Here is a 114,788-nt window from a genome sequence, read left to right as displayed (position 1 = left end):
CACCTTGATTAATTGGTTGTATGGGGCAGAGCTTCTACGTACTGGAGCCACCCGTGAGCAAGACGGAAAAGGAAGGCATACGAGCACCCATCGCGAGATGGTTCTTCTTCCTCAGGGTGGAGTATTAATCGATACTCCCGGTATGCGAGAGTTACAACTGTGGGATGGAGACGAAGGTCTTTCCACTACCTTTCAAGATGTGGAACAGTTGGCGATAGGCTGTACATTCCGAGATTGTACTCATCAGCAAGAGCCAGGATGTGCCGTGCAGACAGCTATTGCAACAGATGAATTCTCCCGTGAGCGTTTGGATCACTATCATAAGATGTTGCGCGAAGCAGCATATATAAAAGCCAAAAAGGATAAGCGCTTACAGAAAGAACAGAAGCAGGCCTTGATACGTCAAGTGAAACGCGGGAAAAAATCACCGAAGCGCAGGTAAATATCATAAGGTGGAGCCTACTATAAAAAGTAGGCTCCACCTTATTTTGAAGAAATAAATGATGAATCGTATAGGGGGGGTTAATAATGATAAGAAAATTACGGATGATCATATTTTTCATTCTAGCAATAGGGGCAATCGTGCTTATCGGGATAGGCTTGACTAGAGGGAGTCAATGGTGGAAAGCAGTGAGTACAATGATAGGTAGTCTCATTTTTCTTTGGGGAGGAGAAAAATTGAACGAGTGGGTTGGAAGTAGAAAAGAAAAAGGTAAATTAGCGAGTTTAATGGTTCCAAAGTCACGCCCTTCATGTAATTCTCATAAGATACAGATAGCAATGAGTCAAAGGAGGGCTCTTATTTGTATGGGTCGTATATTGGTAAAAACAAGGTGCTGGTTCGTCCTAAGTATGGTGGAAAACTGATTCTGCCCGCAGATGATCTTAGCCTAACTCCATTGCTACTTACAGAAGGGGAGTATCAACCCGCACTTACTACTATTTTGTCCCAATATGTAGGGAGAGGACAAATTGTTGTTGATGTGGGAGCACATGTAGGTTATTATGCAGTCTTAATGGGGCAACGAGTAGGAACAGAGGGGACATGTATATGTTATGAACCACATCCTACTTTATATCCACTTTTGGCTGAGAATTTAATTCTTAATGGAATTCATACAGAAAGCAATCTATATCCGCTGGCTGCCTACTCCGAGCAAAAAAGAGTGAACTTTCTGCAAGTAGAGCGGTTAACCATGGACTCTACTCTCTCTTCTTCTAAAGAACCGTTATGTCAGGAGGATGAGAATGGTTCAACCATCGAAGTTCAGGGGGTTGCTATATGCGAACATCTCCATCATCTTCCCCATATAGATTTTTTGAAAATAAGTGTGGGACGGAAAGGGATTGATACGCTGTTAGGTTTGGGTGACCTCATGAAAGATAAGATTCGCTTCCTCATCTTCGAATTTGAGCGAAACTTATGGGAAAAAGAGGAGATTTCTGAGTTGCGGGAGCTGTTGTTCATCTACAGACGCAATTATGGTAAACGGCTACTTGAAGTAGAATCGAAGGGAGATTTAGTCGAAGTAGAGGAGCAGAGGGTGATTGAGACTTGTCATTATGCTCAGCTTGTACTTTGTTAAGTAGGAAGTAAAGGAGGAGGAGGATCCAAATGAATGGCACATACCTCGGGAATGATCGAATGCTAATACGCCCCTGTTATGGAGGACGACTACTTATACCTGCAAGTGATCGAAGTATCACTCCTAAGTTGATGGACAAAGGAGATATAGACCCGCACGTCACATCGTTTTTGCTCAAAAATGTCTCCCGCGGTCACACGGTGGTTGACGTAGGGGCGGGTAGTGGATTTTACACGGTACTGATGGGTAGAAGAGTGGGAAAAGAGGGAAGATGTATCAGTTACGAACCTCATCCAACACTTTATTCTTATTTAAGAGATAATCTCATTATAAACGGATTTGGCGAAGAGGTGATCCCATTTCCGTTAGCGGCTTATTCGGAAAATAAAGTGATGAGCTTTTATCAATCTGAACGCTATATTATGTATAGTTCTTTAAAAAACCATCATCCCCAAGATCACCAGCGATTTCCTGATCATTCTCAGCAGATAGAGGTTCAATGTGTAGAGCTGGATGAGCACTTACAGGATTTATCATATATTCATTTACTCAAGCTTGATATTGGGGGCAGTGAATGTCAAGCATTGATGGGCTTAAACAATTTGATGAAGGATAGAGTAGGTATGTTGCTGTTGGAGTATAATCGCGCAAGGTTACAAGATGATATAGCGGATCTACATGAGTTGTTTTCAATATATGAAAAAAATTATGAGAAAAAATTATATGAACTTGATGTAGAAGGTAATCTTGTGAAGACAAACCTTCAACGGATAGTTCAACATAATCGTAATACGAATCTTGTGCTGATATAAGATCATGATAGACACAACAAAGTGTAAGAAGCTGTGTGATCACGCCTTGGTTTAATTAAGGAGTGATCTTTTTTAGTGCGCGCGCATTCACTCTCTTGAAATGACATAAAACCTAAAAAAGTTGGATTTAAATTGATTGGAATATACTTATTCTCTATTCTCTACTTCCTCTTTAGGATAAACATATGAATATCTAAAAAACAAAAATAAAGGTAGAGCTAAAGATAGACCAACTGTAAATAAAGTTAACAGGCAAATCCATGTTTCTTTCATGTTATACTTGCGTGATTCCTTGAACATAAATACCAAGAAAACAACACATGAGACAAAAAAATCAACTGCAAAAAAGGATGAGATCGTGTTAGCAAACAATAATTCAAACAATAAACCGAAATCAAGTCCATTATCCCCTAAGAATTGAATAAGAAAATAATATGGGAACACAGTTCCAATTATCCCTAAGCTTAAATACCATTTTCTCACTGGAAATCCCCCTTAGGTAGTTCATCGTTTTCTCTAGCGCTCGTAAGTTTCTTTCTCCTCTTGTCCGTTAGCCATCTACTTCTTCGAGTTGAGTCTGCATAATCCTGCTTAACCTGTGAACTTTGGTCAACGAACGATCATTCTCCTCTGTGTACGACGATCTTCTCGCATCATATCAGAACATAAAACACCCCAAACGACAGTCATCTTATCCATCGGACGAAAACATGCAGCTGGCTTACCATAAGACAAGGAATGTCAAGCATAGAGTGAAGTATCTCGTGTTGTAGGAGGGGAGTCCATGAATCATATAAGAAATAAGAGTGGGCAATCACTCTTCAATTTCTTCCATCACGTTGATCAGGGGGAGTCTATCTATAGATCGGAACGAAAAGAGGTAAATCTTATGTTATATGCAGACGGAATATGCTATGGGTATGTTCCGTCAAATGCTGGGTTTAAATTTTGTAAATATGTAAATATTCATTTTATTCACTCGTGTAAAGAGATGAAGTTGAGGGGAATCGGGCGCAAGGGGCTTCATATGGGTGACTATACCTATTATGAAGGCGTTGTGTATGAAAACGTATGGCCAGGTATAGATATCGTTTTTTACGGATGTGAGCCATTAAAGTATGACGTACTTGTTCAGCCGGGTTCATGTATCGAAGATATACGCTTTCATTATGAAGGAGGGAGCCATCCTTATATTAACGAAGAAGGAGATCTATATGTCTTTACGAACCAAGGTATGGTAAGGGAACAAAAACCTATTAGCTATCAATGGATAAATGGTAAAAGAATACCGATTTCCACTCATTTTCACCTGTATCCGGATCATACCGTTGGGTTTAAAATAGACGAAGCATACGATCGATCCCAACTGCTTACAATAGACCCGGTTGTTTTTTATGTGTCTTATTTAGGGGGAAGTGGAGTTGATGATGGGCAGGCGATTGCTGTTGATTCTTTAGGTAATGCTTATGTAACTGGAAGTACGACATCTACAAATTTCCCTATTACATCGGGTTCATTTCAAACAATGAATGCTTCTATTGTAGCAATGGATGCCTATATTACGAAATTTAATGCCAGAGGAAATTCTCTTCTTTATTCTACATTTATTGGAGGAAGTTCAGTAGATGTAGGGCTTGGCATTACTGTTGATCTAGTACAAAATGCCTATGTGACAGGCAGTACAGCTTCTTCTGATTTCCCTGTAACGTCAGGGGCTTTTCAGACAGTGCTTGCAGGTTTGGCAGATGCTTACCTTCTGAAGATTAATGCACAAGGGAGCTCGCTTCTTTATTCCACTTATCTAGGGGGTGGATTGGGCTTAAGTATCGGTACTAGCGTGTCTGTTGACAGTGATAATCGAGCGTATATTGTAGGGGATACTGATGCGACTAATTTTCCCACTACATCGGGAGCGTTCCAAACTCTATTTGGTGGCGGCAGAGATGTATTTGTTACGAAAATCAATGATTCAGGAAGCGGTCTTCTCTATTCTACTTTTTTAGGAGGAAGTGGAGAAGATGATGGGAGTGGTATTGCTATAGATCAAAACCAACAAGCCTATGTGACAGGCAATACCACTTCCAGCGATTTCCCCACAACTTCTGGAGCTTTTCAATCAACACCACCTGGAGTTGTAAACGCTTTTATTACTAAGTTAAATTCCACCGGAACCTCACTGCTGTATTCAACGTACCTTGGCGGAAGCTTAGTAACCATGGGTATGGCGATTGATCTTGATGAAGCTAAGAATGCTTATGTGACGGGATTTACTGTATCAACAGATTTTCCGGTAACCAATAATGCATTCCAGACGATGAAATCTACCTCTACCGCTTTTGCACCGACCGCATTTGTTACTAAAATGAATGCAACAGGTAGAAATACAGTTTACTCCACCTATCTAGGTGGTGATGTCGCTCAGATTGGAAATGGAATTGCAGTGGATGATTTTGGAGCTGCCTGGGTAACAGGGGCTACGTTTTCGACGGACTTTCCTATTACTTCCGATGCTTTTCAGGATAGCTTGGCTTCTGCAACCACCACACAATTTTCTTCTGATGTTTTTGTTACCCAGATGAGTTATTCCGGACAAGGAATTTCCTTCTCTTCCTACTTGGGAGGGATAGGCGAGGATACTGGGAGAGATATCGCGGTAGATTTCGATGGGATTGCTTATCTTACAGGCGAAACTTCTTCTACTAACTTTCCAGTCACACTCGCCGCTTTTCAAACAACCAGCCCCTCCACCAATAACAACGAAAGCGCCTTTGTTGCGAAGGTGGGCTCCCTTACTTCTGTAGGTCCACGTGGGGCTACTGGCTCCACTGGACCTAGGGGAATGAGAGGAATTCGTGGACCGCGTGGCCCTAGAGGACCACGGACTAGAGGTGAAGGGGAGTTGAATTTTTAATCGGTGGGTTTAACTCTTACTATATTTTGTGCATTCATACAATCAACAGCAACTCTATTGAATATATTAGTATAGGATAGTTATTTTTAAAATAGAAAGGTAGAGATGTAAATGCCAACGACGTATGGAACAGAGATTACTTTTAATGCAACATCACGCTATTTTCCGGAAAACGGTGATTTTGAACCCCTAATGCAAGTGTCTTTCCAATCCCTTATTTCTGAAAAATTAGCCACGATGCCGACGGGGGCAATACAAAATAGAAATTTTTGGGCTCTATATAACACAATGTCTAAATCTTGGCAAGGATCTGTTATAGCACAAAGAGGAGTGAATGTACCTCGTACCGGACAGCCCATTGTTCGTGTAAATTATGCACCCACTCTTTCAAATATAGCACGGGTCTTATTCCGCGTTTACAGTCCACTTGTTCGAGCAGCTTTTTTTAATCAAGCAACATTGTTTCGAGTAACCGCCTCCTCTAATGTAAGTAATTCTCAATTCTACGAAATTACTAGCCGTAATTCGGATTTAAATATTTCTATCTGATCTACGACAACGCAACCCGTAAGTCCAAAAGATCTACAAAGAAAAAGAATCCTGCGAAGTAAGATATACAAACCGACTCCTTAACGTGTAGGGGGTCGGTTAACTTGTGTCTAAAATATGTCTAAACGTGGGTTTTTCCGAAATGATACCGTGTGATCCCTATCAGGTAGAACAGGTCCATCAAATTATGTTCATATAGTACAAACAGGGCAGCATACCCTATTATCATTGAAAAGAGAAGCGATTCTATGAGGAGATGGTTATGTGGAGTTCGAAAAATTCGTTAACCCACTTCCAATTCCCCCCGTCATCCAGCCTTTTAAGAAAAAAAGGTTATATACGTCCTATAGAGTAGAGATGAGAGAAGGAAAGCATCAGTTTGATCGATCTCTCCCTCCTTCTACCATCTGGGGATACAATGGAATCTATCCAGGACCGACGTTTAATGTAAGAGTCAATGAACGTGTCCGCGTGAAATGGATCAATAACCTTCCTGATCAACAATTTCTCCCTGTTGATACGACAGTCCTTACTCCAGCACAAAAAGAAATCCTCCCAATAACTGGGCTTTCGGTGGTGCATCTACACGGAGGAAGAACGCAAGCCGTATATGATGGTTTTCCCACTGCTTGGTACTCGAAAAACCTTAACCATGTTGGGCCTACATTTTTCTCGGATGTGTTTGAGTACCTAAATGGGCAACGACCGACCACACTTATGTATCACGATCATGCATTTGCCCTTACGAGACTAAATGTTTATGCTGGTCTATTTGGTTTTTATATTATTCGTAGCTTAAAAGAGGAGGCACTCGTACTTCCCCGAGGAGATTTCGAAATGCCCCTAGTGATACAGGACAAGTCATTTAACTTAGATGGATCTTTGTTTTATCCTGATCAACCTGTACCTAACCCTTCAGGGATTATTCCATCGATTGTTCCAGAGTTCTTTGGCGATAACCTCCTTGTGAATGGGAAGCTGTACCCATATCTTGAGGTGGAGCCTCGTAAATACCGGTTTCGAATATTAAATCTGGCCAATGCCCGTTTTTTCCGTATGAGGCTAAGTTCTCAGCAACCCTTTATCCAAATAGGTTCCGATGGCGGACTACTGGCAAAGCCTGTTCGAGTAGAAGAATTGCTCCTAGGGCCTGCTGAACGAGCAGATGTAATTATCGACTTTTCCGGAAACAAAGGGGAAGCCATTACGATTACTAATGATGCCCCTTCGCCTTTTCCAACTGGTACACCCGTTAACAGCAACACGAATATGGTGATGCAATTTCGTGTAACGCTCCCTCTCTCCAGTAGAGATGGAAGTCGTATACCCAGTGTCCTTAGTCGCATTACGCCGCTGAAAAAAACAGAGTCTATAAACACACGTGACATTACACTAGATGAGTCGACCGATCAATTTGGAAGACTTAAGCTACTATTAAACAATACACCTTTTGCAGATTTTGTGACCATTACGCCTACACTTAATACAGTTGAAGTGTGGCGCTTTATAAACACAACTCCTGATTCCCACCCCATTCATGTTCATCTGGTGGAGTTTCAAATCCTGCATAGGCAAAACTTTGATGTTAATCGATTTACACAAACAGGAGAGTTGATATTTACATCCGAGAAAATCCTTCCTGCTCCCAATGAAAGAGGGTTTAAAGATACCGTGCGGGCTGATCCAGGTCAAGTAACAACAATTATTGCTCGCTATGGTCCTTTTAGTGGGAGATACGTTCTTCATTGTCATATTATTGAACATGAAGATTGGGAAATGATGCGTCCTTTTGACGTGATTGATGATTTTGAAGAATGATTGTGTAAATGATCCAATACAACCCCATTACGTCCTCCTCTACCGACACCGCGAGCAAAAGTGAAGTTTAATCCTGCTACTACTAGTCCTATCGTTGGGGGCGCATTCCTTTCCACCCGTCGTCTACCAGGTAATGTCACCTTAATTACTCCAGCTGCGTCTCTAGGAAGCATTATCTTAGCTCCTGGGAGTACACTAGTCTCCATTTTCTCTAGTGATAGCCGTACAGAAGCTATAGAAGGTTTTTCTTGGTGGGAGGTTGCTCTATAAAAGACACGTTTTGACCGATTCTATTCAAAATTTAAAGGAAGGAGGTAAAGGCAATGTCAGACCAATTACAAACTGTGACTACGATTCCTCCTACTCCGGAGTTAATTCGCAGGGTTGAAGGGAAGCATTTTAGTGGGCAATCGGGTTTACTTTCTCCCGAAGGAGCAAGATTCGCTTGGGCAGGTTTGTTTAATCCGCTTCATTCAGGGGTTAATGTGGTTTTAGATACAGCAGAAAAATATAATTTATCATCTCAGCCAATGACAGCTAAAATATTATTTAACGCTCTGCCCACAGGTAGGCAAATTACATCTTCCCAAATCTCCTCAACCAATACCTCTCCACTACGTTCTCCTTCACCCATCCCACGGGCAAAAGTGAAGTTTAATTCCGCTACTACTAGTCCTTTCAAGGGTGGTAAGTTTATTTCCATCCGACGTTTACCAGCAAACTCTACGGTTATCACTCCTATCACATCTCTTGGAAGTGTAATTATAGCTCCTAGGAGTACACTAATCTCTGTATTTATTAGCCCTAGTCCTACAAAAGCCCGTGAAAGTTTCGCCTGGTGGGAGGTACCTTTACAGGAGTGCAGGAAATAAGTTCGTGTTTTTTAGTTTAGAGAGCCATAAAACCAGAAGAGATATATCAGCTAAATAAAGATTTGGATATAAGAACCATTATTCGTTAAGGTGAGTGATGATGGCACCGATCGATTGTGGTTTTTTTGAATCGCATAATGTTGTTATATAAACAATATAAGGAAATAAAATGAATAGATGGAATTATTATTCAGTGGGTGAGGAAATCATCTATTGGGGGGATGAAAATTGAAAAGCATCCATATGAATAGATCGAAAACCCTCTTGTTCCAGCCGATGGGAGATACTTATGCTACAATTGGTGAGGGCCATTGCTATATATTTGACAAAGGGGGCGTACAGTTTTTTATAAATGGAGTTTCTGAACTTATGCTACGGTTTGTAGGTGCACACGAGGAAGTTGTACCTAAAGGAGTAAGTCAGAATGAGCGAGGGTTTCAGTCTGTAGTCTACAAGGATATTTGGCAGGGAATCGATGTCGTATTTTATGGACAAGGGGAACAATTGAAGTATGATATGATGGTGTACCCAGGTGCCAATATTGAGAATATCTGTTGGCGTTACGAGGGTGGAGACGATGTTGTATTAAGTGAACAAGGAGATTTATTGGTATATTCGAAAAAAAGTATTCTTCGTGAAGGCAAACCGTTAAGTATCCAGTTTACAGATAAAGGGAAAAGAGAGATAGAGACACGTTTTCAGCTTTATTCAGATGGATGTGTTGGATTTGCCGTAGAGCAAGAGTATGATCCCACGAAGGTACTCATGATAGATCCACTTGTTTTTTATTCTACTTATTTAGGAGGATCCGGCAATGATCGGGGGCTTGGTATTGCAGTCGATGAGGAGAAGAGTGCCTATGTGACTGGAACGACATCTTCAACTAATTTTCCCGTAACATCAGGAGCATTTCAAACTCAACTTGCGGGTGGCCTTATAGATGTATTTGTTAGTAAATTTAATAAGCAGGGAAACCTTCTCTATTCCACTTACTTAGGAGGATCTGATTCTGATTCTAACGGTGGTATCACGGTGGACTCATCAAGAAACGCCTATGTAACAGGGAGGACAGAGTCGACGGATTTCCCGATAACTTCAGGTGCTTTCCAGACTTTTTTACGCGGGAGCGCATCGGCATTTATTACAAAGCTGAATGAAACAGGATCCACACTTTTGTATTCTACTTATCTAGGCGGCGCCAGCTTCGATACTGGGGAATCTATTGCTATCGACGAAAATAATCGCGCTTATGTTACAGGTAGTACTAGTTCCTCAAATTTCCCTATAACCTCAGGTGCATTTCAAACGCAGTTAGAAGGTTCGTCAGACGCCTTTATAACCAAACTTAATGCGACGGGATCCACTTTATTTTACTCTACCTATTTAGGTGGAAATGGAGTGGAGCGAGCACTGGGTATTGTAGCGGATACCAGTAATCAAGCTTATATTGTGGGTAGTACATCATCTACTAATTTCCCGACAACAGTAGGAGCATTTCAAACTGTACTAGGCGGAGGAAGAGACGTCTTCGTTACTAAGATGAATGCTACTGGCACCAGTTTGATTTATTCTACTTATCTCGGTGGATCAAGTAACGATGATGGAAATGCCATCGACTTGAACGATGGCTATGCATATGTAACGGGATGCACCCGTTCTACTAATTTCCCAACGACGAACAACGCTTTTCAGACTATAGCGTCGGGGGCTCAAGATGCTTTTGTTACGAAATTTAATCCGGCGGGGAGCAATATAGTTTATTCTACTCTTTTAGGTGGGACGGAAAGAGATGAGGGCAATGGAATTGCTGTAAACTCGTTTGGGATGGCTTGGGTGATAGGAAGTACTCAATCGACAAATTTCCCAGTAACTTCAGAAACATTTCAAGATAGTTTGTCAGGTGATAGTGATGCGTTTATTACCTTGTTAAGTTATACAGGTCAAGGGCTCTCCTTTTCTTCGTATTTAGGAGGCAATAGTGATGATACTGGTAATGGCGTGACGGTGGATCGAGACGATATTGCATATGGTATAGGTGAAACAGAATCAAATGATTTTCCTGTGACCGACGGTGCTTTCCAAACTGAATTTGGGGGTGGTGCTCAAGATGCCTTCCTGATAAGAGTAGGAGAGCAGTTTGGGGCCACTGGTCCAACGGGAGCTACTGGTCCAACAGGAACTACCGGGTCACAAGGACCGAGGGGGCCGAGAGGGAGGAGAGGACCGAGAGGGGCTAGAGGAGCACGAGGTATTGGTGGGGGTATGGAAGGTTAGATCTATAATTCCTATTCCAGAAGATGAGTTACTACTTGCAGTCCTCGAGAGGAAAAAACCGTTCACTGGGAGTTTAATAACGGTTATGCGTTTCTAAGCACATCCACTGGTTTAATAGAAGAGGAGAAAAGAGATCGCGAAGGTTGGATTAAGCGAATACATGAAATGACCCAAATTGATCCCACTGTGATTCGTGAAGGGTTGGTTGTATACATGGATATGAATATCGGGGAGGGTGAGTACTACACGCAAGGAGTTTTCGCAAAGATTGAAGAATAGTATTACAAAGGAGGAAAGCTCTCCATAATGATAGAGGAGGAATTGGGGATGTCGGCTGAGGGAGTAAAAAAAGAGATGGTATCAAGTACAGATGGACAGGTATTAACTATTGAGTATGAGCTGAATGCTCCTAAAAAAGTGGTTTTTGACGCTTATTCTAACTCTGAAAACTTAGCTAGCTGGTGGGGTCCGAAAGGGTGGAAGACTGAAAACCTCACATTTGAGTTTAAGCCTAACGGAGTGTGGCATTATTGTATGCGATGTGTTGATCAAAGCCAAGGAGAATATTATGGGCAAGAGTCCCGCGGTAAAGCGGTGTATCAAGAGATTGTTCCAGATGAGAAAATCATCTATACGGATTCATTTGTAGATAAGGAAGGAAACCCTCTTGATGGGATGCCAGAAATATTTGTTGCAATACACTTTGAAGACGATGGTGATGGAACAAAAATGACGATGCGCTCTGAATTTGCTTCGAGTGATATTTTGCAACAAATGATTGATATGGGCATTGAAGAAGGGTGTGCATCACAATTTAGTCGCTTAGATGATTTTTTGGAAACAAAAATGTAAGATTTAATGCTATGCAAATACGAAAGAAAGATGAGTTCCTCATGGTGAGGAGCTCATCTTTCTTTCGTTACTTACTATCTTATGAAAGCCCTTACATTTAACGAGAAAATTTATCATATCCTAAGGAGCGGAAAGATTTTGCAATTTCTTTGTGACCTTTGTCATTTGGATGTAGTCCATCAATAAAGATTAACCCTGATTTTATTGGGTCTTCTTCCTGAGATGCACCATTAAATGCTGTGTACACATCTGCCATTTGATACCCCATACTTTGCTTCTCCTCGATAAATCGATTCATTTCATCTAAGTAAGGTTTGAAAACTTCAAATCTTGACATTGTGCCATCATAACTTTTTGCCTTCTTATCTTCTGCAACATAAGGATTGTACATATTCATCGTCTTTAAGTTAGATGTTTTGCCATCTCTTAGCTCGATAATTAGTTCGGTCGCCTCAACCCAATCTGATTTTAAATCGATGAGTGCGGCCCGTAAACAATCTTCGTTGTCAATGCCACCGCATGTACCTTTCATGTATTTGTTACGTGCTTTTCGCAAATCGTTTCCACCAATGTTCCAGGTGACAACATCGCCATTTCGTACAGCACTACGTATAAATTTATTATTTTTAAGTCCATCAATTAATTCATCACTTTGCCAACCACCCACACTTCGATTAACGACATAAACGAGTTTATTTGTGTCTTTCATCATGTGATCTCGATAGCGTGGCCCATAACCTTTAAATGCACCAAAACCCAAGCCGATGGAGTCCCCTATAACCGTGTATTGTACGATTTTTTTGTTTGTTTCTGCTCCCTCTGCATGTACCGCATCTAGACTCCCCACAACTGTAAGCGCAAACAATAGGGTGAAGATGATTCCAACTCGGAGCCACTTTATCATACATAATCCCCCTTTAAAATTTGAATTCTCAATCATCTTAACATTTAGTGATTAAATATTCAATGTTATTTCTCTATTTTTATTTAATCTGTTAGAAGGTAGAGTATGCGGATGATGCTCATGAAGATGAACATCATCCGCTGGATGATCATAGTCTAGATCGAGATAGTGATTTAAGGAGATGGAGGAATGGGTATGTATGGTGAAAGTAAAGGGAAAGGTAATCGCTTAGAAAGTGATCAAGCTAGATGGTTTTTGGAGTGTGGTATATGGGTGGATTTTCTTTCTCGTGGAGTTCAAATAAGTAATCAAGCAAAAACGATCTGTACTCTTCGCTTCTTACAGGGTTGTGACCACATGTATCCACAAAAATCATCTGGAAACGGATCGAAAGATACGATTACCTATTCAAAAGTATGGCCAGGTATAGATGTAGTATTTTACAAGGAAAATGATGCACTGAAATATGACTTCATTTTACAACCAGGGGCACAAATAGATTGTATACGACTTGAGTATGACGGTGGAAAAGAGCTATTTCTTGATGAGGCAGGGAACTTAAGGGTGATAACTGTAAATGGAATCATACATGAAAAGAAACCCGTTAGCCATCAAGGCGAAGGTGAGAAAAAGCGGTTTCTTTCTACTAGATTTGATTTACACTCAGATGATCAGGTGATTGGTTTTAAACTCGAAGAAGAATACGATTCCACTAAAGTACTTACCATTGATCCCATAGTATTTTACTCTACTTATCTCGGCGGAACAGAATTTGATAATGGGCTCGGAATTGTAGCTGATCAGGATGGAAATGCTTTCGTGACAGGGAATACAAACTCAACTAATTTCCCTGTTACATCGGGTGCTTTTCAAAGTATGGTAACATCGGCTGAGAGCATTGAAGCATTTGTTAGTAAAATAAATGCGACTGGAAGTTCACTTATTTACTCCACTTATTTAGGAGGAAGAGGGACGGATAGTGGACAGGGAATTCGTGTTGATACCATGGGTAATGCTTATATCATTGGAAGAACAAGTTCAACAAATTTTCCCGTTACATCAAGCGCTTTTCAAACCATGCTACGAGGGACTTTGAGTGCATTTATTACAAAGTTGAATGTTGTCGGAAGCTCTCTTGTCTACTCTACGTATTTGGGTGGAGGTGGGGTCGATAACGGAGCGGGGATTGACTTAGATGAGAATAATAATGCTTATGTAACTGGAGATACCAGCTCTACAAATTTCCCTCTAGTCACAGGTGCTTTTCAAACAGTCCTTCTTGGAAAGGAAGCCGCGTTTGTCAGTAAGTTGAATGTAGCGGGTACTTCTCTTATATACTCTACTTATTTAGGAGGAGAAGAATTCGATGGAGGAACGGGCATTGCAGTAGATTCTAGTTTACAAGCTTACATCGTTGGAGCGACAAATTCAGTCAAATTCCCAGTAACGACAAATGCCTTTCAAACTATACTTGCAGGGAACAGCGATGCTTTTGTTTCGAAACTAAACGCATTAGGTACCTCCCTTATATATTCCACCTTTTTGGGAGGAAGTGAAAACGACGGAGGTAATGGGATAGATCTTGATGGTGCCAATCATGCTTATGTAACAGGCTTGACTAATTCAAAAGATTTTCCCACCACAAATAATGCTTTTCAAACTCTTCTAGCTGGATCAAGTGATGTGTTTGTCACCAAACTAAATGCAACTGGCAGTGCTTTGGTCTATTCCACTTTTGTAGGTGGAACAGATAGCGATGTAGGAAAAGGAATAGCTGTTGATTCATTTGGATCTGCTTGGGTCGTAGGGGAAACCGTTTCATCTGACTATCCGGTCACTTCAGATGCTTTTCAAGATAGTATTTCAAATTTGACGGGGTTAGATGAGGCGTTTATTACACAAGTTAGTTTTTCGGGTCAAGGGCTCATTTTCTCTTCCTATCTTGGAGGGGTTGATACAGATACGGGCAGTGCTGTTACTGTTGATAGTGATAATAATGCGCTTATGACGGGTTCAACAGGCTCATCAGATTACCCGGTCACCTTTAATGCGGTTCAAACCCAATTGGCTGGTGGATTTGATGCCTTCGTTCTCAAAGTGGGGGAATTGATTTCTGTTGGACCAACGGGCCCGACTGGTTCAACGGGACCAACTGGATCAATGGGAATAACGGGACCATCAGGCGCGCGCGGACCAAGGGGAAGAAGAGGACCGAGAGGCCCACGTGGCCCACGCGGGACAGGGGAAGGCGAGTTTGATGTATGATTTACTGAAAATTTGAAACCGATGGTTTTTGGCATTTGCAGATGATTCTTGGTTTATGATCGTCAGGATAGGAGGTTGGTTTCTGCTCCCTCTGCATGTACCGCATCTAAATTCCCCGCAGTTGCAAGCGAAAACAATAGGGTGAAGATGACCTCAACTTGGAGCCACTTTATCATATATAATCCCCCTTTAAAATCGAATTCGAATTCTCAATCTCTTAATATTTATTGATTAAATATTCAATGTTATTTCTCTATTTTTTTATAGTCTGTTTGGTCTGCAATCATATAGAATTCAACTATGAACTTGTCACACTTGCTAACATTTTTTCATAATATAGAGTTGGTTGTCGATTTAAATCGATATATACCAATGATTCGAATAGATAATTTGTGAAAACAAATGCTTTTCTATTAAAAAATATACCGGAGGTGCTATTTTTGAAACACTTAATGTGGATATTTAGTATGCTTTTGGCGATCAGTATGGTAATATCCTCTTCTGTTGGATTTGCATCAGATTCTAATCGTTCAAAAACAGAGCAGTCTAAACAAGAATCTAGTCAAATCATTATTAAGTTTAAATCGGAAGTGTCTACGAAAATAAGAACACAATTACACGAATCAGAGGATTCAAAGCTTATTTCTAGAAACCAGTCGTTACATTTTGATGTTGTAGAAGTAAAGAATCGAACGGTTCAACAAGCAATAAAAGATTATGAAGGCATGAAAGAAGTAGAATATGCTGAGATAAATGGGCACTATAAAGCGCTTTGGACTCCTAATGATCCTCTCTATTTGTCTGACCAATACGGACCACAAAAGATGGAAGCCGAGGATGCGTGGGATATTACGAAGGGAACGAATGATGTTGTTGTCGCTGTGTTAGATACAGGCGTACAGACGGATCACCTTGATTTACAGGGTAAGGTACTACCAGGATACGATTTTGTTAGCAATGATGATAATGCTTACGATGAACACGGTCATGGAACTCATGTAGCTGGAACCATTGCAGCTGTGACAAATAATAATCGGGGAGTAGCTGGTGTAGCTCCCGAAGTAAATATTCTGCCTGTGCGCGTATTAAATGCATCAGGTGGAGGCACTTGGGCTCAAGTAGCACAAGGAATCATTTATGCAGCAGATCAAGGAGCAGAAGTATTAAATTTAAGTTTAGGTGGCGGTGGTGGTTCTCGATTAGTAGAAGATGCAGTGAAATATGCCTGGTCTAAGGGGTCTGTTGTGGTTTGTGCTGCGGGGAATTCAGGGGGTACTTCTCCTATATATCCAGCATACTACGAAAATTCCATTGCAGTTGCAGCGACAGATTCTAATGATCGTAAAGCTTCCTTTTCCACCTATGGGGACTGGGTAGATGTATCTGCTCCAGGAGTTTCTATCATGTCAACTACACTTGGCGGGGGGTATGGGAAGAAAAGCGGAACTTCAATGGCGTCCCCTCATACAGCAGGAGTAGCAGGTTTACTTGCATCACAAGGATTAGGAAATGTGGAAATTCGAAATGTGTTAGAAAGTACTGCTGACGATATTCCTGGAACAGGAACGTACTGGACTTACGGACGAATCAATGCTTTCGAATCTGTGAAAGTACATGCGAATCCGGATGAACCAAGAGAGATTCCAAAAGAAAATTGGTCTCTTGTCTTTACTGATAGTGAAGAAACCGTTGCTGAAGACGGGAGAGCTGTAAATGTTTTCGATAATAATCCTAATACCTTCTGGCATACAAAATGGCAGGGACATCCTGATCCTTATCCCCCTCATGAAGTTCAAATCGATTTAGGGTCTCGGTATGAAATGAATCAATTTAGCTATTTGCCACGCCAAGATAATTCAGATCATGGCATGATAAAAGAATACGAGATTTATATAAGTGACGATCTAACTGATTGGGGTACCCCTGTAGCTTCAGGAAGCTTCAATTTTGATAAAGAAGAAAAAGTGATAGAAATCTCCCCTGAAACAGGGAGGTATCTAAAATTAGTAGCATTATCTGAAAAACATGGTCAACCATGGACTTCAGCTGCAGAAATTTCCGTTTGGGGAATAAATGCTACTAGTAAGTAAAGAGCTGAACTACTGCGATTTACAGGGCTATTAGAGGAGTATGTAGCAAGCTTCATGTTTGATTAATACAGATTTCAAATTAAAAGTCATCTGCATTGGTGCAGATGACTTTTAATTTCTGTCGTCTAGTCTCCGTCATTCCGGACAGCAGTGGGTCTAATGCCGACAAGCGCAATCTTGGGCAGGGAATGTATGAGAAATTATGATCAATTTATGATACGTTTTCGCGATACTCCATATAGAGTCAGTCACCTCAATCAATCATTGGCTTTAATGGGTATCGATAGATTTCGAAGTCTATGCGATATATTTTTTGAACCAATGCGATCGCTTCTTGATCATAAAATGATCGATAAGCAGGAATTATCTCTGGGAGGGAATGAGGTGTATTTTTCTGAGTAGCTAAATGATCGTTCATTTTTGAGACAGGTTTTCTCTTTCTATGATGATGGGATTGAGCGAGGCGCATTATCGGCGATTGTTTCAATTGGTGGATCCGCTCGAGTTTTCTAAGCTCTTGCGAGAGGTTTTCCAAATAGATATAGTCTCTTACCCACTTTTTTTCTCCCTCCATAAATTGTCGTGATATATGAGCATCTATTACATGCTTGCTTGGTCCTTTATATTTAACGTAGTACAAAAACTCTTTGAATGAGATTCCTTGTTGGCTTATCTCCTCTCCGTTAATATATTGATTCATTTCCCGCCACTCTACCCTGTGTTGACAAGCATGAAGGTACGAACTAACTGCTCTTGTATAGGGATTGCGAACCAATTTATATGATTTCTTCACCCCACTAGATAAACTTTCCTTAAGCTCCTTCAGGTAATGCGGATTTTTTCCGTAGTAAACGCCCCGATACCGATGAATCCATGGATCATAACGCAAAGCTGTATCAAGAAGACCTATTTGGTAGAAAAACCATTTGGTAATTGTCGTACACCCACTTTTCGGACTCCAAAATATAACGAGGGGTAAGTGTTTGTTATACAAAGGACGATTCAATTGAAAAAAGGGTAGGTGAGTCTTTCTTTTCAACCCTTGCAACATTAACACCCCTTTCTAATCCTATGAAATAGATCATCTCGATAATTAGAAATGATCGATCATAATATAGTATGAGAAAATAGAAATTATGGAAGTGTAGAACACCATGAAAAGTGGATTCTTGATTCCTAGATAGGACAAAAGAGGAGGGGTGCTGATGAATTCAGCTAGATAGTCATCGTGGGGAGGAACCATGCTCTTGAAGCAGGTCGAGCATTTCATCGGGTAAAGAATATATACCCTCTGGGATCGCTAAAGCGAGATAGCGCCCACCTTCATGTAGGGCCCATCCTTTAGCAACAAATTCGTCCAATTTGGCTTCTATCTGTTCTACTGTAATGGTTTTTTTTGCACTTTGAAACATCGGGTGAACTCCACTGGCCGTTTTGATATCATCCACACTTTGATAAAGTTCAGCTTCCCATCCATATAAGTCGTAGATATCTCCGTCTGCGTTTGTACGGTTATCAAAAAAACGGATACCATTAGGGATTTTCACGAAACAGAAAAAACAGGAGTCATATTTCTCTTTCCATGAATAAACAGCTTTTTGTAGCATTTGCGTATAGGAAGACGGTTGACGTTGATCATCATATTCGAATTCAAAGTAATACGCTAGTTTTTCCCTTTCGGCATCGGTTAGCTCTGAGTAAATGTATTTGTATACCCGATTGTATTTCACATTGATTATGCCATGCTGTGCAGAGTAGTCAAAATAAGGACTGAATCGATCTAAGCGAAAAGAAGCACATGCTAATGGAGGGTGAAAGTGAACCAATTTAGGAATCATCTCTTTCCCTATGTGTTGGTAGTCCGCTGGATTTTCTCCAGGAAAGCCAAAGAGAATATTCCACGCAGGTGTGATTCCGAACTCTTCACACCACTTCAATAGACGAACGTTTTGTAACATCGTAATCCCTTTTCTCATCCTTTTGAGAACGTCGGTAATTAAACTTTCAATGCCAGGTTGAATGGAGGTAAATCCAGCTTTCTTTATTAAATCCAGCTGCTCTCGTTTGATATTTGCTTTCGTTTCATAAAATAGATCTACTCCGAGATCCAATTCAATTAACTTCGGAATAAAGTCTTGAAAATATTTATAATCTATGATGTTATCTACAGCAGCCATGCTTGTTGTATGCTCGTGGTATTTATTGCGGAGGGTTTCAATTTCCTGAATCGCTCTTTCTGAATTTTTGCTTCGAAAGCGCATATTTAATCCATTTAATCCACAAAACGTACAATGGGATTTTTCACCCCACCAGCATCCACGTGAAGTTTCAAAAGGGATGACTGGTTTTAGCAAAGCGGATAAGCCAGCATCACAGAACTGCTCGAAGTAGTCCGTGTAGTCTGGATAAGGTAGTTGATCGAGATTTGTTACCATATTGGCTTTGTGGGGGGAGGGTTTATCTGTATTGACAGGCGTAAGGATACCTGGTATATCATCTGTGGAGCCATTGCTTGCGATCCGATCAACTAATATAGGAAAGGATAGATCTCCTTCTCCTTGACAAATAAAATCGAGAAAGGGAAATGCCTTGATCATGGCTACTCCCATAGGCCCCTCGCAATTAGCTCCTCCAATAATAACTTTTTTTTGCGGCCACCTTTCCTTGATTCGCTTGGCTAGTGCTAGAGAGGCCGCGTTTTGTTCGAAGACAGAAGTAAAGCCGATAAGATCAAAATCGATCCAGGGATAGTCATCGATGCAATCATCTAAATATATAGAGATTTTTTGCTTTATTTGAAGTAGATTTTCTGAAGAATAGATGGGGGTTCGATAACCCAAACGTTCTGGAATGAGTTTCAGATATTCCTCTTCTTTTTGCTTATTTGGAAAGAGAGAGGAGGAAAAGAGCCATTCCCCAATTAGTAATGAGGGGATGGTATTTGATATGTGGTTAAAAGTTGCAACACCAATGTAGTCAACGAGTTTCAGATTTAAGAAAAGATTTTTACATGAATGGCCTTGAAGTTCGACTTGGGATTTTAAAAGGCTAATTCCGATGGGTGGCCGATCTAAAGAGCCGAATGGCATGTTAACGAGTGCAATTTGCACTAATACACTTCCTTTCTGCGAGATTAAAGCAAGTGGTAATTTTAGTTTTGTTAGGAGGAGCGTTGAGATCGAATAACAGCAACAAATTCACCGGTATTTAAGATTACCCGGCGCAATCGATGATTAAGGGATAAATTACCTTGAACGATTAAGGACGCGGCTGGTCTACCTGATACATCATTAAAAAGTACAACTGCGCCTTCGCCTGCTTCTAAACGTATGAGAGGGAGCTCTCTTAATCCTCTGCCTACGGTGACCACGACGGATTGTCTAGTTAATTCGATTACAGACATACTTTGGGGGTTAAATGTTTGTAAATCAAAGGTTTGTACATTTCCAATACTAGCGATGATATCAGGTGAAACCATAGAAGGGAGAGGTGACGGAGCAGGTCCCGTAGCAGTTATCACATCATCGGTGCCACCCTGTGAAGGATCGGAGAAAAAATCCCCTATATTATCCGGATTAACAGTACCGGGGTCTGCTTTTCGTGGAAACTTCCTTTTCTTTTGTGCTAATTTCTTTTTACTAAAGTAATGGCTCAATCTACACATTCCTTTCTATTCGTTTAATACAGTATATGAATGTAAATAGTTACTGCTTGGATAGAAATAATAAGTAGACTATACAAAGTGAATTTAGACATATTTCCCTTGTACAGATCGTGAGGGAAGTATACCGATCCAAGTATTTTTTACTATATTTTTTACTATATAAGGTAATTAAGAGATTTATCGGGTGGCGTTATTGAAGAAAATTCATCTCAAGTGGGTATCACCTCGTTATAGGCGCTTATTTAGCATATAAGGAGGTTTATATCGTTTTAATGGTATAGGACGTTTTTTGAAATAAATGCTCTTAAAAAAGGAATATGAAGCCCGCTTTTTTCGATTCCGAATATATAACGTAACAAAATCATTCTTTTGTTACGTTAAGTGAATATAACGTAACTAAGTGCAAAATAAGAGGACAGAGAGCGGAAAATCCTCTCTGTCCTCTTATTTTGATTAACTTCATATTTGTAGATCACGTCTCTTATATAAAGAGTAGCTCCCAAGTATGCTCAGCACAATCACGATAAATGAAATAGTAAGAAAGAGTGGGTCTAAGGAGCCTTCGTTTAAGATAACTTTGGCTTCGAAGTATTTAAAAGGTGTCACGTAGCTCAGTGCTTCAAAACTTGGATTTAAATCAATAGCGATAGACAGGAGATAGCAGATAAGTAAGAGTGTTGCTCCGATGATGGTACTGCGTTTTAACCACTTTCCCCATGTAGCTATAGTAATGCCCAGTGTAAAGAAAATTAATTGTGTCAACAGCATTCCTATCATCAGCATTACAACATGCTTACTCGATTCTCCTTCGGTAGCAAAAACAGAGATGCTGATTACTGCCGTTATGGTGCTGGCTCCATTGAGGAGCAAGAGATTACATCCAGCAGCAAGCAGCTTATGTGTGAGTACACGACTGCGGGAGATCGGTTTTACCATAAGAAATTCTGCTGTTCGCTCGCGCTCTTCTTTTACAATCGTACTTGTGCCTAGTAAGACCGCATGGATCGTAGTAATCAAAATCAGATACGAAAATAACATCCCGAAGTAACCTGTGGCTGTGGATAGATCAAGTGTTCCTGTTCCTAAGATCGCTTGGAGCGATTCTGGCATCTGAGCGATCAACTCGTTCATCGACTCTCCTGTGCCCTGTAGTCCGCTATATTCACTCATTCCGGAGACAACCAGAGCACTTGCACCCAGACACCAGAAAAACAAAGCTTTCCATTTAGATTTTAATTCATGAAAAAACAAGCTCATTCCCCCACCCCCTTATACAGAATCAATATCTTTCTTTATATAGATTAGATAGGTTGCCGTAATCGTGGTGATGATAAAGCCGAGTTGAATAATGACAAATTTGAGTTCGTATGCTTTGTGTTTCAAAATATAGGCTGTATCATAATAAAGGAAAGGTGTGAAATAGGATAAGGCATCCTTTCCCATAGCAGATGCCAACATACTTAAGACAAAAAAAGAAAAGACAATCCCAAGTGAGAATGAAACCACTGCTTTTACTCGACGCAGAACGACGGATAAACAAATGCCGAAAGCAAAAAACATGAACGCTACCCATAACGAGCTACTGGTGATAAGTAGAAAAGTAGTTGTGGAGAACGACTCCTCCCCTACAACCATAAGAGTAAGCGCCGCCGCACCCATATAAATTGCATTTGTTAGTACAATTAATGTGATCGCTGCGAACAATTTGGCAGTCACAATGGTAGTGCGTGCAATTGGTTTTGTGAGAAGAAAATCAGCCGTCTGTTCACGTGCTTCCTTAGAGAGAATCGAGATTCCTAAATGCATCCCTTGGATCGCGGTACATAACACAATATATAGAAATACATAGGAATAGTAACCGAGGAGTGAAGTGATTGAATCAAGCGCGATCCCAAAAGCCGCTAAAAACTCGGGAGGATAGCCAGCTAATAATTCTTTAAAATCTTCCGCTTCTTTGGCGATAGCAGGATACATAGACATGAAAAATGCGATTAACATGGAAAGAGAAAGCGACCAGATGAGCGTGGCATTGCGGTGGGCTTTTAGCTCATGAAGAAAGATGTTCATCGCTCATATTCTCCTTTTGATAGTAATGCATGAAGATTTCCTCCAAATCGGGCTCCTCTATGCTGAGTGTAAGGATTTCTATTGCCGCCAACTTCTGCATGAGAGGATTAATATTACCTCGATAAAGGAAACTAATTACTTCCTCTTTCCTTTCCAGATTACTAATACCAGGAAGATCAAAAGATTCGAGTGCGGTATGGGAAACCGTTTCCAACTCTACTTTTTTGGGACTGTTCTCTTTCAATTCACTTATTTTTTCCACCTTGACCAAACGCCCCTCTTTTATAATCGCAACACGATCACAAAGCTTTTGAACCTCACTTAAAATATGGGAAGAGAATAATATTGTGGCTCCACGCTTGTTCTCCTCGCGTAATAAATCGAAAAAGGTTTGTTGCATCAAGGGATCAAGCCCGCTTGTTGGTTCATCTAGAATGATTAACTTGGGGGAATGTAATAATCCCTGCACGATTCCCACCTTTTTTTTGTTGCCAAAAGAGAGGTCATCAATCTTCCGCTCCAAATCGAGGTTAAGCGTATCGGCGAGATGTTGGATCCGTTGGTGACAATCTTTCTTATAGAAACTAGCTGAATAACGGAGTAAGTCTTTCACTCTCATGTTGTCATAGTAAAACACCTCAGATGGCAAATATCCAATCTCCTTTTTAATTTCCGGGGCAGATTGTACGATATCTTTGCCAAAAATAGTTGCGCTACCGCTTGTCGGATAAATGAGCGATAGCAAAGTGCGAATCGTAGTCGACTTACCTGCTCCATTGGGGCCAATAAATCCGAAAATCTCTCCTTCCTCTACATGAAAACTCACATCCAGTATCCCCCGCTCTTGTCCGTACATTTTTGTTAAACTGTTTAACTCAATGACGTTCATTGTCGCCTTCCCCCTCTTTATAAAAACAAGTACGAAACAGATCTAGAGATCGTTTTACTTCACCAAAAACGTCTTCATAATTAATCGTATGGGAAGAAGTTGCTCTCGCACGGCTGAAGTATTGGTTGCTTATTCCTTCGAGAGACCACACGATTACTTTTAAAGCTTGTGTAGTATCGATATCGTCTTTAAATAAACCGAGATCAATCCCGTTGTACAAGTACTGGTATCCTTGTTCAGTTTGCTGATTTTTCCGTTCCTCTAAATCCTTTTTAACATCAACGGCATCTTCGATAATCGCTCGTTCAAAAAAAAGAAACAAATGCGGATACCTCTTTAGAAGCCTTAGTTTGATGCGCATCGATTGCTCTAACCTCTTCAAAACATCAGGTTCATCTCGATCCAAGTAATTGTAAAAGTGACTGGACAGAAGTTCAAATCCGTAATCATACACATACAAGTATAGCTGCTTTTTATTATTGAAATAGTGAAAAAGAATTCCTTTTGAGATTGCCGATGCCTTTACTATTTCGTTAGTCGAAGCTTGAGCGTACCCCTTCAGAGAGAACTCTTTAATTGCGGCATTAAGTATCCTCTCTCGCTTCTTGTCGTCAATATTATTAAATTTGGTGAACATATGAGTAGCCCATCCTTCAGTTCTAATATTGCGATGATTTTCAAATTTAATTCCATGATACTCCAATTGACCACATTAGTCAATGGTGAATTTTTAACTCCTATTGATCATCAATGTGAAGCAAAGTATATTCCCTAGCGTAACCAGGAAAAATAGTTTTCATTGCGCCCGATTCTTGGTAAGATAGTAAGGACGTCTGGTGAATAAAGTTGAGTTGAGTGGTTTCTAAATGGGTAATTATAAGAAAATCAACACGAATCACCTTGATATTAGAAATCAAATCACACAAAAAAGAGGTGCAGTCTAGTGAAAAACGTATCCATGATCTTGCTTGCAGGCGGAATCGGTACGAGAATGAAAGTAAATACTCCAAAGCAGTTCTTGCAAATTGGTGGAAAACCAATGATCATTCATGTTTTGGAAAAGGCTGACCGTATTGATGCGATTCGGGAAATTATTATACCCTCTCCACATGCCTATATTGAACAGACGAAAGAGATGATTTCACGTCATTCTTTTGCCAAATCAATTCGCGTGATTGAAGGTGGTTCCACTCGTCAAGACTCAGTACATAAAGCTTTGGCGGAAACAAGTTCCCCATCTGTGATCATTCATGAGGCTGTACGTCCTTTTGTCTTGGTAGAAGAAATAGAAGCGCTAATTCAATGTCCAGACGAAAATGCCACATATGGGTTTGAAATTCCCTTTACGGTTTTACAAGGTAAAGAGTATATTGAAAAGAACTTGGATCGGAACGAACTCATTAACATACAGCTTCCACAAAAGTTTAATCGGGATCAGCTTTTAGCCTCCCATCGGCAAGCTATCACGGATGGATCTTCATTCACAGAAGATGTAAGCTTATTTTTCCACTATCAAAAGGGACAAGTTAAGGTAATGCCAGGAACAGAGTACAACATCAAGATTACGAGACCGATTGATCAAAAAATCGGAGAAGTCATCTATAAGGAATATATTTTAGGAGGCGAATAAGGTGAGAACGTGTATTATTACTGGAGCGAGTCGTGGTATTGGTCGTGCGATCGCTCTACAGATGAGTCAGCGAGAAGATATTGAGAATGTGATTTTAATCGCACGAAACGGTGAAGGGTTAGAAGAAACAAAGGCATTAATGAATCCGGAGAAAAACATCGAACTATATAGTGTTGATCTGGCCCATTTCGAAGAAATCCAACAGATTATCACTCAGATTGGGGAAAGATATGGTTCGATCGATTATCTTCTCAATGTAGCAGGCTATGCTGATCCCAAGTCTTTATTAGAAACCACTTTAGACAACTGGGAGTTAACCTATCGTATTAACGTCCATTCTGTCTTCATGATTACCCGTGAAGCAGTCAAATACATGAAAAAGAACGGCGGAAGCATCCTAAACGTAGCTTCGACCGCAGGGATGAGTGCACGCCCGGGTTGGCTCTCTTATTCTTCATCAAAGGCTGCATTGATCAGCATGTCTCATACCCTTTCCGAAGAGCTAGCGGAATATGGGATTCGGGTTTATTGTGTTTCTCCAGGAAGATGTGCAACCGATCTTCGCCGTGCTCTCGCACCTGATGAAGACCAATCTAAAATTATGCAGCCAGAACATGTGGCTGGTGTAGTAGATAACCTTCTCTCTGACAACGGCGTTTGTCTTGATGGACAAAACATAGTTATCCGTAAAGCAACACAAGTAAGATAAAAAATATACAATATGAGTTACTACTTATGGTAGGAGGACGTCCGTGACGGACGGCCTCCTCCTTCATATTATGCAGGTTGGTGAAGTTATACTTATATGAAAAAGGATGGTGACATCGATTATGTGGGAGTTACACAATAATACATCGCTTCTGTTCCTCCTGATCGGATGGGTACTGGGAATGATGATGGGAATTATTTTAAGTCCAAAGATACGAAAAGTGATACGCCTGCTTAAAGTATGGACAAGACGGTATGTAGGAGTAACGATATATAACTTGGCTCGCCTTTTTCCACGTGATAACAAACTTATTGTTTTTGGTGCTGAAAATGGGGGTGGATATCGAGGTAACCCTAAATATCTCTTTTTGCACATGAACACTGACTCGCGTTTTCGCTGTATCTGGGTATTAAAGAAAAAAGATGTCGTGGAGTCTTTACAAAATGAAGGAATTGAAGCATATCACTATCATTCATTAAAAGGTATTTATTATCAGTTGCGAGCACGAACGTTTATACATTCACACTCCATTCATGATGATTTTAATCGTTACTTATTGGGAGGGGCCACCTCAATCAATACTTGGCATGGTGTTGGACTAAAAAAAGTATGGGGGGCGAACAAAAACACGTTTACTTACAAAGCATTACATGATAAACGCCCTCTTATTCGCTTCATTAAGAGTCCTGTAGTAAAAACGCAAGTAGCCAAGGAAAATTATGTGATTTCGACTAGTGATGCTGTTTCATCATACTATCCAGAAACATTTTTAACTTCGGCGGATAATGTCCTCCCTCTCGGTCAAGCACGAAATGATGTCTTCTATATAAATTCGAATGAAGATGAAGCAGTCCCATCATGGATAAAAGAGAATAAGGTAATTACGTATATGCCAACCCACCGCCGTTTTGGTAAATTGGATGCGGACCTGAGCGTAATTATGGATTTAGAGGAGCTAGATCAGTTTTGTGAGGAGTACGGCTATAAGTTTGTTATTAAGCGACACATGTATAGCCGAGGAGAAATCCCCACACTGCGCCATGTGCATGATGTGAGTCAAGAGGGTATAGATCCACAAATGTTGCTCAAGTATACGGATATTCTTGTCACAGATTACTCTAGTTGTTACACCGACTATTTATTACTCGATCGCCCAGTGTTATTCTTCTGCTATGACTTAGAGGTATATTTGCAACAGTCTAATGAGATGTACTTCGATTACTTTGAAGTTACTCCTGGTTCACGTCCTACTACTTTTGCAGCATTTATGCAATCTCTCATTGAGATAGCAGAAGGTAATGACCCAATGCAATCAGAGCGAGCCCGAGTACGCGATATCTTTTATAGTCATGAAAATCAAATGCCTGTTGCTCAGAAGCAAGTAACTTATTTTTATAACCATATCTGGAATGTATCACCTCCACAAAAATAAAACAGAGCCGCCTGCGCTCTGTTTTATTTTTGTCGTTTCGCCCCTGCTTTTCCTGCATTTATAATATAACGAGCATGCGTATGGATCGGAGCATAAGGTTTACTCACATACGGAACAATGCGAAAATCGGTCTGCCATGATTGTTCCGTCAATTGACAACGGACATATCCACGCTGGTTATTACAGTAAAGTAAATGAGGGTTCTCTTTCTTGATCTTCTCTACCTGTGATAGGGTTTCACTGCCATCCCCTTCTGAAGTTATTGATGTGCCAACAAATTCAGTAGCTATAATGGCTGCATTGGCATCTTTGAAGTCTTCTTTAATATCACTAACCCAGTTGGAATGAACATCTCCAGTCAATACAACAGGATTATTTACTTTCTCATTCGACATATACTCTATTAAACGCTTGCGCGCATCCGGATATCCATCCCAAGAATCAGTATTAACTCTTCGTTTTCCCTGCTTTAATCGGATATATTGCGAGAAAAAGACTTGCTGAGCTAATACATTCCACTGGGCGGATGAACTTTTCAACTCTTTAAATAGCCACCGTTCCTGTTCGTTGCCTAACAATGTTCGTCCATCCTGCGGAATAGAATCTAGGGATCTCCATCCATCCCCTGGCTTTTGATCATCTCGATATTGACGCGTATCTAACAGATAAAATTGAGCTAATCTCCCATAGGTAAAGCTACGATAAATTCGCATCGTGTCTCCTTGGGGCTCTGAAAACAGACGGATCGGCATATTTTCGTAGTAAGCTTGATAGGCTGCCTTTCTTTTTAGTAAGAACGAACGCCGTGATCCTCGTTGCGGAATATCGCTTGCATAGTTGTTTTCTACTTCATGATCATCCCAGACTACTATCCATGGGAAAAGGGCATGTGCTTTTTGCAGATAGGGGTCTTGGCGATATTGAGTATATCGTTTGCGATAATCACTAAGTGTTTTACATTTTCCTCCCGAGTGTTTTCGAGCTTTACCCTCTCGTGGTGCCACTAATTGATTTGCTCCATATTCGTAAATATAGTCTCCCAAATGCAGGACAAAATCAAGCTCTTCCCGTGCCATATGATCAAAGGCAGTATAGTATCCATGCTCGTAATTTTGACAAGAAGCAAAGGCAAATGAAAGCGCAGAAGGCATTTCCTCTGCAGCGGGAGCTGTTTTCGTTCTCCCGATTGGACTTTGTTCATTCCCAGCTAAAAAGCGATAGTAGTATTCTCGATTCGCTTTTAATCCGCGTACATCCACATGTACCGCATAATGAAGATCAGGCCGGGCTACTGTGGTGCCCGCATGCACAATTCGTTTAAATCGCTTATCTTCCGCTACTTCCCAATGCACATCCAATGGATGGGAACGTAAACGTTCCATAGATTCACGATCCATTATAAGACGAGTCCAAATAATGATACCGTCTGGCAGTGGATCTCCAGAGGCGACGCCTACTGAAAAAGGATATGTAGAGAAATAAGGAATGAGTGAACGCTTCTGAGCTAGTATAGCAGGGGGGTGTAAAATGGTTGCCCCCAGAGACATCATCGCATACAAGCTCGTTGCTTTGAGAAAAGTACGGCGATCGATCGCCTTGTGAAGAATCTTTTCAAGTAAATTCATTCCTTGCCCCTCTCTACTGGAATCTCCTTCTTAGTGTTGGCAAAAAGGGGGTTAGTTATGAAAAAGGAGGTGATTTTCCCTCCTAATCATGGTATAAATAGGTTGAACAACGTTACAAAACAAGGAGAGAATCGATGGCTACAACAGATTATCCCTTTTCGCGAAAACTATCCCCTAGCATTAATCGACTGGTATTGGGGTTTCCAGAAGACGTGCAGGAATTTTTCTTAGAAATGATTAGCGCAGACCGCTCTCAGCAAACGATTTCTAACTATGCGTATGATTTTGCTTTATTTTTCGACTACCTTAAAGAAAAAGGGATCGCTCTCGAAGAAATACGTCCCATAACCATTAAGCGCTTCTTCCGTCATATTGAAAATGGTTATGAACGTGTGATTCAGATACAATTGAGGAGGGAAGATCCTATTACCGGAGAAGTGGAACGCAAATGGATCGAGCGGAAACATTACCGTGAAAATACGTATGCGGGTAAACAGCGAAAACGCGCCTCACTACGCTCTCTCTTTCGCTATCTGGTTAAACTGGGTGCGTTAGATAAAGATCCAATGGAAGAATACGAGGATGCCAGTTTACGCTCACGTTCGAAGAAACGAGTCCCTGTATTCCTCACCCGCGAGGAAGCGCTACGTCTGATTGAAGCTATCGCTACCTATCATGGGAAAAAGAAATTGCGTAAGAGTAATTGGCACGAATATCGTGATCGTGCGATGTTGCTTATGCTATTAAATACAGGGATGCGTGTATCAGAACTGGTAGGCCTTAATCTAAATAATGTACAGCGAGATCACAATAACGTACATATATTTGTATTGGGGAAAGGAGGAAAAGAGCGCGTACTCAAATTAAACCAGACAGCAGAGTCCGCTTTGAGCCACTATCTCCAGCATCGACCTATAGCTAAAGATAGTTCCGACGCTTTATTTCTTAATAAGAACCGAACACGATTAGGACGTAAGGGAGTAAATGAAGCGCTGCAAAAATACGTACGAGAGGCACAATTGCCCCCTAAGTCATCCAATATATCTCCCCATAAACTGCGCCATACATTAGCTACTCTCCTTCTCTCCAATGGAGAAAACTTGCGGGTAGTTCAGGAAATCTTAGGCCATTCCAGTATTCAAACCACTCAGATCTATACACATGTCATCAACTCAGAAAAAGACGAAGCATTAGATCGCTTAGATCAATGGACGTAATAAACAGGGATAAGAATCTCAAATAGAGAATTCCTATCCCTGTTCTAATATCAAACATTAATTGGATTAGGAGGCACTAACATCGAAAGTGACATCCATATTGCCGCGTGTTGCTTTTGAATATGGACACACTTGGTGGGCCATTTCTACTAGTTTCTCAGCCTCAGCTTGTTCGACCCCTGTGATGCTTACTTCCATATTGGCGGATAATGCAAAACCACCGTCAGTATCTTTGCCAATACTTACATGAGTGGTTACTTTGGTTTCTACCTTCGCTTTTTGTTGACGTGCCACCAAGTTGAGCGCACTATCGAAACAAGCAGAATAACCAGCGGCAAAAAGTTGTTCCGGATTTGTCGCTTCTTCTCCTGATCCACCTAAACCCTTCGGCATGCGAACATCCAAATTTAAAATCCCATCGGATGAAGTTACTTTTCCGTTGCGACCACCTTGCGCTGTTGCTGTTGCAGTATACAAAGCTTCCATGATTTATATTCCTCCTATTTATTTCTTCTGTTTTGTTGATGCAACAATTGTAGTAGATCTTGGAGCGAACAAAGAAGATCCGCATAATCTTGGTTCTCTGTCTGGAGCGATTGTTGAAGCGTTTCTGGAATACAAGCTGCTTTTTTTTCCAAATCTGCCCCTTTCGGAGTGAGACGCACCATGACTACCCGCTCATCCGCAGATGTACGCTCGCGCTTAACCAAATCTGCTTCTTCCATTCTTTTTAACATCGGTGTAAGTGTACCAGAATCAAGATACATCCATTCACCCAGTTGTTTGACAGTACATGACTTTACATCCCATAAAATAAGGAGAGCTAAATACTGAGGGTAAGTAATTCCTAGTTCATCCAATAAGGGACGATACAATTTTTGCATTTCGCGTGCAGTAGCATACACGGTAAAGCAAAGTTGTTGCTGTAATCGTACTGGAACTTGTGACTCTACTCGAACTCCCCCTCCTCTCAATTAAATTGTGCACAATTTAATTGTATCATAATATGGTTGTTTTGCAAGTGACACTATACTATATTCCCCCATTTATCCATTTTTAACAGCCTCACTATACTATTTATCTACTTTTCGTTATAATGGAAATCATGCATCATTATTATTACATGATCATAGGAGGTTTTCTAGTGAGTATTATTTCTCATGTAACTGAAAAGCTGCGAACATCAGTATCTCGTACGATTGTAGGGCAAGAAAAGTCGGTGGAGCGATTACTGGTAGCTCTATATGCAGGTGGACATGTCCTGTTAGAAGATATGCCGGGAACCGGAAAAACCGAACTGGCGAAAAGTTTAGCCGTTAGTATTGGCTCCACTTTTGCCCGTATTCAATGTACTCCTGATTTACTCCCATCGGACATAACAGGAAGCACCATTTATAATCAGCATAAGCAACAATTTCAATTTCAAAAAGGGCCCCTCTTTCATCAGGTGATCTTAGTCGATGAGATCAATCGTGCGATTCCGCGTTCGCAGTCAGCTTTATTAGAAGCGATGGCCGAAGGCCAGATTACTGTAGATGGACATACATATCCCCTCCGTCCCCCATTTTTTGTGATTGCGACTCAAAATCCGATCGAGTCTCAGGGGACGTTTCCTTTACCGGAAGCGCAATTGGATCGCTTTTTTATGAAATTTTCTCTAGGATATCCTTCCTTAGAGGAAGAACGTTCAATTTTCCATTTATCTCATGAGCGAGAAAAATTAAAGACAGCACCTGTCGTGACGTCAGAAGAAATTTTACAAGTCCAAGCTGCTATTAAAGAGGTAACCTTTAGTAGTGATGTTGAATTGTATATGCTCCATCTTGTGCGACATACACGGAAGATGGAAGGTGTTTCCCTAGGGGTTTCACCGCGTGGGTTAATTGCATTAGGACGTGCAGCCCAAGCTCAAGCCGCTATTCGTGGGCGTAACTACGTTCTCCCCGACGATTTAAAGGAGGTAGCTAAACCCGTCTTAGCCCATCGTCTGGTACTTGACCCTGCTGTGCGTATGCAAAAAGTTACCCCTCAAGAGATCATCGAACGTGTGATCAATGAGGTAACTGCACCAGTTGAAAATGAACAAGGTGCACCTGCTTCATGATCGCAGTCATCCTTTCAATCCTTCTTTTATTTGGCGGTGCAGCTCTCTACTCCACTGCTTGGCTCAAGTGGGTACCTATGAAAGTGAACAGTTGGGTAGAAGTAGAGGAGGCAGAAAAGATAGAAGGAGAATCTACTGTTGTATGGGTAGTAGTAGAAAATCATTCTATATTACCAATTCCATGGATAAATGTAAGTCTCGTGCTTCCTCGTGGCATGTCGGAAGATAAAAAAGAGAGAACGGTGTTCTTTTCTACCCACCTACTGCCTCGCCAAAAGGTGAGGCGCAAGATTGCTTTTACTTGTTATCAGCGCGGAGTACATCGCTTAACCTCTCTAACTGTTGATTTAAGTGATGGGTTAGGTTGGAAAAGTGAACGGTTACACATTGATACAATCCCTAAGATCACAGTTAAACCTAGATTACTTCACACACACATCCCCTTACCCCTCTCTGATTGGATGGGAGAAGTAAGTGTGAAGCGCTGGTACAATGAGGATCCAGCTCGCTTATATGGGATCCGTCCCTATCAACAGAGCGATGCCTATACCTCCATCCATTGGGCAGCATCGGCTCGTACCGGGGAATGGATGGTAAAACAATGGGAAACAACCAGTGATGCTTCTATTACTTTCGTTATAAACGGTCAAACACAAACCAAGAGTATAGCAGGAGTTCGCCTCGAAATAGTGGATGAGGCATGTCGGCTTGTCGCTACTCTGTGTCAACAGGCGCAACATAAAGGTCTTCGTTACGGCATCCTCACCAATTTAATGTGGCAAGGAAGGTCGGTGCTCCACACACCGATTGGCAGTGGTGAGCAGCATTACTCTCAGATTCACCATCTCCTAGGGGGAGTGCTACCCTTGCCGCTTACAAAAGGATCTGAGTTGTTATACAAGTTGGTCAGTGAGAATAATGTCGCACAGACGATTTTCTTTGTCACATCGTATTGGGAGGAAGAAATCGCTTCTCATTTGCATTTCCTGCGCGAACAGGGTCATGTTGTCTACGTACTTTATCTTTATCAAGAGAATAAACCAAGTAGACTACCTCATTGGGATGGACCTCTTCATTTTTATCCAGTTGAAAGTGAAGGGAGAAAAACATCATGAAAAGCTCAACAGTATTTTTCCTTTCTCTCTGTAGCCATGCGCTCATCAGTGTGATTGCTTTTACTTTTATTATGTCTGGATCGTCAGACGGAACAAGAGTAGTTCCTTGGATAACTCTTTTTATGCTTGTTCTTACTTGGATTATTTACGTAAGCATTGAGCGAAAAATATCTTTTCGGACTATCCTCCTTTTGTACTGGATAAGTATTTTGCTCGCCTGGGTAGGATGGGGCGTAGTTGTCAACTGGATCTCCCCTTTTCAAACACTTTTATTAACCGTAATTGCAGCACTGTTCTGGAGGAGAGTATGGGAAACGCATTCAGATCGACGCTATCTTCGACAATATTTAATATCAAAGTTGACTCAAGACGTTATTCTATTGTTGTTATTAAGCTTGACTGCAACGTTATACATGCAAGATCCACAATTACCAACAGTAGTCGTTCCACTTATCTTCGCATTTTTTCTTGTACGTATCGTTACAATGATGTATGCGGTCCGTCTAACAGAACAAACCACTTCTACGAGCAAACGGGGGGCCCTCCTCCTTATAATCTTGCTGGTGTTTGTGATTCTATTCTTACTACTGTTAGATGCAACCGGTAGTACAGTGCTCTCGCTGCTGGGAAGCGGTGTAATCTATGCTCTCTCACCCTTGTTATTTATTGTGGGCAAATTCTCAGAGTGGGTGATTAACGTAATTTCTGTGGGAGCCGATTGGGGGAATTATAATCAACAACCTCCTTCGGAAAATGAAGAGACTCCCCTCTCTCCTGTTGCGACAGCAGACTATAACCCCATCTGGTATTACTCTATAATGGTGATACTCACCCTTTTGGTTGGGTACTTTCTTTATAAGAGGGTGCAGTGGATTCGGTTCCGATCCTTTCAAATGAAGGACATAGAAGAAGAGCGCTCTTTTTTAACCCGTTCTTATCGTAAAGAGAAAAAAGAAGGTGATCGGTATCCCTACAGTAAAACTATTGGGGGAATCCGTAAGCAATACTCAGCCTACCTTAAACAGATGAGAGATAAAGGGATTCCACGAAAATCTACAGAAACTCCGCTTGAATATATGAAGAGAGTGCAACAAGAAGCGCCAACGCAAAATGATCAGATAGATAAGATCACACAATCATATCTTGTCGCTCGTTATCGAGACGATGAGTAATCTAGTAAAGACCCAAGGGTATCCTTGGGTCTTTACTTATTGTGACTTGGATTTGTGAGTGGGGGTTTGTTCCTCTCGCTTCCATTTTTTTATCCACCACAGCACACCCGCAAATAAAAATAGTGGGTTGGAGAAAAAAGATGGCTTTTTTCCTTCAAAGGCATGGCCGATAAATTGCAATACCCATCCTAGCACAAATAAGATTAGAGCTACTTTCCATTGAAAGAAAAACCATGGCAACGAAATGACAATCATCGGAATTCCAATCGCATGAGTTAATTTATTGATCGGATGTTGATGATCTTCACGATACTTCTCTAATAAAGATGATAAATCCATCACGACATCCCTCCTTCTTTTCATACTATTCCTCATGACGAATCAACATCCTTCTAGAATCAACAAATAATTAAACATAATATTCTTATTTATAAGAATAAAAGAATCGCTAGTCCGTATCTTCTATAACAGGAACTTTTAGTGTCTGTCCTGGATGAATAACGTTATTATCCAACTGATTTATATCTATGATGGTAGCGATAGTACGCCTAACATCTTCACGATTACCCGTATGCGCTCGTGCGATTTTCCAGAGGGTATCACCTGTTTCTACTTGCCACTCCACTGTATGGGTGTATGGGTCTGCAGCAGTCACATCAGTTCGAACGATGAAGAAAAGGAGGAAACATCCAACAATTAGGACAGCAGTAACGTTTGCCCAACGGGGGATCGACATTAACGACACTCCTTTACTCTATTTCCGATCATCTTTGTACAAGTATATGCTTGAATACCTATACGTTATACCAGAACTAACGTTCCGTCAAGAGGAATTTCGAACTTATGTTTGCGCTTTTCTTCACATTCATGTATACTTTGGTAAAAGAGAAAATGTCCTTATATTGCGAGGTCACTATTCGTACTGAAGGGAGATGAGTGCTTTGTCAAAACTCTCCACTCGTCAACAGGCTATTCTTGACTTTATTAAGAGCGAAGTTCGAGAGAAAGGGTATCCACCTTCTGTTCGTGAAATCGGTGAAGCTGTGGGGCTTGCTTCCAGCTCAACTGTTCATGGACATCTCGCACGGTTAGAAGAGAAGGGGTATATACGCCGCGATCCCACGAAGCCTAGAGCCATCGAAGTTTTAGACCCTTATCGTTCTGCAGATGAATCCATGGTGGAGCAGGATTCGTCGGTGCTTATACCATTGGTTGGGAAAGTTACGGCAGGCGAACCGATTACAGCAGTAGAAAATGTGGATGAATACTTACCTCTACCACTACAATTAGTAGGCAATAAAGACTCTGTATTTTTACTTACCGTTCAGGGTGAAAGTATGATCAATGCTGGCATTTTAGATGGGGACAAGCTGATTGTCCATCAGCAACAAGCGGCTAATAACGGAGATATTATTGTCGCCATGACTGAAGAGGGAGAAGCGACAGTAAAGCGCTTCTACAAAGAGCAAGATCATGTTCGCTTACAGCCAGAAAATGATCAGATGCATGCGTTATTATTGTCTGACGTTACTATCCTTGGGAAAGTAATTGGATTATTGCGGACAACGATGTAAAACAAAAGAAGAGTAGAAACCTCTCATTGAGGGGTTTCTACTCTTCTTTTGTTTTATCTATAACGCGGGCTGCATATCTCACTGAGGCTTTTTTTAAAAGCAGGGTTCGATTTTGGCTGAATCGCTTAAGAATTGCTTCAGTCTCTGCGGTGTAAACCTCAATGCTGCGGCGTATATCACTATTTAATCATAATGCTGATAGATCAAGTCCCAGTTAATCGGATTTTTGGCTAGCACGGGCTGTAGGTTGGAGTATGAATCTGTCATACCGTGTGCTGGCTTATACAGCTTTTGTGAGCCAATATTTTTGAATCGAGGCATGAGTTTAAAGCCAAGAAGATGACAAAAAGCAAAGCCAACTTCGCTCTGACCGCGTGTCTACATAGTTTCTATCCACTTGAGGATTGTCATGTCGTTTTATATCTCGAACATTCGAGTGACCTCTTTTTCGGAGGGATTTTGTCTATTGAATACCAGCCGGCAGTGAAGCCACCCACGAATCTCCAATAGATTTATGAGGGTTTTCTTGAACTTAGTGAATGCTCTAGCATCCGGCTTCCTAGTTTTGATTTCGAATTTCCGAATGCACTCATTTCCGAGGTGAAGGCGATTATTGTTGTGTATGTTAGCAATGACGTCGTTGCTCTTGACATGAGTGTTACATAAATCACACGCTGGCTTAAATCCAGGATCGTCTTCTTTTATATGTTCATCAGCAACCCATTCTTCACGCGCTTCGTCAAATGTGTCTGCCTGGCTCGCTTCAGTCAGTCTCTTCCTTGACAGTGATCCCGGTCCTTTTACCAGGGTCACATTTTTACCTATAGAAATCATCCCCTTTATAATAGTCAATCCCCTCAATTAAGAGGGGCTATTTTGAATATATCATAATGGGAAATACTTGTTTAGCAACACAACACAATATGTTATATAAAAGGACACGCTACATATTGTGTTTTGCGATTGATCCCCCCTATTTCAATAGTGTAAGATCTTGAACCAGAGTCTCACGTTTTCTGGGCAAGAGAAATTCTTTTTTCTTTTCCCCAGTTTTCTTATCATATATGTGGATCAATCCTGCGTACTGGTCTTCTCTTTGAGATAAACAATAAATATACTTGTCATCTACTCTCGCTTGTAAAAGTGGGACATCTGCTTTGAACGTTTTAATTTCTTTGAAAGTATTACTGTCCATCATTGTAATGTAAGGACTCATGCTATAGAGAACATAAAAATGATCTCCGTCTGGTATAATCCGTTCAGAGTATGGATGGGGGAGTTTTACATTGCTTACGTTCCATGTACCTGGTTCCAATACACTTAAGTATGGGTCTTCTTTATTAGAGACACTAACCACTTTTCCATTGATCATGGAAACATCAGAAGCATTTCCGTGTTCTATCACTAGTTTCTTTATTATTTTTTTACTTTTCCTGTCCAAGACATATTGCATATGCCTATCTGCCACGTCAGGGAAATCAGCATTTATGTATGCATAGGAATCATCAAAAGTCGCTGAAGGTAATATCCCGTCTAATTTTACTTCCACACCTTCCTTTCCTTCCTCTTTGATCTCTACTTTTCCATACTCTAAATCAGAATTAAATGTGGTTAATCGAGTGTCACCTTTTATTTTGGTGTAATATGGGAAGTCGAGAGATTCCATCTCGGATATGCTCCCAGACGGATTAATTTTAGTGAACCCAGTGTTAAACCTAGCAGGGAGTAAAATGTTTCCATCTCGATCTTCCCTAATTTCAAATATCCCAATAGCATCAATTGTAGCACTCGAGGTAACCTCTCCTCCTTGGTTAAAAACAACAAATTCACTATCTTCTTCTAAAGAGTTTGTATATACGACTCCGATGTCCCCATTATCAAGACTTATTTCATTATCAGCACAAGAAGTCAACATACTAGCGGTAACTGTAGCAAGAACAATCGTTTTACATAGGTTTTTCATTAAATTCTTCCTCCATTTGTAAAGACAGAGAGGCAGGAACAACCTCTCTGTCTTTAATCATTTATTTATTACCCTTTTGAATAGAATGTTTTCGTATCCCCATCATTGATCAAATTTACAGGCCATACTGCGCCACCGTTATCCAGTTCAAAACCTCTGTTTTTCCATGATCTCCATGCTAATTGTGAACAATAGAAGCGTGAGGTTGTCGTTTTGTTGTAAAAGTTATAATTGTACGGCTTTCCTATTTTTGCTTTTGAGTAGGCGGCTGCGTAACTATAGTCAGCGCCGTCTGCTCCACGAACCCATAATCCTCTTACGTGTGAATATCTTGCTTTCCAATTATTAGTCCTTCTTTGAACTCCCTTTTTACTCCCGATACCGAAAGATTCTGTAACATAGTAATTGTTACTTTGTACAACGCCTGCATGTCCTCCGGCCCAAGCTGAGCCCCCGCTAGTTCCGCTTAGTGTTACCACAATATCACCTTTGGTCCCAACCCTGTTTGAATGAAGTTGATTTTCAGCCTCTTCTGAAGACAATCCTTTATCTTTCACGTATTCTTGAAAGTCCTGAGGATCTACTGTCTTCTTACCATTTTTTAATTCTTCCTGCGTATCTCTTATTCCTTCTTCTAAATCGGCGAGTTCGGCAGGGGTCAAGTCTTCGATCGAGAGTTCTTCCGCACCAGTGGAACTTGAAGCGAAACTGTCGGGGGCAAAGGCGATAGACATCGTCAATGCAAGGGAGAGAGGAAGCAGAACAACTTTCTTGATTGCTTTCATTTACAAACCAACTCCTAAATAGTATTTTAGATGCCACAAACTGGGTATCCAAATTTATAATAGACTGATAGAAATAGGAAGTCAATAGTAAAATCAAAATTAATTAAAGATATTTATTTATTTTATGATTTTTATTATCCTATGTTATATGAAATATGAATAAATTTATAGAGCCTGATTATGATTATCTAAAGAGTGTATTTCGACACCTTGAGAACGGAATTAGAAGTTAACGTACCAAGATCAAAAAACTTCCTTATGTTCCAACAGAAGATGAAATTAAACGCTATTATGAAGCTGTCTGGAGGGCGAAAAACTTACAAGATATGATGGTCATCAAGACTTTGCTGTATACAGGCGTTCGTGTAAGTGAATTGTAAGTGAACTCATCAACATTAAGTTAAATGATGTGGATTTCCAACGATGTCAGATACGCGTGAATCAAGGGAAAGGGAAGAAAGATCGAATCGTACCATTCCCTACCGCCTTCAAAGAGCTTTTAGCCATGCACACAGTACTGTGGAAAGAAAGGGTATTGACGATGCGCTCATTTAGCTTTATTCTGGACATGAAAATCGAAAGTCGCTTGAAGTGTACTCAAAATTAGCTATTACAGATGCTCAGGATGAATATGAGCGTGTTATTCCTCAGTTTCCTATATAAAACACGGGAAACGGCTTGAATTGCTCACATGCAATCTCAAGCCGTTTTTACATTTATTAGGCAAATGCCGGCAAAATCGACGGATGCTCCCTCTACCCCTATATATGTAACACGACAGCCATTTCCTTTCCAAACCGATCTCCTTGATCGACAAATCCTAAGCTAGCGTATAAGCGATGTGCTTCCGTGTTCTCTGGATGGTAGCCAACAACTACTTTATTAGCTTGCCGCAGATTTCTTATTTCATCCAGCATGAGCTGTGTAGCTTGTTTTCCAATGCCTTTGCCTTGGTAGTTTTCATCGATCATGATGCGGTAAATCCAATAGCCATCTAACTCTTCTAAAACAGAGTTAAACATCAAAAAGCCGACGACAGCCTCTTCGTAATAAATAGCGTATGGTTTGAGTGATTCTTCAAATTTGGATTGAGCGATGGAAATTGCGTTAGACTCCATATACTCTGCTTGTGCAGTGGATACGCTTAACTGACAACACTCATACCAGTTATCTTTGTTTACTTCCTCTATCCTGATCGTTGGGTTCAATGTTGGACCTACTTTCTTATACTCTTTTAAAATATATTTCTATTAAATTATACTTGATCTTTTTAAATAAGAGAAGTTGCAACTGCTAACACCGTTTGCCAGTTATAACAGGTAAAAAGATTCCTTTGGGTGTTCTTATGACAGCAACAGATTCTTCGTTTGGAGAGAAAATAACCCCATATGCGGTTCTGCGCTGTTTATATACAGCACCTTCTATTTTTTGTCCGAAAACTGGTATATTCATCTATTCACCTTCTTTATCTTTGAACTCAAGCAGGACAATTTACTTTCAGCTAGAATAATACAGATGCATCCTCATAAATAAATGATGTCATCTAGAAAGGATTGGCAACCCCGTGGATTCAACGATTAGAAAAAATATGGTTTATGTTACTTTGATTTCAGCAGTATTCTTTACCTCATTGTTAATCCTGATTACTTTATCCCCGCTTAATCAAACAGGGCCTAACGTAAATCAATTTAACTCTACCGGTATGTGGCTAGCGGTAGGCATGGTGTTATTTTGTTATTTGTTCCCCCTCCTTGTCTATATTAGAGGAGTGCAGTCAATGAAAATGGTAATGGCAATTTTATGTGGGGTCGGTTTACTTATTGCATTATCCGTACTCCCTATTATCGGATGGTTATTGTATCGAGAGCCTCATCCCACCACCCTTACACTGCTAGTGCTCGGGTTGTTGCTATGTATTACAAACATAATCTGGTTTTTTAGTGCATTTATGCGCTCATCACGTCCACCGACAATGAGCTAAACATACTTACCGGGAGAAAAAAAGATCTTTATGTATAAACAAAAAAGGCCAGATGGCCCTTTTTTGTTTTATTGTATATCTACAAAGCGTTTGATCCGTTCTACTGCTTTTTCTAGCTGTTCCATCGAAGTTGCATACGAGAGGCGAACGTGCTCATCAGTACCAAAAGCAGAGCCGGGTACAACAGCGACCAACTCTTCTTCTAACAGTTTTTGCGCCCACTCGGCAGAGGTTTTTATGCTTTTAGCTTTCATCGATTCAGCAATATTGGCATATACGTAGAATGCCCCTGCAGGTGTAGAAGCGCTAATTCCAGGTAATTGTTGCAATGCAGCCACAAGAAAATCTCGTCGCTGTGCAAAAGCAGTTCGCATGGTAGCAACTGGTTCTTGTGGTCCTTCCAATGCAGCAATGGCTGCATATTGGGCGATTGAAGCTGGGTTCGAGGTGCTATGGCTAGAAATATTACTCATCGCTTGAATCAGATCAGCATTTCCTGCTACATAACCAATCCGCCAGCCCGTCATGGAATACGTCTTTGAAACACCATTGATAATGACGGTTTGGTTATAGTACTCCTCACCTAAACTGGCCATGCTTATATGCGGCTGCCCACTATATATCAAGTGTTCATAAATCTCATCCGAAATGATCGTCACATTTTGATCGATGCACACCCGTCCCAAATCCGTTAGTTCTTCTTTAGTATAAACGGCGCCCGTTGGATTAGAAGGACTATTGATAAGAAATGCTTTCGTCCTTTCTGTCACAGCCGCTGCTAAATCAGAGGTGGAAATTTTAAATCCATCTTCTTCTTTTCCTTCTAACAATACCGGGACGCCACCTGCTAACTTCACCTGCTCTACGTAGCTAACCCAGTAAGGCGTGGGAATAATGACCTCATCACCGGGATCGAGCAAAGCTTGGAATAAGTTGTAGAGAGCATGCTTTGCCCCCACAGTAACCATCACCTGATTGGCTGTGTACTGCAAGCGATTATCACGATGAAATTTTCGAATAATCGCCTCTTTGAGCGAAGCAATTCCGCTTGCTGGAGTGTACTTGGTGTGACCTGCATTCATCGCTTGGATGGCGGCTTCGATAATGTGTTGTGGTGTATTAAAATCGGGTTCCCCTGCACCTAAGCCTACTACATCTTTACCTCCGTCTTTTAACGCTCGTGCCATCGCAGTAATTGTTAATGTGACGGACGGTGCTACTTGTTGTACGCGTTTGGATAATTGCATCTATCGTCCACTCTCCTTGTGCTTGACGGTCGGTCTGTACTCTCTTTATGTATATGAGGCTCCAACCAGACTGTTTTTATTAAAACGTATCCAGACAGACAAATCAAGAGGAGGAGTCATCAGATCGATGCAGCTCCCCCTCATCTTTGCTCTTTTATACTTAACGAACCCACTCGTCGGCTTGCGCTAACAATTGGCGGAAATGATCCCCTTGTAATACTTCATCTTTTAAGAGGAGGTACAACCCTCTCTCCAACACATGACGGTGTTGTTCGATCTGGTGTATCGTCCGCTCTTCTAATGAGCTCAATATTCGACTTGCTTCCGCTTGCAAACTACTTTTTTCTATCCAGTCTGGATTAATAATCCCTAACTCGGATAATCCGCTCTCAATCAACAATTGGGCCGACTGATTAGCACGTTCATAATCATTTCGCGCCCCTGTGCTACGATTTCCAAACACCACTTGTTCAGCCGCAGCCCCGGCTAGTAAAATCATAATTTGCCCTTCAATTTGTTCGCGCGTATATAAATAACGATCACTTCCGGGGTGATGGCGAACATATCCGAGCGCCTCTCCGCGTGGAGATAGAGCTACTTGTGCTACAGATTCTGGTTGCACAAACTCTGCCACAATGGCATGTCCCATCTCATGAATTGCGACACGTTCCCGCTCTTCTTGTGTCGCTTCTCGATCTGTCTTTTCCCCCATCATGACTTTATCAATGGCAAGAGAGAGATGATGCTGTGTAATCTCTCGTTCTTCGTCACGGAGGGCGTATATCGCAGCTTCATTAGCAACACTTTCCAACTGTGCACCTGAAAAACCAAAGGTTTCTTCTGCTATCTTCTCTATTTTTACATCAGCGGACAAAGGTTTTGTGTGCAGATGAAGGTGTAGGATATGCGTACGCGCTTTTTTGTCAGGTAGATCTACTGTGATGTGGCGATCAAATCTTCCTGGACGCAATAAAGCACTGTCTAACATATCCTTACGGTTGGTTGCTGCTACAACCAACAGCCGCACATCTTGTTCAGAAGATAACCCATCCATCTCTGTCAATAGCTGATTTAATGTCTGATCATATTCACGATGCTGCGAACCATCACGGCGACCACCGATGACATCGATTTCGTCGATAAATATGATCGCATTCTTCTTTTTCTTCTTCCGTGCCATCTCTCTTGCTTCAGTAAATAATTTGCGTATTCGTTTTGCTCCTACACCTACATACATCTCGATAAAAGCGCTACCTGCAGTAGAAACAAAAACAGAATCGGTATAATGAGCCGCTGCCTTTGCCATCAACGTTTTTCCTGTTCCCGGAGGTCCAGACAGCAAGATACCTTTGAGGGGACGAATCCCATACGCATCGATATGGTCACGATGAATTAAAAAGTCAAGGGCTTCGATCAATTCGTTTTTCGCCCGTTTTTGTCCCCCAATCTCATCAAAAGTTAGATTGGGGACAGACTCATTCGTTTGAATGGTCTCTTTTTTGCCTACCCCTAATCGGCCACCGCTAGTGGAGGAAAAAAAGGTAACAGCTGCAATAATAAGAGTAAGCACAACCAAGGGCAATAAAGGAACCCCCAGATATCCGAGGAATAGAAAAGTAGCAGCAACAGCACCTACTATCCAGCCCATCATCTTCATTCCTGCTCACCCCCGGTTACCGACTTAAGGAGCGGAAGTCGATAAAAAGCTACCTCTTCTTCCAACTGCAAAAGCAGATAGATAGCCTTTTCATCCATTACGACTTCACCCTCCACTCCGTGGAGAGTAGAAATCCGTTCAACAGCGGGAGGAATTTCACCATACTGCTCCAATGAAATATATTCATACATCAAAAAGCTGATCTGCTCCCATGCGCTCTGCAAAGAAGAATTTTCATTATCTACAAAGCGGATCGTAATCTCACGATGGCCACCGATCTCTTCCATCTGTTGATACAGTGCTCGATATGATGTTGCATCAAAGGAGGGAGAAGCCTTAAGAGAAAGCTCGATGTGATTGGGAGAGATGGCTTGATCCACTATGGTTAACTCCGAATGTGTCTGTATATATGCTTGCAATGGTTTTTCTACTTTCAACCATTGGAATGCAAAATAACCACCAAATAATAAAATGAGCGTGACAACCAGTGCCGTTGTCGCCTGGACGGCTCTTACTTTCATCTGGTCACGCCCCCTTTCTACTTAAATCAGAATAATAATCAATACTACGAGTATATCACAGGATATATATCATAAGAGAAAGGAATTAATGGGAAAGAAGCGCACCCACTCAGTACATCGCTGAGTGGGTGCGCTTCTTTTACTCTTGAGGGAACAGATATACCATATCCTCACTCTGCTCCCCTATTTGAATGCGTAGTTGAATGAGAGCTCCTGTTTTACGATCGTACCAAAGTTCATACACAACTTCTGTTAACTCACTGGCCCTTTTGGCTGCCGCGGGATCTTGAAATCCAGAACCTAAACGCTCCATCAGTTTATTTTCAACTGTTTTGGGATCAAGATCGACCCGGACAGAGGAGAATAACTCCCCTCCCCACTTTTTTTGTGGTAATTGGATTACATTGCCCATAGCCGAGGTTAACAGCTCGAGGTGATCATCAGGGGAAATCAGACCAAACTGCTCAGGAGCCAATGTTTCCTTTTTCCCGTTACTAGCAAGTTCAATCTGGTCTCCTTTCTTTTTAATTTCTAACTTCTTACGCTTATCATGTAGTTCCCAGTCGTCGCCACTCTGTTTTCCATTCAACTCATATGGTGTGGACTCATCAAGTAGGAGACGAAAAGCGTATTCAGATTGGTGACGGTGTTTTTCTACGAGAGAGAATACTTCTTCTGATAATGTTGGACGTTTTTCTCTTTGTTTCGCTTGTGCTTGTTCCTGCTCACTAGATCCACTCTTCTTCTGTGTAGAGACAGCTTGTACGCTCTCCGTAACAGGTCCAGCTTCATATCCCACTGATCCACACGCTGACAGGAGAAAACTACTTGAAACTAAGATGAGGAGTGTGCGCATCCTTCACTCTCCTTAGAGATAAAGTGCGGATAATATTTCTATACATACGATCCTGAAGACAGTATTATACCTCTCTTTCCTTAAAATCCGATTTTCCATATACATAGTGCGTTAGTTCAACCCGATTCTTCACCTGCAACTTCTGCATAATATTTTTAAGGTGGTTTTTAACCGTATGCTCAGAAATACCTAGTTGATCCGCCAACGCTTTATTGCTCCATCCTTTAGCTACCCAAGTTAAAATCTCTTGTTCACGAGGAGTAAGTGATGTGAGAACTTCATTGGAATCCTGTTTATCTTCTTTCGTAAATTCATGTAACACCCGTCGCGCGATAGGTTGTGGCACCGGCGCTTCATTCCCTAAGAGGGAGTGCAGGTAGTCCAGCCATAATTGCGGTTGTAAGTTTTTAAGTAAGTACCCTTGAGCCCCATGTTTTATCGCTTCAAACAGATGGGCTGCATCGTCAGAAACGGTTACCATCACAATCTTAGTACTGGGATATCTCTCTTTTATAAGCCGTGTCGCCTGTAGTCCATTGCAGTATGGCATATTAATATCCATTAAAACCAAGTCGGGCTGCTCTTGCTCTACTTGTCGTATCACTTCTTCTCCATCACACGCCTCCGCCACAATGAGAAAGGAAGAATCGCGCGCTAAAATTAAGCGCATTGCTTGACGTGCATGCTCATGATCATCTCCAATCACTACTCGATATGGAGTCATCTCCCCCCCTCCTTAGCAATGCGTAGAGTTGTTTTTCCACCAGTGCAAACAAAAGAGAGCTTTGCTCCCAATTCTAGGGCACGTTCATTCATCATCCCCAAGCCAAAATGATCGGGGTGGCGAAAAGGATTTCCACTAAATCCTTTTCCGTTATCTGTAACATCAAGCGACCATCCCGTAGGAGTCATTCTAAAAGTGATTTTCACCTCGGAAGCGGCAGCATGTTTACGAATATTGGTAAGAGCTTCTTGTAAACATGCCAGCAGCTCCACCTTCTCTTTACTAGTCAACGTCTTTTCTTCGTCCTCATCTGCCCGCAGGTGCACAGCAATACCCGTATCCAAAGTAAATGCATCCACTAACAACTGTAAACGCTGTGCCCACTCCTCTAATGGTTCTTCGTCAGAGGGGTTTTTTAAGTTTGTAATGGCGCTGCGGATAGTGCTGTGTAGATTTGACATGGTGTTTTCTATTTCCCCCCACTCTGTCAACTCGGGATGACGTTCTTTTATGGCTTCTACGTGTACAGCACACAAAAAGAGCGATTGGGCAATTCCATCATGAAGCTGCCTAGCCATGCGTTGGCGCTCTTCCAAAACCGCTTTTTGTGTTCGTTCCACTCTTAACTTTTCCTGTAATTGCTCATAACGTCGAAATAACCTTCGCAATAACGTAATCGTCACCAGAAAAACGAGTCCTGCAGACAGCCAATTCCCCACTTCCATTGATATAAAGGGAAGGAGCCATTGATGCCGTATATATTCCCACAAACCAATTACGAATGTGGGACTGAGTAAAATCCACCATTTCATTTGTTTATCTGTCATTTTCATTATGTTCATTCCTATCGCATGTGAGCATGATCTCTTAGATTCGTTTTTTATTGTACCATGCGACGAATGAAAGGAGAGATCCCAAGTTGTTCAAGTTTTCGTCATGATATATAGCCCTTTCGAGTCATGGCACCTCCGTTCACCTTTTATATACTTAAAGTCGAACGATGTACAAAGGAGCTTTATCGACGATGAAAAAACAGCACATTGAACAGCCTACCAAGAAGCAACACACCTTATATGCTTCCATCTGGCGCTGGCATTTTTATGCAGGGCTCATCTTTTCCCCTATATTGATTTTGCTAGCTATTACTGGAGCCATCTACCTATTTAAGCCTCAAATTGAGGAAGTGATGTATAAAGACCTCTATCAAGTATCGGCTACAGATCGAGCAGAAAAACAATCTGCCGAGCAGTTACTGCAACAGATAAAAAAAGAGTATTCAGATATGGATGTCTTACATTTTACCCCCAGTTTAGAACCGGAACGGACAGCACAAGCAAAATTGATGGTAGAGGGTGAGATGACCACGCTCTTTGTTGATCCCTATCGAGGTGAGATCGTGGGTTCGTTGACAGAAGATGATCGATTCATGAACCAAATCGTCGCTCTTCATGGCGAATTGATGATTGGAACCCTTGGGGATCGATTGGTAGAACTTGCCGCCAGCTGGGCACTGATCTTGGTGGTAACTGGTTTATACTTATGGTGGCCGCGACAGAAAAAAGCACTTTTTGGTACCCTTCTGCCTCGTTTAGGCAAGGGAACAAACAAACGGACACGGTTGCGTGATTTACATGCTGTCCCCGCATTTTGGCTATCCTTCTTGATTGTTATCTTAATTCTTACAGGTCTACCCTGGGCAGGGGTAGTGGGAGAAAAAATAAACGAGGTGGCTACCTATACCAATAGTGGCTACCCTGAGGAAATGTGGGAGCAGCCCCAGTCGACATTGCCTACAAAAGATGTGGCTGATAATGTTGCATGGGCGGCAGAAGAGATGCCGGTTCCTGAGTCGGGTGATGGAAAGCGCATAGTAAGCGTAGATCAAGTGATTGAAATCGCGGCTAAGAGCGACGTCGAAGCAGGATATAGTATTTCCCTGCCCCAAGAGGATACAGGGGTGTATACGGTTTCCGTTTTCCCAGAACAACCTGAACGACAGGCAACACTTCATATTGATCAATACAGCGGTAAGGTTTTGGCCGATTTGAGATTTTCCGATTATGGAACACTTGCTAAAATCATCTCTATTGGAATTGCTCTGCATGAAGGTCATTATTTCGGGGTGATTAATCAGGTGATTGCTCTTATTACATGCCTTGGATTGATCGGAATTGTGGCTACGGGGATATGGATGTGGTGGAAACGTAAACCCGCCGGAAAATTTGGAGCACCACCTGCCAAACCTTTGGGTCGCTGGAAATGGGGCGTGCTCATTATACTCTTGATATTCGGGTTGATCCTTCCGCTTGTGGGAATTTCTTTAGTAGTGATCCTTCTGCTTGATCTGGTGACTCGGTTAATCGTACGTTGGAAAGGTAAACGTGCGTAAATCATAAGAAAAACCATGCCCACACACAAAACGGATTCCCTTAATTCTTTCATTTGCACAAAATGTGTAAGACATATCCCTCCGCAGCCAGGTGATACTAAAGTCACAGGCAAGAGGAGGTGAGCACGTGACGGCTCCCCTTTCGGGATGGGTGGGCGCAGAGTTGAGCAATCACCTATCCGCTGAAGATTTGAAGCCAATTGAGCCTTTTTTACACATGGAAATGTGGACCTCTCCAGCTATGTGTGCACAGACGTGGTGCATGGGGAACACAACGGAGAAGCCCACCCTTCGGTATCAACTGGAGATCGACATGAAAGTTTAAGCTAAAGTTAGTTTGACTAATATTCTTCCTGTCTATACCTCACACAAATATTTACCTGTCCTCCCCAAGGCAGGTCTTTTTTTTATGTCTCATTCTTATTATTGAATCGCCGCAAAGGCACGGGCAGCTTCATACGTAATCTTCTCTTCATCGAGGGTAAGACACGCGCGATCGCGCATAATAATCTTGCCATCAACCACCATATCTTGAACATCGTCGCGTGAAGCAGAGTACACCAGATGAGAAATGAGGTCGTGCATAGGGTGCATATGAGCCCCTGTCGTCGCAACGGTGATAAAATCAGCCTTTTTACCTACTTCCAATGTGCCGATATACTGATCGAGAAAAAGTGCTTCTGCCCCGTAAGACGTTCCCATACTTAGAGCCGTATAGGCAGGTACCGCTTCTGGGTTTTGATTTACACCTTTGTGAATCAGTGCCGCTAAACGAATTTCTTCTAATAAATCTAAATTGTTGTTGCTAGCCGCTCCATCGGTAGCTAATGAAGGCCGTAATCCTGCTGCTAGCATTTGAGGAATAGGAGCAATCCCACTTCCTAATTTTAGATTGCTCCCAGGATTGTGGGCAATTTTCACATCGTAGTCGGCCAGCATTTTGATTTCCTCTGTTGTTAGATGAACAGCGTGCGCTACCAAAGTAGGGATCGTAAACAGCCCGAGTGAAAGCAGATGCTCTACTGGACGCTTTCCATAAAGTTCTATGTTTTGTTCCACTTCCCGCGCCGTTTCTGACATATGAGTATGAATGGGTATTTGTAGTGCGATCGCTCGTTCCACAATCTGTTCGATATAAGCAGGAGGGCATGTGTAGGGGGAATGCGGCGACATCATGGTTGTTATGCGTCCGTTTGCTTGCATGTGCCATTGACGAGCAAAGGAAACCGCTTCGGCTAATTTATCCGCTCGTTCTTGTTCAGATCCCAACCCAATTACTCCGCGACACAACACCGCGCGCATTCCTGAAATTTCTACCATTTCAGCAACTTGATCCATGTGATCATACATATCGGCAAAGCAGGTTGTGCCTCCTTTAATCATCTCCACGAGTGCAAGTGCAGTCCCTTTGCGGACTTGCTCTGCTTGAAAGCGCGCCTCGATTGGCCACATTTTTTCTTCCAGCCACGTTTGCAGAGGCAAATCGTCAGCATAGCCGCGTAAGAGCGTCATGGCAGCATGGTTATGCGTATTAATGAGGCCAGGCAACACTGCTTTTCCACGTAGGTCGATCACTTCGTCGTATTCGCTGGCGATGGCGTCAGTACCAATATAAGAGATCGTATGATCTTCAACTCCGATACTCCCCCTGGTATAACGTGGCCCTTCTTGATCGGCCATCGTGATAATCAATCCATTTGTATATAAACGCTTCATATAAGAACTACCCCCAATGCGCTATGTAATCTTTGTTCACCATACCGCATTCCCTATCTACTCGCAAGCACAACTTATGCTACTCCTATCACTTTAGAAAACGGAGAATGGAATCAATGGATTGCCTGTTCGTATCTTCGTACAACGGAGCGAGTGGGTCAGGTCGTTTTTCTAACCACCTCGCCAAAGACATCAAAGTAAATTCGTTTGGTCTTCTTCCCGCTCGTACTTCCTCCCAGGTGAGCGGCATCGAAATCGTCGCTTCTGACCGTGCCCGTGGTGAATAAGCACTGATGAGCGATTTTCCCTGTCCATGTTGCACATAGTCGATATAAACGCGTCCACCGCGATTTTTTTTAGCCCGTTCTATTGTTGCTAGGAGCGGGTACCGTTCACAGATGTAACGCGCGATAAAAGAAAGCACTTGCCGTGTCTGTTGGTATGTATATCGTGGAATCAAGGGAATAACAATTTGAAGCCCTCTTGAACCTGAGGTTTTCACACCGCTATGAAGATGCAATTCTTGGAGAAGGGCGTAGATATGTAAAGCCACACTTTGAACATCACTCCACTCTTCTGTACTGGGATCGAGGTCAAAAACCAGCTCCTGCGGTCGATTATCTGTGTATAGGTGAAAACCCGTGTGAAATTCGAGACAAAGTTGATTTCCTAGCCAGATCAGACTGGGTGCATCTTGCAAGAGAATATAGCGAGTGCCATTTTGATCGACAGTAGGGATCCAGTCGGGTAGATAGGAGGGAGCATTTTTCTGATAAAACGATTCTCCTGGTACCCCATGAGGGTAACGAATCACCGTAAGCAGTCGTGCTTTCGTATACGAGAGCAGATGAGGAGCAAGATTTAAAAGATGAAGCAGATACTCCCATTTGTTCAGGTTTACGTCAGGGAAGATCGGTTTATTGGGATGACTCACCCTGATTGCACGCCCCTCTACCTGGACCCATTTGACTTGCCGATCTACCATCTCAACTCTCCTTATGATGTAGGCAGATGCCTAAATTATGGTGGACAAATGTCCAGAGCGCATTTGACCACATACATTGATAGTGAACCTAGAAATTGTGGAAGGAGTACAAATAACTATGGCCCCAGCAGATGATTACTATCCGGAGTCTTCGCGGACAGGAAAGCATAGTCTTTCCTATCAATACCCCACTTATCCTGAACCGCGAACTCTGCAATACTCTTATAACAACTTGGGAATGGCACAAACTTCATTCTTATTATTCCCCTTCTTCTTTGGATTCCCTTTCTTCCCGTTCTTTGGTCTCCCTTTTTATCGGAGAGGATTTTATGGACGGCGCTTCTTTTGGTGATGGGAGGTGAATCGTTTGCCGAAAAAACGCAAAGTGAAAGTTGACACTGAAACATCATCCCCTACAAAAAAAGAGAAACAGAACAAAATAGATGTGATTGCCCACCAGTCGGATAACCCAGCTGAGCCAGCTATGCAGGAGAAAACCAGGGATGAAAAAGATTCATTGCGTGTCGCTCAGCGACCACCCCCTCCTCCTCCTCCATACCGACCTTATCCTCGCTATCCTCCTCCTTACCGTCATACCTATCCTCCTCCCTACCCCCTATATCGCCCCTATCCTATATTTCCCCCTTATGTCCCCTTCTATCGGCCGCTTTATTTCCCCTTTAGGCCACTGTATTAACATAACACCCCGGATTACCCGGGGTGTTATTAATAGAAACCGAGCAGTGTAGCATGGCGAAGTGTCTGAGCAGGTGTCCATCCTAAATATTGAATGGAGCATGTCAAGACTGGATGTAGCCATTGCACGGCATGAGAAGAAGGGATAGGCGGTTCGGAAGTGAAAGGGGAGGTTGATTGGGATAGTGAGGGAAGTGAAGCAGTGAGCACATGAAGGGATGCTTGATTTAATCCCGAGCGTACTCGTCCGATATAGTTTAAGAGCTTTCCTTCGTCCCGTCTTCCTAGAAGTAAGGAAACAGCACGACCATCACGCAGGAGAACTCCCCCCACGGTCGCTTCTATATTATCGAAGTGTTTCGCTTTTTTCCAAGTAGGATGTTTTTGTCCGGGGTAATAGAGACCATCTCGCTCTTTCATAACAATTCCTTCCCATCCCAGCTCTTTCGTAGCAGCAAACAGGTGACCTCCATCATCATTTGAAGGACATACTTGTAAGCTTGGTGCGGTAAAAGAAAGTGAGTCCAAAAGCGTTAGCCGCTCAGATAGAGGAGTAGTAAGTAATTCATTCCCATTATAGGATAATAAGTCGAATATCATATAGACTGCTGGATTAGAAGACTGCAGAGCTTTAATTTTCTCCTCTTTTTGCGCGCGATCCCTCTTTAATATTTGGTGAAAATCAGATGTTCCTTGGTGAATCACAACCATCTCTCCATCGAGAAGAAGAGAAGATTTATCGGTTGCAAGGGCAGTAGTAACTTCCGGATATACTTTCGTCCTCTCATTGCCATGACGAGTATATAGTCGACACGAGGACCCCTCTACTTCTGCAATGATACGTATACCGTCCCACTTTACTTGATATAGATACTCTTTTGTTTCTATTACCGTTGTGCTTAGCACTGGCTCCATCGGCTTTAACATCTCTTGCACTCTTTTCTGTGAGTGGTATCTAATGATTCTAACAACATAAGCATAAGAAAGGAGAGATCTAGTGTGCCCACTATCCTGATTCAAATTGCACTCACCATTATTATCATTCGCTTTGCATATGGATTTTATCTGTTGACGCAAAGCTCACACGCAACGGACAAACACAACTTTTTAGATTTGCTTTATCATGCATCAGTGATTATTGTCGCCTGGTGGCTGATTCCAGGCTTTTGGTAAGGAGGAAAAGTAGATGAGTAGAACACAGATCGTTACAGCAACCATCTTGGTTACTAATATGATGCTACTTGTCATGTTGGGTGTTAGCCGTTTAGTTGACATTCCACCCATCGATCAAAGTGTTGTGCAGACAGATCATGATTCCGCCTGGACTGTATATGAAATGGAAAAGGAGGAAACCACAGACACAGATGAATGGCAGGTAGAGCATTACCGCAAAGTTGAAGTAAAAATAGATGCTACTGGAAAGGTAATAGAAAAAACGCCTACCACAGATGATTCTTATGTGCGCTACTGGCGAGGAAACTCGCCTTAGGCCTTCTTTTTGCTTTTTTCTTTTCCTGTCTTTGTCTTTTCCAAACTTTGTTTTAGGGCCTCCATTAAATCGACCACTTTTTCCGGTTCGTTCCCTTTGGCTTCCACCACTTCTTTTCCTGCTACCTTTTGTTCAATTGCTTCTTGTAATGCTTGGCGGTACGTATCTGTGTAGTTCTCCGGTGTAAAAGAAGTGGACAAATTCTCAATCAACTGTTGTGCCATTTTTAGCTCTTTGGCTGGTAATTCAGTATCACTGGCAGGTACCCCGGGCACATGAGTCACATGGCGCACTTCGGCAGGATAAAAGATTGTCTCCATGACGAGACAACCCTCATAGACCCGGACTACTGCTAGGGATTGTTTCGAGCGAATCGTAATTTGTGCTACCCCGATCTTTCCCGTTTGTTCCAATGCGGATCGCAACAATGCATAGGCATGCTCTCCTGTGTCGGCCGGTCCTAGGAAGTAAGTTCGATCAAAATAGATCGGATCAATCTCTTCTAACTGTACAAAATCTAATATCTTGATTGCTTTGCTATTATCCGGTTGCAGGGCTTTGAGATCCTCTTGATCCATCAATACAAATTTTCCTTCTTCATACTCTACTCCCTTTATGATCTCTTCCCACGATACATCTTTCTCACAATGGGGACAGTAACGTACATTTTTTACAGGGGTTTGACACTCTTTGTGTAAATAACGAAAAGGAATAGACTGCTTTTCCGTAGCAGCATACATTTTTACCGGGATATGCACCATCCCAAATTGAATAGATCCTTTCCACATCGTATGCATCGTTGTTCCTCCTCTCACTTAGCATATATATTGCCAGCATTCTTGCATTTTTTCCACTCGACCTTCTAGAAAATGGCAAACACCTTCATAAAATGCAGGTTCTTTCCAAGCCGGACAAAGTTGACCTGCTTGTCGAAAATGCGAAATTGCCTCTCCCGCATCTTTTTCTTCGATGCATATTTGTCCTAACTGGAAATATCCTAAGGCTCTCATCGCAGGAACCTTGTTTTGAGTGGCCGCAGTTGCCAATTCCTTCGCGACCGTGATCTGTTTTTTTTGCATGGCTAGACGTGAACGCATCACAAGCCAGACAGGATGTTGCAGCAATTCATTTGTTACATAACGAGGTGCTTTCTCAGCAGTTGTTAGCTCTCCTTCTTGAATGGCACACCATATATGAAAAAAGAGGAGATCGGGGTGGTTGGGATGAAGGGATAAACCTTTTTTTAACCAACAGCGCGCCTCGGCTCGTTTGTGTAAGGCCCAGTTATTCCAAGCCAATCCATGATAGGCTACAACCGACCACGGATCACAGCGCAACAGCTTTTTATACCATCCCACAGCCTCCGCAGGTTGACCCCGTTCTTCGCAATCATGGGCAAGTGCTTTGATAATGGTGGGATGATGACTTTTCTTCATAGCAGACAAGCGCCAATAAAGAACACTTTTCCACTGCCCACTCTCTTTATAACACTCAGCTAGTAGGTGCATCGCTTCCCAGTCTTGTTCATTTAAGGATAGCACCTGATAGAGGCGCACAATCGCATCTTCATAGCGTCCCAACCGATAATAGCAGGCACCTAAGTTAAACCATGTATCTGCATTCTCCTTCTTAAGAGCGATTGCTTCTTGAAAGGAAGCGATCGCTTCTTCTTCCTGTCCGCGGGAGACAGCAATACACCCTAACATATGATGGGCAAATGCAGCAAAGGGAAGATATGATTCCTTTACTCCCTCGTCTGCCACTTGTGTAAATTGAACTTCTGCTTCGCTCCACTGTTGTTCCTGAAACAAATTAAGCGCCAAGTACAGACGCCCTAACAAAAAAGTGGGTTCGGTCTCTACTACCTCTTTAAAATATGGATGGGCTTCTGCAAACATTTTCAACTGATAATACCCTTGTCCGTGACGGAAAGAGCGAATGGTATCTGCATGAATCCAAAACTCCCCATCCATCTCCTCCGCTTCCGTCGAGGTAAGTTCAGGATGATGCTTTACAAGGTGTGCCAACTGATCCTCCACTGTTGCCCACACTTCTAAAAGCTGCCGTGAAGAGGCCTGGATCTGTTGAAAGCGTGTCTTAAGTAATCCGCGTTGTGATTCATCGCACTGTGCAAAATGACAATCGATGGTTTGTAACTCCTGCTGTACACCATGCACCCACTCTTGAAACATAGGTGTCCCCTCCTCATCCGCCATACTCAACCCTAGCGTTCTCCAAAACGTCTGATTACATACAAACACCCCCTGCTTCCATTGAAGCAGGGGGTGTTACCTAAAGGACAGTTATAATACCGTTGCGTGAATCTCTTCACCAATCACTTCTTCAAGGCGATTGCCTTCACCCATAATGGCAACACGTGGTTGATGGGATTTGATTTCATCTTCATTTAAAAGGGCATAGGAGATGATAATTACTTTATCACCCGGCTGTACCAAGCGAGCTGCTGCGCCATTGAGACAGATGACACCGCTACCACGTTCTCCTGGAATCACATACGTTTCTAAGCGAGCGCCATTATTATTGTTGACGATCTGTACTTGTTCATTTGGTAATATATCTACTTGATCTAAGATATCTTCATCGATGGTCACACTACCAACATAATTAAGGTTGGCCTCAGTCACCGTGGCACGATGAATTTTAGCCTTCATCATGTGGCGGAACATAGTTATTGCTCTCCTTTATTGAGTAAAATGTTATCAATCAACCGCGTATCACCGAAGCGAACCGCTAACAACAAGATCAGAGGTGAATGCAAGTCGGTGAGCGGAGTAAGATCTGGGTAGGTAAGAGCTTCTACATATTCGATTTGTGCCAAAGGTTGGCTGGTAATATGAGTACGAACATCTTCTTCTAAATGAGCGCTTGATTTGTATTTCCCTTGCAACAAATTAGCTTCTGCTCTTGTTAAAGCTTGATAGAGAATAGGAGCTTGTTCACGCTCCTGCTTGGATAAATAGCGATTGCGGGAACTAAGAGCCAAACCATCTTCTTCTCGAACCGTTGGACATGGAACGATTTCGAGTGGGAAGTGTAGATCCTCCACCATACGTTCGATGACAGCTACTTGTTGTGCATCTTTTAAACCGAAATAAGCATGGGTAGGTTGGACGATATGAAATAACTTACTGACTACTGTAGTAACCCCAGTAAAGTGTCCAGGTCGACTTGCCCCACACAAACGTTCGGTAATCTCAGCAACTACCACTTGCGTTACCAAGGGGCGAGGGTACATCTCAGTTTGTGTAGGAGCGAAGACAACATCAGCTCCTGCTCCCTCTGCCAACGCAATATCTCGCTTAAGCTCACGTGGATACTTTTCAAAATCTTCATTGGGCCCAAATTGTAATGGATTAACAAAAATCGATATGATGACAGCTTCACATTCTGTCCGAGCCTGTTCTATTAAGCTAAGATGCCCCGCATGCAGAGCCCCCATCGTTGGAACGAAGCCGATCTTCTTTCCTTCCTGACCTTGTCGATAGTGGCGCATCGCTTCAATGTCTGTTATGACGTGCATGGGGCGCTCCCCTCTTTTTTTGCTCCATATAAACCTTCGACTACTTCCTCTGATAAGTGTGAAGAATGCTCGGGGCCCGGGAATACTCCAGCACGCACTTCCTCGATGAATTGCTTCATGCCTTTTACCGCCTGCTCACCCAAATCGGCATACGTCTTGACAAAGGAGGGATGAATATCGCTTCCGTATTGCAGGAGATCGTGGTATACAAGTACCTGTCCATCACAGTGACGACCAGCTCCAATGCCGATCGTCGGTACGTCGATCGTTGCAGACACCTCTTGTGCAACCTCAGCAGGGACACATTCTAAGACGAGCGCGCAGATTCCCGCTTCCTCTAAAAGTTTTGCGTTGGCCACAATTTCACGTGCTGATGCGAGATCACGTCCCTGTATTCGATATCCTCCAAGCTGGTGTACGGATTGTGGAGTTAAGCCTAGATGACCGACCACCGGAATGCCCGCTTGTATACAAGCGCGTATTCCCTCGATGATCTCGATGCCCCCCTCCATTTTCACCGCGTGAGCGCCAGCTTCTTGTACCAATCGTCCAGCTGCCCGCAGCACGTCTTCCCGCCCCAAGTGAGCAGTTAAAAATGGAAGATCAGAACAGATAAAGGAGTGTTTACTGCCGCGTGCTACGGCCTTGGTATGGTGTACCATATCATCTAACGTAACCGGTACCGTTGAATCGTACCCGAGTACCACCATACCCAAGGAATCCCCCACTAGAATCATTTCCGCTCCTGCTTGGTCTGCCAATTTGGCTGAGGGGTAATCATAAGCTGTTAACATCGTAATAGGTGATTGTTCCACTTTCATTTTGCGCAATGTTCGAGTGGTTACCTTTTTTCGTTTGCTTGTCATCACACTTCCTCCTCGTTTGCACTACAAGCCCCGAGGAAATAAAAAACGCCACTTCTCTCCTACCGTATAGAGTGAGGAGCACACAAGGGCGTTGGTATCTTCAAACATACCATTCCTCTGTCTCCGTCCATTGGGCTCAGAGCAGAATAAAGTAGTGAACAGATGCCGAAAAAGAATCGCTTCGTCGGTGCGTCTCCATTTTGGATGCCGCCCTAGCGTTTGTCGTCATTTGTTCATAAACATTGTACACGATAATTTCACGGGAAGAAAGAGGTTAAGGCTACTTAAGCTTGCCGCTCAATTTCAGCCGAGTACAGAAGGTGCTGTTCACCTTCACTTGTTGTCACGACGAGTGCACCATGATCGTTTAATCCACAGGCAATTCCCTCTACAAATCCTTTCCCAGTGCGAGCATTAATGCGCTCCCCCAACATGGAAGAACGTGCTTCCCACTGTGTGCGAATAGGAGCAAATCCTTCATCCATATACTGTTGGTATAGCATTTCCAAAGAGTACAAGATCAATGCTGTAAGTTCTGCGCGCCTCCATTTTCGCTTTGTAGTAGGAAGGATCGTCGCACGTTCTCGAATTTCTTCTGGCCACTCATGGGTGACCCCCTTAGCATTGATACCGATCCCTAAGATCACATAGTCGATTTGATCTTGCTCACCTCGTAGTTCGGTTAAAATTCCACAAACCTTTTTCCCCTCTAAAAGCAAATCGTTAGGCCATTTAATGGAGGCAGAAACCCCGGTTGCCTGCTCAATCCCTTGTGCAACTGCAACAGAGGCGAGCAAGGTTAATTGCGGAGCCAGAGTAAGCGGAATCGGCGGCCGCAAGATTAAGCTCATCCAAATACCTGTTTGGGCGGGAGAGTGCCAGCTTCGCCCTAAACGACCACGACCTGCTGTCTGCTCTTCCGCTACCACAAGCGCCCCCTCCTCGGCTCCAGATCGTGCCCATTGATGGGCTGCCGTTTGGGTAGAATCAAGGCTAGAGTAATAACGGATCGACTGGCCAAAACTTTTGGTATGAAGAAGAGCTTTAATCTCAGCTGCTTCCATCCGATCAGGTTGGTTGCATAAACGGTAACCTTGGTTAGGACGAGCTTCAATCTCATAGCCGTCGGCACGCAGTTCATTTATATGTTTCCAAATTGCTGTGCGGCTACATCCGAGCTGACTACTTAAAGCCGTGCCAGATAGATAATCAGACGAACGATCCAGTAGAACCTGTAACAGATGGTCACGAATAGGTTTTGGCAAGACGTATGCCCTCCTTCAACAAGTACTCCCGCTCATTGGGGATTTCTGCACACGCCACACGTAGCAACAGCTCGTCCAACGTGTTACCTAACCATGGTCCAGGGGGGCGTGGGATGATAGATCGCAAGCATCCCCCGTTAATTTCCAACTGACTGAGATGAGTTACTACGAGCTCGTCTTTCCAGCGCTGAAAAGAAGGATATAGCGAGCTGGGCAGTTGACGCAATACTATCGCCAATTCACATCCTTCTAATACGGCACTTACACCATGTGTAAGCAATAGTTTCTTACCTCTTCTCTCCGTGATGGCAGCAGGAAAAGAGTACGCTAGTTGATAGCGAAGTGCCACTTCCTGTACCACTTTATGATTTACTCGTAATTGTCGCATACGCTTGTCTGCATGTTCTACAGGTACTTGAAGCAGAGATAATAGGAGTGCCCACCACTGATACGGACTCGTTATACTATTTACGGATACCATCCACACAGGAAGATCTTTCCCCTTTCCTTCCCAGCTGTTCATTGGGGGAAGGTGGTTCCATAAGCCTAACTCTGTTATTGCTTTTAGTCCATGAGCCGGCTGTGCTGACCCCCACATCTTCTCCAACTCACGTGTAACTCGTTCAACCGCGACAGTATGTAAGAGTGAACCATTATGCGCTATTGCCGAGCGTGTTTTTGTTTCGATTACAAAATCTAATTGAGTAGCAAAGCGAATGGCACGCACCATGCGAAGAGCATCTTCTTGAAAACGAGCACTCGCTTCTCCCACCGTTCGGATAACTCTACTTGCTAAATCTGCTTGACCCTCAAACGGGTCAAACCTTTCACCTCTGCAATCCTCTGCAATCGCATTAATAGTAAAATCTCGGCGAGCTAAATCTGCTGTTAAATCAGTTACAAAAGTGACACGGTCTGGGCGGCGATGATCCGAATACCCTTCTTCTGTGCGAAATGTGGTTACTTCAATAGCATGCCCATCCATTAAAACCGTAACGGTTCCATGAGCGAGGCCTGTCGGTATGGTGTGGGTGAAAAGTTCCATCACTTTTTCTGGATGAGCTCTGGTAGTAATATCGTAATCGACTGGTTCTTTTTGAAGCAATCGATCTCGTACACATCCTCCAACAAGATAAGCAGGATAACCTGCTTTTTCTAATGTATGGAGGACACAAAGGGCTACTTCATAGGCAGAACACGTCATCGTAGCTCCTCTCTTTCCCTGATTAGTGGGAGTGGAAGGAGTCTTTACCTTCCACTCCTCTCTTCTCTTTATCCTTACTGTGTTTCTTCCAGCACACGTTGGTACAATACCTCATACTGGTCCACAATTCGATCACCACAAAAGGTATCGCGAGAGCGAGCCAACCCATTTTGAGAAAAAGCCTGGTATTGGTCTCTATCCGTTAATAACGTGATCGCTTTTGTCGCCATCTCTTCCACCTCTCCTACTTCTGCGAGCCAACCGGTTTCTCCATTCTTTACTACTTCAGGAATACCGTCGGCTGTGGAACCGATCGTGGGAACCCCACAAGCCATCGCCTCCAATGCGACTAGACCAAAGCTCTCTTTCTCTGATGGAAGCAGCAGCAAGTCTGCCAATGAAATTAAACGGGCCACTTCATCTTGCTTCCCGAGGAAACACACTTTTTTACTTAAACCCATCTTCTCCACTTCTTCTCTCATCTTCGGAAGCTCCGGCCCCTCCCCTACAAGCAACAGACGAGCGGGAACTTCTTGCTGAACACGCTCAAAAATACGGATCACATCGCCAATACGTTTAACAGGACGGAAGTTCGACATATGAAAGAGGATGTGTTCGTCTTCTCGGGCATATTGCGAGCGAATATCTGTTACATCGCGGGGATAATACATGCGATGATCCACAAAGTTATAAATTCGCTCAATCGATTTTTGCGCACACAAAAGATCATGGGTTTGCTGAATTAACGCTCCAGACACAGCTGTAACAGCATCGCTTTGTTGGATCCCAAAAGTAATAATATCTTTTAGCGAAGGGTCTTCTCCCAAAATAGTGATATCCGTGCCATGTAGTGTGGTCACCACTTTGAAGTTTTGGTCTGACATTTGTTTCGCTAAATAAGCACAGATGGCATGTGGCACTGCATAATGAACATGTAGGATATCCAACTGATGTTGTTTTGCTACTTGCGCCATCCGACTTGCAAGGGATAAATCATAGGGAGGATAACGAAAAAGCGCGTAGTGGTTTGCCTCCACTGCATGGTAATGAATATTATGATGAAAGCCGCCCAGCCGAAAGGGCATGTCGTAAGTAATAAAATGAACCTGGTGTCCCCGTTCTGCTAACAACTTACCCAATTCTGTTGCCACAACCCCGGAACCACCGTGGGTCGGATAACATGTAATTCCAATTCGCATCGATTACCCTCCCCTCTTTTGATCCAGTAACCAAGGCATGGCTAGCGGGCGCAGAGTTGCTAATCCTTCTCCATAAGAAACACCGATCTGATGGCCCCATAGCTGGTCTCTTCCCTGGATCATCTGAAGATAGGTTCCCTGATTTAGTGGTGTTGCCACCTCTTCTGTTCCCCTGAAAAATTGACTCTGGTATGCATGAATGGCCTTTGTTTTCTTCTCATAAACATCGCTGATATCCACGATGATATCAGGCTCCGCAATTTGATTGATAAAATAGCAGTATACTTTATTTACACGATGGGGCGGCAGTCCACCGATCTCTTTCTTTCCGATACCAGCATCGAAAAGGGCTGCTTGTATGAGGTGATGCGCAGCTACATGATCCGGATGCCGATCGCTTCCAAACGGGAGTAAGACGATCTCTGGTCGAAGACGACGAATAACGGCAGCTACGTCTTCACTATGGTGGTTCCCGATAGCGCGATCAGCAATCCCTAGATTTATACGCGTATGTAAGCCGAGGAGGTGTGAAGCTTGCTCCGCTTCCTGCTGGCGTAATATTGGGTTGCCGTTAGAAGAGAGTTCTGCGGCTGTTAAATCACAGATGGCAGCTCGATAACCCGCAGATGTATGTTTAGCTAGAATACCCCCCGCTCCAATCTCTACATCATCTGGGTGGGCACCAAAAGCAAGGATATTGGTGATCATCTCGTTATGCATCCATATTCACTCCGTTCTGATACCCTGATCGATTATAAATCTAAAAGATGTTCTAACCCGTACACTAGGTGATCTAATTTCATCACTTCTTGAATGGCCATGTGCACGCCCGGCATAAACGATTCTCGTTGGAAGGAATCATGTCGGATAGAGAGCAACTGACCAGCCGCTCCGAATATGACCTCTTGGTGTGCGACCAACCCTGGGAGACGTATACTATGGATACGGAATCCATCGCTATATGCTCCACGAGCCCCTAACATCACTTCTTTTTCTTCCGGATGACCCTGTCTCTTTTCAGTCCGACTCCCTTTAATTAAATCAGCGGTTTTTATGGCCGTTCCCGATGGTGCGTCCAACTTACGATCATGATGCATCTCCATAATTTCTACATCGGGAAAATAACGTGCTGCTTTTTGCGCGAACATCATCATGAGCACAGCACCAATGGCAAAGTTGGGAGCAATAATTGCACCGATACCGTGCTCGCTCGCCAGATCTGACATCTCAGCAATCGTAGTATCCGCTAATCCACTCGTCCCAATCACGGGACGCACTCCGGCTTCCAGTGCTATTTTCATGTGGGCCTGCACAGAGTCCGGCGTTGTAAAATCGACCAGTACATCAGGAGCACTCATATGTATCGCTTCTTCCACCGTCTCATAAAAGGGGGCTTTAACAGATGATACTCCCAAAACGTCTCCTACTTCTCTTCCCGCATACGTGCGCGATATTCCACTTACTAGCTCAAACTCTTTAGCACCGACAATCATCTTTACAGTTTCCTGGCCCATACGGCCACTTGCACCTGCGACAGCAACTCGAATCATAGCCATGGTTGTTGCATCCTTTCTTATCTCCAAGATAACCCTAAGAGTACATTTATCCTTCGATACGCGTCCATCTATCCTTATCACGTGTTTGATACTTTTTCATTACATTCGTAAAGGCTTTCTCTAGATCAATCTTTTGCGAGTTGGCGAAACAGAGCGTAATAAATAGCAGATCACCTAATTCGGACTCGAGGCTACTCGCTTCTTCTGTTTCTTTCTTTGGTTTTTCTCCAAAACGATGATTTACTTCACGCGCTAGCTCCCCTACTTCTTCTGTCATACGAGCTAACATAGATAAAGGTTGAAAGTAACCTTCCTGAAATTGGCTGATGTACTGATCTACCTCTTCTTGCATCTCTTGCATCGTCTTATTTTCACTCATCATCAACCCTCCTCTCTAACCTTACTTCATGGTATCGCATCGGTTATGGGATGACAAATGCTTTTTTGCATTGAACCGAGGCGGTCGGGCATGTATAATATATCGGGATATCGTCATCATTCATTTATTGAAGAAAACGAATCACGACTGAAAAAGGGGGCGACACCTACGATGAAACTACAAAACTGGAAAAAAATAGCCTATGATATGTTTTTTATAGTCATCGGATCCTTGATTTTTTCCATCGGAATTAATAACTTTGCCTTGACGAATGGATTAGCAGAAGGCGGTTTTACTGGACTGGCCATCTTTTTATATTATGTATTTGGGTTCTCACCTGGGATTGTTATCCTATTGCTTAACATCCCCCTACTCTTTATTGGTTACAAAGTATTGGGGAAACGTACTTTTATCTATACCATCATTGGGATTGCCATGGTCTCTGTTAACCTGGAGGTTACAAAAAACTTTTCTGATCTAGGTAAATTAAGTGATGACCTTCTCCTTGCAGCTCTGTATACAGGCGTGTGTGTGGGTGCTGGTTTGGGATTGATCTTCCGTGTAGGGGCCACTACGGGCGGCGTAGACATTATTGCGCGTCTCATGAACAAGTATCACGACTGGAGCATTGGGAAAACCATGTTCTTATTTGACTCCTGTGTTATTGCGATTAATGCCTTTGAAATTGGACGCGAAAAAACGATGTATACCATGGTGGCTGTCTTTATTGGATCACGTGTAGTTGACCTTGTGATTGAAGGGATGAGTTCCTCAAAAGCAGTTACGATTATTTCTAACTCTGCTGTCGCTATTTCTAATAAAATCACAGTGGAAATGGATCGGGGTATTACCCTTCTCAAAGGACGTGGCGGCTATACAGGAATGGATAAAGAGGTTCTCTATGTGGTCGTGAGCCGCAATGAGCTCCCCCGTTTAAAACAACTGATCAATGGTGTGGATGCTCAAGCGTTTGTTGTAGTCCATGATGTAAAAGATGTACTCGGGGAAGGATTTTCCTTTGAACGAACATAGTAAGAATAAGAAGAGCCCTGCGGCAGTTGCCGCAGGGCTCTTCTTATTCTTACTCACCAGACAAGGGTAGTGTCTCATTTAATACAATAGGAATCAATTCTTTGCAGTTCATGTTTATCATTAAACGTATACACATCACAAGCTGACACAAAAGATAATCGTTGGCCATCGCGAATAAATTCAGCTGTTCCATTTACGGCAACGCGATTTTTTTCGGAAATGACATTTAGTGTAGTAAAATTAGTGGTTATAGTTTTGAAATAATCTGAAGTTTGCTTGCATTCTTCTATTACAGCTTCTTTACCTTCTATGGTTTTGTCACCAACGATATTCCATTCAATGGTTTTTGCTAGACATGGAAAAGAAGGCTCAAAATCACCATTGGAAAATGACTCTGCTATCTGTTTTTGCGTGAGAACACGGCTTTCTGACGTCATAGTTCAATTCCCCCTCGAACTAATTAGCTGCACTTTATTATATACTATTAGCTCACAGATGTCATACTCTTTGAACAAAACTAATAGGAATAGCTGTCGAGACTTTCTCGACAGCTTGAGCGTAACCTGGAATCGTTAAACTACTCTTCGATAATCAATCTTTTTTACACTTGTCCCCTCGGTACCCTTTCTTGGCGTCTTTTCTCCTCTCGTAGCATCACCCAACTAGCATAAGCGAGTACAAGTACGATCATTCCCCCCAGCCAAATGATAACCAGGGTATTGATACTCTCTTCCTCTTGTACCCATGCACTTACATCACTTTCCGGTCCATAGTATAAGGGATATAGCAAACCTTGAAAGTGCTCAACCGCTGGCATGAGGTTTTCCATATTTCCTTCCTTCACCTGTTTATCTAAATAAATCATTAAAGAATCTATCTTTTTCACCGTCGTTTGACTACGATCAATGACTAAGGCAGGGTAAATCCATTCGTAGTGATGTCGAAGTTGTCCTATTTTAGACTCCACAACGTCGGATTGATTAGCTTTGATTCCAGCTTTAATCTCCTGTATATCCTTTTCCATTATTTCGTACATTTGGTGCCATTGTGGTTGATGATCGTGTTCGAGTGCATCAAATGCCAAATGAAGGCGATTTGCCTCCCATTGGACTGATCGCGGATTAAGCTTTACTTGACTCAATGCTTGATCCGTTCGGATAATCGACTCAGATAATACATGAACCGCCTCTACTGAGATCGAATAGTCGGTAAAATCTGCTTGAGCAAAGGAATCTGCTAGTTTTCGAATTTCGTTACGTGCCGCTTTCCATTTTTTATCTTGAACAAATGCTTCTATTTTGGCAGTCTGTTTTGTCCATGATGTAGGTGCGGCAGTTGTTTTATCGATCGGTTCGGTTATAGCTAAAATAATGAGGATGCAAAAAAAGATGCTCCACACTCTCCACACTCTCATAAATCTCCCTCCTCGGACAAACCTTATATGCCTACGTTATGCAGGTAATGTCCGATTCAGTCGATCTATTTTACTAGAGAAGAGAATGAACGGCTTTTCTTAAAATATAGGTGAAACGTGGCAAAGATCATCAGTGAGATCACACTGAGCAGAGTAGTGAGAGTGGCAATAAAAGGAATATGGGAATAAAGAACGGAAGGTAACCAAGGATGAATATTCCACCCATAATCCAGCAGGTCATTCAGAAGTGTCCAACACCCAACCCATACTAGATGAGACCAGCGGAATGTATACAAGCGTACATATAAAAGGGCTTGTAGCGCCATTCCTAGGTGAGAAAAAGATAACATCCAATCTGTCCAATGTAGATTGGAAAAGAAAGAGCCTGAGCCCATCGCAGTTCCAAGGATAATGATCAAAACTGCCCAAATCCCGTATTTAAATAGTGTAACAGCAGCAAACGCTTCCAGTAGTGGGTTGCGTTTGCCCAAAGCGAATAGGAGTAGAACAAAGGTAAACGCCAGTGAAGCTGTCGGACTATCTGGTACAAATAAGTTTAACCATGAATCTGTTGCAATCAACTGTGCTTTGTACCAGTAGAACCCGTATATGGAACCCAGTAGATTGATCAGAAACAGACTCCATATAAACCAGCGCTGTTCTAATAGTTGTAAAAGGTTACGCCAAGATGATGTTAGTAACATGTTTCTCTCCTCCCCGATAAAAAAAGGTGATCCCACAAGAGTGGATCACCTTTTTTTAGACCGATGCTAGTAAGGTTATTAATGACCTTTCTTCTCGCTTCCTGCATCTTTACTACCAGGAACCTTTTGCATCTCAAGCCATTCTATCATCAGTGCTTTTTCTTCTTCAGATCCTTGGAACATCCCTTGCGGCATTGTCCCTTTTCCGTTATTTGTAATATCAAGTAGTTCTTCTTCCGAATAACGGTTCCCTACGTCGATAAGGGATGGACCATTCACGCCTTCCAATTGTTCACCGTGACATTGGATACAGGCATTCTCTTTGTAGATTTCATAACCTGGATGATCAGTAGCTGATACAGCCGGAAGTTTTTCACCTACTTCTTGCTGATAACCACCCTGTGCTGCTAGCATCTCCCTATGTTCCGCATCTGAGAACCAAGTTAAAAGCACAACCCCGATGAGTGTAAGTACCATTAAGCTTGTTGTGATCGGACGTTTAAAAGGACGTCTTTCTTTACTTGCATCAAGCCAAGGGGCTAAGAGCAGTGCACCAAACATAACACCTGGAATCACAAGTATCCCAATCACCGTATATGGACCGGATGCCCATGTGAATTTAAGCAGTTCATATAGAAATAAGAAATACCAGTCTGGTACCGGGAGGAAACTTGTGTTGGTAGGATCTGCAATCTCACCTAGAGGTGGTTCGTGAGCCATAACCAGTGCCATAAAACCGGCGAAAAATACAACCCCTACCATCCATTCTTTAAGTAAGAAATCAGGAAGGAAGGCTTCGGTTTTTCCCGGAAATTCATCATAGTCCAAGGGGACCATCTTTTCTTCTTCACTTCTCACAGGAACGCGAGAATCGCCAACGTAGTGGATTTGTTTGTTCTTATCATTGTTATGTGCCAAGTCAATTCCCCCCTTTGCGCATCAATTGAGGCTTATAATGGCCCCGAGATTCCTTGTCTGCGGATCAATACAAAGTGTGCACCCAATAAAGCGAACAACCCTGCAGGTAAGAAGAAGACATGCAATGCAAAGAAACGAGCGATGGTTTGTGCACCAACGATGCTGCCCCCTTGCAAGAAGCTTGCGATATACGGACCGATGAATGGTACGCTAGCCGCAATTTCTACCCCTACTTTAGTTGCAAAGTACGCTTTGTTGTCCCACGGAAGTAAATATCCCGTAAACCCGAGTCCAATCATTACGAATAGGATTAATACCCCAACTACCCAGTTGAACTCGCGCGGATGTTTGTACGACCCAGTAAAAAAGACGCGCAAAGTGTGAAGAGTGAGCATTACGATCGCCACACTGGCTCCCCAGTGATGCATGCCACGAACGATTTGTCCAAAAGCAATCTCGTTCTGTAAGAAATTTACACTAGCATGGGCATTTTCAATATCCGGAACATAGTACATCGACAAGAAGATTCCGGACAAGATTTGGATGACGACGATGAAAAAAGTAAGTCCCCCAAAGCAATAAATAAAAGCGGAAAAGTGATGTGCAGGATTCACGTGTTCAGGAACTTCGTGATCTGCTACATCCCGCCATAGGGGGGTAATATCGATTCGCTCATCGATCCAGTCATAGACCTTTTGTAGCATCTTATGCCCCTCCTTCTTGTGGAACAATAGAACCTAAAAATAGCTTTCCATTTTTCACTTCTGTCTTGTATTTGTCGAGTGGGGCTAGAGGAGGTGTACCTGGAATGTTGATTCCAGTGTCTGTATAGCGACCACCATGGCAAGGGCAGTAGAATTCATCTTTAAATTCAGGACTACCTTCCCATTTCACTGTACAGCCGAGATGTTTACAGATGGGAGATAAAGCGAGAAACTTACCATCATCTTGCTTCATGACCCATGCTGTCATCTTGGTCCCGCCTTCTTTTTGATACCAACCATCTTTTTGCTCAACAAAAAATTGAATTGCGATTGGTTCTTTGCCAAATTCCTCAACTGCTCCAACCTCTACAAAAGAAGATTGCGTTTCCTTTTGTAGAATCGGATCGATAGCGAATCGGACCATGGGATACAACATCCCGGCTCCCATAAAGGCTCCAGATCCCGCCAATGTGTTAATGAGAAACTGACGACGAGACAAACGTCGTTTCTTATTAGTGCTCACGTACCATCCGACCTCCCTTATGCGGGTTAAACATTATATGGACCGGAACCGTATCAAAGTATTACTAGGACATATCAATGATAGCGAACCGGATTATACCGTGTCAAGAAGCGTAGAGAAACACGTCACAATTACTTTTCCCTCAAAAGTTACTCTCATTCATTTGACCACGTCAGGATCAGCTTTTCACACACACTTGAAGCTTCTTCTTCAATATTCATATCTTTGGCTCCATCCGTTATTTTAACAGGGATGAGTGTGATCTGATATGGTTTGTCTACAGTTGAGAAACTAAGTTCATGGAGAACCGTTTCAGCGGCCAGTATCACAATGTGATAAAATGAAGAACTTTTCCATTCCTCTACGATGCTTCGTATATACAGCTGTAAAGTAGAAAGATCTTTCCCATATGAGATAGTTGGCATCAATAGCAGTCTGCCTTGTAGTTCTTGTTCAACCTCACCAGCAATCTCTTCTATCACTTGTTCACTTGAATGTAGTTCTTTCTCATGAAAACCAAGTCGCGCAACCGGTAGCAAGATCGTATCGACATAAGGTGCAAATGTGTTCCATTCTTCATTATTGACATTGGCTAATTTCATCTGGTTGCCCCTTTGCAAAAATAAAAAATACCCGACCCTCGTCGAGCATTATATCCTATTTGGATTTAAGTTTCTAGCAGAAGACGCCACTCTTCGCTTAATTGTAAAAACTTCTCCTTATTTCTCTCCGCCAAGGCACGATCAATCTCATCGTATAGGGTACGTTTGCGATACTCTTTACTCACTTCATCAAGAATGATCTCAGCTAGCAAACTAAAAGCATAATTTTGCGTCAGATTTTGTCGGTCCATCGGATTCGCCTCCAATACGGCGGCATATTCGGGACTGATACTATTCCCTTTAAAGGAGAGACAAATATATAACTCTTCTTCAGAGTAAGCGCGCAAATCGTAAAAAGCTGTTTCCACATCATCACTCGTACGTCGATTTTTCGTAAAGATAAACGGGCGATTATTGGAACAGCGTGAAGCGATACAAATAGACTTAGATAAGCTTTCGGTGTTGTCGACAAAATGAACATGATCCAATAACGTTGCATTAGATGCTACATAGGTGAGAAGCCATGCAGCTTCTCTTCGCTGTAACTCAAATTTATTGAGGAACCAGTAAATGAACTCTTTTTTCTCAAAAGAAGTAATCCGTCCTTGCATGTAGATCTCCCCTTCATAACCAAGGTATTGTGAAGGGCGGCGTCAAGATGGCTACTCTGGTTAATCACAATTACTTAACATATTGTTATTAACTTCATTATTCGATGGGTGTTATTCTTTTTCCTTCTCAAGTAAGATTTACTTCAGCCTTATTCTTAATTTTTATTCGTATGATTAGAGTCTTTTCCACATAAGGCTGTTATTCGTTCATGCCCACTCGGAGAAACGCAAATGACTGCCTCTTCTCCACTTTCCCCCCACCAAATGACACCCAGATGAAGGAGCATCTCTATTATTTTTTCCCACAAACCTTCTACACTCAAGTAATAATATGCGTCTAACCAATCTTCACTAATTTTCTTTAACTGGTGAAGGGGAACCCAACGCTGGTAAGATGCATAGTCGATCCAGCGTAGGATTAGCGACAGATGAGGGATGGGTCCGCGATAAAGACGTATCCAAAAAGAGAGCAATTCAAAGTCTTCCCCACCTTCCCCGGCAAGCGAACGGGTGTATCCGTCTGAAGTTAGACCCACTTCTTTTTGGGCAAGCTCTTGAATGTAGCCTTTGTATAAAGCGTATTCGTAAATAAATGAAAAGCGATCGGGATATAAATGATAACGACTACCAAACCCAAAGCGGAAACGAGGGGATTGCAATAATTGTTCCGTAACGGACATGGACTGTAAAATACTTTTCTGATAGTGACGATGAATCGCTCCCTCAGCAGATAGAGGGAGTGTAGATTCTTGCATGGAACGTAAAAAGAGCAGAAGATCTTTTTCCAATAGTGATTCTTCCGATCGGTATACGTTAGGTGTTATCATTTCATGTTGATCGGAACCGTTCCATAAAAAAGAATGAAGCATTCGCGCAATAAGATCACGCGCCGGGTGGTAGAGATATCGATTTCGTGCTGTAGTTCCAGGAAACAGCCATCCTTTGCGCAGTGAAACAGCTACTAGCGCACGCGGCGATCCGTCTAGATCACGTAGGGCGATTCGTCCTTTTCCTATTAGATCCTCTAATGAATAATGACGACGGGTATCAAAGTAAAGCAATTGCAAAAATCGTCTTTCTGCAAATGAGATGGTAGACCATTCTCTTTCTGGAAAAGTAGGGTCTCCTATTCGGAAGAGGAGGGATTGAATGAGATCTCTTTTGGAGTGAGGATTAACGTTACATTCATAAGTGCTTGCAATTTTGTTTAGCTGTTCAATATCCGCAAAGGTGAGAAGACGTGCTATGTCCATATAGAAAACCCCCTTATAACCTCAGTACTTACTATCTACTATTTTAGGTTAAAGGGCATATAAATAAACGTTATGGTTTGAGATGCAAACAAGTCTATTTAAAAACGTTCTGCTGTTGTATCTTTTTTCTTTGGTGGGGTTTTGCTGTGTCTTCTTCTTTAAGTTTAAACGTGCGACCGCTCAAGAATAGCAGACTGGCAATAAGAAAGGCTAGTGGAGGCTCTGTTGTTGAGATATGAGGATAAAATAATTTGGGCCACTCCCCGATGAGGGTACACCATGCATCAGAAAAAAAAGAGAATGGTGTAATGTTAGGTAATAGTACAGGAAAATGAAAACTACAAAAAAGAAACAGTGCTTGGCCTGTGCTTAAGCGATAAAGCTGTTTAGCAGACGAACCAAGCCCAAGATAGATTAAGTAAGTACATACCCCTGTAACGAGTGTAAACCATTCCAACATCGTTGCGGCGAAGTCGCTACTTGAAAACCACAACCAGATCAAAAATGGAATGAACCACTGGCTTATTAGTAAGATAAGTACGATTACGATTCCCATTTCGATGATGTAGGACTTCGCGTTACCATACATCTGTTATCCCTCCCCCTATTAGACAAGTATTATGAAATACACAAAAAAAGAACTGCCTGTGCTGGAAAAGCACCGACAGTTCCAAAGGATAGGAGTGGAGAGAAATCATAGTGTGAGATTATTATATGACAATTCAGTTATATCGTCAATAGTTTTCTTTGTTTTTTCTTTTTATTTTATCGATGAGAAATATAGTGTGCAAACACATTTAAAAAGTGCTCTGTCTGTTCTCTTGTTCCCACCGTAACCCGAATATAAGTAGGATAGCCCAATAAAGTTCCCGGACGGACAATAATGCCATGTTTTAATAAAAATTCATAGGCTAAGTTAGCATTTTCTCCAGTATCCATCATCACAAAATTACCGTGTGCAGGGAAAGCGTGCAGCCCCCACTCTTCTTGTGCAGACATAATAAGAGTACGGCCATACTCATTTTCCGCCCGACAAAAGCGAACAAATTCTTGATCTTGTAGTGCCACTCTAGCAGCTTGTTGTGCTAAGCGATTACTATTAAACGGCTCGCGTACTCGATGCAAAGTTTGAATGATGTCTGGGTGCGCTATCGCGTATCCCGCTCGAATTGCCGCTAAACCATAAATTTTCGAAAAAGTTCGCAAGACGATAAAGGAAGGAAATAGTGAAAATAAGGACAGCGAATCAGGGTACGTTTCATCTGTCACATACTCAAAGTAAGCCTCATCTGCCACCACAAGGATGTGATCAGGAACTTTTTTCAAGAAGGAAATCAGATCATTATGACCAACCATCGTACCTGTTGGGTTATTAGGGTTGCAGATCCATATGATACGGGTACGTTCAGTAATCGCTGCTAACATCCCCTCTAGATCATGTGTACCCTCTTTTAAAGGGACTTCGATTGCATGTGCTCCTTCAATCAAAGCATGTGTCTTATAGCGGGGGAAGGTAACATCCGCCATTACTACTTCATCCCCTTGTTCAAGATAAGAGCGAGATATCATCTGTACAATCTCGTCCGAGCCATTCCCTAATAAAAAAGAGTTTTCAGGTAATCCATAAAAGGCGGCTAAGTCAGCTCTCAGCAGAGGGGCAGTCCCCTCTGGATACAATGATAACTGCTTTCCTTCTGCTGCTAACGAAGGCCATACAGTTGGGGATGCGCCATGTGGATTTTCATTGGAGGCTAGTTTAATCACTTCCTCCAATCCTAATTCCCGCTTCACTTCTTCTAGAGGCTTTCCTGGCTGATATACAGGTAAATCTTGAATGCGTTGTTTTGCTTTCAAGTCTCATCATACCCCTTCATTGCAAATTATGAGGAACCCTAGATAGGGTTCCAATTAGAAGACCATATCTACTTATCAGATAATAACACAACCTTACTCGCAGTCCCTTTGGGTGGACTGCTTTCGGCGATCGGTCCCGTAATTTGAACCTCTACACGCATGCCGGTCGCTAATTTAGAGAGCGAGCTCTTACGGCCATCCGCTGTAAGAATCTCTGTCCCTTCTGCAACGAACACAGTAAACTGTTCACCTTGCTTCTTGTCATCTAGCTTAAGCGTCAAGATATAAAATACCGATTTCTTATCCGGCTTTTGTGGCGGTTTATTCCATTCATCACGTGGAGGCATTCCCCCTTTGCCTGGTTGCTGTTCTTGATTAGGGGAAGTATAATTTTTATCCGATGCTCTCTTCACGATGTTTGTTATCGTTCCATTCATCCTGATTTCCCCTTTATTTTCCTCTTCAGCAGTTGTGTGATCTTGATTATTTGTGTCCTTCTTTTTGTTCTCTGTCGCCTGTTCACTTTCCTCTACCGGTGGTGGAGTTGACCCGTCCCCCCCTTCTCCAGCTGAAGGTAGTGATGTACCCGTTCCACATCCAGCTAGCAAAAGTGTAGTTCCAATAAAACTAAGAAGTAATCGTTTCATGTTTCATCCCTCCGCTTCCCTTATACCCTTTAGACGAGACGAAAGGGAGAAAAGTTGCACAAACTACATCTGAGTCATGAGGTGTACTGCAATCGTTTCAGAGTAGCCATAACTGCTTCCTCACTAATTCCTTCCCTAATCTCCACCTGTCCAATCGAGCGTGGCAGAATAAAGACGTATTTATCATGTTTTCGTTTCTTATCATGTTTTAATAATGACAACAGTGCATCCAACTCCCACTCACCAGGTATACGTATAGGCAATGAGAAGGCCCTCAGGAGCGCTTCTGTCTCTGCAACAATACTTTCACCTACCGCCAACTCTTCTGCTAACATAGCAGCCCCTACCATCCCAATAGCGACTGCTTCACCATGAGTAAGGTTGTAATGGGAATAACTTTCAACAGCATGGCCAATTGTATGGCCATAATTGAGTATCGCTCGTACGTTTTGTTCACGCTCGTCACTTGCGACGATCTCTGCTTTTACAGAACAACCCCTAAACAACGCTTCTTGTAAAGGAGCTGTCTCCATCTGTATTAATGCATGAGTATGGGTGTGTAACCATTCATAGAAAGAAGCATCCCATATAAATGCATGTTTTAGTACTTCCGCATATCCGGATCTTACTTGTCGTTGCGGCAAGCTATGAAGTGTAACAGTATCGTATACCACCATCTCTGGTTGATGAAATGCCCCAATCAGATTTTTACCCTGCGCATGATTAACCCCTACCTTTCCTCCTACACTACTATCATGAGCTAAGATCGTTGTCGGTAGTTGTACAAAGGAAATACCTCGCATGTAGCTAGCAGCAGCAAATCCTGCTAAGTCGCCTACCATTCCCCCACCGAGTGCCAACACTACACTTTGACGATCCAAACCAAACTCGATAAAGCAAGAAAGAAGCTGTTCCCACACATGGAGCGATTTACTGCTCTCCCCCGCAGGGACAACGTTTACACCTACATGAAACCCTTCCTGCTGTAAGTGTTGCCTTAAAGAGTTTAAATATAGCGGAGCTACTTCACTATCGCTTACAAGAAACAACTTACGACTCGTATCTAACCCTTTTCGCATCAAAAGTTCAGGCAAACGATGGTGTAAATACTCACCAATATGAATTGGGTAGGAGTGTTCTCCCGCCGTAACTGCCACTGTAATCATTTAATAGATCCTCGCCTTTTCTCGATAGGAAGCAATGCTATCCTTTAATTCTTCCATCGTATCATGTGGGAACTTTTCCAATAGTGCTTGTGCAATCTCCCACGCTACAACATGCTCCGCTACTACACTTGCAGCAGGAACCGCACAACTATCCGATCGCTCAATACTAGCAGAAAAGGCTTCCTTACTATCTATATCCACACTGGCAAGAGGCTTATATAGCGTAGGAATTGGCTTCATCACCCCTCGAATAACAAGTGCTTCCCCAGTCGTCATTCCTCCCTCAAACCCTCCGGCACGGTTTGTTTTGCGATAAAACCCTTTTTGCTCAGTCCACAAAATCTCATCATGTACTTGTGATCCTGGACGCTTCGCCGCCTCAAATCCTATCCCAAATTCGACCCCTTTAAACGCTTGAATACTCATAATCGCTTGTGCGATGCGAGCATCCAATTTGCGATCCCAATGAACGTGACTTCCTAGCCCAACAGGAACCCCTTCTACCAGCACTTCTACAATTCCGCCAACCGAATCACCAGCTTGCTTGGCTTCATCAATCTGTATCATCATCTCTTTTTCCGCTACATCATCTAAGCATCGAACAGGAGAAGCCTCCGTTATTTTTTGAATCTGCTGTAACGAGTCGATCTCTAACTGTGCTGCTTCGACGCGCCCAATACGAATCACATGGGCAGCAATATGAACACCACATTCTTCTAGTAACAGACGTGCAACCGCACCCACTGCAACCCGAGCTGCTGTCTCGCGCGCACTTGAACGCTCTAATACATCACGCATGTCGCGATGCCCGTATTTGATCGCCCCCGTTAAATCGGCATGACCAGGTCGAGGACGTGAAATGCGTCGCTTGTCCGCCATTTCAACTTGCGGATCAGGCCCCATGACTTTTTGCCAATGAGTCCAATCCTTATTTTCAATAGTAAGTGCCACAGGTGCACCTGTGGTCTCACCAAAACGTACCCCAGACATGATCTGGATCTCATCCGTTTCAATCTGCATGCGTCTACCTCGTCCATATCCTCCTTGTCTTCGTTTGAGTTGTGCATTTACTTTTTCTTTAGCAAATGGCATGTGACTTGGTAATCCTTCAATAATCATCGTCAACTGTGGACCGTGTGATTCGCCTGCAGTTAAGTATCGCATCGTTCTCTCTCCAATTCCTATAAGTATCAGCTGCTCAATTTTTATTATCATAACATAGAGAAAAAAATGTTGAGGACATTACTTCTCCCAAATGGATTGTTTGCAACGCAAACTTGTTTAGATTATTAAAGTTTGCGATCTCCCTCCACCTATTTAAATTTTAGATTCCCTCACTCTACACTATCTTAATCTTGCTAGCAAACATTTTTCCTGCTACTTTATTTATGAATTTATACTGTTTGTATTAAATATCTCCTCTTGAGTTTGTCTTACAAACCAGTCTCTATTATGAAGTCTACAGTCAAACAACATTAATAGGAGAACAAAAATCAGGAAGGGAGGTCCCTTCCTGATTTTTGTTCTCCTATTTACTTCACTTCTACAGAAACTTGTTTCATACTGTGACTACCTTCGGCAGTTACGTGATAAATGATATTGTACTTTCCTGTTTTCGTAAATTCTTTGGATGCCATATACATCCCCCCATCGGTATGTTGGGCGGGTATTTTTTCACTTTTCTCTTTACCTTCACTCTCTTTCCATACTTCAAATTCTACTTTATCTGCTTTCGTTACAGGTTTATCCTTATATTGAACATTAGCGATCATCATCGCTGCTTCCCCTTTTTTGATTACTTCAGGATCTACAGTAAATGCGACTGCTAAGCCTTCTTTTGTTTTATCTTCTGTACTGCTTCCCTCGTCACTCTTATCTTCTTCCTTGGAACTGTCTTTATCAGCATTCCCTTTTTCACCATCCGTTCCTTTCTCGCCATGCTCACCTTCTTCCGTTCCCTCTTCACTACCACCATGTTCTGCATGCTCTCCAGCACTATCTTTCTTCTCTTCTTCTGCGTTTCCACACGCCGTAAGGCCAACGATTAACGCCAATCCTGTTACCGCACTCAATATCCAACGTTTACGATTCATGATCCCTATTCCCCTTCTCCATCAGTAGTTCGTTTACTAAAACATGTTGCATGATTCATCTTTTCTATTAGTACATCTAATGCTTCTTTATACGATAATACCAGTCCACCAAAACCTTTGACAAACTTCTCTGCAACCTCTTGCTGTTCAAACGGTAATAATTGTGGTTGACAACAATGAACATTAAAGCTGGACTCCATCACAAACCAACCGTGCTTAGCGCTAAACGTTGTATTGAGCAAAAAATCTTGCACTAATAATTGATCCACATCTTTCACCCGCTGAAGTTGTAAAAATCCACAATGTCCACAACAGGCTATCTCCACATTCCCATTTAAACGAATAATGCGACATGCTAGGCGCGGATTACACTGACGCTGGCAATAGACGCATTGATGAGGCGCCGCACTGTGCTGTACTTCCTTAACCGTAGACATTACTCCACCGTATGTTTTCTTCACAATCCCTTCCGCTAATAACGGCTTCAGATCACGGTGAATCGTCATTTCGGACACATGCAACTTCGCACTAAGGTCACTGATCTTTACATCTCCCTGATCTAATACCCATTCACGTATGCGCCTCTGTCGTTCCTCTGGCAACAACGTGATCGCCCCCACATCTGTGATGTTATAACATCAATACACATTCTATATCTATGTACTAATGTAACCAAAACCCTCTGTATGATCAAGATTTATCTGTGTCAAAGAATTGAACTTCAAATGAACCTGTGTTAAATCGTGATCACTTATCATACATAAAAAAGAGAAAGGGGAGAAGTGAAATGTCCTTACTATTCTTTGCCCTATTAACAGGGATAGGCTATATAATAGGGAGCATTTGGATTTGGTGGAGAAGACCAACAAAACCTCATCACTTACAAAACCTACTCTCACTGGGAGTTGGTCTTCTCCTTACCGTGATCGTCAGCGGTTTGCTCGCTCATGCTTTACCAAGTTCTCCCCAGATGGCTCCTTGGATTGTCATCGGTTTTCTAGTCGCTCTAGCACTTCATGTGATTATTGCTCGACATCAAAACGAGAGCAGCAAAAAAGTAATATGGATCACCATGATAGGGTTATCTGTTCATGCCTTCTTTGAAGGTTTTGCGATTGGCGTAGGTTTTTTAGCTACAGCTACGATCGGCATCACCCTCGCGTTTGCTTTGATATTACACAAGATACCTGAAGGAGCCGTCATTTCTACCCTTATCGTCGCATGGAGACAAGCGAGAAGGCAAGCATTCGTCTTTACTCTTATATTAGCATTTATCACTTTCTTAGGGACATTGAGCGGTTACAGTCTAGGGTTTATATTCTCTATGAATTCGACTTTTACTTCCGCTTCCCTCCTCTTTGCCGCCGGATTACTTCTTTACATCACCGGGAGTGAGCTGTTCCCACTGCTTAAAAAAGAACGAAGCACCATCGGCTATATGGTTATAGGTGTACTCATTTACTACACCTTTAACTGGGGAGCAGATTGGATAACCCCGAAAGATCAAGAGTTACATGCCCATCCAGCAAATCAAACAAGTTCAACACATCACTCTCAAGACGACATGTCATCTTCCCATCATCAAATGAGTGCACAAAAGCCCATCGAGATAAGTAAGGAGAACGCTCCTACGCTCCAGCTCACCATTACGCCCGATCCCATTTCAGGTTGGAATCTTAATTTGAAAACCACCCATTTCACATTCACCCCTGAACATGCAGGTAAACAGCACCAACAAGGAACTGGGCACGCACATCTTTATATTGATGGAAAAAAAGTAGCTCGTTTGTATAGTTCCTGGTATCATATTCCATCATTATCTCCTGGTAGACACACAATAGCCGTCACCTTAAATGCCAATACCCATGCTCCCTACGAAATAGAGAGTCAACCACTCATGGAGAGTATCATTCTTGAAGTGAAGAAACCTTAGTTTTACATAAAAGGACCTACCGATCTACCGGGTAGGTCCTTTTATGTAAAATATTTTCATATCCTTATTTTTCGCACGCGTGCTCCACTGCTTGTACCAGCGCTTTGAGCTTACCAATCGCATCTTCCATACTTAGTGAATAGAAGCGTTGTGTTCCTTTTTGCTCGATATGAACCAAACCTGCTTCACGTAGTACTTTAAGATGATGAGAGATGGCTGGGCGCGACAAAGTCGACTGTTCTGCAATTTCATTTACACTTAATCTTTCTTTATCCACCAACATGAGAATAATTCGTTGACGAGCAGGATCACCCAACGCATGAAAGATCGGTGTACAGTTGCAAAAGGATTCCATCTTCATTTGCTCCATGACATTTCCTCCACGAACATGACCTTTCAATATAAAACCATTCGATCCTTTCTATTTTAATCGTTTTCACAAAAAACATCTACTGGTAAGCACATACTATGAGCGCGCATCTTGAGATCGACGAACTACCTTTGTCACTACTTTACGCGGTAACATTTGTCCTAAACGGATAATGAGTCGATTCGAAAACCCAGGAACCGTTAATATCTTCCCATTTTGAAAACCATCATAACCAATCTGTGCTACTTGTGACGCGGTCATTGCTGATTTCATCACTTTAGAAGCATCCCAACTTGCCCGTTCTGGAAAACCAGTCTTCGTGGGGCCTGGGCAAAGAGCACTTACCTTTACTCCCGTCCCCTCTAATTCATTAGCTAGCGCTTGTGTAAACGAAACAACAAATGATTTTGTAGCGTAATAGATGGACATTAGTGGTCCCCCTGGTAAAAGACCCACCACCGAGGCTGTGTGAAGAATCCCTCCATATCCCCTTTCCACCATATCAGGAAGGAAGAGTCTGGTTAATGCTACTAATGCTTTTACATTAACATCTACCATGTTTAATTCGCTCTCTAAATCCTGCTCCACAAACGAACCAAATGAACCAAAGCCGGCATTGTTAACTAAAATATCCACTTGCTTTCCACTCTGCTTCATCTGTTCATAAATGCGAACTGGTGCCCCTTCATCCCCAAGGTCCTCAGCTAAAACCTCTGCTTGCACACCATATTGCTGCTGTAATTCTTGTGCTAACTTTGCTAAACGATCTTCTCTACGCGCAACCAAGATAAGATCATGATTATTCCTTGCAAACACCTTAGCCAGCTCTTCCCCTATTCCACTTGAAGCACCTGTAATTAAAGCAGTCTGTTTCATCATTGGTTCCTCCTATAATATCATATGTTTAACCGTTTAAACACATGATATTATAGGGAGAGAATGTTTGTCAATCACAAAAAAATTGGACAAGTTTTGTGTTCTGCCTAAACAAAAGTTGATTTGATGACATAGCATATATCCCATACAGCGATTATTTAGAACGCTTAAAAGGAAGTGAGACGGTTGTGCATAATTCTATCATCGGTATGAGTAACATAGAGCCTCTTCCCTGTAGAGGCCCCTTTCACTTGAATTACCAGAAAGATGGCTTACTATTAACAAGTTACAAAGTGAAGCTATCTTTTTGTCATCCGCAAGCTGATGTCAGAATCCAGATGGGAAAAGAGAAAGGAAGCGCCCATTATTTTGGCTTATGGACAGGTGTAGATGCCGTCTTTCGCCACCATACAGATGGATTTAAATACGAATTTATCGTACACCCTGGAACAGATCCCAAGAAGGTTCAGTTAACTTATGAGGGCAATGATCAATTGATCTTATCGAATTCAGGGGAATTGTGGATCCAAACACCCTCCTGCCTCCTCATTGAAAAACAACCGGTTAGTTTTCAAGAGCAACAAGAGATTCCGACTCGATTTGAGCTAAGAGATGATGGAACCATTGGATTTGAGATTTTAGAAGATTACGATCAAAGCTTACCGCTCGTCATCGATCCATTGGTCGTCCTTTATTCTACCTACCTAGGTGGGAATGATGATGATCTTGGTTTAGGTATCTCCGTAGATGGCAACCAGCATGCTTATGTGGTAGGAGCAACTCAGTCAACAAACTTCCCTATTACAACAGGTGCTTTTCAGACCAACCTCGAGGGAGAAAGCGATGTATTTGTAACAAAAATGAGTGTCGATGGGATGTCCCTTCTTTATTCTACTTACATCGGCGGATCAGATACCGATCAAGGCGGGGATGTGGCAATTGATATGGAAGAAAATGCATATATAACCGGTTTAACATGCTCCACCAACTTCCCCATAAAGAATGCGATTCAATCCATCTATGGAGGAGGCATAGGGGATGCGTTTGTGACGAAACTTACCCCTGATGGCTCATCTCTCGTTTACTCTACGTTCCTAGGAGGACGCGATGAAGATCTAGGTTTTAGTATTGCACTTGATGCCTCTGCAGCCGCTTATCTCACCGGTATTACTTCTTCCGCTAATTTCCCCATCACAGCAGGTGCCTTTCAGACTCTCCCACAAGGAGAAGCAAATGCATTTGTATCCAAAGTGAGCCCGGCAGGTACATCACTCGTTTATTCAACTTATCTCGGAGGGGATAACGAAGATCAAGGTAGGGGAATTGCAATTGATACCAATAATCAAGCTTTTGTCACTGGATGCACAAATTCTACTAATTTCCCTATCACAGCAGGTGCCTTTCAAACGGTTTTTAGGGGGTTAGAAAAAGCTTTTGTTACCAAGTTGAATGATGAGGGATCATCCTTAATTTACTCTACCTACCTAGGTGGAGAGAGTAGAGATAGTCTGGAAGAAGGGTTAGCTCTTACCATCGATGCATTTGGCTCTGCTTATGTAACCGGTCAAACGGGCTCAACTGACTTCCCTACATCAAATGGTGCCTTTCAAACACAGCTGAGTCCTGCGCTTAATAAGGCATATGTGACAAAGTTCACTCCACAAGGAAACAACATTGTCTATTCAACCTATTTGGGAGGAAATGTGAGAGATTTTGGGAATGCAATCGCATTGGACCCGTTTAACAATGCTTGGATAGTGGGTACCACCACATCGAACGACTTTCCTATTACCTCAGATGCCGTTCAACGTAATCTGCGAGGACTATCCGATGCGTTCTTTACGCTCGTCAGCTTTGCTGGAACAGGTATTTTATACTCAACCTACTTCGGGGGAAGCTTAGCTGATACCGGGAGAGGGGTAGCAGTCGGAAGGCAAAACCGCATTTTTGCAACCGGGTTTACGTTCTCAACCGATTTTCCAATTACACCGGGGGCTTTCCAATCCGTATTTGGTGGAATTATTGATGCGTATGCCGTAAGCATTGGCAGTCAAGGTGTGACAGGAGCAACCGGTCCAACGGGTCCAACAGGCTCACGTGGACCACGTGGGCCACGTGGGGCTAGAGGCCCGCGTGGATTAGGAGAGGGAGAAATAAGTTAACTAAAGAGAAATTTGTATGAGAAAAAACGGTTACTCCTCCTTGCATGGAGGAGTAACCGTTTTGTTTTGCATCATCCGTTAGCATTCTCTGTTTCTAATTGATTTCGTAACTGTCTTTGCATCCACCAGCGGGTGAGAACCCCATGTTTAGGTGAGAACAAAAACGCAATCACAAACAGCACTGCAGCCATCGAAGTCATACAACCCGCAATAGAGGCATCTATTTGTTGTGCCATAAAGTAACCACCAGCTGAACTTATGAAGCCAATAATGACACTAAGCCAAAGCATAACAGACAGACGATCCGTCAGTAAGTAGGCAGTAGCCGATGGAACGATCAGCATAGCCACAACTAAGATTGCACCTACACTTTCAAAAGAAGCGACCGTAGTAACAGAAACCATGCCCATAAGTAAATAGTGAAAAAGCATAACCGGGATGCCCAATGTTGCCGCGAGAGCAGGATCAAAAGCACAAAGTTTAAACTGCTTATAGAACAAGAGAATCAACCCTAAACTAAAGAGGAAGGCAGCCCCAATTCCCCAAACGGCCACTGGTCCTAAATCTAAACCAAATAGTTGCCATGTGTCCCAAGGAACATAAGCGATCTCTCCATAAAGAACACAATCCAGATCGAGATCTACTTGACGTGAGAACAAAGAGACTAAAATAATTCCAATGGCAAACAAGGATGTAAAGCTAACACTGATTGCAGCGTCCGATTGAACACCTTGCCCACGTAACATCTGAATTATAATGGTGCACAAAAGACCAAAAATAGCAGCCCCGATCAACATCGGCAAAGGATCTCGACTTCCACTGAAAAGAAAAGCAAGCACGATTCCAGGCAGGATGGCATGGCTGATCGCGTCTCCAATCATCGCCATACGACGCAGGATGAGAAAACAGCCTAGCATGCCACAAGCAGCAGCGACGAGACCGCCAGTGAGGATAATCCAAAAATCACTCATGAGGTTGCCCTCCTCTCTTGTAGCTGTGGATGCCACTGTGGTTCATATTGATGTTGAACAAGCAATTGATGCAAACGTTGTTTGATTTCATCGGGGATATACGATTGTGAGATCTTTTCTCGTACTGGATATTCTCCTTCAAGATCGCTTTCATGCATTAACCACATTTCAAACATACGTTTTTTTAAGACAACTTCGTATGCCATGTGAAAACCTTCTTCACTCAGCTGGACAGTCTGTTCAGAAGAAGAGAAGGTAAGGAGTTCTTCTTTTTCGAGTTCCTTAAACTGACTATTCGACGGACGCTTCGTTTTAGGAATGTCCGAGAGCGAAAGCGAGAGGCTTTTCGTTTCCAATGAAAGCAGGAAGAGTTGTTCCAACATTTGATTGTGTGCCACTTGTTTTCGTGTACGCAAATGGTGAATCCATTTAGCCAACAACCCTCTCTTAGGTGCAAAAATCATGGAAACGATAAACATCGTGGTCGCAGCCATAACGATCAGGGGACCGGTAGACAAATTGTAACCCAAAGCACTGATCCATGTTCCCAATACGCCAGATAAAGCACCCATGACTGCCGAAATGATCACCATCAAGTGGAGTTTTTCTGTCCAGTAACGAGCAGCGGCAGCAGGAGTGATAAGCATAGCCGCCATCAAAACAACACCGGCAACTTGCAAGCCAATGACAACAGCAATCACTAGAAACAACATTAATAGAAAGTCCAGTCCTCTCAATGAGAAACCGATGCTCTGCCCAAATTGGGCATCAAAGCAAAGAAGTTTCAACTCCTTAAAAAACAGAAAGCAGAGCATAAGCAAGACCACAGAGATAATACTCATCATAGTAACATCGCTGGGAACCATGGAAGCCGATTGTCCGAATAAGAATTTATCCAGACCAGATTGATTGCCATCATTACTATGTTGAATTTGCGTTAGAAGTACAATTCCAAAACCAAAGAAGACAGACAGCACCAGTCCCAAGGCAGTATCTTCTTTGATGCGAGAATAACGGGTAATCCATTGAATACAAAGAGACCCTAGTACACCGGTAAAGATGGCTCCTAAGAGAAAGGCAAACGAATTCTTAGATCCGATCAGCATGAAGGCTAGGCAGATTCCAGGTAGTGCAGCATGAGCGAGGACATCGCCCATAAGCCCTCGCTTACGCAAAAAAGCGAAACTACCGAGGACTCCACTACAAAGCCCTAGTAGGGTTGTTCCCGAGAGAACCCACCATGCATTAGGGTCCATAAAGATCGACATCATTTGCGATCACCTACTATAGCCAACTCTTCTGCTCCTGGAATAAATGTGAGTCGACCCCCATACGTTTTTTGGAGATTTTCCGGTGTGAAAACCTCTTTGGTGGGGCCGCACGCAACCAGACGCATGTTAAGAAGTAAAACGGAATCAAAATACTCAGGAACCGTTTGCAGATCGTGATGAACAACCAAAACCGTCTTTTTCTGTGCCTTCAGCTCACTAAGAACCTGAATAATCGCTTTTTCCGTAGCTGCATCCACACCCACAAATGGTTCATCCATAAAGTAAATCTTTGCATCTTGTGCTAATGCACGGGCTAAGAAAACCCGTTGTTGTTGTCCACCTGACAACTGCGAAATTTGCCGCTTAGCAAGAGCGTCGATGCCCACTTTCTTAAGGCATTCCATCGCAATTTCGCGATCTTTCTTTTTTGGTCGGCGAAACCATCCCAGGTTTCCATACCGCCCCATCATAACAACATCAAGTACATCAGTGGGAAAATCCCAGTCTACAGACTCCCGTTGGGGAACATACCCAACTAGATGGCGCTGCTCATCATAAGACTTCCCATAGAAGGAAACACTCCCACTAGCTAGAGGCAAAAGTCCTAACACAGCTTTAATAAATGTAGATTTACCGGCCCCATTTGGACCAATGATCCCAATTAATTCTCCTTCAGGAGCATCATAACCAATATCTCGTAATACCGGCTTTTTGTGATAGGCAACAGAGAGCTGCCGTACCGATACCGGATGTATGTTTGTTTCACTCATGGTAAGTCTTCCTTTCTACTTCAAAGCTTCTACTAGGGTATCCACGTTGTGACGTACCATCCCAAGATATGTCCCTTCTTCTGTTCCTTCTTCACCCATAGCATCAGAGAAGAGTTCACCACCAATGGTAACCTCATGACCTTTGGCTTTAGCACCTTCAACAACCGCTTCGATGGATCGTTTGGGAACACTCGATTCAATAAAAACAGCTTTAATTTCACGGTCAACTAATAAATCTACGATCTTCTGTACGTCTTTTAATCCATATTCAGAAGCTGTGCTAATTCCTTGCAAGCCTACGACTTCCATCCCATACGCCTCGCCAAAGTAAGTGAACGCATCGTGTGCAGTAACCATAACGAGCTGATCTTCTGGGATGGTGGAAATCTGCTCTGTTACGTATTGATCCAGATCTTCGAGCTTTTTAAGATACGCCGTTGCTTGTGCTTCGTAATCTTCTTTATGTTCCGGATCCTGTTTAATCAACCCATCGCGAACGCTTTCAACAGCAGTCATCCACAGTTGGACATCAAACCAAATATGAGGGTCGTAAGCTCCATCGACTGTTTCTAATAACTGACTATCCCCAACATTTTCTGCGATCGCAATCACAGGTTTATCACTCGCCATTTTTACTAAAATATCCCCCATCTTTCCTTCAAGGTAAATTCCGTTATAAAAAATGATATCCGCTTGATCCAGTTTTCTGATGTCGCCCTGCGAAGCTTTATATAAGTGTGGGTCTACACCTGGTCCCATCAGACCCGTAACCTCTACATGTTCGCCACCGACGTTTTTAACCGCATCTGCAATCATGCCTGTCGTCGCTGTAACTTTTATTTTTCCATTGTCACTATCCGAGTTAGTAGAGCCGCAAGCACTAACAATCAGCATCATGACTGCCATGCAAGCAACACCCAACGTACGGTTCCAATTTTTCATTATTCTCTTTCTCTCCCTTGTTTCAAATAGCCATGCACAAATGATCATTTATGACTATAACAAATTTTATTTGCAAAGCACATATAAGTTGCATAAGTGCAAAATAAATTCTAAACCCATTAAACCATGGAGGCGATACCTTGTCAATAAGTATTTAGAGAATACAGGTGATCCCCTTATCTCTAAAGCAGATATCCCACCCAAGCTGCACAGATGCTCAAAACATAGGTCAAGATGAAATATAAAATAGAGAGCGTCCACTTTCTATCCCGCCATAAATAGACTGTTTCCAACTGAAAGGTTGAAAATGTTGTGAATGAGCCAAGAAAACCTACTCCGACTAACAAATACATCTCATCAGATCCGAATATTTCATACAAATATCCCAATAGAAACGAACCAAGCACATTGACAAGTAGTGTTCCCAACGGAAATGGACTTGTAGAAGAAAAATCGTTAAAAAAGCGGCTCATCCACCATCGCAAGAGAGCACCCCCAAACCCTCCTAAAGCAACCAATACAATCTTCATCATATCTCCTCTCTTTTCTTTTTCGTACTCCCGAGCTTAAATCCCACCAGGACGAGCAACAGACCACCACTAAGACTGAGGAAACCATAAAAACATACAACCAATACGTCCCCCTGCTGAAATAGCTGCACCATTTCCACACTAAATGTAGACATCGTGGTAAATGAACCGATAAGCCCTGTTCCAATCCCTACTCTCAGCTCCAACGCCAGCTTAAGATATTGGTTAGTCCACACAATAAACCAAGCGAGTAGAAAGCACCCTAGCCAATTTGTCACTAGTGTCGCCAGCGGAAAAGAGACACCTACCTGAGCAATACCTAACGATAACAAATAACGTAAAGTAGCGCCCACCATTCCTCCAATCCCCACACTCCACATGATTTTCATTTTTACCTCCTGATCTTAAACTGCATGCCGCAATTTACCTCATCTATTTTATTAGTTTGTGTAGCAAACTTGTTTACATATTATGAGAATACATGTAAAAAAGCCGATGACTCCTCCAGGAATCATCGGCTTTTTCTCATATAAAAGGATTTGACGAGTTTCGCTTAGTAAATCCACTCATCCATCGTTTTCGTAAACACATTTAGTTCCTTTTCATCAAAGAACAACGAGATTTCACGCTCAGCACTGGTGGCCGAGTCAGAACCATGAATAATATTCATACCAACACTAATCCCAAAGTCCCCACGAATTGTACCAGGCGCTGCTTCTTTGGGGTTGGTTTTACCCATCATTTGACGTGCGGTAGCAATCACATCGTCACCTTCCCACACCATCGCAAAGACGGGTGCGGAAGTGATAAAGTTGACCAATTCTCCAAAGAAAGGGCGCTCTTTATGCTCACCATAGTGCTCTTTCGCCAATTCTTCAGGAATCGTCATCAATTTTGCACCAACGAGTTTAAATCCTTTCTTCTCGAAACGAGCTACGATTTCACCAATAAGACCACGCTGAACAGCATCTGGCTTTACCATTAAAAATGTTTTTTCCATTACACTCATCCTCCATGACATGATTCATCTATATAGATGATCTCTTTTCTTTTCATTATTAATTGGTCGTTATGTAACCAAAGGGCATTTTATCAGAAAAACGGTGCGAAGGCAAACAAAAACCTATTAATAGGAACGCTGTTCTATAAATCGCGCCAATTGCTCTAATAGATCCCGTGCATGGCAAGCAGGCATTTTCTCCAACAGAGCAAAACCTTTTGCCAAATAACGCTGAGCTAGCTGATTAGTATAAGAGATACCTCCAGAATTGCGCACCGCCTCAATCGCCCCATCAATGGCAGACAAACTGTGATCCCCTTGAACATAGCGCAACACAGGATTTCGTATTCGCCCATCGGCACAGTGAATGGCATAGATCACTGGTAACGTGATATTCCCCTGACGTAGATCGCTAGCGGCAGGTTTACCTAGTGATTGGTCATCACCCGTAAAGTCAAGAACATCATCGGTCAGTTGAAACGCCATCCCCATGTAATAACCAAAGAGATGAAGGCGGCGAGTCAAGTCAGCTGGAACTTCACTTACTAACGCACCCGTATGAAAACTAACCGCGATCAAAAGTGCAGTTTTTCTTTTGATCCGCCGTAAATACCGTGATGTTGTCTGCTCCCAGCGATAAAAATCCCGAATTTGCTCTATCTCTCCTAAACACATCTCTGTTACCGCCTTTGAGACCACTTGATGGACTCGTGGATCTTCTACTTCTCCTGCTAACGAGAGTGCTTGTCCTAAGATATAATCACCCGTATACATAGCAATCCGATTATCCCATTTCGTTTTTACCGTTGGCTGCCCTCTACGCGTCTCTGCATTATCAATCACATCATCGTGTACCAACGTAGCCATATGAATCAATTCCAGTGGCACCGCTACTTTTTTCAAATTGGCTAAATCATACCGACCAAACTTTCCTGCAAGCAACGAAAAAACAGGCCGCATCCGTTTCCCGCCTGCGACCAACAAATGATTAGCGGACTCATTTAAAAGAGGATGGTCGGTCTGAATCACCCTTGTCAATTCCCGCTCAACCTCACGAATGTCCGCTTCCAAACTACGATAAATGTCATCAAGCCTCATACTATTCACCATCGCCGACATAAGATTGATCCTCGTTCCTATTCACTACATGTTTGTCCTTTTTTTCGCCCTATATGGATCGCCGCAATGCCTCCCGTTAGCGGAGTCACATCGACAATTTCCAAGTCAACTTCATCTTTCATAATATCAGCCAGCTGGCGATAATCCGGAAAATCGAGTAGCGATTCAGGTAGCCAACGATACTGCTCATATCGTTTAGCAACCACTTTGCCAATCAGCGGAAGTACCCGCTGGAAGTAAAAATAATACAAAGAACGAAATAAAGTCACAGTAGGCTTCGATAACTCTAATGAAACCACTTGCCCGCCTGGCTTGACCACCCGCTTCATTTCTGATAAAACCTGGCGCAAATCAGGTACATTTCGTAGAGCGAAACCGATGGTAGCATGATCAAAGCTGTTATCAGGAAAAGGAAGGTGCATCGCATCACCGTGGATCAGTTGTAATTGCTGCTCCAACCCCTCTGTCTCTACCTTCGTTACACCCACTGCCAACATATTTTCGCTAAAATCAAGACCGATCACTTCCCCAGTGCGCGAAGCCTTCGCTAGAGCGATCGCCCAGTCTCCCGTTCCACAGCAGACATCCAATGCGGTATCCCCTGGTTGAACATTCATCTTTTCCATCGTTTTCGCACGCCATACTTTATGCCTTCGAAAACTGAGTACCGAATTCATACGATCATATTTATGTGCGATACTCTGGAAAACATCATGTACAAATTCTTTCTTCGTCTCATGCTGCATCTCTCTTTTTTTCATTGGTCATCCCTCTCGTCCAACGGGTTCCTGGGCCATCGCTCCAAAGCGCCGCTGAATCAGCTCCTGTAAAAAAAAGCGTACATCCACAGATTGTAGCTGGTCGAGTAGAAACATTGCTTTCTTGATAGATAGCTCAGCTTCCTCTTTCATCAACTGAAGCTCTGCTGCTCCCCTTTGCTGTTCCTCACAGAGACAGTCTGCCCAGATCAAGTGATGAATAAGCTCTTCCCAAGTGCCTCTATCTGTACCCGTAAAATATTGTGTGGTTTTAACTAAGATATTACTACGAATAGATGTAAGATAGCTAACCTTTTCCTTCGACGATAATCCATTATATCCTGCTTCTTCTGTTTTCGTATAAAGATCTACTTTTGCTTGATTCATCTGCCAAATCCCTTCAGAGATAAGAGCAACCAAGCTAATTTCCCCTACTTCTGCTAGTCGACGATAAAAAAGACTACTAAAATAGTCACCTGCTAACACCATTAATTGTCTCTTTCGCATTCCGGTCAACGTTTCCTCGCCGTCGACAGAAACATGATCATGAATGTCTAAACCCATCTGTAATAAAATGATGGCAGAACTGACTGCGTTTACACGCTCAGATGCGAGTGATCCACTTTGCACAGCCGCATACACCAGTCCCGTATAAAAATCAGGAATTTGTATCTGCCCGATATTTTTCTCCAGATACGGATGACTAATATCTGCGGCCAGGACCGATCGCACTCCACCCAGTTCTTTATCTATGGATGTCATCTGTGCCCCTCCCCCAACAAGCAACGCACTCTAAACATTTCTCTTAGGTCAGTATAACACAATTCTGCGAGCTCTACAGGCTCAAGGGTTGGTATATCTCACCTCGAATTGTTTTTCCAGCAATTGTTTCGAACGGAGGTGATCTCTATTTTCCATTTGCAGATCATTACGATTAGCTAATACGGTCATCCAGGGTTCATCATTTTCAGCGTGTACACGAATTTGCACGATCTGGATATTGTTTGTCTTTTTAAAGCTACTCTGAATGATTGCCAACAGAGAGTGGTACTCGCCTTCCCCTGCTACCTTTTTCTCTATCTCTATCTCTAATGTTAAAGCCTGATCATCCCATTCTACATGGCGCAGAGGCAGTGTCCAATGTTGCTTAACTATAAAATCAACGAGATTTTCTTCTGATATTTCTTCACTTTCCCTCAAGAAAGAGAAGGTTGGGCGCTCCTGGTCGAGAGGAAACGTCCATAGCGTTGGCACCAAAGATAATAAGAGAGCTAATACAATTGCTATGGAGAGTGACATCACCATCCATCGAGGAAAACGATTCATAAGCTGTCCTCCTTTTCTTCTTGTCTCCATTTTATCGAAACTTTCAGGAAAACATGCCTTTTCTTCGTAATCACCATATATAAATAAAGAGCTCTTCCTAAAGGAAGAGCTCTTTATTTATATATGGTCGGGCTAGCCGGAGTTGAACCGACGACCTCTTGCGCCCCATGCAAGCGCGCTACCAAGCTGCGCCATAGCCCGGCATCAAATATGTATCAAGTGAAGACAAATTCCATTATACCTTCATTTATTGACACTGTCAAGATTTGATACCGGTGTTTACAGCTTCTTAATCGCGAATCAAACTTAATGCTTCGGCTCGTGCGGCAGCATCTTCAGCAAAGATTCCTCGTACTGCAGACGTAACCGTTTTAGAGCCAGGTTTTTTTACTCCGCGCATCGTCATACACATGTGTTCTGCTTCAATTACTACAATTACACCGTGTGGTTCGATTTTACGTGCAATCGCATCCGCTACATCTGCTGTAATACGTTCTTGCAATTGCGGTCGGCGCACCACAGCTTCAAGGGCACGTGCCAGCTTACTTAAGCCAGTTACGCGTCCTCCTTTAGGAATATACCCAACGTGTGCTTTTCCAAAGAAAGGAACTAAGTGGTGCTCGCACATCGAAAAAAACGGAATATCTTTTACTAGCACTAGCTCTTCATGATCTTCACTAAACACGACTGAAAAGTGTTCCTCTGGATCCTGATGCAAACCAGCAAATACCTCTTCATACATACGCGCAACGCGTTTAGGAGTATCTAGCAACCCTTCCCGATCAGGATCCTCGCCTACTGCCTCTAAAATCATACGTACTGCTTGCTCTATCTTGTCGTGATTCACCATGATTGTTGTCGCCTCCATGATATCGGTCCATCCTTAAACACCTATACTTACTCTTTGCTTGTACGTCCCCGATTATATCATAAGTATCTAGCTTCGTGCCTCTTTCTCAGCCCATACAAAAAAGCCCCTGCTGTTGCGGGGGCTTTTTTGTATGGGCCGCATTGTCTATAGCAATGCGTCTATGTACCCAAGAGGCAAACGAGATTAACCGTTTACTTCGTCTTTTAGTGCTTTACCAGGACGGAATGCTGGTACTTTGCTAGCAGCGATATCAATCTCTTCACCCGTTTGTGGGTTACGACCTTTACGTGCTGCACGATCGCGAACTTCAAAGTTACCGAAACCGATCAGCTGAACCTTATCACCATCACGAAGCGCATCCGTAATAGCGTCGAGAACAGCGTCGACAGCCATAGTAGCATCTTTCTTCGTCATATCGGTCTTTTCAGCTACTTGCGAAATTAAATCTGCTTTGTTCATGTTATTGACCTCCCAAGTATAAAGGAATGCCAGAGAGTAATAGCTCCCCTACCAATAGAGAAACAATCCCTACCAGTCAGCTTTTTCGTCGCGATTGCCATATAATCCGCTGTTTGAAGGCGAATATGGTCAATCTCGCCAGTTCATTGTAATATAGACGTACGGCAAGTTCAAGTAGTTATAGGCAATAAAGCAAAAAAAGCACCCTAAATGAGCGCTTCGATATCATATATGGGACAAACCTGTCCCTTTACTATCTATAAGATAATGGCGATAAGGCCCCCTGATCCTTCATTGATAATACGCTCCAAAGTTTCTTGCAATTTGAAGCGAGCGTTTTCCGGCATCATAGCAATCTTCGCTTGAATACCTTCCCGCACGATCGAGTGGAGAGAACGTCCGAAAATATCAGACTCCCAAATTTGCAAAGGATTATCTTCAAAGTCTCTCATCAAATAGTTGACTAATTCTTCACTCTGCTTCTCAGAGCCAATAATGGGTGCAAATTCCGACTGTACATCCACCTGTATCATATGGATGGAAGGTGCTGTCGCTTTTAAACGAACACCGAACCTCGGCCCTTGTTTAATCAACTCAGGCTGATCGAGCGACATCTCTTCCAATGTAGGCGCAGCCACACCGTAGCCTGTCGTCTTTACCATCTGTAAAGCATCTGCTATCTTATCGTACTCTGTCTTGGCTTTGCTAAACTCTTGCATCAGTTGAAGTAAGTGGTCCTTCCCGCGTATCTCTACCCCAACTACCTCTGTCAAAATCTCATCGTAGAGCTCATCCGGAGCGTATAGATCAATTTCTGCGATCCCGTGTCCCATATCCATCCCTGATAACGCTGCTCGATCGATAAACTCGTAATCTTCAAAGTGATACACCATCTCATCTACATCACGTAGTCGGCGTATATCTTTAACCGTATCGTGAACCGAAGCTTCAAACTCATTTCTGAGCCAATGCTCATCGTCGAGAACCATTACCCAGCTTGGCAGGTTTACATTTACTTCATGTACAGGGAATTCAAAGAGAACTTCTTTAAGAACAGCGAGGAAATCCTCTTCCATCATCGTCGCAACGCTAACTGCCAATACTGGAATGTCATAACGTTCCGCCAATTCATTCCGCAACGCTTGTGCTTCTTCACTATATGGTTGTGTAGAATTTAATAGAAGAATAAATGGTTTCCCTACTTCTTTTAACTCACCTACAATTCGCTCCTCAATCTCTTCATAAGATTCACGTGGGATATCAGTAATAGAGCCATCGGTGGTTACCACAACCCCCATCGTCGAATGCTCTTGAATCACCTTACGCGTTCCCACTTCAGCTGCCTCTTGGAAAGGAATAGGCTCCTCAAACCAAGGGGTATTAATCATCCGCGGACCATGATCATCTTCGTATCCCCTGGCGCCAGCTATGGCATACCCTACACAATCTACAACCCGTACATTGATATCTAATCCTTCACTAACTGCCAGGTTGACTGCTTGATTAGGAACAAACTTGGGTTCAATCGTCGTAATGGTTCTACCCGCTCCACTATGCGGAAGTTCATCCGTTGCCCGTGACCGATCCGCTTCATTACTAATATTAGGGATTACCATTTGCTCCATAAAGCGCTTGATAAATGTAGACTTCCCTGTGCGGACCGCACCGACGACACCCAGATATATGTCTCCTCCTGTCCGTTCCGCAATATCTGTGAAAATATCTATTTTCTTCATTTTTACAGCCTCCTTATTCTCTACCCTGTCGGCGCGAAGCTTTCAAACACTATAAATATATGAGAGGATCCTTGTATTATGATTCTTATGCAGAAAAAAGCTTGCCTATCCCACTCACCACAATAAAAACGAGTCATCCTCACCGGATCACTCGTTTCTGGCGTTTGCTACTCCCTACTACTGATTTAGTACGAAATCCTACGATTTTCACCGAGGCAGATAAACGACCCATCACAAAGATGGCCGGTATGGAAATCAAGTGGAATAACCAGCTTTCCAAACGCACCCACTCCTTCGCCTTTACTTGTCGTTCATCTTATGCCCCATAGTAGCTATATATACACTTTTTTAGTCTCTTTTTTCAACGAAAACTGGATCCCCATCTCGAAAAATAGTAGGAGGTGAATGTGCGGGTACGTAAATAGAAGACTCTAGCAATAATTCTCTCGCATCCGTTCCCTCTTGTATTTTCTCCTTTTGCTGCTGTATGATCTGCATAACATCCATCCGATAATCGACAAATATGCCCCCACTCTTATCCATCACTAAAGGGAGCTGAATTTCTCCCGAATATGAACTAGGAACAGTGACGGGTTCCATGTTAAGTTTGCTAAAATCTACTCGATAAAAGCCGGAACTTACTTCTTCATTTTTAGGCAACTCTCGTTTATCGTTAAGATAACGGTTCACTGCCATCTGAACAGAGGCTACGCTCTGGGAAACTCGAACATCAAACAGCTTCACTGTTGGATCTTTTTCATCTACCAATACAAACAAGTAGTGCCCCCCTTGTTCATAACCAGACGAAGGCGGTTTGGAGCCCAGTTCATGAAAGTTAATTACATACTTTTGATAAAGAGGCTTCTGCTCCCCTCCAGAGCGAATCGGCAAACGCCCATCATTTTGATCAAGATAAGCATCCACTTCCGATTGCACCCGTCCGACATGCTGTAGCAAATCTCCTTCGTTATTGTTTGCCCAGTTAGTTGGATTTCCACAGCCGGAAACCAACATCAGTAATGGGAACAGAACCACCACAAATCGCATATTCATATTCATCTCTCCTTATACCGTCAGCGCGCGCAAACCGAACATCAATGCGGGGAGTAACATCAGAATAGCCACACCCCAAAGTAACCACCGTAACCACTTAAATTTTGTAACACGCGCTACAGCTACAGCTATGTTTATCACTAAAATCAACGTAATGGCAATATAAAAGTCCACTCTTCATCCATCCTTCTCTAAAGAATTCATTTCCATTATAGCAAATCCGCATATACCTACGCATATTGCGGGCGCATGCCTTGCTCGAAACGGGGGGCACAGGAATAGGATGAAAAGACATCAGCCCTAGATGGAGGTCGCGTATTATGAAACAACGTCCCATCGTACAGAAAAGTCCTGCTCTTCACGCTCAGCAAAAAGCCACACCGCAGCAGCGACCCAAAAAAAGACCCCCTGCCAAACCGCGTAACCGGACCACGAGGCCCAGGCGATCCACACCAACACCGCGGTATCAAGCACAATCCCCCCAGCTACCAACAACAAAAGATAAATCCCTCTCTTCGTTTAATTTAGCTAGTCTTTTAGGCAATTTCTTCACAATACGTTCCACTGTACAAGATTTGAGTAGTTCTTTGCAACGTGTGGAGAAAATGTTTGACTCCACTTACCAAATGTTCGAATTTGCACAGAAATATTTTAATAACCAAGATGGTCAATCAACACGCACCCCTACAGAAGAACGAAACGCATATCCACAACCTGACACTCATTCCGATTTTGAAAACCAACCTTTTCCCGACTTTAATCAACCTAGGCGTCCATCTAAACCTCGCCGGCGTCCATCCTCACCTCCCCCATACCCCTATTACGAACAACAACCAGAATCCAACCAGCCTTTCTCCGATTACGCCCCTTCCAATAACCAACAGACCGATGCTGCCCCTCCCTTTCCTTTTTTCCAAGACAATAATAAAGACAAAGGCTCTACCCCAAATCTTCCCCTCTTTCCTCCAAATGAGCAGAATAAGGGAACAAATAAAGGAGGGGGCAGTAACCCGCTTGCTATGCTTAAACTGCTGGAATTCGTCGACCTAGGAAAAATGATGAAACTGATGCAGTCGCCCATTGTAAGAGGAATCATTTCTTCTCTGCTCAAAAGCGGAAAGTAAAAAAGGGGGGTAACACGGATTACCGTGTTACCCCCTTACCATACCTACCCTCATCCATTGAAAACTATCCACTATGTGACCAACTGGTCCCTTCCCTGATCAACAAAGAGCGTTAAGTTATGGTGTTGGTAGGATGTACTACAGCGTATGAAAGTAATGTCCAACTGGTAACAGCCAAAATGCCTATATTAGCCCTTTAAAAGTTCTGCCGCCTCCGAAGTTTTCCCTCTATTCATCAATGCTTCCACCGCCAGACGCGGTTCCATCCCTTCGAATAGCACTTTGTATAAAGCAGTGGTAATGGGCATTTCCACCTCAAAAGAGGTAGCTAAGCGCTGTGTTGCCCGAGTAGTTTTCACACCCTCCACAACCATACCCATCTCTTGTAACACATCCTCTAATGCCTTACCTTGTCCTAGCAGATGGCCCGCACGCCAATTTCGACTATGATGACTCGTACACGTTACCATCAAATCACCTACACCTGCTAAACCCAAAAAAGTAATTGCGTCTGCACCCATTTTCGTTCCTAGACGCGTCATCTCTGCCAGTCCACGGGTCATCAAAGCCGCCTTCGCATTATCACCAAAGCCAAGTCCATCAGACAGTCCTGCTCCCAGAGCGATAATATTTTTAAGGGCTCCTCCAATCTCCACTCCAATCACATCAGGATTGGTGTAAACACGAAAATAGGAGTTTATAAAGAGTGACTGTGCGACACATGCAGTCTGTTCCGAGTGTGAGGCGATCACTACTGTAGTAGGTTGTTTAGCGATCACTTCTTCTGCATGGCTAGGACCTGAGAGGACAGCTACACGATTCCCTATTGATGGTACCTCTTCAACAATCACTTCAGACATTCTTTTTAACGAATCCAACTCAAATCCTTTGGTTGCATGAACAACCAGCGCCTCTTCTCCCAGATATGGACGCACTTCTCTCACTACTGCTCGCAATGCATGCGAAGGAACCGCAACCAATATTAGTTCCGCTCCATCAACCGCGTCCATCATTGACGACGTTGCCTGTAAACCGTCTGGCAAGGAGTGAGTAGGTAAGTACTTCTGATTGCATCTTTTCTCATTGATCGTTGTTACCACTTCAGCATGCCGTGCCCATAACAAAACCTCATTCCCGTTATCTGCAAGCACAGCTGCCAACGCAGTTCCCCAGCTTCCCGCACCCACAACGGCTACTTTTGCCATCCTCTCACCCTCTCACTATTTATTTGGAACCCAACCGATTCTCCTCGCCTCTAATCATTCTGCCAATGTTCGCTCGATGCTGTATATAAGCGAATAGCATAATCATTAAACTAAAGGTAAGTGAATAGTGAAGGGGTTCGTATTGTAGCAACCAGATAAAGAGTGGCAGAGCCGTAACGAACACGAGCGAACCGAGTGAAACGTACTTCGTAAGATAGATGAATACAATAGCAACTAGCCCAGCTAGTAGACCTGCTTGTAAGTATAAAACCGTGATCACCCCTATCGTGGTCGCCACTCCTTTACCCCCTCGGAACTTCATCAAGATGGGCCAATTATGCCCAGCGACCACAAAGAGACCACATAATAAAGGAACGATCTCGTTCCCATCACTTAAGAGAATACCTATCCATACCGCTGCCATCCCTTTTACTACATCAAGTATAAAAACAATGATGGCTAAAGTTTTCCCACCCACACGGAGAGTGTTAGTGGCTCCAGCATTGCCACTTCCATGTTCACGGATGTCAATTCCGCGTACCAAACGTAAAATCCAATAACTAAAGCTGATTGAGCCTAGAGTATAAGCGAGAAATAAAGCCACAAGCATCATGGTTTCTTCACCCCCAACTATATCTGCTATCAGGATTTCTTACGCAGACCAATGCGCACAGGCGTACCGACAAAGCCAAACGCTTCCCGCAATCGGTTTTCTAAATATCTCATATAACTAAAATGCATAATTTCTGGATCATTTACAAAGAGCAAAATTAATGGTGGTTTTACAGATACTTGAGTCGCATATTGAATACGTAAACGCTTACCTTTATCGGACGGTGGTTGCGTCGCAATCAAAGCGTGTTGAATCACATCGTTAAGCGCAGATGTAGATACTCGCAAAGCGTGTTGCTCTGCTACTTGTTGTACAACTGGTAGCACTTTGTGCACACGTTGTCCTGTTTTAGCAGATGTAAAAAGAATAGGGGCATACTTCATAAAGTGGAAATGATCGCGAACCTCTTCTTCCATCCGTCGCATCGTACTTTCATCTTTTTCCACAGCATCCCACTTATTCACAACAAAGATGCACGCTCTTCCTCCTTCATGAGCATAGCCTGCTATCCGCTTATCTTGCTCCGCAATCCCTCGCTCACCATCTATCACAATAAGAGCGACGTCTGCTCGCTCTAATGCTTTTAGTGCTCGTAAGACGCTATATTTTTCTGTCGATTCATATACTTTACCACGCTTACGAATACCAGCCGTATCAATCAATACATACTCCTGTCCATCGCGGGTAAACGGTGTATCAATAGCATCTCGAGTCGTCCCGGCCACCGAGCTAACAATCACCCGTTCTTCACCTAAAATCGTATTGACAAGCGATGATTTCCCTGCATTAGGGCGACCGATCACACAAACACGAATGGTATCAGCATCGTACTCTTCTTCCCCTTCCTCCTCTGGGAAAAGAGCTACCACCTCATCTAATAAATCTCCAGTCCCCGAACCATGTTCTGCAGAAACAGCGATAGGATCGCCAAAACCTAAGCTATAAAATTCATATAATGCTTCCACATGTTTAGGGTGATCAATTTTATTTACTCCTAAAACAACATGCTTTTTCGAGCGATATAACATGTGAGCTACTTCTTCATCCGCCGCAGTAATTCCTTCGCTCCCGTTAACAAGCATGATGATCACATCAGCTTCCTCGATTGCTAACTCTGCTTGATGGCGAATATGATCCAGCATTTCATCCTTGCCGCCCATTTCTAAGCCGCCTGTGTCAATAAGATGAAACGGCCTACCATTCCAATCTCCACGACTATAAATACGATCACGTGTAATCCCAGGCTGATCTTCCACAATGGAAATACGCTCACCTGCGATACGATTAAATAACGTCGACTTCCCCACATTGGGTCGACCGACGATTGCTACTACAGGATACGACATCTTCTTTTACGCTCCTTACTCCTACGAATAAACTTATTTTGCCTCGTCTATTGTATCATACTACGACCTGCTCTAGCCTATCGAAAACAATCCACTATTCTATCCCGCATGACGTACGATAATCATGGTTTCTTCATCTATCTTATGCGCGATTCCATCAAGTATTTTCTCCAAGATAAAAGAGATCGACGTTAATTCATCTGCGTCGCGAGCTACAAAGATGGGGGCTCCGCCCCCCACTTTCTCTTTATTGCTTGTAATAATGGCTAAAATCTTTTTCTCCAGCGTTACTCCCATATACATTCCCCTTTCCTATGGAAATTGATTTGGTAAGTGAACGGCACTCTCCAGTACAGGCACATTGCGAATCACTTGTACTGCCTTCGGCACATTGCGCTCTTGCGGCAAAAATAAAATACCTAATCTTCCATCATCCAAGTCGCGTTTTGAAATCGGGGTTAAAGCCGGTTCTCCTGTATCTCGATATACCCCCAGAATAGAACTGGAGTCATGTAAAATCGCTTGTCGTTGTCCCAAGTTAGATAATGTAATTCGGGCAGAACTATCTGCAGGTTTAGCAATCAATCCAATCCCATTATGTAAAATTTTTTGTTGATTATCTTCCAAACCAATATTCATCAAATAGATATCATCTACATAGAGACTAGCTCCTTCGACCCGTAACTTCCCTTCTACTACTTCTGCTATATCTTCCACCTTCTTGCCCGTCCGGAGCCAGCCTGCAATAGCGAACATAAACACAGCCACCAGAATACCTACCCATAAAGAGGCAAGCGTAGCCGCAAATGCAGTGATGAGAGATGTAAGAATCACTAAATAATTACGACCCTCAAACACCATCGCAATCCCTTCGATATAGGAAGCTCCGCGGGGAACCAATTCCATTTTATCTAGGTTCGAGAGGGTTTCCCGTTCCATATTGCGCACATCACGGAACTGTTGTGCCGCCAAGGTTAAAAAAGTGACGGCGGTATAATTGCGTTCCAACAGCGCAGGAACGGCAATCGCTCCTAAAGCTGCTGCAATCAACGCCAATGAAAGATGGATCAACTGCCCATGAGGATAGGTTGGATATTGCCGATAATCGATACGCAACATACGAATACGTACAACCATTCCCGTAATGATTCCTAATACTACCGCTTGTGTATAGGCGCTTAAACCCAAAACCAAGTCCAGACTCACCCTAACCCCCCCAATCTTTCCACACTTACTTCCTTAGTATGACCGATGACAGGGTGGATCCATACAAAAAAACCAGCCCCTAGGCTGGTTTTTTTGTACTAACTTCTTATTTTAAGCGACGCAGTTGATCACCAAACATATCTCCTAAAGTAATCCCGGAGTTAGAGTTATCATCGCTAGACTGCTCGAACGATTCAATTTCTTTGCGTTCTTCTTCGTGTTCAACCTCTTTAATGCTCAAGCTAATACGCTTTTGCTCTGGCTGCATATCGAGAATCTTCACCTTAACTTCTTGTCCCTCTTCCAGCACCTCTTCCGGTGTAGCAATATGACGGTGCGAGATTTGAGAAATATGAACCAAGCCTTCTACCCCTGGATGCACTTCTACGAATGCACCGAACGAAACGAGGCGGCGCACTTGTCCGCTCACGATGTCACCAGTTGCAATCGAGCTAGAAACAACATCCCACGGCCCCGGCAAGGTTTCTTTCAAGCTCAAGCTGATGCGCTCATGATCACGGTCTACACTAAGCACTTTCACCTTGATTTCGTCTCCCTCAGTGAGAACGTCGGATGGGTGTTCTACTCGCTCCCATGCCAATTCAGACACATGTACAAGACCATCCACGCCACCTACATCAATAAATGCGCCGAAATCCGTCAAGCGTTGAACAACGCCATCTAGCACTTGTCCTTCTTCCAATTGATTTAATGTATCTTGCTTTTTCGTCTCTACCTCATCGTCCAATACTGCTTTTTGCGAGAGGATCAATTTATTTTTTTCCGGATCCATTTCGATTACTTTCAAGCGGAGGGTACGACCTTTGTAATCTGAAAAATCTTCAACATAGTGGCGCTCTACCAGTGAAGCTGGTATAAATCCACGCACTCCAAGATCTACAACCAATCCGCCCTTAACCACATCGGCCACATCGGCTTCAATCACTTCACCTGTCTCTTGTGCTTTTTTCAGATTTTCCCACGCCTGCTCTGCATCAATAGCACGTTTAGATAAGATTAACTTATCCTCCTCATCATTGATACGAAGAACTTTTACTTCTACTTCGTCACCTACGGAGAGCAAGTCTTCTACCTTATCAATATGAAGACTTGATAGTTCAGAGATTGGAATGACACCGTCAAACTTATAGCCGACATCCACCAATGCCTGCCGATCTTCCACCTTGCTTACTTTACCTTTGATAACATCTCCGCGTGTAAGCGATGCCACTTCTGTCATTTCTGACTTCATTTCTTCTTCCACCATGAACGACTACCTCCTCATTTAACATACAAATACTATGATGACTTATCAACTCGCCCTGCCAATCGGCATATGAGCTTACCAATCCAAAGGGTAATCGAGTACCTTCAGTCAGCATGAGGGACGGTTGATACGCCCCCATGGCGAACAAGCTGCTCGCCAATTTATGTTCACATTATCTTCTTCTGCTCAATCGTAGTCGCAATCTGATCCATCACCTTCTGTGCTTTAGCACGTGCATCTAGTTGCACATAAGCGGGATCATGCTTTACATCGATCGGCGCTCCAAAGATAACGCGAATTTTTTTAAACGGATGATAAGGACCTACAATCGCAATCGGTACAATAGGAAGCCCTGCCGATTCTGCGATAATGATCACTCCTGGGCGTGCTCTTCCTAATTCTCCTGTCTTCGAACGAGTCCCTTCAGGGAAGATAAGAAGTGATTTGCCTTTATGCAATTCAGCTACTGCTAACTGAATCGCTTGGTTATCCCCAAGACCTCTCTGCACTGGAAAAGCACCCAATGCCTGTAAAATCTGTCCTACTACAGGGATATCTAGTAGCTCTTTTTTTGCCATAATCGCCAACGTGCGCCGGCCAGCAGCACCGATCACAGGAGGGTCCCAATTAGAGAAATGATTAGAACAAAACACAACTGGATCCTTCTCAGGGATATTCTCAAAGCCTTCTACTTCCCAGCGAAAGAGTACAGCAAATAATGGGCGCATAAAATAACCTAACACCTGATATAACATATGCTACTCTCCTGCACCCAGTTTCGTTCGACACAGCTGTAGGATCTCTTCTACCACATTTGAAATACTAAGACCTGTCGTGTCCACATGGTGAGCGTCAGCGGCAGGTCGTAAGGGAGCGTGAGTCCGGTTTTGATCGGCATGATCGCGAGCACCAATCTCCTCTTTCAACTTCTCATAGTCAACAGGGAGACCTTTTTCTTTCATCTCATCATACCGTCGACGCGCACGTTCCTCGATCGAGGCTGTCAAAAACACTTTCACTTCCGCATTAGGAAAGACGTGTGTACCAATGTCTCGACCATCCATCACAACTCCACTGTTAGCCATCTGGCGTTGCATCTCAATCAAAGCCTGACGCACTTGCGGGATCTTAGCAACAAAAGAGGCATGAGCAGTAACCTCAGACGTGCGGATCTGACTGGTAACATCAACCTCATCGACGTATACCAATGAACCCGATTCAGTCGATTCCAGCGTGATTCTCGTCTCTTGCATCATACGAGCTACGCGATCCTCTGTTAATTGCTCCAGCTGCAACGACTTCCATGCGACTGCCCGATACATCGCCCCTGTATCGATATAGGTTAATCCCAGTTCCTGTGCTACAAGACGAGCAACAGTACTTTTTCCTGCTCCTGCAGGTCCATCAATTGCAACGATTAATCGTTTCATCAAGAGGGTCCTCCAACAACAAAATACAAAGAGCAGGACAAGTCCTGCTCGATAGTGGATGAACTTTATTCGATTGACTCGATTTCAAGTGCAATCCATATCGAACGATAGCAACAACTAGCACAATCCTGATACAACTCCTGCACCCACTATGTATTTCGTTTTACTTGTACTAATCCAAAACAATCAGGTAATAAGATGAAGGATTGAGCTACCTTTACATTCACATTGATAGCATACCATATTATATCAATGACATGCAATCAAAAAAACGGGTTGTTCATGAAGAACATCCCGTTTTTTTCCTCTGCTATTATAAGGAAGAAGCTGCGCTTTGTACCTTTTCCACAAATTCTTCATCCCCAGTAGAGGCATTAATAAATATACGGTACTGGTTACCTTTAATGTTCCCTAAGAATTCATAGCATAGAACAGGATCACCTGTATCCCCATAGATCACAGCTAGGTTATCTTTTTTCACCTGCAATTTCGGACTCACATACGATCGCGCCTTCTCCAAGGTAAGCTTCGGCTTAGCATTCGAGCGATGCTCATGGTTAAATACAAACTCCTCCGCCTGCATACCCATAACCTCTCCATTATCTTCTGCCACTTTAACAACGACCGTTTCCGGATACATCATAACATCACCATCACGGTGAATAAAAGTGAATGCATCCATCTTTCCTGCCTGATCATACGCAACTGCTACCATATTCGTATAGGGAATCTGCTTTAAGAATGCTTCGGCTTTCGCGCGTGTCTGTGCAAGAGTTAACTTGCTCTCTTTCACTTCCCGATCTTTCATCATCCACACCACGTGTCCACCCCGCTTGGTGACATCCACATCCGCTACTCCTGATGGCACCTTCGCTTGCACACTGTAAAACTCATACTCCCCATTCTTATTTAAAGCCACCTTCATCCCTTTTGTGGAATCAAGCCCCAAGACTGCCGCTGTTTTTTTCTTCGCTTCGTCCGCACTTATTTCTTTTCCTTGTAAGTTGGTATACTTTTCACGTTTACGCTGTTCAATATTGTTGGCTGTTGGGCCCCAATCCACCTCGGTGTATTCACTCACAACGCTGTTCACATTTTGAATGCCGTCCACAAGGGGATTGTTTGCCCCTTTCTTCTCTTGTTGCAACGTCTTTTCTGCATCTATCCAGCGCCACCTCTTACTTAGCACATCACTTTGTACCTTTTGTAAATCCTTTTGCACTTTACTGGAACCATCGTACAAGGTATTAAGTGTCTTCCACTCCTGCTCATTGAGCGGCTCTTTGGTTAAGTCCCTCACACCCACTCGGTACGCGAAATCGCCCATCTTGGATACCCATTCTTCCGTCTGATCCAATACTCCTTTACGTAATGGAAGCTGACTTACATCACTTTGTGCAGCATAAGATAAGCGCCATATATTTGTCATACAAGACGATAATTGCTTACGCGTATTAAGTGCTAGTGACTTCCCGAGCTCCTCCTGCAATTTGACCATATGATAATTAAGCTCATGAAAGGAACGCTGATATTGATTTTCTGCACGCACTAGCATCTCACTTCGTTCTTGATACACCTGATAACCCCACACTGCTGTCCCAATAAAGAGAATGGTTGCGATAGGAAAGAGGTAGGCTGCAATCCGCTTATACATAGCAAGCTCTCCTTTAACAGTAGATTGTTACCGCTATTTTGAGCGATTTCTTCCTCTTTTATTCCCTACACGATATTACTCCCTTTGCCACCCCCTAGCAGATGACATATGATATAGAGAAAGAACCGACAAACGGAAGGAGCAACTTTAACATGAAAAATATATTAATCCTCAATACAGGTGGGACGATCGCCATGGCGGATGACCCGGAAACAAATGCGATCACCCCCTTATCTCCTCCATCATTATCTTCTATCTTGCGCTATGTATCTGATTTTGCAGACGTAAAAATGGAGCAACTCTTTAATCTACCCAGCCCGCATATGACTTTCTTTGAAATGGAGCAATTAGCAAATACCATTTCCACTTACTTAGACGAAGGTGGATATGACGGCATTGTCGTCACCCACGGAACCGACACATTGGAGGAGACAGCATACTATCTCGATTTAGTTCTTACCAATACCCAGCCCGTCGTTCTTACTGGCGCCATGCGCAGTCAAAACGAATTAGGAGCCGATGGACCTTCCAATATTGTGAGTGCCGTTCGGGTTGCCACCAGTGATGCATCCGTAGGACAAGGAACCTTAGTCGTTTTTAACGACGAAATTCATGCTGCCCGCTTTGTGACAAAAACGCATACCAGTAATATTTCTACCTTTCGCTCACCGGCCACGGGACCCATCGGCCATCTTACAAAAAAAGAGGTTGTCTTCCAACAAACCGTCGCCCCCACCCAGCACCTTCCCAGCATACAGCCTGGCGTTGAGGTTGCCTTAATAAAAGCCGCCGCTGGAACCAATGGAGACTTTATTAAGGTTGCACGCGAGTGCGGTTATCAGGGGTTGGTTATTGAAGCCCTAGGACAAGGAAACCTTCCTCCCCACATGCTTCCCGCTTTAGAGGAAGCACTCCAAGCTGGTATGGTAATCGTTGTCGTGTCCCGCTGTTATAATGGGTTTGTAGAGGACTCTTATGGTTATGAAGGTGGTGGGCATCATTTAAAACAACTCGGATGCCTTTTAGTCAGCGGTCTAAATGGGCAAAAAGCACGGGTAAAGCTAACCCTCGCCCTAAGTGCCAAAGATAAGGATGTACGCCAGTACTTTCAGCAGTAATTCGTACATAATTCTATTTAAGTGAAAAGACCCCTTTTACAGATTGTAAAAGGGGTCTTTTCACTGCTCTTCTCAGTCTTGTTTTGTACTAATATGAGCGGCTATTTTTTCTCCATGAAAACGCCCATTTTCAATAAAAATACGACTCGTATCATCCCCTCCAACGATCACCCCAGCTACATACAATCCCGGGATCGTTGACTCCATCGTCTCCTCATTTAGAACAGGCGCTCCTGTTTCAGCATCTATAGCTGCCCCCACCCCTTGTAATAATTGCAACTGTGGTTTATAACCTGTCATCGCGAATACAACATCATTTTTTAATGAGATCCGTTCCCCCGCTTGACACACCTCTACCTCATCCATCGAGATCCGTTCCACCTCTGTATCCCACAACATCTTAATCTGTCCTTTGGAGATCGCACTTTCAATAATGGGGCGAATCCATGCTTTTACACTGCTTGTAAATGCAGACCGCCGATACACCATAGTTACATTGGCACCTACCTGCTGTAATTCCAAAGCAGCATCAATCGCTGAATTTCTACCCCCGATCACCGTTACCTCTAGACCAGTAAACGGATGCGCTTCACGGAAATAATGATAAACCTTAGAAAGAGATTCTCCCGGGATCTTCATCTGCTTGGGTGAGTCATAGTAGCCGGTTGCTACCACAACATGCGCAGCCACATATGATCTATGTTCATCCCGCCATTGGGTCGATACCACAAACTGCCCACTGCCTCTTTTAATCTGTATCACCTTTTCAAAGGTGTGGATATCTAATTGATAGCGACGCGCAACCGATAAATAATACTTTAAAGCTTCCGTTCTCCCTGGTTTCCTCCCCCATGTTGTAAAGGGCATTCCCCCGATTTCAATCATCTCGGGTGTACTAAAAAACTCCATATATAAGGGGAAATGATAAATTGAATTCGCAAGGCACCCTTTCTCAATAACAAGTGGAGTTAAACCGCGTTTTTTGCATTCTATTGCTACAGACAATCCACATGGTCCTGCACCAATCACGATGACGTCATACATATCGTTTCCCCCTTCCCCATCACAAAACGAAAAACACCCCCATATCTTTTATCAATGGGGTGTTTTTCTACTTTGTTTAAATAATAATATTAGACCCAACCACGGAAACGCGATGCCTCCGCCATCTTACGCACACCTACCATATAGGCTGCCAAACGCATATCCAACTGCCGTACTTTTGCCGTATTATATACATTCTCAAAAGCGGATACCATGACGTCATTTAACTTTTTCTCAACTTCATCCTCAGTCCAGTAATAGCCTTGATTATTTTGTACCCATTCAAAATAAGAAACGGTTACTCCACCTGCACTGGCCAATACATCTGGAACGAGGAGCACATCACGTTCTGACAAGATTTTCGTCGCCTCTAATGTGGTCGGACCATTAGCTGCTTCCACTACAATTCCTGCTTTAATACGGTGCGCATTGGCTGCTGTAATCTGATTTTCCACTGCTGCAGGAACCAGAATATCACAATCGAGCTCCAACAATTCTTGATTTGTAATCGTCTCTTTAAACAAGCGGGTCACCGAACCGAAAGAATCACGGCGATCTAATAAGTAATCAATGTCTAGCCCATTATCATCCGTCAGAGCTCCATAAGCATCGGAAATACCGATCACCTTTGCACCCGCATCATGTAAGAATTTAGCGAGATAGCTACCCGCATTACCAAATCCTTGAATCGCGATCCGAGCATTTTTCATATCCAATCCGCGTTTTTTGGCCGCTTCTCGAATCATGATCGTTACACCTTTAGCCGTCGCTGTTTCTCGTCCACGCGAACCGCCCAGTACAAGAGGCTTTCCCGTGATAAAACCAGGGGAATCAAATTCTTTGATGCGACTATATTCATCCATCATCCATGCCATAATTTGTGAGTTAGTAAATACATCAGGAGCTGGTATATCTTTTGTCGGTCCAACAATTTGGCTGATGGCTCGTACATATCCACGGGACAACCGTTCCAATTCTCGGAACGACATCTGTCGTGGATCGCATACGATCCCACCCTTCCCCCCACCATAGGGTAAATCAACAATCCCTGATTTTAAACTCATCCAAATAGAAAGCGCTTTCACTTCCGGTTCCGTCACATCAGGGTGAAATCGTATACCACCTTTGGTTGGCCCAACCGCATCATTATGCTGTGAACGATAACCAGTAAACACTTTTACTTGCCCGTCATCCATTCTGATCGGAATACGAACATGCATAAAGCGCAACGGCTCTTTTAAAAGTTCAAACACATGCTCCGGATAACCCAGTTTCTCCAACGCCTTTTTAATCACGGTTTGTGTCGAAGCTAACACATCTAAATTTTCTTGCGGTTCTACCGGATCACGCTTCGTTGTTACTTCGGAGTTTTGCCCCATCCCTGACCACCTCAACAAAAGAGTTCCCATCAAATCCATACCAAGTATACAATACTTAGTGACAGAAAGAGAACAGAATTTCCGACGGATTACAAGATTTTTTGGTTCCTGCCGTTAAACCAGCTATAATAGAACAAAAGAGATTTGTATACAAGGAGACTTTTCATATGAATAAAACTATACTATTTGCGTTCGCTCATCCAGATGACGAAACATTCGCCTGTGCCGGGACCATCGCCCGTTATCACAAAGACGCCCGATGTATCGTATATTGTGCCACACGTGGTGAAGCGGGTAAAACTGGAGAACCGCCGCTGTGTACGACGCAGGAATTGGCAGGAGTGCGTGCTAACGAGCTACAACAGGCATGCGATGTGCTCGGAGTTTCCTCCTTATCCTTACGTCAATTCCCCGATGGATCATTAGACCGATACGAGACACCACTTTATAAGGATCTTCTCCACACGCTGCAGGAGGTACAACCTCAAATCGTAATCACTTTTCCTCCACATGGTATCTCAGGGCACCCCGATCATCAAACGATCCAACGTAACACCTTAAAAGCAGTTCAACAGCTCCCTAACAACACCCGTCCACGCCTGTTATATATTACGATCCCTACTTCAATACAGAGAGAACGCGCACTTCCTATCTATTCAACTCCAGACGATCAAATCAATATCACCATCGACGTAAGGCCTTATCGCACCACCATCATCGAAGCGCTGCGGCAGCATCGCACACAACATTTATCTGTTGAGCGAGTATTTCCAACAGCGCTCTCCGGTAACGTTCACTCCATCAGAGCTACGGAATATTATCAAGAAGTCGAGGTAGGGTCATTACAGCCTCCACTACCCCGACATCATTTTTTCACTTATGAAAAGTAGTGATTAATTTCTTTTAAGGCATTCTCTTTCCAAATGAGCGTTCCATACTCTGCCAATACCGCTTCACTTACCGTTGTCGCTTCGCCAAATTCAGAGAGCAAAGCAACAAATCCCTGTAAATATTGCGTATCTTCCTTCACATCCATTAAGAGATAATACTTGTCTTTGTAAGAAAACACTTTCCCACCAGTAATCCCTAACGTTTCAGCTCGTTTTGCCGCCTGTATGAGATCTTCAAAGTCCCCAAATCGGAAGGAGATTTCATCACTCTCTTCCATCGTCACTTCTAATTCATACATCGCATCATAATCATATGGATCTTCCCCTAATTTGGGGGAGGTTCCGCGTGAGACGACGACGATCATTCCCTGCGCCGGCATCGCATATACTTCAACGGCTACTGGACCTGAAACCTCAAATCCCAACTCATGGTATGCTTGCTCCATCATATCATTAAAAAGTTCATGTACTTTCGGCATATCATGCCACATATCCTCTTTTTTGATTCCTCTTTCGGCTAGATCATCCAGGGATAAAAAAAATCGAATCTTGTCCCGATCCAGACGTTCCACACGCATCGTTACCCCTCCCTCTTGTGAAGACCCCTACCATAGCTTATGAACACCTTACATCGTTCGTTCCGCTATTACCTAGATCTACTTTCTTTCCTTTAGCATACATTATTTTTTGCTTGATTGCATCAGTAACCTGACCAATCAATAGACAAAAAAGAACCCTCGAGCACACAATGGATGATCTCGGATTCCTATGAAAATGCGAATAGAAAGACATGAATATGTATAGTTTATGCCATCATATTATACTAATTTCCTTACATTTCGTCAAGGGAACGAACTTTCTTTCCCTCTCCTACCTTCAAGCCCGCTCGCCTCTTCCGTAGACTGTGCCATCCTTCTCGTATAGTAAAAAGCGAACCTAATATAAGTGTCCAATGAGGAAAATAGATGTAGGAGATCAGGAGGCTACCCATACAAATGAACATTGGAAAAATATACTTCCATCTAGCAAAAGCACGTATAGAAAATGGAAGTTCCAATAACCAGTGACTTGCTTTAACTAAGCAACGTATAGCCAAAAAAAGACTGAAGAGCAAACAGAGCCACGTAAAGAGATAAGCGATAGAAAAGTAGGTCCACACTCCTTCGAAGGCATACTCATCAGGATAAACCCAAGTAACCACGACAATCATGATGAGTGAAGTAACCCCTCCCAAGGTGTAATAAAACATTTTCTATCTCCCTCCCTCTCCTCTCATTTTATACAGGAGGGAGTAAAACTATCACTTCTTTTTCACTGGTAGGATGCCCTTACTCAATAACACTCCCAATACAAAATCAACGACAAAGTGGGCCGCGATTGCAGGAGCAAGTGTTCCTTTCCACTCCACCATCCAACCAAACGTCAAACTGATACAAAATATGGTGAGCATCAGCACCCACCTTCTTAAATATCGAACGTGTATCAACACAAACAGACAACTCGCACCCACAACACCTAGCCAGTGTTGTAACACACCACGAAAAAGAAGTTCCTCAGCTATCGATACTACGAAGGCGATCAGGGCAATCAAGGGAATAGATCGTCCCCAAAACAAAGCTTCATTTATTCCCCCATCATCCAACCAGCGAGCTGGTAAAAAACGATCCATCACCACATCTACTATCACAATCAGTAAGCCAACGCCGATCCCGATGATAATCCAGTTAAGATCATCTTTGTCAAAGATAAGCTTCCACTCGAGTCGCCCTTGAATGATTAAGAAAATAATAGCAGTAAGTAAGATTATCCCCTGCGTAAACCAGACACTCAGCAATAATTGTGGACGCATCTCCCATAATTGTTCTCTATCCAAGTTCATCATGTGCAACCTCTACTCTTTATAATTATTTCTATAATATTGATTCAAACGGGCGTTATATAATGATTCCCAGTCATGAAAATAAGATCAGCGGTCAAAATAGTGATGTATTCCTTGCATTTCATGATGGGTCATTCTACAATAAAAGTGGGGATTGGGAATACATTCTCTCTTACTGTATAAATGGGAGGAGACTAAGCCGATGCGTACATGGGTCGATAAAGATACATGCATTGCGTGCGGAGCTTGTGGAGCTGCTGCGCCTGATGTATACGATTACGACGAAGATGGAATCGCTTATGTGATTCTTGACAATAATACAGGGACCGCAATTATTGAAGAAGATCTTCATGAAGAAGTTCGCGATGCCCAGGAAGGTTGTCCCACCGATTCCATTAAAGTAGTGGATGATGAAGACTAAGTTGGTATCATGCAGATGAGCCGCTCTTATAGAGCTGCTCATCTTTTTTCTGTATAATTGGGATTTTCTAGAAAAACAAGCACTTTACTTAAACCACCTTCTACATTAATTACTTTAGAAAAGCCCATTCCCTTTAAATAACGAGCTGCATATTCACTTCTGACTCCATGAGCGCACAAGAGGTACACGGGTTCCTCTCGCTGCAGGCGTCCACTTTCTTGCGGCAAGGTTTGTAGTGGAATGAGGTCTGCTTCTGGTAAGTGATAAGCCTCCCACTCATGCAGCTCCCGCACATCGATCAGCTGCACTCCTCTCCATTGGTCTTCCCTATATCTTTGCGCAAAAGCGCGTGCAGAAATCTCTTCCATATGTTCTCCTTTCGTACCTCTTTCTTGTCTGCATTGTACCATGTTCTTTCTTCATAGCAAAAGTCAGACCTTGTGACATAACAAAGAATTGATTCTTCCGCTCTTAGCGACTACAATAAAGTTAGTTCATCCTTACATACATAGGGTGTGTCATAATAATTGAGGAGGTTTGTCGCCTTGGCAAAAAATGAATTGATCGTAGATGCGATCATCGAAATCCCTACTGGGAGTCAAAACAAATACGAATACGACAGTGAAATCGGTGCGTTCCGTTTAGATCGTGTCTTATATTCCCCCATGCATTATCCAACTGAATATGGTCACCTCCATCACACGCTCGCTGAAGATGGTGATGAGCTTGATGTATTAGTATTAACCAGCTTTCCAACTTTCCCTGGGTGCGTCATCTCAAGTCGTGTCATCGGTGTCCTCATGATGTCCGACGACAAAGGAAAAGATGAAAAATTACTCGCTGTTCCTGTAGATGATCCTCGTTGGCAGGGCGTTCATTCTCTTCAGGATGTAGCCCCTCATATTTTAAAGGAAATCGAGCATTTCTTCACCGTATATAAAGATTTAGAAAACAAACAAACCATTATTGAGGGTTGGGAAGATAGTGATGTAGCCGCTTCACTCTATGAAGCAAGCGTCAAGCGCTATCAAGAGAACAATCCCTCTTAATCACAACTAAGCGAAAAGATCTTGTGCACCGTGAGGCACAAGGTCTTTTCTTTTTTACCTCATATTCCTTTTACACACCTACATATAATCGAAAAGAACCTCTGTGTAGTGAAAGGAAGAAGCCAACATGAATGACACACGTATCTTAATTGCAAGCCCCATTCAGCAGTCGCCTGCTCTCTTGCGTGAATATATTGTGAATCAAATCGCACTAGATAAATCGAACCTCATCGTTCATTATCTGTTGATTGATCTCAATCTTCAAATTGATTCACGTGAATTGCTTTTTGACTTTCGCTCCCGTATCGAAGATGTGCACATCTTAAGACCAAGCCCAGACCCCCAATCACCTACTTTAAAAATGGGAGAGATAAAAGATCTCATCCTCCGTTATGCTGCTGAGGAGAACTACGACTACATACTTTTACTTTCACCCCACATTATCCTTCATCCTCAAACTTTACACCAACTTCTTGAAACAAAAAAGGAGATTGTTGCACCTTCTATTGAACAACCCCAAGTAATCGAAGGAAACTCCATTACGCTAAACAGCAATATCATTCCTGCCTCACTTCAAAAACCCGGTCGAATAACGACAGTAGAGAGAGTAAGGAGCTGTTTTCTCTTCCACCGTTCTGTGTGGGAGAAGGGAGTAACATTTACTGACCAAACCCGTTCATCTATCAATGAAGACGATCTCTTTTGTCAAAACGCCTTAAAACAAGGGTTTCACCTGCACATGGATACACATCTTCCTGCCTTTCCCCTTTTACAGACGGAGGATATTCCCCGTTTATATCAACGCAAATCAGAAGCGCATGCCAGCCTCTCTCCCTTTACACACGCTAACATGAGCATTAGTCTCTGTATGATCGTCAAAAATGAGGAAGAAGTATTGGAACGGTGTTTGCGCTCCGTTGAAGGAATCGTCGATGAATGGATCATTGTTGATACTGGATCTAGCGATCGCACCAAAGAGATTGCCGCTCAATTTAGCGAGCAAGTATATGACTTCACCTGGATTGATGACTTTTCCGCCGCCCGTAATTTCGCCTTTAGTTTAGCGAGCAAAGACTTCATCTTGTGGTTGGATGCAGACGATGTTTTGCCTAGTGAACATCATGCAGAGTTAAAAAAAATAAAATCGTCACTCGCTCCTCATATCGACGTTGTCAGCATGGCATACCACACATCCTTTGACCAACATGGTAACATCGCTACCAGTCAGCGCCGCAATCGTCTGGTTCGCCGTGCTTGTAACTTTAAATGGATCGGTTTTGTACACGAATATCTCGATATTTTTGGCAATACGTATCACAGCAATATCGCCATTCACCACCATAAGGAACAAACAACGCCTAGACGAAACCTCGATATTTATCGCAAGCATATTGAGCGGGGCAGTACCTTTACTCCCGTTGATCAGTATCACTATGGAAAAGAATTAGTGAACAACGGCTTCTTTGAAGATGCTACCCAGGTTTATCAGCAGTTTTTACACGATGAGAACGGTTGGAAGGAAGGATATATCTATGCCTGCCTCGCGACAGCTGTTTGCTATTACCGCATGTATGAACGAGAGACTGCTTTAATGTACGCTCTAAAAACGTTTAAATACGACCTTCCACAAGCAGAGGCTTGTTGTCGTGTTGGCAGCTACTTTATGGATGATGAACAATATCATGAAGCAACCTTTTGGTTTGAACAAGTCTTTCAACTACAGATGCCCGAAAACAGTTATGGCAATGTAGAACAAGATCTGTGGACATGGTATCCACACCTTAAACTATTTATCTGTTACGATCGCCTCGGTAACCGCGCAAAAGCCAAATATCATATTGATCGTGCCTACGAGTACAACCCTAATCACCCCAATATTCAACACAATAAAAAGGCATACGAACATCTACTGAGCGCCGCCAGTCTTAATTCCAATCCATTTACTCCCCCAACAGGAAACTGAAGAGCGAAACAAAAGCGATGGCACTGTTGCCATCGCTTTTGTTTGTCTTCCATGAGCTTATACCTGATTAGCCTCAATCTCTTCCAATACACCATCCCAAAGAGAGATCCGCATCGTTAACGATTCTAGTGCGATCGCTTCAGCCTCTTGACTCCGTTTTCTATCCCCTTCGCATAAAGAGGTAAGCAGTTTTTCCGCCAAGGGACCATGGTCATCTTGATCTAATTCAATATGGCGTTCTAAGTAATACGGAAGCCACTTCGCAGAAAGACCACTTTTTCTCATTCCCTCAACCAGGTTCGTAAACATATCCGGAATTAATCCCTCCCGTCCAAAAAAGAACGCAGCCGCCACCTCATGGGGCTTGCCTTCGTCCGCCAAA

The 114,788-nt window shown here is 42.9% G+C and carries 126 protein-coding genes, 1 tRNA gene and 2 pseudogenes (2 of these 129 cut by a window edge); 38 read left to right on the top strand and 91 right to left on the bottom strand.

Annotated elements, in window-relative coordinates:
- The 3 genes from rsgA to NXZ84_RS05725 all read left to right on the top strand — a co-directional run.
- Positions 1–442, top strand: the 3' portion of a protein-coding gene (gene rsgA / locus NXZ84_RS05735; protein WP_258839300.1) for a ribosome small subunit-dependent GTPase A. Its footprint begins 623 nt before the window's first position; the window shows 442 of its 1,065 coding nt (coding positions 624–1,065); the start codon falls outside the window, past its left edge; its stop codon occupies positions 440–442.
- Positions 443–803: 361 nt separating this feature from the next.
- A complete protein-coding gene (locus NXZ84_RS05730) occupies positions 804–1,586 on the top strand; it encodes an FkbM family methyltransferase (RefSeq protein WP_258839299.1) in 783 nt (260 codons plus the stop codon).
- Between the two features lie 29 nt (positions 1,587–1,615).
- A complete protein-coding gene (locus NXZ84_RS05725; RefSeq protein WP_258839298.1) occupies positions 1,616–2,398 on the top strand; it encodes an FkbM family methyltransferase in 783 nt (260 codons plus the stop codon).
- A 147-nt stretch (positions 2,399–2,545) separates the two neighbouring features.
- Here the strand turns inward: NXZ84_RS05725 and NXZ84_RS05720 are convergent, their stop codons facing one another.
- Entirely contained in the window at positions 2,546–2,881 is a 336-nt protein-coding gene (locus NXZ84_RS05720; RefSeq protein ID WP_258839297.1) for a DUF2834 domain-containing protein, read from the bottom strand.
- Between the two features lie 301 nt (positions 2,882–3,182).
- Between NXZ84_RS05720 and NXZ84_RS05715 the strand changes: the two genes are divergently transcribed.
- The 6 genes from NXZ84_RS05715 to NXZ84_RS05685 all read left to right on the top strand — a co-directional run bounded on the left by NXZ84_RS05715 (position 3,183) and on the right by NXZ84_RS05685 (position 11,674).
- On the top strand, positions 3,183–5,309 hold the full coding sequence (locus NXZ84_RS05715) for an SBBP repeat-containing protein (RefSeq protein ID WP_258839296.1): 2,127 nt from the start codon (positions 3,183–3,185) through the stop codon (positions 5,307–5,309).
- Between the two features lie 111 nt (positions 5,310–5,420).
- Positions 5,421–5,858 (top strand): hypothetical protein, encoded by a 438-nt coding sequence (locus tag NXZ84_RS05710; protein ID WP_258839295.1) that lies wholly within the window; start codon positions 5,421–5,423, stop codon positions 5,856–5,858.
- Positions 5,859–6,122: 264 nt separating this feature from the next.
- A complete protein-coding gene (locus tag NXZ84_RS05705; RefSeq protein WP_258839294.1) occupies positions 6,123–7,676 on the top strand; it encodes a multicopper oxidase family protein in 1,554 nt (517 codons plus the stop codon).
- 323 nt (positions 7,677–7,999) lie between these two features.
- On the top strand, positions 8,000–8,548 hold the full coding sequence (locus tag NXZ84_RS15210; RefSeq protein ID WP_396654010.1) for a DUF6143 family protein: 549 nt from the start codon (positions 8,000–8,002) through the stop codon (positions 8,546–8,548).
- Between the two features lie 243 nt (positions 8,549–8,791).
- Positions 8,792–10,822, top strand: coding sequence for an SBBP repeat-containing protein (locus NXZ84_RS15085; RefSeq protein ID WP_309495617.1), 2,031 nt, complete (start codon positions 8,792–8,794; stop codon positions 10,820–10,822).
- Between the two features lie 327 nt (positions 10,823–11,149).
- Complete coding sequence (locus tag NXZ84_RS05685) at positions 11,150–11,674, top strand: SRPBCC family protein (protein WP_258839292.1); 525 nt, start codon at positions 11,150–11,152, stop codon at positions 11,672–11,674.
- 97 nt (positions 11,675–11,771) lie between these two features.
- Here the strand turns inward: NXZ84_RS05685 and NXZ84_RS05680 are convergent, their stop codons facing one another.
- The gene (locus NXZ84_RS05680; protein ID WP_258839291.1) at positions 11,772–12,578 is read right to left on the bottom strand and encodes an SGNH/GDSL hydrolase family protein; all 807 of its coding nucleotides are present in this window, start codon (positions 12,576–12,578) and stop codon (positions 11,772–11,774) included.
- A gap of 189 nt (positions 12,579–12,767) precedes the next feature.
- On the opposite strand from NXZ84_RS05680, the gene NXZ84_RS05675 reads away from it, so the two are divergent.
- The 3 genes and pseudogenes from NXZ84_RS05675 (at position 12,768) to NXZ84_RS15205 (ending at position 16,933) form a co-directional block, all read left to right on the top strand.
- Complete coding sequence (locus NXZ84_RS05675) at positions 12,768–14,843, top strand: SBBP repeat-containing protein (protein WP_309495614.1); 2,076 nt, start codon at positions 12,768–12,770, stop codon at positions 14,841–14,843.
- 452 nt (positions 14,844–15,295) lie between these two features.
- Positions 15,296–16,453: pseudogene (locus tag NXZ84_RS05665) on the top strand (S8 family peptidase); the annotation flags it as partial.
- Positions 16,448–16,933, top strand: a complete 486-nt coding sequence (locus tag NXZ84_RS15205) for a discoidin domain-containing protein (RefSeq protein WP_396654031.1) — start codon at positions 16,448–16,450, stop codon at positions 16,931–16,933. The pseudogene NXZ84_RS05665 and the gene NXZ84_RS15205, both read left to right, overlap by 6 nt.
- Before the next feature lie 253 nt (positions 16,934–17,186).
- Here NXZ84_RS15205 and NXZ84_RS05660 read toward each other — a convergent pair whose 3' ends face one another.
- The 7 genes from NXZ84_RS05660 to NXZ84_RS05630 all read right to left on the bottom strand — a co-directional run bounded on the left by NXZ84_RS05660 (position 17,187) and on the right by NXZ84_RS05630 (position 24,190).
- Complete coding sequence (locus NXZ84_RS05660; RefSeq protein WP_258839289.1) at positions 17,187–17,984, bottom strand: sulfotransferase family protein; 798 nt, start codon at positions 17,982–17,984, stop codon at positions 17,187–17,189.
- 172 nt (positions 17,985–18,156) lie between these two features.
- Positions 18,157–20,043 (bottom strand): RiPP maturation radical SAM C-methyltransferase, encoded by a 1,887-nt coding sequence (locus NXZ84_RS05655; protein WP_258839288.1) that lies wholly within the window; start codon positions 20,041–20,043, stop codon positions 18,157–18,159.
- Positions 20,044–20,093: 50 nt separating this feature from the next.
- On the bottom strand, positions 20,094–20,588 hold the full coding sequence (locus NXZ84_RS05650; RefSeq protein ID WP_258839287.1) for a hypothetical protein: 495 nt from the start codon (positions 20,586–20,588) through the stop codon (positions 20,094–20,096).
- A gap of 468 nt (positions 20,589–21,056) precedes the next feature.
- Entirely contained in the window at positions 21,057–21,854 is a 798-nt protein-coding gene (locus NXZ84_RS05645) for an ABC transporter permease subunit (RefSeq protein WP_258839286.1), read from the bottom strand.
- Positions 21,855–21,866: 12 nt separating this feature from the next.
- Complete coding sequence (locus NXZ84_RS05640; RefSeq protein ID WP_258839285.1) at positions 21,867–22,664, bottom strand: ABC transporter permease; 798 nt, start codon at positions 22,662–22,664, stop codon at positions 21,867–21,869.
- Positions 22,645–23,553, bottom strand: a complete 909-nt coding sequence (locus NXZ84_RS05635) for an ABC transporter ATP-binding protein (RefSeq protein ID WP_258839284.1) — start codon at positions 23,551–23,553, stop codon at positions 22,645–22,647. Before NXZ84_RS05635 ends, NXZ84_RS05640 begins: the two co-directional genes overlap by 20 nt.
- Positions 23,540–24,190: a TetR/AcrR family transcriptional regulator gene (locus NXZ84_RS05630; protein ID WP_258839283.1), complete on the bottom strand. Its 651-nt coding sequence runs from the start codon at positions 24,188–24,190 to the stop codon at positions 23,540–23,542. Before NXZ84_RS05630 ends, NXZ84_RS05635 begins: the two co-directional genes overlap by 14 nt.
- Positions 24,191–24,496: 306 nt before the next feature.
- On the opposite strand from NXZ84_RS05630, the gene NXZ84_RS05625 reads away from it, so the two are divergent.
- The 3 genes from NXZ84_RS05625 to NXZ84_RS05615 all read left to right on the top strand — a co-directional run bounded on the left by NXZ84_RS05625 (position 24,497) and on the right by NXZ84_RS05615 (position 27,324).
- On the top strand, positions 24,497–25,183 hold the full coding sequence (locus NXZ84_RS05625; RefSeq protein WP_258839282.1) for an IspD/TarI family cytidylyltransferase: 687 nt from the start codon (positions 24,497–24,499) through the stop codon (positions 25,181–25,183).
- 1 nt (position 25,184) lies between these two features.
- Positions 25,185–25,892 (top strand): SDR family oxidoreductase, encoded by a 708-nt coding sequence (locus NXZ84_RS05620; protein WP_258839281.1) that lies wholly within the window; start codon positions 25,185–25,187, stop codon positions 25,890–25,892.
- 106 nt (positions 25,893–25,998) lie between these two features.
- Entirely contained in the window at positions 25,999–27,324 is a 1,326-nt protein-coding gene (locus NXZ84_RS05615; protein ID WP_258839280.1) for a CDP-glycerol glycerophosphotransferase family protein, read from the top strand.
- A 23-nt stretch (positions 27,325–27,347) separates the two neighbouring features.
- Here the strand turns inward: NXZ84_RS05615 and NXZ84_RS05610 are convergent, their stop codons facing one another.
- On the bottom strand, positions 27,348–28,949 hold the full coding sequence (locus NXZ84_RS05610) for an alkaline phosphatase D family protein (protein WP_258839279.1): 1,602 nt from the start codon (positions 28,947–28,949) through the stop codon (positions 27,348–27,350).
- A 134-nt stretch (positions 28,950–29,083) separates the two neighbouring features.
- Here NXZ84_RS05610 and NXZ84_RS05605 point away from each other — a divergent pair, with 134 nt between their 5' ends.
- Positions 29,084–30,166 carry a tyrosine-type recombinase/integrase gene (locus tag NXZ84_RS05605; RefSeq protein WP_258839278.1) on the top strand — a complete coding sequence of 361 codons (1,083 nt, stop codon included), beginning with the start codon at positions 29,084–29,086 and terminating at the stop codon, positions 30,164–30,166.
- A 66-nt stretch (positions 30,167–30,232) separates the two neighbouring features.
- On the opposite strand, the gene NXZ84_RS05600 is transcribed toward NXZ84_RS05605, so the two are convergent.
- On the bottom strand, positions 30,233–30,652 hold the full coding sequence (locus tag NXZ84_RS05600) for an organic hydroperoxide resistance protein (protein ID WP_258839277.1): 420 nt from the start codon (positions 30,650–30,652) through the stop codon (positions 30,233–30,235).
- 14 nt (positions 30,653–30,666) lie between these two features.
- Complete coding sequence (locus NXZ84_RS05595; protein ID WP_258839276.1) at positions 30,667–31,140, bottom strand: MarR family winged helix-turn-helix transcriptional regulator; 474 nt, start codon at positions 31,138–31,140, stop codon at positions 30,667–30,669.
- A 170-nt stretch (positions 31,141–31,310) separates the two neighbouring features.
- Here NXZ84_RS05595 and NXZ84_RS05590 point away from each other — a divergent pair, with 170 nt between their 5' ends.
- Genes NXZ84_RS05590 through NXZ84_RS05580 form a run of 3 tightly spaced genes read left to right on the top strand, consistent with a single transcriptional unit; the run spans position 31,311 to position 34,557 of the window.
- The gene (locus tag NXZ84_RS05590) at positions 31,311–32,270 is read left to right on the top strand and encodes an AAA family ATPase (RefSeq protein ID WP_258839275.1); all 960 of its coding nucleotides are present in this window, start codon (positions 31,311–31,313) and stop codon (positions 32,268–32,270) included.
- Positions 32,267–33,385, top strand: coding sequence for a DUF58 domain-containing protein (locus NXZ84_RS05585; RefSeq protein WP_258839274.1), 1,119 nt, complete (start codon positions 32,267–32,269; stop codon positions 33,383–33,385). The genes NXZ84_RS05590 and NXZ84_RS05585 overlap by 4 nt, the downstream gene beginning before the upstream one ends.
- Positions 33,382–34,557 (top strand): DUF4129 domain-containing protein, encoded by a 1,176-nt coding sequence (locus tag NXZ84_RS05580; RefSeq protein WP_258839273.1) that lies wholly within the window; start codon positions 33,382–33,384, stop codon positions 34,555–34,557. Before NXZ84_RS05585 ends, NXZ84_RS05580 begins: the two co-directional genes overlap by 4 nt.
- A 36-nt stretch (positions 34,558–34,593) precedes the next feature.
- Here the strand turns inward: NXZ84_RS05580 and NXZ84_RS05575 are convergent, their stop codons facing one another.
- Positions 34,594–34,896 (bottom strand): DUF962 domain-containing protein, encoded by a 303-nt coding sequence (locus NXZ84_RS05575; RefSeq protein WP_258839272.1) that lies wholly within the window; start codon positions 34,894–34,896, stop codon positions 34,594–34,596.
- A gap of 109 nt (positions 34,897–35,005) precedes the next feature.
- Entirely contained in the window at positions 35,006–35,293 is a 288-nt protein-coding gene (locus NXZ84_RS05570; RefSeq protein ID WP_258839271.1) for a LysM peptidoglycan-binding domain-containing protein, read from the bottom strand.
- 205 nt (positions 35,294–35,498) lie between these two features.
- On the opposite strand from NXZ84_RS05570, the gene lexA reads away from it, so the two are divergent.
- A complete protein-coding gene (gene lexA, locus NXZ84_RS05565; protein ID WP_258839270.1) occupies positions 35,499–36,131 on the top strand; it encodes a transcriptional repressor LexA in 633 nt (210 codons plus the stop codon).
- Between the two features lie 100 nt (positions 36,132–36,231).
- Here lexA and NXZ84_RS05560 read toward each other — a convergent pair.
- The 4 genes and pseudogenes from NXZ84_RS05560 to NXZ84_RS05545 all read right to left on the bottom strand — a co-directional run.
- Positions 36,232–36,531: pseudogene (locus NXZ84_RS05560) on the bottom strand (Tn3 family transposase); the annotation flags it as partial.
- A gap of 17 nt (positions 36,532–36,548) precedes the next feature.
- Positions 36,549–36,983 carry a hypothetical protein gene (locus tag NXZ84_RS05555; RefSeq protein WP_258839269.1) on the bottom strand — a complete coding sequence of 145 codons (435 nt, stop codon included), beginning with the start codon at positions 36,981–36,983 and terminating at the stop codon, positions 36,549–36,551.
- A gap of 121 nt (positions 36,984–37,104) precedes the next feature.
- On the bottom strand, positions 37,105–38,094 hold the full coding sequence (locus NXZ84_RS05550; protein ID WP_258839268.1) for a YncE family protein: 990 nt from the start codon (positions 38,092–38,094) through the stop codon (positions 37,105–37,107).
- A gap of 68 nt (positions 38,095–38,162) precedes the next feature.
- Positions 38,163–38,879 (bottom strand): YiiX/YebB-like N1pC/P60 family cysteine hydrolase, encoded by a 717-nt coding sequence (locus tag NXZ84_RS05545; RefSeq protein WP_258839267.1) that lies wholly within the window; start codon positions 38,877–38,879, stop codon positions 38,163–38,165.
- Between the two features lie 409 nt (positions 38,880–39,288).
- Between NXZ84_RS05545 and NXZ84_RS05540 the strand changes: the two genes are divergently transcribed.
- Positions 39,289–39,486, top strand: coding sequence for a hypothetical protein (locus tag NXZ84_RS05540; RefSeq protein ID WP_309495608.1), 198 nt, complete (start codon positions 39,289–39,291; stop codon positions 39,484–39,486).
- Between the two features lie 154 nt (positions 39,487–39,640).
- Here the strand turns inward: NXZ84_RS05540 and NXZ84_RS05535 are convergent, their stop codons facing one another.
- Both NXZ84_RS05535 and NXZ84_RS05530 read right to left on the bottom strand, forming a co-directional pair.
- Positions 39,641–40,087, bottom strand: coding sequence for a GNAT family N-acetyltransferase (locus tag NXZ84_RS05535; RefSeq protein WP_258839265.1), 447 nt, complete (start codon positions 40,085–40,087; stop codon positions 39,641–39,643).
- A gap of 85 nt (positions 40,088–40,172) precedes the next feature.
- Complete coding sequence (locus NXZ84_RS05530; RefSeq protein WP_258839264.1) at positions 40,173–40,331, bottom strand: NUDIX hydrolase; 159 nt, start codon at positions 40,329–40,331, stop codon at positions 40,173–40,175.
- Between the two features lie 112 nt (positions 40,332–40,443).
- Between NXZ84_RS05530 and NXZ84_RS05525 the strand changes: the two genes are divergently transcribed.
- Entirely contained in the window at positions 40,444–40,860 is a 417-nt protein-coding gene (locus NXZ84_RS05525; RefSeq protein WP_258839263.1) for a DUF5391 domain-containing protein, read from the top strand.
- Between the two features lie 68 nt (positions 40,861–40,928).
- Here NXZ84_RS05525 and NXZ84_RS05520 read toward each other — a convergent pair whose 3' ends face one another.
- The 6 genes from NXZ84_RS05520 to NXZ84_RS05495 all read right to left on the bottom strand — a co-directional run bounded on the left by NXZ84_RS05520 (position 40,929) and on the right by NXZ84_RS05495 (position 46,677).
- Entirely contained in the window at positions 40,929–42,107 is a 1,179-nt protein-coding gene (locus NXZ84_RS05520) for a pyridoxal phosphate-dependent aminotransferase (RefSeq protein ID WP_258839262.1), read from the bottom strand.
- A gap of 160 nt (positions 42,108–42,267) precedes the next feature.
- Positions 42,268–43,758, bottom strand: coding sequence for an AAA family ATPase (locus NXZ84_RS05515; RefSeq protein ID WP_396654009.1), 1,491 nt, complete (start codon positions 43,756–43,758; stop codon positions 42,268–42,270).
- A 2-nt stretch (positions 43,759–43,760) separates the two neighbouring features.
- Positions 43,761–44,285, bottom strand: a complete 525-nt coding sequence (locus tag NXZ84_RS05510; RefSeq protein ID WP_258839261.1) for a hypothetical protein — start codon at positions 44,283–44,285, stop codon at positions 43,761–43,763.
- 139 nt (positions 44,286–44,424) lie between these two features.
- Positions 44,425–45,141, bottom strand: coding sequence for a hypothetical protein (locus tag NXZ84_RS05505; protein WP_258839260.1), 717 nt, complete (start codon positions 45,139–45,141; stop codon positions 44,425–44,427).
- A 64-nt stretch (positions 45,142–45,205) separates the two neighbouring features.
- Positions 45,206–45,865, bottom strand: a complete 660-nt coding sequence (locus tag NXZ84_RS05500) for a sigma-70 family RNA polymerase sigma factor (RefSeq protein ID WP_258839259.1) — start codon at positions 45,863–45,865, stop codon at positions 45,206–45,208.
- Positions 45,862–46,677, bottom strand: coding sequence for a sensor histidine kinase (locus NXZ84_RS05495; protein WP_258839258.1), 816 nt, complete (start codon positions 46,675–46,677; stop codon positions 45,862–45,864). Before NXZ84_RS05495 ends, NXZ84_RS05500 begins: the two co-directional genes overlap by 4 nt.
- Before the next feature lie 212 nt (positions 46,678–46,889).
- Here NXZ84_RS05495 and NXZ84_RS05490 point away from each other — a divergent pair, with 212 nt between their 5' ends.
- Positions 46,890–48,254, top strand: a complete 1,365-nt coding sequence (locus NXZ84_RS05490) for a PepSY-associated TM helix domain-containing protein (protein ID WP_258839257.1) — start codon at positions 46,890–46,892, stop codon at positions 48,252–48,254.
- A gap of 127 nt (positions 48,255–48,381) precedes the next feature.
- Entirely contained in the window at positions 48,382–48,579 is a 198-nt protein-coding gene (locus NXZ84_RS05485) for a hypothetical protein (RefSeq protein WP_258839256.1), read from the top strand.
- A gap of 98 nt (positions 48,580–48,677) precedes the next feature.
- Here NXZ84_RS05485 and NXZ84_RS05480 read toward each other — a convergent pair whose 3' ends face one another.
- Together NXZ84_RS05480 and ligD are read right to left on the bottom strand one after the other, a co-directional pair.
- Positions 48,678–49,970 carry an amidohydrolase gene (locus NXZ84_RS05480; protein ID WP_258839255.1) on the bottom strand — a complete coding sequence of 431 codons (1,293 nt, stop codon included), beginning with the start codon at positions 49,968–49,970 and terminating at the stop codon, positions 48,678–48,680.
- A gap of 88 nt (positions 49,971–50,058) precedes the next feature.
- A complete protein-coding gene (gene ligD / locus NXZ84_RS05475; RefSeq protein WP_258839254.1) occupies positions 50,059–50,955 on the bottom strand; it encodes a non-homologous end-joining DNA ligase in 897 nt (298 codons plus the stop codon).
- A 118-nt stretch (positions 50,956–51,073) separates the two neighbouring features.
- Here ligD and NXZ84_RS05470 point away from each other — a divergent pair, with 118 nt between their 5' ends.
- Complete coding sequence (locus tag NXZ84_RS05470) at positions 51,074–51,307, top strand: hypothetical protein (RefSeq protein WP_258839253.1); 234 nt, start codon at positions 51,074–51,076, stop codon at positions 51,305–51,307.
- A gap of 15 nt (positions 51,308–51,322) precedes the next feature.
- Entirely contained in the window at positions 51,323–51,652 is a 330-nt protein-coding gene (locus NXZ84_RS05465) for a hypothetical protein (protein WP_258839252.1), read from the top strand.
- A 29-nt stretch (positions 51,653–51,681) separates the two neighbouring features.
- On the opposite strand, the gene NXZ84_RS05460 is transcribed toward NXZ84_RS05465, so the two are convergent.
- A complete protein-coding gene (locus tag NXZ84_RS05460) occupies positions 51,682–52,578 on the bottom strand; it encodes an ATP-dependent DNA ligase (RefSeq protein WP_258839251.1) in 897 nt (298 codons plus the stop codon).
- 72 nt (positions 52,579–52,650) lie between these two features.
- Here NXZ84_RS05460 and NXZ84_RS05455 point away from each other — a divergent pair, with 72 nt between their 5' ends.
- A complete protein-coding gene (locus NXZ84_RS05455; RefSeq protein WP_258839250.1) occupies positions 52,651–52,824 on the top strand; it encodes a hypothetical protein in 174 nt (57 codons plus the stop codon).
- 13 nt (positions 52,825–52,837) lie between these two features.
- Positions 52,838–53,140 carry a hypothetical protein gene (locus NXZ84_RS05450; protein ID WP_258839249.1) on the top strand — a complete coding sequence of 101 codons (303 nt, stop codon included), beginning with the start codon at positions 52,838–52,840 and terminating at the stop codon, positions 53,138–53,140.
- Here the strand turns inward: NXZ84_RS05450 and ku are convergent.
- The 11 genes from ku to NXZ84_RS05395 all read right to left on the bottom strand — a co-directional run bounded on the left by ku (position 53,137) and on the right by NXZ84_RS05395 (position 63,150).
- Positions 53,137–53,937 carry a non-homologous end joining protein Ku gene (ku, locus tag NXZ84_RS05445; protein ID WP_258839248.1) on the bottom strand — a complete coding sequence of 267 codons (801 nt, stop codon included), beginning with the start codon at positions 53,935–53,937 and terminating at the stop codon, positions 53,137–53,139. The genes NXZ84_RS05450 and ku overlap by 4 nt on opposite strands.
- A gap of 18 nt (positions 53,938–53,955) precedes the next feature.
- Positions 53,956–55,332, bottom strand: a complete 1,377-nt coding sequence (locus NXZ84_RS05440) for a tetratricopeptide repeat protein (protein ID WP_258839247.1) — start codon at positions 55,330–55,332, stop codon at positions 53,956–53,958.
- Positions 55,333–55,443: 111 nt separating this feature from the next.
- The gene (panD, locus tag NXZ84_RS05435) at positions 55,444–55,827 is read right to left on the bottom strand and encodes an aspartate 1-decarboxylase (protein ID WP_258839246.1); all 384 of its coding nucleotides are present in this window, start codon (positions 55,825–55,827) and stop codon (positions 55,444–55,446) included.
- A 2-nt stretch (positions 55,828–55,829) separates the two neighbouring features.
- A complete protein-coding gene (gene panC, locus NXZ84_RS05430; protein ID WP_258839245.1) occupies positions 55,830–56,681 on the bottom strand; it encodes a pantoate--beta-alanine ligase in 852 nt (283 codons plus the stop codon).
- The gene (panB, locus tag NXZ84_RS05425; RefSeq protein WP_258839244.1) at positions 56,669–57,547 is read right to left on the bottom strand and encodes a 3-methyl-2-oxobutanoate hydroxymethyltransferase; all 879 of its coding nucleotides are present in this window, start codon (positions 57,545–57,547) and stop codon (positions 56,669–56,671) included. Before panB ends, panC begins: the two co-directional genes overlap by 13 nt.
- A gap of 284 nt (positions 57,548–57,831) precedes the next feature.
- Positions 57,832–58,812, bottom strand: a complete 981-nt coding sequence (locus NXZ84_RS05420; protein WP_258839243.1) for a biotin--[acetyl-CoA-carboxylase] ligase — start codon at positions 58,810–58,812, stop codon at positions 57,832–57,834.
- On the bottom strand, positions 58,793–60,016 hold the full coding sequence (locus NXZ84_RS05415) for a CCA tRNA nucleotidyltransferase (protein ID WP_258839242.1): 1,224 nt from the start codon (positions 60,014–60,016) through the stop codon (positions 58,793–58,795). The genes NXZ84_RS05420 and NXZ84_RS05415 overlap by 20 nt, the downstream gene beginning before the upstream one ends.
- A 74-nt stretch (positions 60,017–60,090) precedes the next feature.
- Positions 60,091–61,215, bottom strand: coding sequence for an N-acetyl-alpha-D-glucosaminyl L-malate synthase BshA (bshA, locus tag NXZ84_RS05410; RefSeq protein ID WP_258839241.1), 1,125 nt, complete (start codon positions 61,213–61,215; stop codon positions 60,091–60,093).
- Between the two features lie 3 nt (positions 61,216–61,218).
- Positions 61,219–61,935: a bacillithiol biosynthesis deacetylase BshB1 gene (bshB1, locus tag NXZ84_RS05405; RefSeq protein WP_258839240.1), complete on the bottom strand. Its 717-nt coding sequence runs from the start codon at positions 61,933–61,935 to the stop codon at positions 61,219–61,221.
- A 32-nt stretch (positions 61,936–61,967) separates the two neighbouring features.
- Complete coding sequence (gene dapB, locus NXZ84_RS05400; RefSeq protein WP_258839239.1) at positions 61,968–62,771, bottom strand: 4-hydroxy-tetrahydrodipicolinate reductase; 804 nt, start codon at positions 62,769–62,771, stop codon at positions 61,968–61,970.
- A 46-nt stretch (positions 62,772–62,817) separates the two neighbouring features.
- Positions 62,818–63,150 carry a nucleotide pyrophosphohydrolase gene (locus NXZ84_RS05395; protein WP_258839238.1) on the bottom strand — a complete coding sequence of 111 codons (333 nt, stop codon included), beginning with the start codon at positions 63,148–63,150 and terminating at the stop codon, positions 62,818–62,820.
- Positions 63,151–63,321: 171 nt separating this feature from the next.
- Here NXZ84_RS05395 and NXZ84_RS05390 point away from each other — a divergent pair, with 171 nt between their 5' ends.
- The gene (locus NXZ84_RS05390) at positions 63,322–64,182 is read left to right on the top strand and encodes a YitT family protein (RefSeq protein ID WP_258840346.1); all 861 of its coding nucleotides are present in this window, start codon (positions 63,322–63,324) and stop codon (positions 64,180–64,182) included.
- Between the two features lie 74 nt (positions 64,183–64,256).
- Here NXZ84_RS05390 and NXZ84_RS05385 read toward each other — a convergent pair whose 3' ends face one another.
- The 16 genes from NXZ84_RS05385 to NXZ84_RS05310 all read right to left on the bottom strand — a co-directional run bounded on the left by NXZ84_RS05385 (position 64,257) and on the right by NXZ84_RS05310 (position 77,291).
- The gene (locus NXZ84_RS05385) at positions 64,257–64,619 is read right to left on the bottom strand and encodes a nuclear transport factor 2 family protein (RefSeq protein WP_258839237.1); all 363 of its coding nucleotides are present in this window, start codon (positions 64,617–64,619) and stop codon (positions 64,257–64,259) included.
- A 164-nt stretch (positions 64,620–64,783) separates the two neighbouring features.
- A complete protein-coding gene (locus NXZ84_RS05380; RefSeq protein ID WP_258839236.1) occupies positions 64,784–65,596 on the bottom strand; it encodes a sporulation protein YpjB in 813 nt (270 codons plus the stop codon).
- A gap of 65 nt (positions 65,597–65,661) precedes the next feature.
- Complete coding sequence (locus NXZ84_RS05375) at positions 65,662–66,300, bottom strand: DUF1405 domain-containing protein (protein ID WP_258839235.1); 639 nt, start codon at positions 66,298–66,300, stop codon at positions 65,662–65,664.
- Positions 66,301–66,378: 78 nt separating this feature from the next.
- The gene (locus NXZ84_RS05370) at positions 66,379–67,218 is read right to left on the bottom strand and encodes a menaquinol-cytochrome c reductase cytochrome b/c subunit (protein ID WP_258839234.1); all 840 of its coding nucleotides are present in this window, start codon (positions 67,216–67,218) and stop codon (positions 66,379–66,381) included.
- A gap of 32 nt (positions 67,219–67,250) precedes the next feature.
- A complete protein-coding gene (qcrB, locus tag NXZ84_RS05365; protein ID WP_258839233.1) occupies positions 67,251–67,922 on the bottom strand; it encodes a menaquinol-cytochrome c reductase cytochrome b subunit in 672 nt (223 codons plus the stop codon).
- A gap of 1 nt (position 67,923) precedes the next feature.
- Positions 67,924–68,445, bottom strand: coding sequence for a Rieske (2Fe-2S) protein (locus NXZ84_RS05360; RefSeq protein ID WP_258839232.1), 522 nt, complete (start codon positions 68,443–68,445; stop codon positions 67,924–67,926).
- Positions 68,446–68,600: 155 nt separating this feature from the next.
- Positions 68,601–69,047 (bottom strand): YpiF family protein, encoded by a 447-nt coding sequence (locus tag NXZ84_RS05355; RefSeq protein WP_258839231.1) that lies wholly within the window; start codon positions 69,045–69,047, stop codon positions 68,601–68,603.
- 65 nt (positions 69,048–69,112) lie between these two features.
- Positions 69,113–69,658, bottom strand: a complete 546-nt coding sequence (locus tag NXZ84_RS05350; protein WP_258839230.1) for a YpiB family protein — start codon at positions 69,656–69,658, stop codon at positions 69,113–69,115.
- 155 nt (positions 69,659–69,813) lie between these two features.
- On the bottom strand, positions 69,814–70,911 hold the full coding sequence (locus NXZ84_RS05345; RefSeq protein WP_258839229.1) for a hypothetical protein: 1,098 nt from the start codon (positions 70,909–70,911) through the stop codon (positions 69,814–69,816).
- Between the two features lie 94 nt (positions 70,912–71,005).
- Positions 71,006–71,500 (bottom strand): hypothetical protein, encoded by a 495-nt coding sequence (locus NXZ84_RS05340; RefSeq protein ID WP_258839228.1) that lies wholly within the window; start codon positions 71,498–71,500, stop codon positions 71,006–71,008.
- 176 nt (positions 71,501–71,676) lie between these two features.
- A complete protein-coding gene (gene hisC / locus NXZ84_RS05335; protein ID WP_258839227.1) occupies positions 71,677–72,765 on the bottom strand; it encodes a histidinol-phosphate transaminase in 1,089 nt (362 codons plus the stop codon).
- 68 nt (positions 72,766–72,833) lie between these two features.
- Complete coding sequence (locus NXZ84_RS05330) at positions 72,834–73,412, bottom strand: YobA family protein (protein WP_258839226.1); 579 nt, start codon at positions 73,410–73,412, stop codon at positions 72,834–72,836.
- Positions 73,413–73,486: 74 nt separating this feature from the next.
- On the bottom strand, positions 73,487–74,578 hold the full coding sequence (gene aroB, locus NXZ84_RS05325; protein WP_258839225.1) for a 3-dehydroquinate synthase: 1,092 nt from the start codon (positions 74,576–74,578) through the stop codon (positions 73,487–73,489).
- A complete protein-coding gene (aroC, locus tag NXZ84_RS05320; RefSeq protein ID WP_258840345.1) occupies positions 74,579–75,742 on the bottom strand; it encodes a chorismate synthase in 1,164 nt (387 codons plus the stop codon).
- Between the two features lie 368 nt (positions 75,743–76,110).
- A complete protein-coding gene (locus NXZ84_RS05315; RefSeq protein WP_258839224.1) occupies positions 76,111–76,671 on the bottom strand; it encodes a FixH family protein in 561 nt (186 codons plus the stop codon).
- 5 nt (positions 76,672–76,676) lie between these two features.
- On the bottom strand, positions 76,677–77,291 hold the full coding sequence (locus tag NXZ84_RS05310) for a DeoR family transcriptional regulator (RefSeq protein WP_258839223.1): 615 nt from the start codon (positions 77,289–77,291) through the stop codon (positions 76,677–76,679).
- Positions 77,292–77,458: 167 nt separating this feature from the next.
- Between NXZ84_RS05310 and NXZ84_RS05305 the strand changes: the two genes are divergently transcribed.
- On the top strand, positions 77,459–78,604 hold the full coding sequence (locus NXZ84_RS05305) for a ZIP family metal transporter (protein ID WP_258839222.1): 1,146 nt from the start codon (positions 77,459–77,461) through the stop codon (positions 78,602–78,604).
- 64 nt (positions 78,605–78,668) lie between these two features.
- On the opposite strand, the gene NXZ84_RS05300 is transcribed toward NXZ84_RS05305, so the two are convergent.
- Positions 78,669–78,974, bottom strand: a complete 306-nt coding sequence (locus NXZ84_RS05300; RefSeq protein WP_258839221.1) for an ArsR/SmtB family transcription factor — start codon at positions 78,972–78,974, stop codon at positions 78,669–78,671.
- Between the two features lie 96 nt (positions 78,975–79,070).
- Entirely contained in the window at positions 79,071–79,850 is a 780-nt protein-coding gene (locus tag NXZ84_RS05295) for an SDR family NAD(P)-dependent oxidoreductase (protein WP_258839220.1), read from the bottom strand.
- A gap of 251 nt (positions 79,851–80,101) precedes the next feature.
- On the opposite strand from NXZ84_RS05295, the gene NXZ84_RS05290 reads away from it, so the two are divergent.
- Positions 80,102–82,012, top strand: a complete 1,911-nt coding sequence (locus NXZ84_RS05290) for an SBBP repeat-containing protein (RefSeq protein WP_309495597.1) — start codon at positions 80,102–80,104, stop codon at positions 82,010–82,012.
- 71 nt (positions 82,013–82,083) lie between these two features.
- Here the strand turns inward: NXZ84_RS05290 and NXZ84_RS05285 are convergent, their stop codons facing one another.
- The 15 genes from NXZ84_RS05285 to spoIVA form a co-directional block, all read right to left on the bottom strand.
- Positions 82,084–82,983 carry a metal ABC transporter permease gene (locus NXZ84_RS05285; RefSeq protein WP_258839219.1) on the bottom strand — a complete coding sequence of 300 codons (900 nt, stop codon included), beginning with the start codon at positions 82,981–82,983 and terminating at the stop codon, positions 82,084–82,086.
- Positions 82,980–84,251: a metal ABC transporter permease gene (locus NXZ84_RS05280; RefSeq protein WP_258839218.1), complete on the bottom strand. Its 1,272-nt coding sequence runs from the start codon at positions 84,249–84,251 to the stop codon at positions 82,980–82,982. Before NXZ84_RS05280 ends, NXZ84_RS05285 begins: the two co-directional genes overlap by 4 nt.
- Positions 84,251–85,024, bottom strand: a complete 774-nt coding sequence (locus NXZ84_RS05275; protein WP_309495594.1) for a metal ABC transporter ATP-binding protein — start codon at positions 85,022–85,024, stop codon at positions 84,251–84,253. Before NXZ84_RS05275 ends, NXZ84_RS05280 begins: the two co-directional genes overlap by 1 nt.
- A gap of 15 nt (positions 85,025–85,039) precedes the next feature.
- Positions 85,040–85,966, bottom strand: coding sequence for a metal ABC transporter solute-binding protein, Zn/Mn family (locus tag NXZ84_RS05270; protein ID WP_396654008.1), 927 nt, complete (start codon positions 85,964–85,966; stop codon positions 85,040–85,042).
- Positions 85,967–86,148: 182 nt separating this feature from the next.
- Positions 86,149–86,496 carry a fluoride efflux transporter CrcB gene (gene crcB / locus NXZ84_RS05265; RefSeq protein WP_258839217.1) on the bottom strand — a complete coding sequence of 116 codons (348 nt, stop codon included), beginning with the start codon at positions 86,494–86,496 and terminating at the stop codon, positions 86,149–86,151.
- Positions 86,496–86,885 carry a fluoride efflux transporter FluC gene (locus tag NXZ84_RS05260; protein WP_258839216.1) on the bottom strand — a complete coding sequence of 130 codons (390 nt, stop codon included), beginning with the start codon at positions 86,883–86,885 and terminating at the stop codon, positions 86,496–86,498. The genes crcB and NXZ84_RS05260 overlap by 1 nt, the downstream gene beginning before the upstream one ends.
- 164 nt (positions 86,886–87,049) lie before the next feature.
- Complete coding sequence (gene ndk / locus NXZ84_RS05255) at positions 87,050–87,496, bottom strand: nucleoside-diphosphate kinase (RefSeq protein ID WP_258839215.1); 447 nt, start codon at positions 87,494–87,496, stop codon at positions 87,050–87,052.
- A gap of 126 nt (positions 87,497–87,622) precedes the next feature.
- Entirely contained in the window at positions 87,623–88,615 is a 993-nt protein-coding gene (locus NXZ84_RS05250) for a polyprenyl synthetase family protein (RefSeq protein ID WP_309495592.1), read from the bottom strand.
- Between the two features lie 17 nt (positions 88,616–88,632).
- Positions 88,633–89,376 carry a demethylmenaquinone methyltransferase gene (locus tag NXZ84_RS05245; RefSeq protein ID WP_258839214.1) on the bottom strand — a complete coding sequence of 248 codons (744 nt, stop codon included), beginning with the start codon at positions 89,374–89,376 and terminating at the stop codon, positions 88,633–88,635.
- A gap of 3 nt (positions 89,377–89,379) precedes the next feature.
- On the bottom strand, positions 89,380–90,135 hold the full coding sequence (locus tag NXZ84_RS05240) for a heptaprenyl diphosphate synthase component 1 (protein WP_258839213.1): 756 nt from the start codon (positions 90,133–90,135) through the stop codon (positions 89,380–89,382).
- Positions 90,136–90,216: 81 nt separating this feature from the next.
- The gene (locus NXZ84_RS05235) at positions 90,217–90,699 is read right to left on the bottom strand and encodes a hypothetical protein (protein ID WP_258839212.1); all 483 of its coding nucleotides are present in this window, start codon (positions 90,697–90,699) and stop codon (positions 90,217–90,219) included.
- Between the two features lie 124 nt (positions 90,700–90,823).
- A tRNA-Pro gene (locus NXZ84_RS05230) sits at positions 90,824–90,900 on the bottom strand.
- An 88-nt stretch (positions 90,901–90,988) separates the two neighbouring features.
- Positions 90,989–91,567, bottom strand: coding sequence for a GTP cyclohydrolase I FolE (gene folE / locus NXZ84_RS05225; protein ID WP_258839211.1), 579 nt, complete (start codon positions 91,565–91,567; stop codon positions 90,989–90,991).
- Between the two features lie 186 nt (positions 91,568–91,753).
- Complete coding sequence (locus NXZ84_RS05220; protein ID WP_258839210.1) at positions 91,754–92,029, bottom strand: HU family DNA-binding protein; 276 nt, start codon at positions 92,027–92,029, stop codon at positions 91,754–91,756.
- A gap of 257 nt (positions 92,030–92,286) precedes the next feature.
- A complete protein-coding gene (spoIVA, locus tag NXZ84_RS05215) occupies positions 92,287–93,765 on the bottom strand; it encodes a stage IV sporulation protein A (protein ID WP_258839209.1) in 1,479 nt (492 codons plus the stop codon).
- A 59-nt stretch (positions 93,766–93,824) separates the two neighbouring features.
- Between spoIVA and NXZ84_RS05210 the strand changes: the two genes are divergently transcribed.
- Positions 93,825–94,094 carry a hypothetical protein gene (locus tag NXZ84_RS05210; protein ID WP_258839208.1) on the top strand — a complete coding sequence of 90 codons (270 nt, stop codon included), beginning with the start codon at positions 93,825–93,827 and terminating at the stop codon, positions 94,092–94,094.
- Positions 94,095–94,113: 19 nt separating this feature from the next.
- Here NXZ84_RS05210 and NXZ84_RS05205 read toward each other — a convergent pair whose 3' ends face one another.
- Together NXZ84_RS05205 and NXZ84_RS05200 are read right to left on the bottom strand one after the other, a co-directional pair.
- On the bottom strand, positions 94,114–94,818 hold the full coding sequence (locus NXZ84_RS05205; protein WP_258839207.1) for a hypothetical protein: 705 nt from the start codon (positions 94,816–94,818) through the stop codon (positions 94,114–94,116).
- Between the two features lie 12 nt (positions 94,819–94,830).
- Entirely contained in the window at positions 94,831–94,992 is a 162-nt protein-coding gene (locus tag NXZ84_RS05200; RefSeq protein WP_258839206.1) for a hypothetical protein, read from the bottom strand.
- Positions 94,993–95,138: 146 nt separating this feature from the next.
- Between NXZ84_RS05200 and NXZ84_RS05195 the strand changes: the two genes are divergently transcribed.
- On the top strand, positions 95,139–95,942 hold the full coding sequence (locus tag NXZ84_RS05195) for a hypothetical protein (protein WP_258839205.1): 804 nt from the start codon (positions 95,139–95,141) through the stop codon (positions 95,940–95,942).
- Positions 95,943–96,130: 188 nt separating this feature from the next.
- Here the strand turns inward: NXZ84_RS05195 and NXZ84_RS05190 are convergent, their stop codons facing one another.
- From NXZ84_RS05190 to ypeB, 9 genes are all read right to left on the bottom strand, one after another.
- Positions 96,131–97,147, bottom strand: coding sequence for an NAD(P)H-dependent glycerol-3-phosphate dehydrogenase (locus NXZ84_RS05190; RefSeq protein WP_258839204.1), 1,017 nt, complete (start codon positions 97,145–97,147; stop codon positions 96,131–96,133).
- 19 nt (positions 97,148–97,166) lie between these two features.
- A complete protein-coding gene (gene plsY / locus NXZ84_RS05185; protein ID WP_258839203.1) occupies positions 97,167–97,760 on the bottom strand; it encodes a glycerol-3-phosphate 1-O-acyltransferase PlsY in 594 nt (197 codons plus the stop codon).
- 29 nt (positions 97,761–97,789) lie between these two features.
- Complete coding sequence (gene der, locus NXZ84_RS05180; protein ID WP_258839202.1) at positions 97,790–99,106, bottom strand: ribosome biogenesis GTPase Der; 1,317 nt, start codon at positions 99,104–99,106, stop codon at positions 97,790–97,792.
- Between the two features lie 99 nt (positions 99,107–99,205).
- Complete coding sequence (locus NXZ84_RS05175; RefSeq protein ID WP_258839201.1) at positions 99,206–99,403, bottom strand: capping complex subunit for YIEGIA; 198 nt, start codon at positions 99,401–99,403, stop codon at positions 99,206–99,208.
- A 15-nt stretch (positions 99,404–99,418) separates the two neighbouring features.
- A complete protein-coding gene (locus NXZ84_RS05170) occupies positions 99,419–100,306 on the bottom strand; it encodes a YIEGIA family protein (protein WP_258840340.1) in 888 nt (295 codons plus the stop codon).
- Between the two features lie 112 nt (positions 100,307–100,418).
- Complete coding sequence (gene rpsA / locus NXZ84_RS05165; protein ID WP_258840339.1) at positions 100,419–101,576, bottom strand: 30S ribosomal protein S1; 1,158 nt, start codon at positions 101,574–101,576, stop codon at positions 100,419–100,421.
- A 170-nt stretch (positions 101,577–101,746) separates the two neighbouring features.
- Positions 101,747–102,334, bottom strand: coding sequence for a lysophospholipid acyltransferase family protein (locus tag NXZ84_RS05160; RefSeq protein ID WP_258839200.1), 588 nt, complete (start codon positions 102,332–102,334; stop codon positions 101,747–101,749).
- 3 nt (positions 102,335–102,337) lie between these two features.
- Positions 102,338–103,009, bottom strand: a complete 672-nt coding sequence (gene cmk, locus NXZ84_RS05155; RefSeq protein WP_258839199.1) for a (d)CMP kinase — start codon at positions 103,007–103,009, stop codon at positions 102,338–102,340.
- A 313-nt stretch (positions 103,010–103,322) separates the two neighbouring features.
- Complete coding sequence (gene ypeB / locus NXZ84_RS05150) at positions 103,323–104,663, bottom strand: germination protein YpeB (protein ID WP_258839198.1); 1,341 nt, start codon at positions 104,661–104,663, stop codon at positions 103,323–103,325.
- A 152-nt stretch (positions 104,664–104,815) separates the two neighbouring features.
- Between ypeB and NXZ84_RS05145 the strand changes: the two genes are divergently transcribed.
- Entirely contained in the window at positions 104,816–105,781 is a 966-nt protein-coding gene (locus NXZ84_RS05145) for an asparaginase (protein WP_258839197.1), read from the top strand.
- Between the two features lie 72 nt (positions 105,782–105,853).
- On the opposite strand, the gene NXZ84_RS05140 is transcribed toward NXZ84_RS05145, so the two are convergent.
- Complete coding sequence (locus NXZ84_RS05140) at positions 105,854–106,825, bottom strand: YpdA family putative bacillithiol disulfide reductase (RefSeq protein WP_258839196.1); 972 nt, start codon at positions 106,823–106,825, stop codon at positions 105,854–105,856.
- Positions 106,826–106,914: 89 nt separating this feature from the next.
- The gene (locus tag NXZ84_RS05135; RefSeq protein ID WP_258839195.1) at positions 106,915–108,204 is read right to left on the bottom strand and encodes a Glu/Leu/Phe/Val family dehydrogenase; all 1,290 of its coding nucleotides are present in this window, start codon (positions 108,202–108,204) and stop codon (positions 106,915–106,917) included.
- Between the two features lie 167 nt (positions 108,205–108,371).
- Between NXZ84_RS05135 and NXZ84_RS05130 the strand changes: the two genes are divergently transcribed.
- Positions 108,372–109,094: a PIG-L deacetylase family protein gene (locus tag NXZ84_RS05130; protein WP_258839194.1), complete on the top strand. Its 723-nt coding sequence runs from the start codon at positions 108,372–108,374 to the stop codon at positions 109,092–109,094.
- On the opposite strand, the gene NXZ84_RS05125 is transcribed toward NXZ84_RS05130, so the two are convergent.
- From NXZ84_RS05125 to NXZ84_RS05115, 3 genes are all read right to left on the bottom strand, one after another.
- Positions 109,082–109,672, bottom strand: coding sequence for a genetic competence negative regulator (locus NXZ84_RS05125; protein ID WP_258839193.1), 591 nt, complete (start codon positions 109,670–109,672; stop codon positions 109,082–109,084). The genes NXZ84_RS05130 and NXZ84_RS05125 overlap by 13 nt on opposite strands.
- A gap of 254 nt (positions 109,673–109,926) precedes the next feature.
- A complete protein-coding gene (locus NXZ84_RS05120) occupies positions 109,927–110,343 on the bottom strand; it encodes a hypothetical protein (protein WP_258839192.1) in 417 nt (138 codons plus the stop codon).
- A gap of 51 nt (positions 110,344–110,394) precedes the next feature.
- On the bottom strand, positions 110,395–110,973 hold the full coding sequence (locus NXZ84_RS05115) for a CPBP family intramembrane glutamic endopeptidase (protein WP_258839191.1): 579 nt from the start codon (positions 110,971–110,973) through the stop codon (positions 110,395–110,397).
- A 202-nt stretch (positions 110,974–111,175) separates the two neighbouring features.
- On the opposite strand from NXZ84_RS05115, the gene NXZ84_RS05110 reads away from it, so the two are divergent.
- Entirely contained in the window at positions 111,176–111,394 is a 219-nt protein-coding gene (locus tag NXZ84_RS05110; RefSeq protein WP_258839190.1) for a ferredoxin, read from the top strand.
- Positions 111,395–111,432: 38 nt separating this feature from the next.
- On the opposite strand, the gene NXZ84_RS05105 is transcribed toward NXZ84_RS05110, so the two are convergent.
- Positions 111,433–111,804, bottom strand: coding sequence for a rhodanese-like domain-containing protein (locus NXZ84_RS05105; RefSeq protein ID WP_258839189.1), 372 nt, complete (start codon positions 111,802–111,804; stop codon positions 111,433–111,435).
- A gap of 135 nt (positions 111,805–111,939) precedes the next feature.
- Here NXZ84_RS05105 and NXZ84_RS05100 point away from each other — a divergent pair, with 135 nt between their 5' ends.
- Positions 111,940–112,443: an inorganic diphosphatase gene (locus NXZ84_RS05100; protein WP_258839188.1), complete on the top strand. Its 504-nt coding sequence runs from the start codon at positions 111,940–111,942 to the stop codon at positions 112,441–112,443.
- Positions 112,444–112,570: 127 nt separating this feature from the next.
- Positions 112,571–114,406 carry a glycosyltransferase gene (locus tag NXZ84_RS05095; RefSeq protein ID WP_258839187.1) on the top strand — a complete coding sequence of 612 codons (1,836 nt, stop codon included), beginning with the start codon at positions 112,571–112,573 and terminating at the stop codon, positions 114,404–114,406.
- Between the two features lie 57 nt (positions 114,407–114,463).
- On the opposite strand, the gene NXZ84_RS05090 is transcribed toward NXZ84_RS05095, so the two are convergent.
- Positions 114,464–114,788, bottom strand: the final stretch of a protein-coding gene (locus tag NXZ84_RS05090) for a DUF3050 domain-containing protein (protein WP_258839186.1). It continues 437 nt past the right edge of the window; only the last 325 of its 762 coding nucleotides appear in the window; its start codon lies off the right edge, out of view; it ends in the stop codon at positions 114,464–114,466.

It is taken from the genome of Mechercharimyces sp. CAU 1602 (assembly GCF_024753565.1).
In the GTDB taxonomy this organism is placed as follows: Bacteria; Bacillota; Bacilli; order Thermoactinomycetales; family JANTPT01; genus Mechercharimyces.
The sequence above is the reverse complement of the archived record's forward strand: the minus strand, read 5'-3'. Positions and strand labels throughout refer to the sequence as shown.

Excerpts from the sequence above, each read along its gene's own strand:
- NXZ84_RS05725 (WP_258839298.1), top strand. The coding sequence starts at position 1,616 with ATGAATGGCACATACCTCGGGAATGATCGAATGCTAATACGCCCCTGT.
- NXZ84_RS05715 (WP_258839296.1), top strand. The coding sequence starts at position 3,183 with ATGAATCATATAAGAAATAAGAGTGGGCAATCACTCTTCAATTTCTTC.
- NXZ84_RS05710 (WP_258839295.1), top strand. The coding sequence starts at position 5,421 with ATGCCAACGACGTATGGAACAGAGATTACTTTTAATGCAACATCACGC.
- NXZ84_RS15210 (WP_396654010.1), top strand. The coding sequence starts at position 8,000 with ATGTCAGACCAATTACAAACTGTGACTACGATTCCTCCTACTCCGGAG.
- NXZ84_RS15085 (WP_309495617.1), top strand. The coding sequence starts at position 8,792 with ATGAATAGATCGAAAACCCTCTTGTTCCAGCCGATGGGAGATACTTAT.
- NXZ84_RS05685 (WP_258839292.1), top strand. The coding sequence starts at position 11,150 with ATGTCGGCTGAGGGAGTAAAAAAAGAGATGGTATCAAGTACAGATGGA.
- NXZ84_RS05680 (WP_258839291.1), bottom strand. The coding sequence starts at position 12,578 with ATGATAAAGTGGCTCCGAGTTGGAATCATCTTCACCCTATTGTTTGCG.
- NXZ84_RS05675 (WP_309495614.1), top strand. The coding sequence starts at position 12,768 with ATGGGTATGTATGGTGAAAGTAAAGGGAAAGGTAATCGCTTAGAAAGT.
- NXZ84_RS05660 (WP_258839289.1), bottom strand. The coding sequence starts at position 17,984 with ATGTTGCAAGGGTTGAAAAGAAAGACTCACCTACCCTTTTTTCAATTG.
- NXZ84_RS05645 (WP_258839286.1), bottom strand. The coding sequence starts at position 21,854 with ATGAGCTTGTTTTTTCATGAATTAAAATCTAAATGGAAAGCTTTGTTT.
- NXZ84_RS05640 (WP_258839285.1), bottom strand. The coding sequence starts at position 22,664 with ATGAACATCTTTCTTCATGAGCTAAAAGCCCACCGCAATGCCACGCTC.
- NXZ84_RS05635 (WP_258839284.1), bottom strand. The coding sequence starts at position 23,553 with ATGAACGTCATTGAGTTAAACAGTTTAACAAAAATGTACGGACAAGAG.
- NXZ84_RS05630 (WP_258839283.1), bottom strand. The coding sequence starts at position 24,190 with ATGTTCACCAAATTTAATAATATTGACGACAAGAAGCGAGAGAGGATA.
- NXZ84_RS05615 (WP_258839280.1), top strand. The coding sequence starts at position 25,999 with ATGGTGACATCGATTATGTGGGAGTTACACAATAATACATCGCTTCTG.
- NXZ84_RS05610 (WP_258839279.1), bottom strand. The coding sequence starts at position 28,949 with ATGAATTTACTTGAAAAGATTCTTCACAAGGCGATCGATCGCCGTACT.
- NXZ84_RS05605 (WP_258839278.1), top strand. The coding sequence starts at position 29,084 with ATGGCTACAACAGATTATCCCTTTTCGCGAAAACTATCCCCTAGCATT.
- NXZ84_RS05600 (WP_258839277.1), bottom strand. The coding sequence starts at position 30,652 with ATGGAAGCTTTGTATACTGCAACAGCAACAGCGCAAGGTGGTCGCAAC.
- NXZ84_RS05585 (WP_258839274.1), top strand. The coding sequence starts at position 32,267 with ATGATCGCAGTCATCCTTTCAATCCTTCTTTTATTTGGCGGTGCAGCT.
- NXZ84_RS05580 (WP_258839273.1), top strand. The coding sequence starts at position 33,382 with ATGAAAAGCTCAACAGTATTTTTCCTTTCTCTCTGTAGCCATGCGCTC.
- NXZ84_RS05575 (WP_258839272.1), bottom strand. The coding sequence starts at position 34,896 with ATGGATTTATCATCTTTATTAGAGAAGTATCGTGAAGATCATCAACAT.
- NXZ84_RS05570 (WP_258839271.1), bottom strand. The coding sequence starts at position 35,293 with ATGTCGATCCCCCGTTGGGCAAACGTTACTGCTGTCCTAATTGTTGGA.
- NXZ84_RS05550 (WP_258839268.1), bottom strand. The coding sequence starts at position 38,094 with ATGAAAAACCTATGTAAAACGATTGTTCTTGCTACAGTTACCGCTAGT.
- NXZ84_RS05545 (WP_258839267.1), bottom strand. The coding sequence starts at position 38,879 with ATGAAAGCAATCAAGAAAGTTGTTCTGCTTCCTCTCTCCCTTGCATTG.
- NXZ84_RS05530 (WP_258839264.1), bottom strand. The coding sequence starts at position 40,331 with ATGAATATACCAGTTTTCGGACAAAAAATAGAAGGTGCTGTATATAAA.
- NXZ84_RS05520 (WP_258839262.1), bottom strand. The coding sequence starts at position 42,107 with ATGCAATTATCCAAACGCGTACAACAAGTAGCACCGTCCGTCACATTA.
- NXZ84_RS05515 (WP_396654009.1), bottom strand. The coding sequence starts at position 43,758 with ATGATGGGCTGGATAGTAGGTGCTGTTGCTGCTACTTTTCTATTCCTC.
- NXZ84_RS05510 (WP_258839261.1), bottom strand. The coding sequence starts at position 44,285 with ATGAAAGTAAGAGCCGTCCAGGCGACAACGGCACTGGTTGTCACGCTC.
- NXZ84_RS05505 (WP_258839260.1), bottom strand. The coding sequence starts at position 45,141 with ATGCGCACACTCCTCATCTTAGTTTCAAGTAGTTTTCTCCTGTCAGCG.
- NXZ84_RS05500 (WP_258839259.1), bottom strand. The coding sequence starts at position 45,865 with ATGACTCCATATCGAGTAGTGATTGGAGATGATCATGAGCATGCACGT.
- NXZ84_RS05495 (WP_258839258.1), bottom strand. The coding sequence starts at position 46,677 with ATGAAATGGTGGATTTTACTCAGTCCCACATTCGTAATTGGTTTGTGG.
- NXZ84_RS05490 (WP_258839257.1), top strand. The coding sequence starts at position 46,890 with ATGAAAAAACAGCACATTGAACAGCCTACCAAGAAGCAACACACCTTA.
- NXZ84_RS05480 (WP_258839255.1), bottom strand. The coding sequence starts at position 49,970 with ATGAAGCGTTTATATACAAATGGATTGATTATCACGATGGCCGATCAA.
- ligD (WP_258839254.1), bottom strand. The coding sequence starts at position 50,955 with ATGGTAGATCGGCAAGTCAAATGGGTCCAGGTAGAGGGGCGTGCAATC.
- NXZ84_RS05470 (WP_258839253.1), top strand. The coding sequence starts at position 51,074 with ATGGCCCCAGCAGATGATTACTATCCGGAGTCTTCGCGGACAGGAAAG.
- NXZ84_RS05460 (WP_258839251.1), bottom strand. The coding sequence starts at position 52,578 with ATGTTAAAGCCGATGGAGCCAGTGCTAAGCACAACGGTAATAGAAACA.
- NXZ84_RS05450 (WP_258839249.1), top strand. The coding sequence starts at position 52,838 with ATGAGTAGAACACAGATCGTTACAGCAACCATCTTGGTTACTAATATG.
- ku (WP_258839248.1), bottom strand. The coding sequence starts at position 53,937 with ATGCATACGATGTGGAAAGGATCTATTCAATTTGGGATGGTGCATATC.
- NXZ84_RS05440 (WP_258839247.1), bottom strand. The coding sequence starts at position 55,332 with ATGTTTCAAGAGTGGGTGCATGGTGTACAGCAGGAGTTACAAACCATC.
- panD (WP_258839246.1), bottom strand. The coding sequence starts at position 55,827 with ATGTTCCGCCACATGATGAAGGCTAAAATTCATCGTGCCACGGTGACT.
- panC (WP_258839245.1), bottom strand. The coding sequence starts at position 56,681 with ATGCACGTCATAACAGACATTGAAGCGATGCGCCACTATCGACAAGGT.
- panB (WP_258839244.1), bottom strand. The coding sequence starts at position 57,547 with ATGACAAGCAAACGAAAAAAGGTAACCACTCGAACATTGCGCAAAATG.
- NXZ84_RS05415 (WP_258839242.1), bottom strand. The coding sequence starts at position 60,016 with ATGACGTGTTCTGCCTATGAAGTAGCCCTTTGTGTCCTCCATACATTA.
- bshA (WP_258839241.1), bottom strand. The coding sequence starts at position 61,215 with ATGCGAATTGGAATTACATGTTATCCGACCCACGGTGGTTCCGGGGTT.
- bshB1 (WP_258839240.1), bottom strand. The coding sequence starts at position 61,935 with ATGCATAACGAGATGATCACCAATATCCTTGCTTTTGGTGCCCACCCA.
- dapB (WP_258839239.1), bottom strand. The coding sequence starts at position 62,771 with ATGGCTATGATTCGAGTTGCTGTCGCAGGTGCAAGTGGCCGTATGGGC.
- NXZ84_RS05395 (WP_258839238.1), bottom strand. The coding sequence starts at position 63,150 with ATGAGTGAAAATAAGACGATGCAAGAGATGCAAGAAGAGGTAGATCAG.
- NXZ84_RS05390 (WP_258840346.1), top strand. The coding sequence starts at position 63,322 with ATGAAACTACAAAACTGGAAAAAAATAGCCTATGATATGTTTTTTATA.
- NXZ84_RS05385 (WP_258839237.1), bottom strand. The coding sequence starts at position 64,619 with ATGACGTCAGAAAGCCGTGTTCTCACGCAAAAACAGATAGCAGAGTCA.
- NXZ84_RS05380 (WP_258839236.1), bottom strand. The coding sequence starts at position 65,596 with ATGAGAGTGTGGAGAGTGTGGAGCATCTTTTTTTGCATCCTCATTATT.
- NXZ84_RS05375 (WP_258839235.1), bottom strand. The coding sequence starts at position 66,300 with ATGTTACTAACATCATCTTGGCGTAACCTTTTACAACTATTAGAACAG.
- qcrB (WP_258839233.1), bottom strand. The coding sequence starts at position 67,922 with ATGCTACAAAAGGTCTATGACTGGATCGATGAGCGAATCGATATTACC.
- NXZ84_RS05355 (WP_258839231.1), bottom strand. The coding sequence starts at position 69,047 with ATGAAATTAGCCAATGTCAATAATGAAGAATGGAACACATTTGCACCT.
- NXZ84_RS05350 (WP_258839230.1), bottom strand. The coding sequence starts at position 69,658 with ATGCAAGGACGGATTACTTCTTTTGAGAAAAAAGAGTTCATTTACTGG.
- NXZ84_RS05345 (WP_258839229.1), bottom strand. The coding sequence starts at position 70,911 with ATGGACATAGCACGTCTTCTCACCTTTGCGGATATTGAACAGCTAAAC.
- NXZ84_RS05340 (WP_258839228.1), bottom strand. The coding sequence starts at position 71,500 with ATGTATGGTAACGCGAAGTCCTACATCATCGAAATGGGAATCGTAATC.
- NXZ84_RS05330 (WP_258839226.1), bottom strand. The coding sequence starts at position 73,412 with ATGAAACGATTACTTCTTAGTTTTATTGGAACTACACTTTTGCTAGCT.
- aroB (WP_258839225.1), bottom strand. The coding sequence starts at position 74,578 with ATGATTACAGTGGCAGTTACGGCGGGAGAACACTCCTACCCAATTCAT.
- aroC (WP_258840345.1), bottom strand. The coding sequence starts at position 75,742 with ATGCGATACTTAACTGCAGGCGAATCACACGGTCCACAGTTGACGATG.
- NXZ84_RS05315 (WP_258839224.1), bottom strand. The coding sequence starts at position 76,671 with ATGAATCGTAAACGTTGGATATTGAGTGCGGTAACAGGATTGGCGTTA.
- NXZ84_RS05305 (WP_258839222.1), top strand. The coding sequence starts at position 77,459 with ATGTCCTTACTATTCTTTGCCCTATTAACAGGGATAGGCTATATAATA.
- NXZ84_RS05300 (WP_258839221.1), bottom strand. The coding sequence starts at position 78,974 with ATGGAGCAAATGAAGATGGAATCCTTTTGCAACTGTACACCGATCTTT.
- NXZ84_RS05295 (WP_258839220.1), bottom strand. The coding sequence starts at position 79,850 with ATGAAACAGACTGCTTTAATTACAGGTGCTTCAAGTGGAATAGGGGAA.
- NXZ84_RS05285 (WP_258839219.1), bottom strand. The coding sequence starts at position 82,983 with ATGAGTGATTTTTGGATTATCCTCACTGGCGGTCTCGTCGCTGCTGCT.
- NXZ84_RS05280 (WP_258839218.1), bottom strand. The coding sequence starts at position 84,251 with ATGTCGATCTTTATGGACCCTAATGCATGGTGGGTTCTCTCGGGAACA.
- NXZ84_RS05275 (WP_309495594.1), bottom strand. The coding sequence starts at position 85,024 with ATGAGTGAAACAAACATACATCCGGTATCGGTACGGCAGCTCTCTGTT.
- NXZ84_RS05270 (WP_396654008.1), bottom strand. The coding sequence starts at position 85,966 with ATGAAAAATTGGAACCGTACGTTGGGTGTTGCTTGCATGGCAGTCATG.
- crcB (WP_258839217.1), bottom strand. The coding sequence starts at position 86,496 with ATGAAGATTGTATTGGTTGCTTTAGGAGGGTTTGGGGGTGCTCTCTTG.
- NXZ84_RS05260 (WP_258839216.1), bottom strand. The coding sequence starts at position 86,885 with ATGAAAATCATGTGGAGTGTGGGGATTGGAGGAATGGTGGGCGCTACT.
- ndk (WP_258839215.1), bottom strand. The coding sequence starts at position 87,496 with ATGGAAAAAACATTTTTAATGGTAAAGCCAGATGCTGTTCAGCGTGGT.
- NXZ84_RS05250 (WP_309495592.1), bottom strand. The coding sequence starts at position 88,615 with ATGTCGGCGATGGTGAATAGTATGAGGCTTGATGACATTTATCGTAGT.
- NXZ84_RS05245 (WP_258839214.1), bottom strand. The coding sequence starts at position 89,376 with ATGAAAAAAAGAGAGATGCAGCATGAGACGAAGAAAGAATTTGTACAT.
- NXZ84_RS05240 (WP_258839213.1), bottom strand. The coding sequence starts at position 90,135 with ATGACATCCATAGATAAAGAACTGGGTGGAGTGCGATCGGTCCTGGCC.
- NXZ84_RS05235 (WP_258839212.1), bottom strand. The coding sequence starts at position 90,699 with ATGAATCGTTTTCCTCGATGGATGGTGATGTCACTCTCCATAGCAATT.
- folE (WP_258839211.1), bottom strand. The coding sequence starts at position 91,567 with ATGGAGGCGACAACAATCATGGTGAATCACGACAAGATAGAGCAAGCA.
- NXZ84_RS05220 (WP_258839210.1), bottom strand. The coding sequence starts at position 92,029 with ATGAACAAAGCAGATTTAATTTCGCAAGTAGCTGAAAAGACCGATATG.
- spoIVA (WP_258839209.1), bottom strand. The coding sequence starts at position 93,765 with ATGAAGAAAATAGATATTTTCACAGATATTGCGGAACGGACAGGAGGA.
- NXZ84_RS05210 (WP_258839208.1), top strand. The coding sequence starts at position 93,825 with ATGAGAGGATCCTTGTATTATGATTCTTATGCAGAAAAAAGCTTGCCT.
- NXZ84_RS05205 (WP_258839207.1), bottom strand. The coding sequence starts at position 94,818 with ATGAATATGCGATTTGTGGTGGTTCTGTTCCCATTACTGATGTTGGTT.
- NXZ84_RS05195 (WP_258839205.1), top strand. The coding sequence starts at position 95,139 with ATGAAACAACGTCCCATCGTACAGAAAAGTCCTGCTCTTCACGCTCAG.
- NXZ84_RS05190 (WP_258839204.1), bottom strand. The coding sequence starts at position 97,147 with ATGGCAAAAGTAGCCGTTGTGGGTGCGGGAAGCTGGGGAACTGCGTTG.
- plsY (WP_258839203.1), bottom strand. The coding sequence starts at position 97,760 with ATGATGCTTGTGGCTTTATTTCTCGCTTATACTCTAGGCTCAATCAGC.
- der (WP_258839202.1), bottom strand. The coding sequence starts at position 99,106 with ATGTCGTATCCTGTAGTAGCAATCGTCGGTCGACCCAATGTGGGGAAG.
- NXZ84_RS05175 (WP_258839201.1), bottom strand. The coding sequence starts at position 99,403 with ATGGGAGTAACGCTGGAGAAAAAGATTTTAGCCATTATTACAAGCAAT.
- NXZ84_RS05160 (WP_258839200.1), bottom strand. The coding sequence starts at position 102,334 with ATGTTATATCAGGTGTTAGGTTATTTTATGCGCCCATTATTTGCTGTA.
- cmk (WP_258839199.1), bottom strand. The coding sequence starts at position 103,009 with ATGAAACGATTAATCGTTGCAATTGATGGACCTGCAGGAGCAGGAAAA.
- ypeB (WP_258839198.1), bottom strand. The coding sequence starts at position 104,663 with ATGTATAAGCGGATTGCAGCCTACCTCTTTCCTATCGCAACCATTCTC.
- NXZ84_RS05145 (WP_258839197.1), top strand. The coding sequence starts at position 104,816 with ATGAAAAATATATTAATCCTCAATACAGGTGGGACGATCGCCATGGCG.
- NXZ84_RS05140 (WP_258839196.1), bottom strand. The coding sequence starts at position 106,825 with ATGTATGACGTCATCGTGATTGGTGCAGGACCATGTGGATTGTCTGTA.
- NXZ84_RS05135 (WP_258839195.1), bottom strand. The coding sequence starts at position 108,204 with ATGGGGCAAAACTCCGAAGTAACAACGAAGCGTGATCCGGTAGAACCG.
- NXZ84_RS05130 (WP_258839194.1), top strand. The coding sequence starts at position 108,372 with ATGAATAAAACTATACTATTTGCGTTCGCTCATCCAGATGACGAAACA.
- NXZ84_RS05125 (WP_258839193.1), bottom strand. The coding sequence starts at position 109,672 with ATGCGTGTGGAACGTCTGGATCGGGACAAGATTCGATTTTTTTTATCC.
- NXZ84_RS05120 (WP_258839192.1), bottom strand. The coding sequence starts at position 110,343 with ATGTTTTATTACACCTTGGGAGGGGTTACTTCACTCATCATGATTGTC.
- NXZ84_RS05115 (WP_258839191.1), bottom strand. The coding sequence starts at position 110,973 with ATGAACTTGGATAGAGAACAATTATGGGAGATGCGTCCACAATTATTG.
- NXZ84_RS05110 (WP_258839190.1), top strand. The coding sequence starts at position 111,176 with ATGCGTACATGGGTCGATAAAGATACATGCATTGCGTGCGGAGCTTGT.
- NXZ84_RS05105 (WP_258839189.1), bottom strand. The coding sequence starts at position 111,804 with ATGGTACAATGCAGACAAGAAAGAGGTACGAAAGGAGAACATATGGAA.
- NXZ84_RS05095 (WP_258839187.1), top strand. The coding sequence starts at position 112,571 with ATGAATGACACACGTATCTTAATTGCAAGCCCCATTCAGCAGTCGCCT.